Genomic DNA, 115,343 nt, shown 5'->3' with positions numbered 1-115,343 from the left:
TTTCTCCTCCTATCTTGATCCAAACGCTATCGGATTTACGTTATATCCGAGTGATTTCCAATATTTTACAGCTGCATTCCATTGCGCTGAACTAATTCCCGATCTATCACCATATCTTCCAGAACCCGCATTTATAGTGACTGAATTATTTGGTCCAAACCAGGCCTCTCCGCCAATAGAAGCCTGAGAACTAATATTGGAATGAACGATATTACCTCTTAGCGTTGGAATGGCGTTTTTTCCAAGGCGATGTTTATCCCACGGTTGTCAATCGTCCATAAATATTTAGTCGCACCATCTCCATGTTCTCCGCGGATTACATCGGGAACTTAAAAAAGAAATTCAATCGGATTCTTTCAAAAACGTAGGTCTTTAAAATCAGAATTATAAATTCTCGTTCGGATTTCTAATCTTTCAACACGTTATCTTTTTTATCTGAAAACTTACGGATTTATACAAAGAACTTGTCCCAAAACCTTAAAAGCAATCAGCACCAGCTAACTTTAAGTTGCTGGTCTTTTTTTTATCCGATCTCCGTGAAGGTGTCATCTTATCATTTTACTTTTTTAAACGACACTCCGGTTTTCCGGAACCAGCTTTCTACCTTTGGTGTAGATTCTTGCACGGCAAAACTACACAATCTTGTGATTTGTGTCAAGAGTTAAAATCACCTAATACCCATTAGGTAACATGGATTTTCCACTGCTTCGCACAGCCGTGCAGTTCGGGTTTGTTTTTGTAATTTGAAAGGAAAAATGGAAGGAGACTTTAAGAATTTAGAACCAACTCTTTGATACATCAAAGAGTTGCCTATACACCAGTTTTGTCAAATAAAGATGAAGGTTTGAAAAATTTTTTCTCACTACTCAACGAATACCGTGATCTCCAAGGTCCTTCTCCGTTAGGCCGGTGACTCGCAGAACCACATCGAGTTTGATCCCTTCCGCAAGCATCTTGCGAGCCGCTTCTAAAGCCTTTTTAAACTCGCCTTTCTCGATTCCTTGGCGTTCGCCAGCTTCAAAACGAGCCGCTAAGTCATACACATAGTCCCGATCCGATTTGAGTTTCTCTTCTATTTCTTTACGTTTCTTGGGATCATTCGAATATTGTTCCAAGATCGTAAACGCTTTACTCAGATCAGGCGTCTTGTCCACTAAGATACTCATCTCTTCCTCCGTTAATTCCGACGTATGTTTGAACAAATACATCCAACGATACAAATCGCTCCCTTCACGTAGCAACCGCAAATGATCCTCTTCTGTCAACTTTGGTAACTCTATATAATGAATTTCCAATTCGTCCGTTAAAGTAATTTCCGGGTTACTCTCTTCGCGAAATTTGAACTTACTGTGATAATTCTCACTCGGGATTAAATTAAAGTCAACTATATTCACCTGATATACCGCCTTCAAATCGCTATAGCCTTCCCCAGATTTCAATTGATCCCGAATTAGTCCAGAAAGGTAATACAAGCTCCGTTTTACAAACGAATTCTCGTGCGCCACTTGGATTTCAACATGGAAGATTCTACCAGTCTCATCCTTGGCACGTATATCCAGATACGAACGTTTGTCCTTCGCTGAAGGACCCGTTAGCTCCGGATTTAGAATCGTTAACTCCTGGATCCTGTGTTCTTGATTCGTAAAAATCACGCTGTTCAACATCGATATCAGGAGTTTCGGTTCTTTCACGAACAACGTCTTAAACATCCAATCCGACGTTAAAGGCAAAAAGTTCATGCTCTAAATCTTTGAAGTCACCACGCTCTGGAGTCAATGCCTTTTATGGAAAAAGAACCTTTGAATGAAAAAGCATTTACACAGGATTACTGATAACGCCGAATCGATATTTGAATATGAGTTTTACTGATTTCCTGCAATTCCATAGAATCAACGAAGTCAAAGTTATGATGCGTATAAACGCGAATTATAATCTTCTAAATATCGCTCTCGAATGCGGTTTTAATTCCGCTTCTTCGTTTCACAGAGCTTGTATTAAATTTACTGGTAAATCTCCTCGACGGCTTAAAAAGGAAATTTTTTTAAACGAAAGTTCAAGTCTTACGATTCCACAAAAGTCAAAGACACAATCGGATTCTTTCAAAGACATAGATTCTTAAAAATCAGGATTACAGCTTTGTGTTCGGATTTCTAATCTTTTGCTGTGGATTCTGCACTGCGCTACATTATTGTTAACGAATATAAAATTTATCACTTTTAATTCCAATATAATTGGATCCTTCTGAATTACAGGTGATTTCACTCTCGGCAAGGTTGGTACAAACAATGTCGGGTTGGCCATCATCTTTAACTTCACTAACCAAAGGAACAAACGAAGTATCAAGCTCGGAACGTTTTTCCCCTTTTTTGCAATTCACGAATTTAGTTTCTTGGATGTCTGAATTATCAAAATTACAAATCCAGTATTTTGCACCAATAAATGGCTCCTCCCTTGTTCTCTGTGATATATAACCGGCTCTAATCAAAGCGGCCTTATCAGCATATACTAATATCCACATATAAGGAGATCTTGAAAATGCAGTTTTTTCCCCTCTATTATAAAATAAGCGGTAAGAACTTACATTAATTTCTTTCTTCACCAAGCCCTTTGCGAAAGTGAAAAAACTCTCGTTAAACAGCTCTTTATCTAAAAATCTGTCAACCATTTCATAATTCGGAAGAAAATCAGTTTTCACAACTAAAGGAAAATCAGGGTAGATTTTGCCGATTTTTTTTATTTTTCCTTCAAAGATGACTCTATAAGCAACAGAGTCATCCGTTGAAAACATAACCCTCTCTCTACAAAAAGACAAACAAAAGATTAAAGAGAAAAAAACAATTCTACTCATCTGACTTTTTTACAATACGCAATATTTAATACAATCTATTTAACTCCTGTTTCCGTAATACATACATTTGTAATACGAACATTTTTTCATAGTTCGAAAGCGGGGATGAAAGCGCTCTATATTGTTGATTCGTTGCATCATATTGGTTTCCTCCATTCATCCAAGAACCGTCTCTATTTTTTAAATCAAAATTTCTCATTGCTTCTCCAATATCACCTTGGAATCCTCCGCCAGCTGTAGATTCGGCTAATTTAATCAAACCTTTTTGCCTTTGCTCTCTTGTTGAAGCCGACATCCCAGTTTCCATACCGGACTCAATGGTATTCATCAACAATTCTCTTACGTTTCCAGAAGATTTACCGAATAAGTTATAAACAAAATTCAAAGCATCTGTAAAGATTCCATTGTTTCCCAGAGGTAAATTTTGATTATTATAATATTCGTCATATTGGTCTAATACCTTTTCCCTCGCTTCATTTAGATCACTCATCTGACCATCAAAGTCTTCAGAATCGTCGATTGGACTTAGAATTGCCTTATCAAATTCTCCACTCTTAATCATATCCGAAATTTTCTTCTGATATTTGATTGATTCCGCATTCGTTACTTCATTAGAAAGTTCCCCAAAAAACTTAGTTAACGCTTGTTTAATATATCCTTGTGATTCGTTTTCCAATTGTCCCGCTATATTAGATTGACGATCAAGATATCTTGTTTTTGAGTTTGAATCATACTTACCATTTTTCTTACCAGTTTTACCCACAAGAATAAGATTTTCATCTTCTGGTATTAGATTTCCATTTCCATCCAACACAAATCGATTTCCATTGCTATCCGTCAGCGATCCGTCTGATTGCCTGTAAATATTGCCATTCGTAGCAGTTCTCGCAAAAAGATCCCCACCACCAAACAACGCATTCTTGATCGCATTCCAGCCGTTTGAAAGGTTTTCGCCATTGAGACCACCCACAGCACCGGCCATACCGTCCCAAGCTGACTTAGCACCACGGCCAAACCCGCTCGCCAAACCACTCATCCCGTCAAAAATGTCGCTTAACAAATTACGATTTGCAGAAGCGTGATCCGGATTGTTTGTCTTGTTAAAAAGATTACGATCAAAACCGTATTGAACATCACTACTCAAACCACCGTATTCCGAAACTGTCCAAGAGGGAGTTACGCTCATAGGACCAAACTGAGACGTAAGACCAATCGAAGCACCGTAACCGGCTTTCGTATCATAACTAAGACCCAAGCTGCCATACAAACCATTCTTTTCGTTGTATTGACCTCGGATGTTTGCACTCACTCCTTGCGATTGATTCTCACGACCTATGTTATTCACATGGACACCGGCTTCAGCCCAGTTCGAAAAGTTACCTTGGCTATCCGTTCCACCAAGACCTACTTTTAAACCCGCAGTGGCTCCCCAAGATCCGCTTTTAGAATTGTAGTTTAAACCAATACTACCGCCTAACTTCGTCTTGTTGTCCGTACCAATACTCACACCAGCTCCAAATCCGTTTGCGTAACTGTAACTCAGGTTCACTCCTACCACTCCTTCCGTGGTATAGTCCAAGGCAGAGTTTGCAATTCCTGATACAACTCCCGCAAGCATTCCGGCTGAACCACCTTCGTAGGCTCCTCGAAACGATTTCCAACCCGTAGTTCCAATTGCAGAGATTGCCATCAGGCTAACTCCGATCGGAGCAAACGGAGTAAACGTAAGGATCGCACCCACGATTCCAGTTACGGCTAACGTCGTAGTAACTACTTTGTCTAGGACGGCGTCGTTCGCATACATCTCCGCTCCGGTTCGCATTCCTAACTCATTCACATGTCGTTGTGCTTTGTTCGAATCTCTGAACTTGGCTAACTCGTAGTTCCCTTCCGCAAACGTGCCATTCATCGTTTCGTTTCCCATACCAAGGGTTAGTAGGGTCACAAACGGTTCCGTCACAGTCTCGGCTGCAAACAGTGCAAAGTCCATGGCTCCCGACATTGCATACAACGCACCTTGCAGCGCTCTTTCACTTTGTTTGCCCGCTTCTCTCAGGTCTTTCTTCGCACCGTTAAAGTCTGTAGTCGCTTTCAAGCTTGCTTTCACCCCAGAGATCACTGCATTCCCTATTCCTTTCGCTAACTCTACGGATCCTTCTCCCATCGCTCCTAATTGATTGTAAAATCTTCCCATTCCTCCCAACTTTCTGTGCCGGGCCGCATCCATCTTGCCCTTTCTCTTGTCCATTTCCTTCTTCGTCTTCAGGATTACATAAAATTGGGAAAACTGCGCTTCTCCAAAACTTCCGTCGGATACTTCTCCCACAAGAAATCCAGAGTTCATCGCAGACTGAGCGCATTGTTCCGCTGACTTACCCATACAAGATACACTGTCACCATTCCTCACTCCTTCCAAATAATCATTGAAAGAAGCTTCAACCTCACTCGGATCAAAAAGTCCCTTCTCCGCTTCGTAGTTGTGTTGTTTCTCAGGATTAAATACTTTCTTAAACTCCGCACTCATCTTGTTCTTCGCAAGTCGGACCATCACCGTTAGGTCATTTGCACTCGGAACATTCTCATGATCAATTAACAACTCCGGCTTTCCAAGATCCCAACTCTTCCCATTCGAATCTTTGACTTCCGGAAATACCGTCGGAGGATTGTAATTGTAATTCTGATACGTTCCCAGGGTTTGAACCTCGTCCCCTCCGCTTGCCGTTTTGATCGTCCTTACATATACAGATCCCAATCTAGCAAAACCTCCATACGCCATCGTTTGGTTCAGTTGATCGTCCACCGATTCGTTCTGCTCTTTGATCGTCTTCGCAAACACTTCCGGTAAATTCCTCAAAGATTCCAGGGTTTGTAATATGATTAGGTTTTGACTCAGTTTGTTCGTTTCGTTTAACAATCCTTTGAATTGTTCTTTTAATCCGCTATCATTGAAGTTGTATTTCTTCACTTCGTTTAAAAAGAAGTTCGTATCAATAGACGACGCTCTCTCAATAAGGCTTGCGGAAATAATTCCCGGCTTTTTAGAAAGAATGCTTGAGAGTATATCGTTTACATTCACGTTCATACTCACTCCAGCAGGCAGATTCTCCTGCATCGAGGTTACAATTCCTGAAATCGAATCATACATCTCTTTCATTGTCAACTCGTCCGCTTGGTCATTGCTCTTTTGGAGGAAACTTTGGGTCCAAGTCTCTTTCTTTTCCAATGTGCTTTCGATTCGGTCTAAGTAGATCTTTTGGTTTGCTTCGTGTTGGGCTTTAAAGTCGTTTCTCCAGTCTTTCCATTTTCCTTGAAACTCCTGCACCATGTTTTCCCATCTTTTTGTTCCCGTTTGTTTCAAATACGATATGTTCTGGATCCAATCGCTCTTTAAATCGTAGAATTCCTGTTCTTTTAAATTCCACTGTTGTTTTTGTTCTTGGGCTCTTTGTTGTAGTTCCGCGTTAAAAATTTGCGAGACTACTCCGCTTTCTCCCATGTAATCGTTGAGGACCGTTCTGTAAATGTTCGTCTCTACGTTGTATGCAATCGTTTCTCCATTCGTTGTTTGGGTGATCTTTTTTAGTAAGTTCGAGGTAAATTGTTCTCTTTCTTCTAGCACTACCTTCCCGTCCACTTTCACCGCTATTTTCTCTTCCACCCCGATTTGTTTGGTATAGTTTTCGGCTTTCAGACGACTGAGGAAAGTGGACGAATTTTTCTTCGCTTCCGCGAAGAAAAACCGCGCTCTCCGTTTCAATCTGCAACGCAACATTTCAATCTTTTCGTATATTCCGATTTCTTCATTCAATCCATGTTGCATTGCAGGATTTCCACTGCGATCGCTTTCGCGGTCGTGGATCGATGTTTTGTTGTTAAAAAGAAAATGCGAACCGCCGGTTCGCATTTTTGAAACCTTTATCAATGTTCCGCTTTGTAATTCAACAGATAACAATGATAAAGGTTTTTCAACTAACATATATAACGTATTATTCTTACTATATTCATAATATTTAAGTATGGATTAAAGTCAACAGACTCTTGATTTCTTCTTTGTTTAAAGATAAAAAATACATAATTTTACGACTTTTTTCACTAAAGATTCTAAAGTTAATTCTCGAACGAAAGTTCTTCATTCAAATGGATTCCTTTTGCGCGTAACGTTTCATAGTCCGATTCTTTGCCAGGTAAATACAAAACATCCCCCAAATAACGACCATATTTATCTTGTATGTGCGTTCTAATCAAAAGACCGGTTCCGGGTTTTAGTTTCTTCTTTAAAGAATCAAAAGCCTCAACACCACCTGGTCCGTTCAATTCCGGAGCATTGATACCAAGTAAACGAATCTTTTGTCTGGCTGTCAGACCGAAACCCAAGTCCATTTGAGCGACAAAAGTATCTCCGTCTACGACCCTTTCCAATATTCCAAGATAATGATAAAGTAAACAATCCGAATTCCCTTTGTCAATACTCCAGGTTTTCTTTGTAAAAGATAGTCGCACGATTTCGCTTTCCTTAAAACCTTTAAGATCCAATTCGCGGTAACAACGAAAACCCAAATCGATACGAAGTCTTTCTTGTCGGTTAAACGCATTCTTTACAATTTTATAATGATAAATCTCTCCACTCGGGCGATTCCACTTTAAAGACTTCAAACCGCCGTAATAACCGCTTTCACGAGCATATCGCTCTAACAGCTCTCTGCTCCAACCTTTTTCGCCCGCTTCTTTTTCTAACTTCTTTCTTGTCGTTAGATTTGAAACGGCCGATAAAATCCTGTAATGACTCCAGCTCAAACGAAAATCCAACTTCTTTCCATGATATGCTTGGTAAAATTTAAGCGCATAATAAAGGGTTCGCTTCGAAAAGTTCGATTTTACTACCTTGCCTATCTTCTCAGTAAGAGTTCTCATTCTCTGTCTACTTTTCTCATTCATTATGTAGGAATTAAACTCTCGATTCAATAAACCTCCGATTTCCAAATGTCCCGTTAATAGAAAGCGATTCCCACCTTTGTATGTATTTTCCCTAATGGATTCGAAGATAGAAGCGATTTCTTTTGCTAAACTTTCTGTATCTTGGCGTTTCAAGTCTTTAGTCTTACCTATTTAAAATATAAAGCGAAAATTAACTGATAAATCGAGAAGATTTAATTACCAACTAACCGCTTTTATATCTTCGGCTGATCCCTGAATAACAAACCGCTTTTTATAAAATACAACTCTACTAGAAACTGTCTCAAAAATACTTTATCTTTGCTTAAAATGCCGATTCCAATCATTTCAGGATATTTTTGAAACGCTTTATAGTGTTATATACCGACACTTCGTTTTTAGAGTTTGAGGTCGTTTCTTTATGGTTAGAATCAGGCAGCGAGAAATTTTTTATTTACTTAACCCTAAACGTTCCATAGTCCGAACTTTTTCTCGGTTGAGATTCCGCGGTTTTTAAAACGGAGGTCGATCGCTACACCGATTCTTCGAAAAAGCTGAAATATGGCTCTGTGTATTTCCATCCGATAAAATGTGGAGGAAATTCGTCTATCGGAGAATCGAGTTCAATAAATCCGAAAATAATCCGACTTTTCGTTATTCGTTTTACCGGAGTTCGAGAAAATTATCGAATTCGTCTATTGTAAATGCTCGCTACAAGTTCCGCTCTCTCCAAACGTTCCAGAGTGGGATACCTAACCGCTAAATCAAAGTGTTTGTCCGCAATATTCATAGTGACAAGAGCTTTCGAAGCAATAAGTTTCAAATGATAGCCATGCCCATCCATAATACGATATAAGCCCAAGACGCAAAATGAAAAGATTCGACTTAAAATCGGAGTCGGAGCACCTTCAATGACCAACTCTCTAATTTCGAATGCGTCGTAATGCAAAATCGCAACAGACCAAAGAATGGCGAATATCAAAAGTCCAAAAGCGGAATAAACACCCAAGAAAATATTATTCAAAGGAAGTATGTAACAAAAAATGATAGCGAATAGAAGAGCGATTAAGATTCCAGATAACATCAAGAAAGAACGGATTCTTTCATCGCCTCGCTTTCTAAGCATAATGAAACTTAAATCAAAAGAAATCTTTATTACTGAAATAAAGCAAAAGATCGTCAGTAAATGGTAGTTAAAAAGAGGAACAAACGAATAGCCGGACATATCATTTATCTGGGCATAACCTCCGCAAAAGAGATGATCGAAAATGTCGGAAGCAGCACGAAGATCATAATCGTATGATAAGCATTCATTGAATATTTAATTTTAGCAATAGAATAAACTACGATTTCAAGAAATAAGGGAATAAATGGAATCGGCAATAAGATCCAGTTCGAATATATTTCTCGATATTCATTTGGAACCAACAATCGCATACCGTATCCAACCATCCAACTGCAAAGCATTACACATAAAAATAAGAAATGCTTTTGTATTTTCGCTCTAGGTTGAATGCGGTACACATAAATTCCAAGGTATAGTATAAAGAAACCTGTAATGGATGTTATCATTCAAATTTCCTAAAGCGATATTTTGACACGCGCTTACGATGATTTTGACGCAATCTCTTGTAAAGTTTTTTTTTCAATTTCTACGACAGAACATATACATAGTTCTCCTTTCAAATATAGTCCAGGATAGTAAACATCTTCATAGAATCGATGAGAAAGATGTGCTCCAAATTTTTTATAAAACAAGCCTATACTTTTAAGCGCACGCGGATACATTCCATAGATTATTGAAAATTGCTTTTGAACACAAAACTTAGCTACAGCTTTAAATGTTTCCCTGGCCGCTCGCCAACCATCGTAAGTATGAACAAACGCTAAAGAATTCCAATCGGCGACCCTCTCCTCAATAACTGCATAACGTCTATGAGGGAACTTTTCGGCTTCATTGTAAATCACTGCATTTTCCAAAGGAATTATGTTATATGGCTTCTTTTCAACTATACGCATTACTGACAGAATCTCACTTTCCTTTTCAAAATAAAACCAAGTGGACCATTCATCATAATTGAATGCCCGCCAGGGCGTGTCACTATATCCTGCGTTGTCAAACGACCGACGCAAAAAATCTTTGATCCGAGCAAGCTCCCTACTGGGATCAATTCCTGAAATCATTTTAATTGAGTTTTCTGAAATCAATGTAGACATAACTTTATTATGTCTCTTATTTTTAAAAAATCAAGTAATTGTACTATTTTAGAATATAATATTTTATTATCAAACTACTTAATAAGTTTGAGGATTAAACCTTTTAACAATTCGTAGCTATCCTTTTTGACTTCCGCCAGAAGTTTAACTAGCTCATACAGCTTTGCATCCTTCTTTATCTTATAAAAGAATCGAATTTCCTCGTCGCTGAAAATTTCGACGTCTGTTTTAATCATATCTCCTTCACCCGTTGTCAGCCAGACAGAAGAAATATTCGTATGGTGTTCGAAATTAACTGCAAATGTTGAAGTCAACGGCCTCTTCCCAGCGGCGACTCTATAAAGGTTGGTATGATGAATTTTCATCCGAAGAGCAATGCTCCTTTGATTTAACCCTTCAGTTTGCAATAAGAAATCCAAAGCAATATTTAACCGCTTCAAAACTTCTTCTTCGACTTTCGGATGCTTTTCAGATTTCATATAATAGCAAAATTATAATTTTCCACATTTGTGCCCTTGGCACTTTTTTTAATTGACTTGTTGCCAGTGGCACAATATAAGTTGACCGATCTCGAATTCAATATAAGTAGACAGGCCTATAAATGTCAGATTCAAGAACCTTCATGCTTACCAAAAAAAATAAACTCCTCGCATTCATCCTTTATGGAGCCGTTCGAAATTTTTTAGAAAAGCGTAAAATTCTACCATTCTTTTTTAACTCTTCGTTTTGGATTCCTTCCATTCTAAGCAAAAAGGAACACTCGAAAAATCTCCTGCAAAATATTGATCTTAATCTAATTCAAATTCGATTGAATGAATTTTTGGACGAAAATTTGCGATTGCCAGACTTTGCTATATACATCATCGGACTCAGCACTAACCAAGCGTCGCACTACTTGAATCACGAACTAAATATTAGTTTTAAGGATTTTCTGAATTTTAACAGGTTAGAAAAAGCCAAAAGAATAATTCACCTCAGAAGCAATTCTGAAATACAACGGTTTTCGAAAGGCTTCAACGATCAGAAAAAGATTAAAACTCAATTCATTAGAAAGCATCTCTTCAAACGATTTATTAAATAACGAATAAGAGAACACTTTTTAAATCAATATTATGATCGAGTTCCATTCAATATTTGATATGAATACCATCGGAATTTTAGATTATGAGAATATTTTAAAATTGGGAATTATCTATTTTCATGCTTTTGGGGTAGTTATCGGATTTTTATTAGGATTTTCGAAACTTTTTTCGAGTGATGGTTTTAGTAAATCCTACGGTTCCGTTTTACAATCCGCCGCCTTTTTTCTGATTTTAAACAATGGAATTCTTTTCGACCAAGGAAACTTACGAACTGAAAACAAAATTACATTCGGATTTTATTACGGCGTTTTTCTTTATTCCAGCTTGGCTGTATTCGTCTGTTTCAACTCTTTATTAGAATCTTTAGATAATCCTTGGATTTATTGCAAAAGACTTTTAGGAACGATTCCTGCTACCACTCTACTCTCTTACTTGATTCCGCAACTTTACTTTATTTCATTCATCGACATTCTTGGGTTTGGGATTTCTATTTTTACTTTTGTTTGGTCTTTGAAAAAAGTTTTAAAATCCAATAAATCTATTTTATATTTTAACCTCCCCTTTTTATCGTTTTTAATTTCTATATGTTTTGTTTTTGATTTTTTAGGTACGATGTTTGATAAGAAGGATTTCTTTTTTATTGCGGAAATAATTCCTGGTTCCGTGATTTGCTACACGATTGTTTTAGAGCGCTTTTTTCCCTTTTTATTTTGTAAGGTTGCACTAACAAACTTATACAAAGAAATTGAATTAGAAACCATTCCAATTTCGGAGATCAAAGAACAAAAAAAATATAAATATCCGCATAGAGATTTGTTAGAAGGAATCGATTTAAACAAAGTCGAAATTAAACTGAACCATTTTTTAGATTCTAAAGGTTTTATAGACGAAGAACTGAGACTCCCGGATTTTGCAATTGATTTAGGCCTCACTACTCATCAGGCTTCTTACTATTTGAATCGATATTTGAATATGAGTTTTACTGATTTCCTGCAATTCCACAGAATCAACGAAGTGAAAAATATGATGCGTATAAACGCGAATTATAATCTCCTAAACATTGCTCTTGAATGCGGCTTCAATTCCGCCTCTTCGTTTCACAGAGCTTGTGTTAAGGTTACTGGTAAATCTCCTCGGGAGCTTAAAAGAGAAATTCAATCGGATTCTTTCAAAAATGTAGGTCTTTAAAATCAGGATTATAAATTCTCGTTCGGATTTCCAATCTTTCACACGTTATCTTTCTTATTTGAAAACTTACGGATTTATACAAAGAACTTGTCCCAAAACCTTAAAAGCGATCAGCACCCTCTAACTTTAAGTTGCTAGTCTTTTTTTATCCGATCTCCGTGAAGTTGTCATCTTATCATTTTACTTTTTTAAACGAAACTCCGGTTTTTTCCGGACTCCGCTTGCTACCTTTGGTGTGGATTCTGCACTACCACGGCGACTTCTTTTAGCTAATGTTAAAGGCGGACGATCTGCTCCAACTGCAAGAGTAAACTCATTCATAAAAGATTCAAGTTTAGCATTGAAAAGTAAATCAATAAACATCTCTACTTCAGTAAGGTCGGATTCGGTTAAGCCCTTCATTTTTCCCAATACTCTTTTTAACAAAGCTTCTTGAGTCAAAGATTTCATTCTCATATTCCTTTAAGTATTAGTAATCGATAAGGTTCTCTATATATTCGGCCACTATTCTATCTTTATTTATTCTTAAAAAATATTATATTCCTATTTTTTTAAGTAATTCCATAGATTACCAGATTTTGTGTTTGTCATCCGTTATGTTAGTTTGAATCTCTGGTATTTTGATTCTTCAGAGATTCAAAATCAAGACGTACTAATTATCATTTTACCGTTGGTGTGGATTCTACACTACACCGGGTTTCAAGGGGGCACACCAATTCCTTCCTCTATCATCCGCTTCTCAACTTCCTTCATTAATTTTTTATTACCCTCATACCATTTTCTATATTCAGGATCTAAAAAGTGACCCCCTGCCCATTCTCCACGCTGAAAGACTTTGCCATTCTTGTACAAAGTCCCTTTACCATGATAATGAGTATTTTTAAATTCACCTTTGTAAACGATATTACCGTCGGAATCCGTCTCAACTCCGAAACCATTTAAATATCCATTCGTCCAATTTCCTGTAAGAATTCCATCTTGCTCTCTAAATTTAACAGTTCCAAAACCATCCTTGCAATTCCCTTTCAAACAGAGCCTACCATTTTCCCAAATCCCTGAGTATTGTTTACCGGAAGCAGTAGTTTCTGTTCCTGGACCGTTTGCAATTCCTTGAATCCAATAGCCTTCGAATATAAATTTCTTTCTATCTTCCAATGGTTTCATATTCCAACAAGAATAGATCCCATATCCGTCGTAGTAGCCGTTTACAAAACCTCCTTCATATGTACAGCCAGAATGATATTCAGCTTTTCCTTTCCCATTCAACCTGTAATTCTTAAACTCACCAGAATATCGAGTATGATTAAATTCCTTAACCCCAATCCCACTCCTGCAATTCCCTTGGATACAATGAAAGCCAAAGTATCTGACATAGAACAATTGTCCCGCTACTAGGAGGATCAGAGAAAGTACAACAACCCCAACAATTCGCACAAAATATTTCCAAATACGTTTCATTGGATTACAACTCGAACCAATTATTCTTTTTTGGTTTTTCAAATCCTGGAGCTATACCAGACTGTTGCACTTCTTTGGACAAAGGAAAAATAGACTCATCCAGAAACCGAATCATTTGCTGCACAGTGCTGCCATTATTGGTCATTACCAAATACCCAATACTAGCTGCCACGGATTTCTGATAGCCTACAGGATCGTTAATACTACTGTGATCCATTTCTGCATGTTTGTCTCCTTGACCTTCATACATTTGGAACATGACAACTTCACCTTGCTCATTTCTCAATACATGTCCTTGCGCAAACGAATCTTGAATGATATGAAGTGCAGAACCCGTCAGCCCGGCTCTTACTTCTTTAGGAAGTAGAAAGTTCCCATTACCATCCTTAGCTGTGCTCAGTGTAAATAGATCCACAATGGTTTTCATAATCTCCTTTTTGGTAGTAGTTGCGGCGATTTCTGGTCCATCCGCCATTGAGTGCAATTCCTGCATGTCGCCAAAATGAGATCTAAATGTCAAAGAATCGTCTGACATTCCCCTGCTATGTTTCGCAAATACTTCAAGGAATTTCGATAAACCTTCCGGCAAATCATTCGATCTAACCCCTCGTATCATATCCATCGAGGCTTCAACACCCGCAATCTTCGCGGCTTCTAATGTAATACGTTCATGATTAGGATCCTTAGGTGCAATCGTATGAACATTCATTAAATTGTCTGATGCCGTTCTTTGACGTATTTCATAGGTACCGTCGGGCTTAAGTTCCGCTACAAAATCAGGATCACTCGTCGGCAAAATATGTTTTCCTTGTTCTATCATATGTTTTGCATATTTTTCTTTCATACCTTGCGTCATAAACGGATTTTCTGAAAGATTCCCATCATCCCCACCACCAAACAACGCATTCTTGATCGCATTCCAACCGTTTGAGAGGTTTTCGCCATTGAGACCACCCACAGCACCGGCCATACCGTCCCAAGCTGACTTAGCACCACGGCCAAACCCGCTCGCCAAACCACTCATCCCGTCAAAAATGTCGCTTAACAAATTACGATTTGCAGAAGCGTGATCCGGATTGTTTGTCTTGTTAAAAAGATTACGATCAAAACCGTATTGAACATCACTACTCAAACCACCGTATTCCGAAACTGTCCAAGAGGGAGTTACGCTCATAGGACCAAACTGAGACGTAAGACCAATCGAAGCACCGTAACCGGCTTTCGTATCATAACTAAGACCCAAGCTGCCATACAAACCATTCTTTTCGTTGTATTGACCTCGGATGTTTGCACTCACTCCTTGCGATTGATTCTCACGACCTATGTTATTCACATGGACACCGGCTTCAGCCCAGTTCGAAAAGTTACCTTGGCTATCCGTTCCACCAAGACCTACTTTTAAACCCGCAGTGGCTCCCCAAGATCCGCTTTTAGAATTGTAGTTTAAACCAATACTACCGCCTAACTTCGTCTTGTTGTCCGTACCAATACTCACACCAGCTCCAAATCCGTTTGCGTAACTGTAACTCAGGTTCACTCCTACCACTCCTTCCGTGGTATAGTCCAAGGCAGAGTTTGCAATTCCTGATACAACTCCCGCAAGCATTCCGGCTGAACCACCTTCGTAGGCTCCTCGAAACGATTTCCAACCCGTAGTTCCAATTGCAGAGATTGCCATCAGGCTAACTCCGATCGGAGCAAACGGAGTAAACGTAAGGATCGCACCCACGATTCCAGTTACGGCTAACGTCGTAGTAACTACTTTGTCTAGGACGGCGTCGTTCGCATACATCTCCGCTCCGGTTCGCATTCCTAACTCATTCACATGTCGTTGTGCTTTGTTCGAATCTCTGAACTTGGCTAACTCGTAGTTCCCTTCCGCAAACGTGCCATTCATCGTTTCGTTTCCCATACCAAGGGTTAGTAGGGTCACAAACGGTTCCGTCACAGTCTCGGCTGCAAACAGTGCAAAGTCCATGGCTCCCGACATTGCATACAACGCACCTTGCAGCGCTCTTTCACTTTGTTTGCCCGCTTCTCTCAGGTCTTTCTTCGCACCGTTAAAGTCTGTAGTCGCTTTCAAGCTTGCTTTCACCCCAGAGATCACTGCATTCCCTATTCCTTTCGCTAACTCTACGGATCCTTCTCCCATCGCTCCTAATTGATTGTAAAATCTTCCCATTCCTCCCAACTTTCTGTGCCGGGCCGCATCCATCTTGCCCTTTCTCTTGTCCATTTCCTTCTTCGTCTTCAGGATTACATAAAATTGGGAAAACTGCGCTTCTCCAAAACTTCCGTCGGATACTTCTCCCACAAGAAATCCAGAGTTCATCGCAGACTGAGCGCATTGTTCCGCTGACTTACCCATACAAGATACACTGTCACCATTCCTCACTCCTTCCAAATAATCATTGAAAGAAGCTTCAACCTCACTCGGATCAAAAAGTCCCTTCTCCGCTTCGTAGTTGTGTTGTTTCTCAGGATTAAATACTTTCTTAAACTCCGCACTCATCTTGTTCTTCGCAAGTCGGACCATCACCGTTAGGTCATTTGCACTCGGAACATTCTCATGATCAATTAACAACTCCGGCTTTCCAAGATCCCAACTCTTCCCATTCGAATCTTTGACTTCCGGAAATACCGTCGGAGGATTGTAATTGTAATTCTGATACGTTCCCAGGGTTTGAACCTCGTCCCCTCCGCTTGCCGTTTTGATCGTCCTTACATATACAGATCCCAATCTAGCAAAGCCTCCATACGCCATCGTTTGGTTCAGTTGATCGTCCACCGATTCGTTCTGCTCTTTGATCGTCTTCGCAAACACTTCCGGTAAATTCCTAAGTGACTCTAATGTTTGCAGAATAATTAGGTTTTGACTCAGTTTGTTCGTTTCGTTTAACAATCCTTTAAATTGTTCTTTTAATCCGCTATCATTGAAGTTGTATTTCTTCACTTCGTTTAAAAAGAAGTTCGTATCAATAGACGACGCTCTCTCAATAAGGCTTGCGGAAATACTTCCCGGCTTTTTAGAAAGAATGCTTGAGAGTATATCGTTTACATTCACGTTCATACTCACTCCAGCAGGCAGATTCTCCTGCATCGAGGTTACAATTCCTGAAATCGAATCATACATCTCTTTCATCGTCAACTCGTCCGCTTGGTCATTGCTCTTCTGGAGGAAACTTTGGGTCCAAGTCTCTTTCTTTTCCAATGTGCTTTCGATTCGGTCTAAGTAAATCTTTTGGTTTGCTTCGTGTTGGGCTTTAAAGTCGTTTCTCCAGTCTTTCCATTTTCCTTGGAACTCCTGCACCATGTTTTCCCATCTTTTTGTTCCCGTTTGTTTCAAATACGATATGTTCTGGATCCAATCGCTCTTTAAATCGTAGAATTCTTGTTCTTTCAAATTCCACTGTAACTTTTGTTCTCCCGCTCTTTGTTGCAACTCTGCGTTAAAAATCTGAGATACAACTCCGCTTTCTCCCATATAATCATTGAGGACCGTTCTGTAAATGTTCGTCTCTACGTTGTATGCAATCGTTTCTCCGTTCGTTGTTTGGGTGATCTTTTTTAGTAAGTTCGAGGTAAATTGTTCTCTTTCTTCCAGCACTACCTTCCCGTCCACTTTCACCGCTATTTTCTCTTCCAACCCGATTTGTTTGGTATAGTTTTCGGCTTTCAGACGACTGAGGAAAGTGGACGAATTTTTCTTCGCTTCCGCGAAGAAAAACCGCGCTCTCCGTTTCAATCTGCAACGCAACATTTCAATCTTTTCGTATATTCCGATTTCTTCATTCAATCCATGTTGCATTGCAGGATTTCCACTGCGATCGCTTTCGCGGTCGTGGATCGATGTCAAGCTACAAATAGCTTCCAAGCGGAGCTTGGAAAAATCTCCTGAAGTTCAAGAAACTGGAATATGCCGGTTTTGTAAACCACAAGCCGCAACGGTAAAACTACAAAATCCTGTGATTTGCGTCAAGAGTCAAAATCACCTAATACATGCTAGGTCACATAGATTCCGCACCGCTTCGCACAGCCTGTGCAGTTCGGGTTTGTTTTAGCAGTTTGAAAGAAAAAAACGGAAGGAAACTTTAAGAATTTAGAACCAACTCTTTGATAAATCAAAGAGTTGTCGTTAGGCGGTTTTTTGTCAAGGAAAGATCGAATTTTACTCATTTTTTTAAAATCTAAAAGCCTCCAATCTTTGAAAGTTCCTCGTTTAAATAAATTCCATCCTTTAAGATCTCTTCCGGTTTAATTGCCTTTTTGGGTAAATACAAAACATCGCCTACATAACGTCCGTAGATGTCTTTCGATCTGCTCCTTACAATTATCTTTGTTTTAGAAGGTAATTTCTTTTTCAACAACTCAAAACTGCTTGCGCCTTCATCCGTATCCAATTCCGCCGACCACACGTTGTGTAATCGAATTCTCTGTCTTGCAATTACGTTAAAACCTAACTGCAACTTTACAAGAATTGTATCTCCGTCAATGATGCGTTCGATTTCCCCAAAGTAGAAATAAAGATCCGATGATTTGGGGATCTTTGTTTTCTTAACATTCCAGGATTTACCTTGTTTGTGGATCTCTAAAATATCGTCGGTTTTGTATTTGTTACCGGCTTGAGTTTGCGGTATTTCGTAGTAACAGTAAAAACCTAAATCAAGTAGGCAAATTTCGTTCGTAGTTAAGCTTTCTTTGATTTTGTAATGCCAAAGCAAACCCTCAGGGCGTTTCCATCTTAATTCCGGAGATCTTCTTTGTTGTCCGCTTTCTTTGACTTTAATAGATAGATCCTTTTCGCTCCATCCCTTTTGTATGGCTGCTTGTGTCAACTTCTCTCTCAGTTTCTCATCAACGATGGATGCCAATTTTCGATAATGGCTCCAGCTTAGTCTATGATCCAATTCCGATTTTCCGTAAACTTCGTAGAACTTTTGAGCGTAAAAGAGGTTCCTTTCCGAAAATCCTTTTTTTAAATGTTTCTGCAATTGAAAAGAAATTGCTTTCATCCAGCTGCCACTCGTTCGTTCTTCATTTGTCGCATCTTTCTCGGTGTCTTTTAAAATTCTCCCGATTTCTCGATTTGCTTCTAAAACTACAGTGTTTTTATTCAAAGAACTCTGAGATCGGATTTCTTCGTATACCTTTAAGATTCCGTTTAACGCTTGATTGATTTTCTCCCGATTCATTGAAAATAATATCCTAAGCCTTTATCTCTTTTTTTCCTCTTTAGCTTTCACAGAGTAGATGCACGGCAACTAACAAATATTAAGCCTTCAAGTTCAATCTGATTTTATTCTTAACATCCGCAAACTTTTGACCTAGGATATTTGGTGTTAATATTCAATTACTTTACAAGGCGAAGCTTGGGTCTTTCTGGTAAATCCAGATCGACCCACGCATCCGAAAGCTGTTCTATCGAGCACATCAATACAAATTCTTCCACTTCTTCCAATTCAGAAAGATTAAGATTTTTCAATATCCCCTTAATCCTTTTTATTTTCTGCTTTCTTCCTTCTATTTCATGAGAATTCTTTTTTATCGCTAAATTCGAACTCATATTTGCTTACTCCTCAATGAACTGAATGTTCATTATACTTTTGATATATTCAGTTCTACTGACTCAGTTTTTAAAAAATTAGCAATCAAAAAGTTTCAGATTTCAGAAGTAGTCATTCAAACTATTCAAAAATTTTGAATTTTTTCTCCTTTTGCGCACTTTATTTACATCTCTGAGAAATGTCTACTGAACAGCTCACTTTAGGGATTGAAGCGCTTCTTTCACTGTCCGGTTTTTCCGAAACTCGCTTTCTACTTTTGGTATGGATTCTGCACTGCGTCTGTTATCTTATATTTGACTTCCATCATTTTAGTTTTTGCGATACTCAGCGTCAAAGTTTTGCCTTTCATACTCAAAAACTACATTAGCAACCCGCAATGCAATACCTCCGCCGTTTTCTGTCTATAACGAGCGAAGCGAAGTTTGTCTGTCCTCTGAATTAGGTTACGATTTTCCTTTCTTTCCTTACTTGCTCCCTTCTTTACTTTTGAAAGAAGGGAATTCTTTTTGTGTTTCTTAATTCTTTTACTTTCGCTTACAAAGTTAAATCACTCTTTATTTTTCTTTATTCTATGTTTTGTCCGTTCTCGTTTAGAATGGGCTGAACACATCTCTCAGTCGTTAATCTTGTTGTTATAATATTCCAAAAAATACTATTCGTCATCCCAAGAGGGTTCTTCAATTTTGTAAGACCCTTCATCCTTGTGAAGACCAATAATGCTCTAAACCGAATTTCATCATTCCCTATTCTAAAATTATTTCGAGCAAAACGAATGTAGTTTTGAAAATTACATCCGTAAATTCGGATTTATTAAATCGTGAAAATTTAAAGTCCTTAAATAACAAAGAGAGAGCAGAAGTTTTAGCACGGATTTTTTTCCAACGAATTCGTTGAAATAGAAAGGGTAACAGCCTAATAACGAAGAACGGCTTCTTATTTATTATTAAAATCAACAATCTGTGAAGTTGTCATCTTATCATTTTACTTTTTTAAACGAAACTCCGGTTTTCCAGACTCCGCTTGCTACCTTTGATATGCTTTCTGCACGGCATTTAGAATTAATCAAAATGCTCTGCCCTAGATATAATTTGAATCCATTTTTAAAATAACCTTTTCCAAAATTCACACATTAATGAACGAAAAAAGATTTAAGAATTGTATTTTTATTATAATATGACATAATATTTATTATGTCATATAACTTATTATTTAACCCTCCTAATAAAGTTTGTACCAAAATTGAAAAAAATAATTTAATTCAATACTTAAACTGTAATTACGAATCAAATCCAAACCTGGTTGAGCGCGCACGGGAATTTGTTCAATTTCAGTATTCTAAATTAGAGTACGCCGGATACGACCCTGGCTTCGATCGTCAATTCGACCTTAATGGTTTTAGTCAGTATTTTATTGCTCTGGACGAAAATGATGAAATCATTGCGACTTCCCGAATCGTTTCTAGAGGTCCGTTTGGCCTACCGATTGAATATTCCTATCGAAGCGATACTGGAAAACGAACAGTTATCGAAGATGGAAATGTTGCTGAAATGAATTCATTTGCTGCTTTATCTATTTCGGTTGGAATAAAGGTACTTATTTTAAGTGCAAAGTATGTTTTGAAACAAAAATTTAATTCTACTTACGGATTGTATGATGTAGAAAGACCAGCTATCGGAAGGTTATATAATCAATTTGGTGCAATAGAATCCAAGCTTCATTCTTATAAAATTTACTTTCCAAACTATGGTAAACTTACACAAGGAAAAATTCGACCTACAGAATGGGCAATTCAAGTGTCAGATATATCTAAAATTATTGCAAAAATTAGTCATATGTGACTCACTGTTCCCAAGGTAATACTTTTGGAAACAGTTTATTTTCTTTTTTTCTCATCTATCTGCAATATTACTATAGGGTTTTATGTTTTATTAGTTATCGTAAGACAAAGAAAAAAATTCTTAGATTTTGGAATTCTTTGCATTTTGATTGGAATATGGGATGTTTTATTTGCTGTCCCTTTTTTTTACCACTCTTCTACTCTCTTTTGGACGAGAGTGATGACTCTTCCAATGATTATAGGCCCACTACTTTTGGTTCGATTTATACATTCATACGTTTTCAGTTTAAAACTGCCAAAAATCTGTAATTTCCTTATTTTTTTAGTTTATGTTCTACCAATATCCGCTTTGAGTTTTTCTAACATTTACATTTCTAAAGCGGAAATTATAAATTCAAAATTATATTTCGAAGCTGGACTTTTATACGATTATTTTGTAGCAGGAGGAGTTATTAGTCTCCTTTATTCAATTTTTGTTCTGTTTGTAGGTTTCAAACGAAGAAAAGGGCTCGATAGAGTTAGACTAGTCTACATTGCAATGGGGATCTGTGTTTGGTTTGGTTTTATCGCTATTTTTATGTTCCTATTCAAAATACTTGGCCTACCGGAGTATAATTTTGTAGCACCAATCGGTTGTAGTTTAGCTACAGCCACTTGGTCAATTGGAATCATCAAAATAAATTTGTTCGAAATTTCTGAAGATGCAATCTTAGAAAAGAGAAATTCGATCGTCGCCCATACAAACATTCTAATACTAAGAAAAGTTGACTCGCAATTTTACAAAAAAGCATTGATAAGTTATAGAAAGAACGCAATCGAAAGAATCATTCAGAATTTTGTAGACCTTCAAATCAATTCGGAACTTACTGTGGAAGAAATTTACTCCTATTTAGCAACAAAGGAAAAGGCTATCACTCCTCTATAATTCTTTCTGCCAAGGCGTTCATGGATTTCCTACCCGATTGATCCATTTTATAAATTTTCCAGAATATTTCCAAGGCGTCTGGAGAATTTTTTAAAAATCGTAGAAACACCGTTACTTCTTTAGTCAAGCTTTCCTTCTCTTCCCGTGATTTTCTTAATCCTAAATCAATCGGATCTAATTCGAAATCACGAACAAAAATTATAGGATCAATTTTTTCATTTTTATAAAGATTTACTACAAAAGTTAGCGTCGGAATCGTATGCCCACTCAAATAACGACTTACTGTCGGTTGTTTGACTTCACCTGCTTTAGCAAGGTCCTCTTGATTCCAACCTTTCCTACTCATTAAATCTTTCAGAATTATGCTAAAATTCATAAAATTTCATATCTGCATATTTTTCGCTTGAAATATACATTTATGTATATTATCATTCTATTAATCAATCGTTCCGGTTTCAATTTTTGATAATTAAAATTGGCAAGTGGGAATTATGCAACCGAAAAGTAAAAAAATCCAAGGCCGGTTTCTAATATTCACACACGTGCTTATCATCACGAACTTAATTAAAATATATAAGAATTTCGTACAGAAATATTTCATTTTCAATAATCAAAATATTTTCAACTTCCTAACTCAATTGAGCGTAAAACTAATCTTAACCAAAAAGGAACAAACCATGGTATTTAATTATTATCAAATAATGCCCTTAGAAATTTCCAATTCCGATTTAGACGAGTATGAGAAATATTTAGGCAAATCATTAAACGACGAGGACAGAGAAGTAATATTGAAATTCACAGGCTTTCGTAGGGTTTTAACGATCAGAAAGAAATTAAAACTGTAGAGTATTTTCTTTCTAACGATTTATTAAATAACAAATAAAATCAATATTATGACTGAATTCCATTCAATATTTGATATAAATACTATCGGAATTTTAGATTATGAGAGTTTTTTAAAATTGGGAATGTTCTATTTTCATGCTTTTGGGGTAGTGATCGGATTTTTATTAGGATTTTCTAAATTTTTTTCAAGTGATGGTTTTAGTAAATCCTACGGTTCCGTTTTACAATCCGCTGCGTTTTTTCTGATTTTAAATAACGGTATCCTGATCGATCAAGGAACTTTACGAAACGAATATAAAATCACATTCGGTTCTTATTATGGCTTAGTTCTTTATTCCAGCTTGGCTGTATTCGTTTGTTTCCAGTATGTATTAGAATCTTTAGATAATAATCCTTGGATTTATTGCAAACGACTTTTAGGGATCATTCCCGTTGCCATGTTATTTTCTTATTTCATTCCAAATCTTCACTTTATATCTTTTATAGACACTCTAGGATTTGGGATTTCTATTTTTACTTTTGTCTGGTCTTTGAGAAAGGTTTTAAAATCCAACAAATCTATTTTATATTTCAACCTCCCCTTTCTATCTCTTCTTATTTCTATTTGTTTTGTTTTTGATTTTTTAGGTACGATGTTTGATAAGAAGGATTTCTTTTTTATTGCGGAAATAATTCCTGGTTCCGCGATTTGCTACACGATTGCTTTAGAGCGCTTTTTTCCTTCTTTATTTAACAAGGTTACTATTCCTGGCATAAATAAAGACAAAGAAATTGAATTAGAAACAATTCCAAAGGTCAAAGAAACAAAAAAATATAAATATCCGTCTAGAGATTTGTTAGAAGGGATCGATTTAGAAAAAGTTAAAACTAAGCTGAATCATTTTTTAGATTCCAAGGGTTTTATAGACGAAGAACTTCGGCTCCCTGATTTTGCCACTGACTTAGGCCTCACTACTCATCAAGCTTCTTACTATTTGAATCGATATTTGAATATGAGTTTTACTGATTTCCTGCAATTCCATAGAATCAACGAAGTCAAAGTTATGATGCGTATAAACGCGAATTATAATCTTCTAAACATTGCTCTTGAATGCGGCTTCAATTCCGCCTCTTCGTTTCACAGAGCTTGTGTTAAGGTTACTGGTAAATCTCCTCGGGAGCTTAAAAAGGAAATTTTTTTAAACGAAAGTTCAAGTCTTACGATTCCACAAAAGTCAAAGACACAATCGGATTCTTTCAAAGACGTAGATTCTTAAAAATCAGGATTACAGCTTTGTGTTCGGATTTCTAATCTTTTGCTGTGGATTCTGCACTGCGCTACATTATTGTTAACGAATATAAAATTTATCACTTTTAATTCCAATATAATTGGATCCTTCTGAATTACAGGTGATTTTATCTTCCGTAATACTAGTACAAACAGTGTCAACATCTTCAGATACTTGAACTTCTTTAAGCATCGGAACAAAGGAAGTATCTAAAGAAGTCCTTTTTTCTCCTCTCTCACAATTGGTAAATCTTATCTCACCCTCATCAGGTAACGAGGGTTTACAAATCCAGTATTTAGCTCCAATAAATGATCGGCCTCTTTTTTTCTCAGAAATAAATCCTGTCCTAATTAAAGCTGCCTTATCGGCATATACCAATATCCACATATACGGAACGTTATTAAATAAAGTTTTTTCACCTCGGTTATAAAACAACCCATACGAATGCACTTTTGTTTCATTTTTGGTCAGTCCCCTCGCAAACGTAAAATAACGCTCACCATAGGTTTCTATATCCAAAAAACGATCCACTATTTCGTAAGAAGTCGGAAGCCAATCCGACTTTACCATTAAGGGAAATCCTGGATAGATTTTACCTAATTCTTTAACAGTTCCGTTTCCTATAAATCTGTATAAAATCGACTGATCTGTTGAAAACATAATTCGATCCCTACAGGCAAACAAAAATAATACGAGAACACAGATAATTATTTTTCTCATAAAGGATTACTCCAATGTTTAATACATTCTATTCAACTCTTGTTTTCGTAAAACATACATTTGTAATACAAAGAGTTTTTCATAATTTGAAAGCGGGGACGTAAGAGCTCTCGATTGTTGATTTGTAGGATCCCATTGACCGCTACCGTTCATCCATGCACCATCTTTATTCTTCCAATCATAGCTTTTCATAGCCGCTCCAATATCACCACTAAAAGCACCTTCAGCCGTAGATTCGGCAAGCTTTTCTAAATTCGCTCTACGCTCATGTCTAGTTTTCGCATCCATACTCGTTTCCATACCAGATTCAAGTCCATTCATTGTTAGCTCTCTTTTGTTACCGGAAGACTTACCCAAGAGATTATAAATAAAGTTCGTTATATCTGAAAAAGCACCTTTGTCTCCTAACGGTAAGTTGAGATTGTTATACCGCTCATTATATTGATCTCTAACTTGATTTTTAGCTTCATTTAGATCACTCATCTGACCATCAAAGTCTTCAGAATCGTCGATTGGACTTAGAATTGCCTTATCAAATTCTCCACTCTTAATCATACCCGAAATTTTCTTCTGGTATTTGATTGATTCCGCATTCGTTGTTTCATTAGAAAGTTCACCAAGAAACTTAGTTAACGCTTGTTTAATATATCCTTGTGATTCGTTTTCCAATTGTCCCGCTATATTAGATTGACGATCAAGATATCTTGTTTTTGAGTTTGAATCATACTTGCCATTTTTCTTACCAGTTTTACCCACAAGAATAAGATTTTCATCTTCTGGTATTAGATTTTCATTTCCATCCAACACAAATCGATTTCCATTGCTATCCGTCAGCGATCCGTCTGGTTGCCTGTAAATATTGCCATTCGTAGAAGTTCTCGCAAAAAGATCCCCACCACCAAACACGTTGTCCCAAGCGGACTTAGCACCACGGCCAAACCCGCTCGCCAAACCACTCATCCCGTCAAAAATGTCGCTTAACAAATTACGATTTGCAGAAGCGTGATCCGGATTGTTTGTCTTGTTAAAAAGATTACGATCAAAACCGTATTGAACATCGCTACTCAAACCACCGTATTCCGAAACCGTCCAAGAGGGAGTTACGCTCATAGGACCAAGCTGAGACGTAAGACCAATCGAAGCACCGTAACCAGCTTTCGTATCATAACTAAGACCCAAGCTGCCATACAAACCATTCTTTTCGTTGTATTGACCTCGGATGTTTGCACTCACTCCTTGCGATTGATTCTCACGACCTATGTTATTCACATGGACACCGGCTTCAGCCCAGTTCGAAAAGTTACCTTGGCTATCCGTTCCACCAAGACCTACTTTTAAACCCGCAGTGGCTCCCCAAGATCCGCTCTTAGAATTGTAGTTTAAACCAATACTACCGCCTAACTTCGTCTTGTTGTCCGTACCAATACTCACACCAGCTCCAAAACCGTTTGCGTAACTGTAACTCAGGTTCACTCCTACCACTCCTTCCGTGGTATAGTCCAAGGCAGAGTTTGCAATTCCTGATGCAACTCCCGCAAGCATTCCGGCCGAACCACCTTCGTAGGCTCCTCGAAACGATTTCCAACCCGTAGTTCCAATTGCAGATACTGCCATCAGGCTAACTCCGATCGGAGCAAACGGAGTAAACGTAAGGATCGCACCCACGATTCCAGTTACGGCTAATGTAGTAGTCACTACTTTGTCAAGCACCGCATCGTTTGCATACATCTCCGCTCCCGTGCGCATTCCAAGTTCATTCACATGTCGTTGTGCTTTGTTCGAATCTCTGAACTTGGCTAATTCGTAGTTCCCTTCCGCAAACGTACCATTCATCGTTTCGTTACCCATGCCAAGGGTTAGTAGGGTCACAAACGGTTCCAATACTGTCTCTGCTGCAAACAGTGCAAAGTCCATGGTTCCCGACATTGCATACAACGCACCTTGCAGCGCTCTTTCACTTTGTTTGCCAGCTTCTCTCAGGTCTTTCTTCGCACCGTTAAAGTCTGTAGTCGCTTTCAAGCTTGCTTTCACGCCAGAGATCACTGCATTCCCTATTCCTTTCGCTAACTCTACGGATCCTTCTCCCATCGCTCCCAGCTGATTGTAAAATCTTCCCATTCCTCCCGACTTTCTGTGCCGGGCCGCATCCATCTTGCCCTTTCTCTTGTCCATTTCCTTCTTTGTTTTCAGGATTACATAAAATTGGGAAAACTGCGCTTCTCCAAAACTTCCGTCGGATACTTCTCCCACAAGAAATCCAGAGTTCATCGCAGACTGAGCGCATTGTTCTGCTGACTTACCCATACAAGATACACTGTCACCATTCCTCACTCCTTCTAAATAATCATTGAAAGAAGCTTCAACCTCGCTCGGATCAAAAAGTCCCTTCTCCGCTTCGTAGTTGTGTTGTTTCTCAGGATTAAATACTTTCTTAAACTCCGCACTCATCTTGTTCTTCGCAAGTCGGACCATCACCGTTAGGTCATTTGCACTCGGAACATTCTCATGATCAATTAACAACTCCGGCTTTCCAAGATCCCAACTCTTCCCATTCGAATCTTTGACTTCCGGAAATACTGTCGGAGGATTGTAATTGTAATTCTGATACGTTCCCAGGGTTTGAACCTCGTCCCCTCCGCTTGCCGTTTTGATCGTCCTTACATACGCTGCCCCCAATCGCGCAAAGCCTCCATACGCCATCGTTTGGTTCAGTTGATCGTCCACCGATTCGTTCTGCTCTTTGATCGTCTTCGCAAACACTTCCGGTAAATTCCTAAGTGACTCTAATGTTTGCAGAATAATTAGGTTTTGACTCAGTTTGTTCGTTTCGTTTAACAATCCTTTAAATTGTTCTTTTAATCCGCTATCATTGAAGTTGTATTTCTTCACTTCGTTTAAAAAGAAGTTCGTATCAATAGACGACGCTCTCTCAATAAGGCTTGCGGAAATACTTCCCGGCTTTTTAGAAAGAATGCTTGAGAGTATATCGTTTACATTCACGTTCATACTCACTCCAGCAGGCAGATTCTCCTGCATCGAGGTTACAATTCCTGAAATCGAATCATACATCTCTTTCATCGTCAACTCGTCCGCTTGGTCATTGCTCTTCTGGAGGAAACTTTGGGTCCAAGTCTCTTTCTTTTCCAATGTGCTTTCGATTCGGTCTAAGTAAATCTTTTGGTTTGCTTCGTGTTGGGCTTTAAAGTCGTTTCTCCAGTCTTTCCATTTTCCTTGGAACTCCTGCACCATGTTTTCCCATCTTTTTGTTCCCGTTTGTTTCAAATACGATATGTTCTGGATCCAATCGCTCTTTAAATCGTAGAATTCTTGTTCTTTCAAATTCCACTGTAACTTTTGTTCTCCCGCTCTTTGTTGCAACTCTGCGTTAAAAATCTGAGATACAACTCCGCTTTCTCCCATATAATCATTGAGGACCGTTCTGTAAATGTTCGTCTCTACGTTGTATGCAATCGTTTCTCCGTTCGTTGTTTGGGTGATCTTTTTTAGTAAGTTCGAGGTAAATTGTTCTCTTTCTTCCAGCACTACCTTCCCGTCCACTTTCACCGCTATTTTCTCTTCCAACCCGATTTGTTTGGTATAGTTTTCGGCTTTGTTGTAGTATGCATCTCTTGCTACTTGGTATTGCGCTTCTGCCAGTACTCCCATCGCGTCTAAAAATTCATCCGCCCCTACCATCAGTGCCGTTTGTCTTCCGTATTGGTCGGTCTTTTCCGCGGTGGCTGTTGTTCCTCCCGCAGTATATTCTCCATTTCTTACATAGTTTCCGTATTGGTCGTGGATCGCTTTTTGCCCAGCCAGTCTTAAACCGTCGCTTCCTACTAAATCGTTAAACGACAATGGATTCGGAGTTGTAGGATTCGCCTTCCAGACAATGTCTTTTAAGCTGTTGCTTCCTGGATTTGTTTTCTGGATCATTTCTAAGTCTTGGGAACTCAATCCAAACTCAGGTCTTCCAAGTACGCTTAAAAGTTGGTTTGTATCATCCACGTCCGTTAATTCTTGCAGTTGGCCATACAAGTTCTTCAGCGCCGCACCTTGGGCGCCAATGGCACTCACCGCATCACTGACTTGACCCCGATTCGAATTGTATGTGTTGATTTCGTTCACATACGCCATCGTGAGCATACAAAATCCCATACATACCAAATCCAATTGGTTTAGGAAAAACACCTGCACCATCGTTTGGTTTACAAGCGCTTGCCCATACGACTGTTCATACCCGGCTCCCGAACTTCCGGATCCATAGCGGTATCCTCTCGTTTCAGGCGCCGGAAACAAGATCGAATTCATATGAGTATTTGCTCTTTGAGGAAGCGATTGGTAGCTTTCGTTACCAAGTGTGCTTCCCCATTTTCCTAAAAAGGAAGCCAAGTTGTAAGGTTGCATATCCGGAGTTATCCCCTGGCCGTAATCCCATTGATACGCAGTCATTACGTCCATCGTTGTGATCCTGCCGCTGATAATTCCTTCTGCGATTCTGTCTCTGTCCCTCGTCCACTGTTCTGTTTTTAAATATCTGGAACCCCCGAAGTCTAAAGATCCTTCGATTGTGTCCATCATTCCGACCGATTGTTTGTTGTTAGGCGGAGCAATTCCATACAACCTGTCCAATTGTTGGTCTAAATTTGCCTGTTGAACTCCGATTTGTCTCTTTAAATCCGCCACCTTTTGTCTGAGTAAAGTTTCCGCCGTATTGTATTTGACCGCAAGCAGCGCCCACTTCTCGGTTTCTGCCCTTTCATTTTGGACGTATGCGCTCAAATCGCCCGTTCCGATTTGAGAGGCCATTTTTTTCTGGAGAAGTTCCACTTCCTTGGCTTTGGCGTCGTATTCTTCTTTGGCTGCTTTGTATCTTGCTTCCGCCATCTTCTTGGGTGTGTCTATATACCCCGCAGGAATACCATTCTCTGACTCAGGTGCGTTATTGTTTTCCGCCTGGTATACGTTATGTTTAGAATATTCTAATAAAGTCGCATAGTCATAAAGAGCCGCTTTTTCGTTAAATGTATCCTGAGCGTCGAGCATCGTGTTGTAGGCGTTGCTTACCTGGGTTTCTTTGGCTATATATTCGTTTTGTTTTTGTGTCACCAAAGCTTGTGCGTCTTCGTATTGTTTTTTAAGTCCAGTCGGCCCTTCTATGCTCGCATTGGCTGCGTTAAACGCGTTCGTCGCTGCAGTCAGCTCCGCCGCAGGATTTACTCCGCTCGCAAGTTGTGCTTTTAAAAGTACATAACTCTGTCCCGCCGTCTCGATCGTATTTTTGAGCGTGGAAATCAGTCCGCCTTGATTTGCAATAGCTCCTGCATATTTGTCGTAGTCCACCGAGCCCGCGCTGACTACGTTTAAGGCCTGGTCCAGTCTTCCTTTGAGATTGGTAAAGTCACCGTCAAAGGAATAATTTCCGCTCGCATCTTTTTGGAGGATGTTGTCGCTTAAAGTATATGCGGAACTCATCACCTTCGCCGCAGTTCTAAGGCCCGGATTTAAGTCGGCTTTGGTTTGGATCGCATCCCCCGGCAATGCGTCTTCCAGAGGAGTCTCGTCAAACACCGCACTTTTGTGGTTTTCCAGTAAGTTAAACAGTCCACCTAACTTTTGTTCTGCGTTAATCTCAAGCTCCCTCAATCTTCCCTGGATCGCCAAACTTTCGTTTGTGGTTACGTCTGTGGCAATGTTGTCTGTGGGAACTCCTAAATACGAAAGATAACTGTCAAAATGGATGAGTCCATTTCTGTAATCGTTTACATACTTCTCTTTACGAATATTTTGATCCGCTTTTGTTAATTCAACTTTCAGTCGTTTGGCTTCCAAGTTCAAAGACTCGACTAAGTCCTCGTAATCGTTTGCGTAACCGAAATTTTGTAAAGCGGCTTGTCTTTGGACGAGGCTCGACGGATCATACTGCCAAAGCCCCCAAGCGTCCGTCACCCCGCTACTTAGGAGTCTAAACCGATCCTTCTCTTCGATCGTTAGGACCGTCTTGCCTTGACTTGAAAAATACGTATCCATCTCCGAAAAATATCCCTTACCACCTTCACCGTAAAATGCGGCAAGTTCCGGATTTTTTTGCAGGTCCTGGGCGCTCAAGTCCTCCGTATCCTCACCGTAATAATGCGACAAGAGAAAGTCCATCCGGGCAGTTTCTGCCACTGCCGTCTGTGTACTCGGATCAAATTTCGCTTCCACAAGCCAAGTCGTAAGAGCTTCCAGATCGTCGTAACTCAGCTCTTCTTTTTTCTGGTCCGCGGGAAGGTTCGCATTTTGGGAAATCCTAAGTTCTTTTTCTTCGTAATAGGCGGCTCTGGCCTCAAAGTTCTTTAAAATTTGAGAATCTAAATAGCTAGATGGATTTTTACTGCCATAGTTTGCCAAATACTCGTTCGTCAAAGACTCGATCTGTGCCTGTCTTTCCGGATCTAAAACGAGCGTCCCGTTTGCATCTTTTTTGTGCACGGGGCCGAGTTTCAGTAAAAAGTCGCTCATCGCCGCTCTTCTGGAATCTGCGCTCGACGGATCATACTTTTTGACCATCTTTTTAACCGGCTGGCCATTTTCCGTTACCGTTATCTCTTCTTTCGTATTGGAAAGATAATATTCAAATGTACTAATAAGTGTAAAGTTCTTCAACTCGGGAGGAAGTTCCCGGTCTGGATATACATTTCCTTGTGCGATTGCGTTTTTGATCAAAGAATACTGATTTACAAGAGAAAAGGTTTTCATCTCCTCTTTAAGTTCCGGATCATAGTCTTTCAAAAAAGTATTCAAATCGGAAATGAGTCCTTGTCTTTGAACCATCGCCATATCATCGAATGGTTTCAGGTATTCCCCCACTTCCAAAATTTCAGAGTCGGTCATTGCCTTTCCCAAAAACTTGGAATCAATCTCTACCACCCCTTGATTTTGCCCAAGGACACTGAATTTTCCTTCTTTGAGTTCCGTTAAAAACTCGGACAAAATCGGATTTCCAACGCGTTGCGACAAATACGCGTTCGCCAAATTCCGTTTGAACACCTCCCAACTGTTTTCTCTCAGTTGGTCAATTTTTTCCTGAGTCTGTTGCGAGAAAAAAGCCTGCGCCTCGGACAGTTTGTCCTGATAAACTTGAAAAGCTCCCTGCCAGTAAGCGTTCCCCAATGTGGATTTAAACTGAGTTTCAAACTTTGCCTGGTCCATCGGTTTGTTCTTTAAAATATCATACTTTTCTAACAAACTCTGAACCATACCCAAGTTGGAATACACGGCACCCGAACTTAAGAAATTACCGAGCTCAACCGCCAACTGGGAAATTTCACTGAGAGTTTTTTGCGCTTCTTTAGCCGCCGTTAAATTGGCTTTTGCTACGTTTTTGTCCGGACTCGGATACGACTGCAGATACTGGATGTTTTCAATTTCGTCCGTAAACGCACCCGCCGCTTCCACCATAGCCTTTAAAGCGGGATTAAACTCCACTCCGTCCAAACTTTTCTGGAGAAGAAAAGTTCTCAAATTTGCTACAACCTGGACTAGATCACTCTGACCGATCTGGTTCGGGCCGGAACCCGCGGTATAATAAACGATTCGGTCGTTTAAGGAATTCAGCCTGCTTGAAAGTCCGTTTAAAGGAACATTTTTGTTTTGAAGCGAACTCGCCCACGCGTTGGCGTTTTGTGAAAACGATTGGGCAGACGCCTGCAACTGATTGTTCGCATTCCCTAAGTTCCCCAAAAAGAACGAAACACCCGAGGATCCGTAGTCGCCAAACGGACCCACTTCCTTGTATTTCGAATATTCCAACAATGTAATTTGCTGCACTATGTTTCTCTGGGAAGAAAGCACCTTGTAATAATTCCCAGGATTCGAACTTACAATATCAAATCGTAATGCACTGCCAAGAGGAAGTTCCAAAGGTTCAGGAGGATCGACGGGCGGGAAAGTGAACTGCACTGCCTTTTCAGGCACTAAGATTTTGTTTACGGGTAGACCTAAAATCTGTTTGGCCGTTCGAGTCAAATATTCCTGTTCCGATTTTAAATCCTGAAACTTCAAAGAAACCCCGTTAAAGTAGGCGATCGTTTCCGAATGAGCTCCGGTTAGCGCCAGTCCGTCCGTTCTAACCTTCTCGACCAAAGTCAGATATTTGCCACCTTCTGCGTCCGCAAAATCGGCCGGGTGTAAGGCCCTAAAGGCAAGAAGTTCGTTCACGCTCGTTTTGTAAACGTTCAGTTTGGTTTGCGCGTCCGATTTGACTCCGTTCCAATCCAGAAGCGCGGACTTCAAAGAGTCCCTCATCGTTTTCAAATCCTCTGTGTCTAAATTCTCAAACGGTTTCGTATATCCTAATATTTTTAAGTTATTCGAATTGTAACCCGATTGACCCGGAATCTTGCCGTTTGCGTCTCTGTATGTGGGAGTCCAGGCAATCGATATTTTTAAGTGTGCGGAGTCGTATCCAGTCTGCCAAGGAAGTTTCCCATTTACATCCACATACGTCGGAGTCCAATTGGTGGAACCAACCGCATCCCCTCCTGGTCCGGGGCTTTCTCGTAGGGAAAATTACCGTCAACGTCCTCGATCGGATCATAAATCGGAAGACTCGAATCCTCCAAACCTTTTAAAGCCTCCACCGAATTCAACACTCCGTCGGCATAGGATTGCATTTGGGCAAGGGCGGGAGTGTTGAAAAAATTCAGAAGAGAATCAAACTGGGTCGTAAGGTTCGTCATCGGAGCTTGGATGTTTCCATCCAAAGTCTGAAACAATGCCTTCGCGTCATCTATCTCCTTCTGCCAAGCGACTAAGTCCTGTTTGACGCCCGTTCCGGTCAGTAAACCAAACACCGAAGTCAAATTCCCGGACTGAATCAGTTGAGACAACTGCGCTTGTGGATCAGACATCCCCGCAATCAAAGCCGCAAGTTCCGCTTTTTTCTGATTGATTTTGGCCGTATCCAACTGATCAACACCTGTCTGACTGCGGATCGAATCCTTGTAAAAATCAACCGAGGAATAACTCCCAATCCCCGCCGCCTCGGTCAACTCCCCAAAAAGACCATTCGCTTCCGATTCCTGCTCTGAAAAGTAGTCGTCACGAAGACCACTTAAAATTGTGCCAGCTTTCACACCTTCCGAAAAGCTACGCATTCCTCCAGCCAAGTTTAACCAAGCGGAAGTTCCTTGTATCACTGCATTCCCGAAAAGAAAGGTACTTCCGAAACTGAAATATTCACTCACCTTTCTTAAATCGTTTTCGTCCTCCGACATCCTAAGAGAAATCCTGTCGGACTCATCCAAATAACCGTGATCGTCTTCGTAAAAGGAAAGAGTAGCCTGAGATCGGTCCTTCATTTGATTCAAGTCTATTTGAAATTTTGCATATTCGCCATCGTCTGCAAAAATCTGGGTCAAAGATTGACCCGCGTTCTTAATGTAGTCCAAGGCGATTTTTCTCGCGCGGATCTCAAGTATTTCATCCGAAGAACCAGAAAAAGTAGAATAGAGAGAATTGATTTCGTTCGTGAGTCCTAAATAGATAGGATCAAATTTTCTCACAGAAGAATCCGAGCCTAAATTCCCCAACTTCAACAAAAGAATTTCAGCCACTCTCGCGTCGAGTTTCGCCGCCTCCGTTTTGGCGGTCTCTTCCACACCGCTTACCGTGTCTTGGAGTTCCTCAATCCCAGCGTCTTCGTCGAGTAAAAACCCAAGTTGCGCCTTCTGTGCGGTAACCGACGCCCTTTGGCCTTCCAAAGCCTGGATCAAAATACCGCTCATCCCTCCAAAAATCGCGCTCCTTTCATCGATCGTATTTCTGTAATACGAATAACGGGAAGAATAAGTCGAAAAAGAATCCGCCACCGATGAAAACTTGGAATCCGTACCAGTCAAAAGAGAAGTGACGTCATCGGGTAGATCGTTCCCGGAAGAATCTTTTTTACTAAAAGTAGATTTGAAAGTATCGATTTGCGCTTTGAGAGTTTTTCTAGTAGCCAAATCCAAAGTGGACATGTCCACCATCGTTCTCGCTTTTTGAAGTCTATCCAAAGCCTCTAATCTTAAATGCCCAATACGAGTGGAAAGGTCGTCCCAGTATTCTTCTAGGGAAGAAGTTTTTTCCTGATATGTACCGAAAGCGGTCGTAACTTTTTGGACTTCCAATTGGTATTCAAGACTGTCCTCGCTTCCAACGTGGGAGGTCGCATACGCTTTGTAAGTCGAAAGTGCGCTCGAAAAATCCGTCTTGGCTGTTTGAAACGCAGTTACGTTCTCGTTCCACTTAGACAAAGAATTCGAAAGAGCGGTGTTCCAAACGTTGAAGTCTTCAATCTCTAAATAATCGGGATTTAAATTGTAGTTCGTCGTAAACGAATTTAAGTAAGAGGAAATATTTCCCATACGAGTCGTAAACTCGTTCAAGTTGCCCTTATCCGTATTGTCAAACTGAGAGAGCAATTCGTCGGAATGGGTGAGGATCGGATCCAAACTCGAAGAGAATTTTTCCACGGCAAAGGGGAGTTTTGGTTTTTCCACGTTCCCGTTTTCGTTGTCTTTTACGGTTTTGGAAAGTGCCTCTACAAGTCCCTGTAGCTGCGATTTTACTTGGGCTGCACCCTGGTTACCGAAAACGGAAACCAAAACCAAATTTGCAGGATTCAAAAGCAAATTCACTTTTTGAACGAGAGTCTGACCGGGACTGGAAACCGCGTCCTCCAATAGTTTGAGTTTTTCCTTACTCGATTCAAAAGATTGAATCCGGTTCCAAAGATCGCCGAAAAAATCCTCGGTGCGTTTTGCGTTTGATTGATCATAGTTTTTGGAAAAATACACCTTTTCGTTGTCTTTGAGCTTTTCCCTCGCTTCCGAAATCTGAAGATCCGCTTGGTAGATTTCGTATTTGATACCTCCGTTAGGCGCATTCGGATCGTATGTTCCCATATTCACGGAACCGATGTCCCCCAAAAACTCAGGAGAAGAGTTCATTACTAAAATCTGAAGTTGTTTTGCTTGCTCAAAACGTTTCCGAGCCAGCTCCAACTCCGCCTGAGCCGTAGTCAGAGCGATACTTTTTTCCTCCGCTAACTTTTTAGCAGCTTCAAGCTCCGACAAAGAGGTGTTCGCCGGTGGGGTCGAACTTCCGGAACCGCTGCTTGAGTTTGGATCCGTTCCTTGTGTGCCTCCGCCGACGGGACTCGTTCCGTTCAATTGTTGAAGAAGGGCCAAATACGCCGATTGTTGCGTTTCGTATGCGGTTTTTGCGACGTTTAGCTCCGTTTGAAGTGCGGGCATGTTGCTCACGTTTACGTTTGCTTCCGCGTAGTCCCAGACCGCCTGTGCTCTGTTTTTTTTCTTTTCGAGTTCGTCAAGTTCCGCTTTTGCGAGACGGTATTCAAATTCGGCCGAGCTGTAGAGATACGGATCCGAGGAATTTCCGTTATTGTCTAAAACCCCCGAACCTCCGTTGTTTCCGAGTATATCTTCGTCGTGGATTTTGTTCTGAACCGAAGCCACGTATTGCCGGAACTGATTTCTAAGAGTACTCCATTTGTTAATCTCTTGCTGATACGTACCGATGAGGTTCGTATTCGGAGAGGTCTTTCTATTTTCTTTGTCGATCTGATCCTGGTACCAAGCGATGTTTGATACGATTGAACCGATCGTGTCCGCGCTGGAAAGAATTGTTCCTTGCAGGCCGTTTAAGTGGGAAACGTATTGTTCCTGGCTGATCGAAAGGTATTGATTCAATTCTTGTAATGCTTTTTGTTTGTTCTCTTTAAGTCTAACTTCAGACTCGTCCCATTTTTTTAATCCTTCTTCGATCTGTTTATTAATTTCCTCGTTCCATTTCGCTTTTGCATCCAAAAGAACATAGTATGCTCTAGACCACTTGTCTTCGTTGCGAACCCGTTTGTCCTCTGCAACTCGGTCGTATTCCAGTTTTTTCACGACCAACCTTTCAATCGCTTGGTCCCAAAGAGCCTGTCCGTCCTGTAGAGCTTGTAAGATTTTTTCCTGGGCGTTTGAACCCGAAACGTCGTCGTAGCTCGTAGGAATCGTCGCAAGATCGTCCAAAGAATTCAAAAGCTGACCCGTTGCGGGATCTAGTTGTTGTTTCGTTTTTTCGATGAGTAATTCGGTAAGTTGGGTCGGATCTTCTTCCTGAGCAATCGCTATGTCCATGTCTCGGTTGAGCGATTGAATGAGGCCCTGTCTTGCGGGAAGTTTAACTCCGTTTTCTTCCAAGTGAAAGTAGTTTTTGTAATAGGATTCGATTTCGTCTAACTTCTTATCGAATTCCACCTTTTCCACTCCGGTAAGCCCGGTCGCACTCGAAGAAGTTAATATGCCGTTTTTGATCGAAACAATATTGTTTTCCCAAAGAGCGCGGACTCCCGAAATCCCCGCATTGATCGCATTGTCCCAGGCTGACAAACGAGCGGTCCCGTCTCCTGTGGTCGCGTTTTTAGCCGCGTCCGCCGCCTTCACTAAGTTCTCAAGTGCGTCCCGAATCTCTTTCTTTTTATCAACCGTAAAATACGATTCGAAATTCTGTTTCTTGAAGTTCGCTTTCCAAGATCCTCTCTTTTCTAAAATCTCCTCCGAAAGTTCCGCTTCCCATTCGACCGCGATCGTTTGTTTTTGATTTTCCAGTTGGATCCTGAATTCTTCTTTCGCAGAAGACGTCCCCGAAAAGCCTTTCAGTTCCTTTTCGATCTCAAGACTCGCATTCGCTTCCCACTGAGCCTTCAGGATTCGTTTCCCACTTTCGATAATCGACTGCCATTCCAAAGCGTCCGAAGTTTTTTCCGCCGCGTTGTAATACGATTCCAGTCTTCCCTTGGCCTTATTTTTGTTTTCAAAATTTTGATCGAAAGGATCCGCAAATAAACTCCGCGATTCAAAAACAGGCAAAAACGCAAACTCGAACAAAAATACAAAAATCAAAGGAAGCGCCACCCTCTTCGTCCATCTTTTCGATGTTAAACGAAGCTCGTGCGACGTTTCTAAAGATTCAAAACCTCTAAATTCCCCTCGAAGTCGGCTTCCGCTATTCTTAACTCCGGTCAAAACCACGTCAGACGACACACGAATTTTGCCTCGCAGTAATTCCAATCCATCCAAAAGTGTCATCATCTCCCATATCGAAGGCCTTTTTTCCACCCTTCTTTCGTCACGAGGATGATTTTCTCTTCCGTCTTGAGTTTTTGTCGTTTTGGTTTTTTTTCCGATATTTTGACGGATTCTTTGATCTGGGAACACCTTCGAATCCGAACCAAATTGGAACGAAGAGTTCTCGTAATTTTTTTGTGCAATTTTCTTTACGATCGTTCCTCTTGAGTCTTTCTCGTTCAAGTTCCTCATCTCCAAACGCAAATCCATTCGAACAAATCGTTCTGTTTCCGTGGTTTGTCGTTTGAGTTTTTGAACCAGAGATTCAAGCCGTAAAAACAAAGTGCGGGAACTACTTTCCGAAAAAAGTCCATTCCACTTTCTAAATGTATGAGAAGAAAAACTCGAATCGTATTTCGGCGTTTCTTCCTTGTAAGGAAACTCATCACAAATGGATGGATTGAGATCGATTTCTAAAACAGGGTCCTTTCGTGCGAACAATTTCTCTCGAAAGGTATTTAGGAAGGAGGCGGACTTTAAGGATTGAGAAGTGCGGGATGGGTCGGTATTTAACATGATTCGGTTTGTCCTTCAGGGAAATTCGGGGGAAAAGAAAAGAGTAATGCGAAATAGCGGTGAAACTTAAAAGATACAAAAGATCGTTCCAATCGTTTTAGATTTACCGAAGTGAAATCAAAATCGATTCGGTTCATTCGAAATAGCGAAACAACAGATTGGCAGGACTTGAGTTTGCGATTTTCCCCGCTACGAAAAGTAACGGCCAAATCAAATAAGGTCGAACCGAACCAGCCATTGTTCATTTTGCGAATGCTCGAAAACGCAACAGGCGGTGTCAAAAGTTGATTCAATTGGCGAGCAGCATTCAAAGTCACAGTTAGAAAAAAATCAAACTGGAGAGTTAAAAGTTTATCTTCCGACAAATATACAAAAACGGGATCCAGAGGATCCAAGACCAAATCAGAAATCTCTGCGAAAAACTTCTCTTTTTTCTTTGAAGTTTTTCTAAGTGGAAATCCCTCTTTCGGTAGGGACTTTGAATCCGATACGCTCGAATTCAAAAACTCTATATTCAAATCTTCTAATTTACTTGTGGAAACTCCACGATTTAAAACAAAACCACTGCTCCGGCTCGGTTCTTCCGGGTTCAAAACGGAAACTTCATTCTCATCTAAAGAAATCGAGAAAACGTTTTTTTCAAACTCAAAGTCTGCGCGAATGACCCGTAGCTCTGTCGAAAATGAACGGGGCTCCTTCGGTTCGGAATCAAAAAAGAAAATTAAAGGAACAACCAATACAAGGGTTAAACTCAATACTAATAGCCGAAATTCTTTTATATGTAACTGCATCGGTTTGCCCTGCGGTGATATATAAAGAAATATACTTCACAATTCAACAAAATTTTGTTCTGTAACGATGTTTTTTTAGGCGTTAGGTGGCCTCCTTAGGAAATCTTGCTATGTTGGCAACCCATATCGAGCAACGTAGCTTGAGTTTTCTTTTTGGCCGGTGCCCTTCCTATTTAAGAGAAAATGGGCAAAAGTTACGGCAGCTAAAAAGAATCAAACCGCCAATTACGTCGGAATGGCCGTTTTGTCGGAGGGACTACTGCGAGAATTTAACAAACATGAGTTCGGTGTAACAAATGCAAAGCGATTACAGCGTAGGGAAGCGAAAGCCAAACGTGTAAAATCCTAAAATCAAGTTTACAGAAATCAAACTGCGGATGAACGAAATGAGGAATAAAAAGGGCTAAATGCCGATGAAGTCAACTGAACATTGTTGTAAAAAAGACGGCTTGTTCAAGAGCGTATTGAGTTTACAGCGTTATGGATCATGTCGATTTAAAATCGGAGGAAAACAATGAATCAGTTTTCCATCATTTTCTGGGGTCGAGTGAATCTTGATTCGTTTTGAGAAACGTCATTTACACAGGAGCGCTGACACCCTCTATATTTCAATTTTTTTAAAGTGTATTTGGTTCTATTAAACAAGGAACTCAAATTAACCGGACAAAAATTCGCCATGTCGTTTCTTTTCCAACGACGCAAGATATATTTTTGGGGATTTAACTCAGGTGCATAAGGAGGTAAAAATTCAACTTAAAGCCGCTTTGTATGTTCTCGTAAAGAATATTTACGGCTTTACCTTTTATCGGCGGATAGATTATCCCAAACTAATAAAATCTTTTTACGATTTTCCTTTAGAACTTGTCCCAAAACCTGAGAAAAGAAATCGGCTCCAAAAGCTCGTAATAAAGCGAAACGTAGGAGTTCCCACGGATCATAGCTCTTTGATAATTTACGGGCTTTCGAACAGATTTTATTGTTCGTGCACTCTTGTCGGAGTTCTTACGATTCCAAGTTTTGGGACAAGTTTTTAAGATTACGTTTTTGGCAGTTTCGCATTAGCGATCCCGAACGGAGCGAGGAGACGAAGTTAAGCGCCGTAAGAATTATCTTTCTTTAATTATTTTTGCAATGATTTTTAGAATTCTATTTTGACCTTTTGACTCAATCCAGGCTAGTTGTTTATCAATAATTAATTGCTGGGGAACAGTAACGATTATCCCTTCTTCTAGAATAAACTTCCTAACTCCTGATTTTTTCTTCGTTAAATCACTAAATTCTTTCTTAATTGGATATAACGGAACTTTATTTTTCTGAGCTTCGTTGTTAAAGTCTTCAAGTAAAGTCGGAGGAACATACTCTGAAGCGAAGTCAGACAGTTTAATTGTTTTCCGATTGCTAATAAGTTCAGCGTGCAAACCCGATAAAAGATCAATAGATTGTCCTACATTCAATCGACTTTGTGAGGCAAATTTGCTCACAAAGTTAATAAATTGTTTAGTCAGTTCTATAGGTGATTCAACGTTCTTTGCCTGGAGAAAATTAGTTAACCAGAATGTAGCTATCTCATCGGAATTAACTTGATCATCCATCGCGTATGATTCTATAAAAGAATGTCCATTAAAAACGAACATTGCTAATTTGAATACTTTAGTTTTTTGAGTTAGTAGAATGTTTTCCAAATCATTAAGATTATAAGATTTTCGCGAATCATCAAATTTGGCTTCTGAGCCTCTCATCCCTTCTAACTTTAAGAGACAAACGTATTCGTTCTCGTAATCGTTTTTACCTTTAATGATGATTAAAAAGCCATCAGAAATATTTTTTCTGTTCTGCTTTGAATATAAAAATTCAGCAATTTCGTGCGATATGCTGATTATTTTATCTTGTCGTTTTTCACCTTTGATAAAACGCACTTTTTCGCCAATAAGGCCAGGTTTGCCGCCAATGAACTCAATAGGTGAAAAATTTTTCTTTTCTTGGGCTTCCTCTATCTTTTCCTTCCAAAATTCAGGATTGATTACCTCAGAAAAACTTTCGGAAAGTTTGATTCTTTGTTTCGAATCACTTTGTGGAACCCAATGTATAATGACTTTATCTATTAGCATGTGATTTCCTTATGGCAGACAACTCATAATCATTTAACGTCGTATAAACATCTAAAATTAACAGAATATACGAATATTATAAAACCATGGCAATCTATCAATCCAAATAAGCTTAAAAAATAGAGTTGGAGCGAAGTTCAACGAGGCCAATGGATGATTCTTTTAAAATGGGTTCTACTGTGATGCAAGAGGTAACTTTCTCATACGTATCTTAAGTCACATTATTAACATTTGTTCATTGCATGTTCTGGCATATTGGTAACACTCTAATATCCGTCACGTTCGTTCGCAGCGGCAAATTCAATCAGTTTGGATTTTGCGCCATAAATAGGCTTCGTTGATCTCTGCCTTGGTTATCACAGGGAGGTAGTCACGTAGATATTTTAACTCTGATTCGATTCGTTGCAATTCCGTGATTGTATCCATTATTTTCTCCCAATCTCTTCCGGATATTCATCGGACTCTCGAATCCAATAGTACAAAACAAAGAAGAGTTTCGTTTTGAAATTTTTGATAAATAACTATGCAGAAGTTTTTAGGTATGTCGGATGAGTAGAAAACGGAAAGTCAAGCCCACTCAAATAGTTGGATAGAAGTCGACTTTAAAGAATTCCATTTTCTTTCAGGGTTTTTTCGGAGAGTCCTGTAATTTCTAAAACGGTCTTTAGATCAATCCCTTTCTTTAGCATTTTACCGGCATCTTCCAATTTACCCTTTTCGATTCCTTGCTGCATTCCTTGTTGTATGCCTTCTGAAATGAGTCTCTCCGCTGTAGTCACTGTTAGTTCCTCATATTGTTCTAATTTTGATCTTTCCAAAACTCTTTTGAGTTCCGTAGGTTTTAAATCACGGGCCCAATAAATATACAACAACAGTTTCCGTAAGATTGCAACCCTTTTCGATTCTTCCTCTATTCCTAATAATAGCGAAAATAACCCCGGTAAGTGAGAAACAAATTCCAAATCCCCTTCCCGGATTTTTTGAACCACTCCCAAAGTGACTTGAAAAGTAATGCTTTCCAACTTCTTCTTCAACTCTACTTCTTTTAGATCGAATAAGTCTATTTTAAAATCAGGAATAAAGTCCTTCAGAATTTCCGTTTCTTGTTTTGTTAATACGAACTGGTCCAAAAATCGATCTCCCAATTTCCATTCTTTTTCTCCGTGATAGAACACGAATGGAATTACAACCGATAGCTTCTCTCCATTTCTTTGTTGGTTTCGATAGATTTCCGTTAAATATCCTAATAATTGAATATAGATGGTGTTTTCTAAATAACTTTTGTGTTCGAAAAGTAAATAGACGTTCGACTTGTTTCCGGACTTGAGAGGGATTTGAAACAGCAGATCTGTTTGTTCTTGTTTTAATTCCTCGGATATAAAGCTCGATTCGGTCAATTCCAAGTTTTCCAAGTCGAGTAGTTTGACCACTTCCGGCGCTAACGTGTTTTTGAAAAAAGTAGCCGCTTCTTTTTTGTCCTGAAAGGTTTCTCGAATCAATCGATCGTGAGGATTGTTCACTTCGGTCATCCGTTATCCTTGAGCTATCATTTTTCTCGGTCAATTCCATTTGGGAATTCTTCTAACCTACCATTCTTCCATAAAAGGCAGAGTTCGAAATTTTTCACAAAAGCGTTGTTATATTTGATGGGTGTTTCTACGAATTTTTCCGTGGGAATGGAACGATTGAATTTCTAAGGGTTCATTTGGGATTTTCGTTTGCCGGTTTTTCCAGTGAAGTTCTCATCTTATCATTTTACTTTTTTAAACGAAACTCCGGTTTTCCGGACCCGGCTTTCTACCGTTGGTGTGGATCCCACTGCATGTGTTCATTCGTTTCATTTCTTTATTTTTAGTTCCGAAATCTTGATCTTTTTATATTCTCCTCTATATGCCAGCTCAAGTCTTTGTTAATTTAGACTTTGGAAGGTTACTCGCTTACGATCTGAAAATAATTTCCTTCTTTTCTTGTTTCGTAACGTTTCCAATTTATTTTTTTACCAACCGGAATATAAGGATAATTTTGTTTTTTAATCTTGAGCCCATGAACCAAAGAATAGATACCGGCCGCGAGCGAAATCGCGACATCCTTTTTATACTTCGTCATTAAGATCATATCTTTTTCCTTGTCGATATAACCGATTTCCAAATAAGCGGAAATCGCATTGATAAAAGTCGGTAAAGCATAGGTGGAGAGATACGGTTTATTGATCGGACCGGGTTTTCCTTCGGTCTTTCTTTTTCGAAGGCCGTATTGAACAAATCTCATCAATTCCGCAGAAGCGTAATGATTATCCCCGCCGAAACCTTCTCTACCATCTTCTCTTCTCCAAAGCTCAGGTTGAGACTTTTCTCTTTCCCAAAATTTTCCTTCCGCGATAAAATCCTTATGACTTTTAGAATAAGGCCCTTTTCCGCCGAGTTTGGCGAGCTCTTCCCAACCTGGGACATCCTTATATTTCCAATGAATCATGTTTTGACGATAACCTTCGAATGCAGATAGATCCGTTTTTTTACCGCTTTGATTCGGCCAATATCCGTGAAAGTAAATCCAAGCGTCCGCGATCGCGTTTTCTAATTTGGACCAACCGCTTTTAAAAACCATCCACTCACTCCAAGGAGAACGTTCGAACTTCTCCTTTTCAAACCTACCTTCTCCGATTCCTTTTAATATGTAAAAAGTTCTGTAAGAAGGCGTAAGCACCGCCGCCATCCCGCCCGGATGTTCCTTGTAACTTGGATTGAGATGAAGGGAAACGACCAAGTTCGGTTTCTCCCTGTTGATAAACGAAATTCTTCCTTGCTGGACCTTTTTCGTTTTTTTATCCGGATAATCGAACAGACGGAACGGAGCGTTCGGATCCTCGTTCGAAGAATATTCTCTTTCTTCGGCATTTTCATTACGAGTCATAACGGAATCGATTCGGATCCAAGGGATATCGTCGCTCGTAAATAACTTCATATAGGATCGGAAGATTTTGAATCCTTCTTCGGTTTTCGTAAGATCCAAAACTTCCTTGAGTTCTTTAGAAAGTTCTAATACAATTGTTTTCTCTTTTTTTTCCTTGAAAGACGCTCCTGCCTTGTAGAGTTCCAAATACTTGTCCGAGATAGGATCGTATTTGTCTCCGTGATCCTCTTTGGGTTTAAGGTCCAGACCTCCGTGCCCGGGATCGATTACTACTTTAAAAGTTTTAAGAGGAGATAACGGGCGAGTGGTTTTTGAATTTGGCGTCCCTCGATCTTCGGGACCGGCCAAAAGAACCGATCCCAAAAGCAAAACGTGGAGGAGAATAAAACAACGGATCAGAAAACACCCACTATTTCTTCTGAGATTCTTTGCCGTTCGAGCCTTCAGAATATACCAAATTCCGATTGTCGCTCAGATCTATCTTATATTTTTCGCGGATATTCTTACTTTCTTCCTCCGGTTTGAGCTTACTCAAAATCGAGATCCCGTATTCCTTTGCAAGACGAAAGTGCATGAGAGAATCCTTATATCTTGAATCCTTGCGCATTCGATCCGCTTGGATCATCTGATAATAAGCGATCTGAAGTTTATGATGATTTGCCGAAACTTCTCTACTACGAGCGGAAGACGACTGAACCGATCCGTTCTGAGTCTGTTCCACACTTACGATCGTATCCGCGCATTCCCCCAAAAGTTGATCCGTCCTTTTATTATACTGATCCGAAAACTTATTGTAAAGTTTGTCCATACTTTCCGAAGTTTCCCGCATCTTTCTTCCCGCGATCACGTATTGTCTTCTGTAATAGTAATGAAGAGCATCGTTGTATTGTTTCCAGATCGAGTTCAGATCTTCGTTCGAACCTTGAACGCTGGAACCGAAATTTTTCGTTACGGTTACGAGCGCATGAATATCGTTTTTTACTCTCTCCTTTATGGAATCCAAAGTTCTCGCGTAATGAAATTCTTCTAAATAATCTCCCTGATACTTCGGATCGTTAGTCGCGCTTGCGAGCTCGCTTCCTTTGTCTTCGTCCTTGGATACGTTCGATTGAGCCGAAACTGAAAATACGGAAAAAAATAAAACTAAAATCTGGAAACTTTTAAATGACATGCAAATCTCCTGCACGGAAGTATAGCACAGCGTCTTAAAACGCAACTAGTATTTTGTCGCTTTCTGCCCTACACTTAAAACGAACAAACGGATTCGTCCGTCCTGCAAGGAGCCCTTAAAATTCAAATCGCCTTCCCCAATGTGCGTCCAATTGAACACAATAGAAACAAAGTGTTCAGTTACCCGAGCAGTCCCTAAAAAGCAAGCAACGCTTGAATTCTTTTCGGGGCTATAAGGTCTTGTGCCCTTCGAAGGATTCACGAAATCGAATTCGAAGCAACCCGTCTCCGACCGGAAAAAGAGTATAAGGAAGATTCGAACTTTTGACTTCGTCCCAAAATTCCCGCACCGCTTTGTCAGAAGGAGCCTGTCTTGAAGGATCGAAAATTCTGCCGTGCCAAAGAACGTTATCAAATACCGCCGTGTCCGGTCTTACTTGTTTGAGAATCCGAAAAATTTCCGGATATAAGACCTTATCACAATCCACAAACACAAATTTGCCGAACCATTTCGCGTGTGGATTCTCGCTCGCTTCCTTAAGATATTGGAGGCAATGAACCTTTAAAAGATGAATATCCAAATCACTAAAAGGATGTTTTTCTAAATAAGAACGAACGCGCGCGATATAATCGATCTCCCTCTCCAAGGAGATGATCTTAGCGATTCTATTTAAACCGGAAGCCATCCAAAAAAGGGAAACTCCGTATCCGGTTCCGAGTTCAAGAATTTCCTCCGGCTGTTCGCACTCCACAAGAAAACGTAGAACGGCCCCCGAAGCCGGGGTCAAAACGGGAACACCGAGTGCGGCCGCATCTTCCTCCATTTGCAAGAGAATATCGACGGGACGAGCAACTAACTCAGAATCGATCCTTTCTTCCAGACCGTTAAGAAAAATCGAGGTTCCGTATTTTCCGGGAGGACTCCCCTTGCTCATGGCAGAAACGGATGAAATCTATGTCGTTCTTCTTTCGGGATTCTTTTGTCCAAAACTTCTCGAATGTACGAAATCGAATAACGTTTTGAAAAATGGATGAGAACGATCTTTTCGTTTCGAAAAGAGGAAAGATTTCCTATAATTTCGTCCAGATGAATATGGCCCCATTCCCTGGCTTGAGTGACGTTTCGTTCCTTGTCGATATAAGTACATTCAATAAATAGAATACTCGAACTTGCCACGTCTTCGTGTTCCAATACGTATTCAATTTTCGTATCTCCCGAAAAACTGATTACCGGAAATTCACTTGGCTCGGAAACTTCCTTCTTTTGCTTTAAAGCGAGATTCAATTCCTCCTGGGGAAGGGATTGAAATTCCTTTTTTAATTTTTTCCTTCTCTGATATAAGGTATACCCTTGAGAAGGAACCCTATGGAAGGTTTTATGAGGAGAAAAAAAATGCTGTTGATCCAAATCGATCTTATCTCCGGGATTTGCCGCTTTCATATCGTACAAATAAGAAAAATCCTCAATTTCGGAATAAAGATCTAAAATCCTTCTCATAGGTTCTTCCAAAGCGGCGGGAACGAAAATCTTAGGCGGTTTTAATTTTCTCAAAGACCTCTGAGAAATGTAATACGGCAAAGCGCAAGAATGATCCAGATGAGAATGAGTCAATAACAAAGTATCAAGGTGAATCCGATTGGGATTCTGGGCTCCTATATCGAACATCAAACTCAAGGAAGGAAGATAAAGGGAAGTGCGGATACCTCCCTCCGATATTCCTTCGAATTGATACTGTTTGTGTTGAAACTTACAATACACTAAGGGATCCTTTCTTCCGGAGCGATGTGTCTCACGGTTTCATCCCATCCTTTCGTAATGTCTTTCGGTCCTGTCAAAATCGTCTTTACGGAAGAACTCACGAAGAATTTTTTACCGACCCGTTTGAGATCGTCTAATGTGACCGCTTGGATTTTACCCCGGTACATTTTTAGATAGTCGGCGGGCATATCGTGTTCTTTAAACCGAAGAAAGTTGTGCAGAATTCCCATCTTATCCGCAAATTGAAAGATGAAACGATTGACGATGGATTGTTTTGCGGATTCCAATTCTTCTTCCGTGATTTTAGAGATTGTTTGTTCGCTTAGAATTTCCCGCATCAGATCGTAAACCTCCTTGGTCGTGGAAGTTTTCGTTTGAGTCGTAAAGTAGACGATCCCATAATCCTTTTCGAAATACGCGGAACTGTTGGAAGAGTACGCAAGTCCCCGATCGGAACGGATCCTCTGCATAAAATAAGAACTAAAACCCCCGCCTCCGATGATGTAGTTAACGAGTTGAATCGCGTAAAAATCCGAATCCCTGTGCGCAGGTAGAATCCCCGCCATCATCACGATACTTTGAGTCGCATCCTTATCCACACCTAGAATTTGAAAAGGAAGAGAATCCAAATTCTTTTTGAGAATTTTTGTGTTCAGCTGAACCGACGATACCGCTCGGACAGAATCTCTCGGAGGCAACAAGGAAGTGACCAGAAGTTCCGCTTCTTTTCTTTGAAGATCTCCCGTGAGTAAAACGATTCTTCTCGAAGTTGATACGGTTTTATCGAAGTATTCCCTAATGTCTTTTGTCTGGATTTTAGCGAGAGAATCCAACTGGGTGCTTTTGCCGAGAACCGTTCCCTTGTAGACGAGCTCGGCGGTTTTACGATAGGCAATATCCGGAATCTTGTCGTTTCTTCTTTTGATCGTCTCCTCTAAGTTCAACTTAGCGATCGAAAACCCTTCTTCGCTTAACAATGGAGTTGCGATAAATTCCCCGATTAAAGGAATAATTTCCTTTTCAAACCGGGAAAGATAAGAAATCGTGAATACGATTTTTTCGGAATTCACATCCGTGTCGATCTTAGCGCCATAACCTTCTAAAGTTTCTATAAATTTACTTCCCGGCGCGGACGAAATCCCTCCGTGTTTCCATGCTTGGACAAACAGCTCCGGAACTTCGGGAGGAAGATCCGGATTCGACAATACTCCCGCGTAGATATGAATCTCCAAGTTCCTGAGAGGGAATTCTCCCCCCGGTAAAAAATAAACTTCGGTCCCTTTTCCCGAAGGGAATACTTGAACCTCCGGAAACTCAAAACTTAACGAAGGGATTTTGACATTTTTTACAAAATCCCCAGGAGCGGCGGATATGGAAGTTACACTAACAATCCAAAGAAGAACAGAATAGTAGAATATTTTCATATACGAAGTTCTCGCTTTCAGAACGGATTTGACCGAATTCGATTTCTCGTTAATTTGCAAAACGAAAGATGAGTTCTCATAAAAAGCATTATGTTTTGGAACACGCTGCAAACTGTATGTTTTATGGATCATAGTTTTTTCGAAGTTTTCCATCTTAGTTTCCGATCTCTTTTGTTTCTTTTACGGGCGGATTCAGTTCCGCGATCGTTCTGTTTTCGGGTACGAAATATTTTTTTGCGACCCTCCGCACATCTTCCGGAGTCACAGTATCCAATTCTTCGTAACCCCTTAAAAGTTCCTTCCAATCTCCGTATAACAATTGATAAAGGGAAAGAACATCCGCCAATTTGCCGTTATCGTCCAAGGCACGCAGATATTCGCCTAAGATCTGATTTTTGATTTTAAATAACACTTCCGAAGTGATTAGTTCCGTTTTCAACCGGTCTAGTTCTCCTTGAACGAGACTCTCCACTTTCTTTTGATCCGTATTTTGATTGTTGGTGATGTAGATTGAAAACAAATTGGAAAGTCTATCGCCCGGGTCTCCGTTCCAGCAATACACTCCTTGAGCGACCTGCTCCTCTAAAACCAACTTTTTGAAAAGTCTTCCGGATTCTCCTTCCGCAAGCAGAGTATCGATCACGCTAAACACTGCGTCGTCCGGATGAGGAAAAGAGGGTTTATGAAAGCCGATGATTTTAGAAGGAGCGCTCGAATGAACCACAGATACGAACTTCGGTCCGGTCCATCCGGCTTCGGTCGCTTTTTTTGAGATCGGAGTATTTCCTTTTTTCAAATCTCCGAAATAGTTGCGAAGAATTTTTTCGGTTTTCTCGAAATCCAAAGAACCCACAACGGCAATCACCATTCTTTGAGGATCATAGTAATTCTTAAAAAACATTTGAGTATTTTCCAAATCCAAAAATCCCAAATTCTTCTCGTAACCGATCACAGGCATTCGATACGGATGACCTTCCGGAAAAGCAGCGTCCAAATATTTTTCCCTTAAGATTCCCATTCCTCTGTTTTCGACGCGCATTCTTCTTTCTTCCAGAACCACGTCTCTTTCCGTATAATATTCTCTGAATATGGGATTTTTCAATCGATCCGATTCGAGTTTAGCCCAAATTTCCAGACGATTTGCGGGAAGAAGAATCTGATAGTTGGTAACGTCGTTCGAAGTATACGCGTTGAATCCCACTCCTCCGTTTCTGGAATAGATATAATTGTCTTCGTTCGATATTACAAATTTACGATGAAGTTCCAGAAGCGCAGAAAATCTTTTACTCAAAACGTCGATCTGATCCTTAAATTCCGCAGACGGTTCTTCTCCTCTGGATTTCATTTCCAGTTCTTGAATGCGAAGAGAATCCAATCGTTTTCCCCAAACCGCGATTTGTTCCAGATACAGTTTTTCTTTTTCGTAGTTCGTGGTCCCGATATTCTTCGTTCCCTTAAAAAGCATGTGTTCTAAGAGATGCGCCGTACCCGAGATCTCGGGAGTTTCATCCGCGGAACCTACTAAAAATTTTGTATAAATGGCAATAGTGGGAGAATCCTCCCGTTTCATCATGAGGACTCTCAGTCCGTTATCCATCTGAAACGTTCTGGTTTTTTCTTCTAAGGATTTCTTAAGTTCGGAAAAAATCGCGGCGTCCGCATACAGAGAACCGCTCAAAAGAAGGACATAGATCATGAAAAGTCTAAGGATCGGTTTTATGAAACACATAGCTTACAGACTTTCCCCTTTAGGACCTGGTGTCCAGAAAGTTCCCGGAAAAATCCTGCTTCCTTTTCAAGTTGATTCGAAAACGTTTGTCTCATGCGGCGGATCTGTTTTTTATTTTTGTCGATTCTATGTTTCCACTTCGTTTGTGTTCCCGCAGATCCGGAATACAGAGAAAAAGTTTTGGAAAACGTTCGAGATACCGGTTTTATTTCCAGAGAATTCTTTCAGATCTTAGTCAAGGTTCCTCTTCCCGTAAAAGACGCGGGAATTCGGGAACTCAGAAACCAATGTAGGAAAATCGCAGAAACAAAACGGGACGAAATTGCGGTCTCCATTCTTCTCACAGAGATCCGGGAAAACGAACGCACTTTCAACGGAGCACTCCCTCCCGATTTAACGAGCAGTTTACCTCTTCCTCTCCCCGGTCAGATTACAAATACAACTTCGGTTTCCACCACTCCGGGAAGTATCGCCGTGTCCGGAGGATCTTCAGGAACCAACCAACAGACAAACACAAATCAGAGTTCGACCACGACTACGCCGACTCCTTCCGATCCGAAAGCGGTAGAAAAAGACAAAGAAAAAGAGAAACTTTTGACCCAGGATATTTTGGTTTACAGAGGGGCATTCGCTTGGTTTTTAAATTCCCTGTTTCTTTTTCGAGAAGATTATACCGATGCCTCAAATTGTACTTTTATTTATAGAAATATTCAGAAAGATCTGTACTCGAACGTCATATCTAAAGGATTAAAACCTATCTCCAAAGAAGAGGTTCCATGAAATCGATTCAACTTTCCTTAGTCGTCGTATTATTTTTGCTAACGGTTCGGTGTTCATCCGCTCCTTCTTCAAAAATAGAAAACGTACATCCCCCAAAGATGGTCGAATCCAACGAGGATGAATTCATTAAAGCGACAGAAGGGTTTTTAAACTCGGATACCTTTCAAGTAGTCGTTTCTTCTTTGGAAGGAAATTCGGATATCGCTCAAGACCAGGCACGTAAAAGGGCAATCAATCTTCTCATTGCGGAAAAAGGGGACAAGTTTCGCCCCTCGGATAAAGCAGTTATCAAAGAATTAGTGGAGTCCAAAGGTAGAATCGTAAAGTCCTCCGATTCGATCCAAGGCAAAATCTATTTTTTATTTCAAGTCAATTCTCCCGCCTTGAAATCAACCCTAAAACGTTAGACGTCATTTAAAGTAAAACCTCAATCCAATCCGATTCTCTTTAAAAGTAGAAATTCATCGAATGATTTCGACTTGTTGGATTTTTCCGGGAATACAGATATTTTTATCGAAATTGCAGTAGTAAATTTTTCCGTGAATTTCTAATTCTCCTTTGCCGGTTACGATGAGGGGAATCGGATCGACAGATGCAAAATATTCTTTTTTCTTTTCGGAAGTTTTTCCTTTCACTTTCAGATCGGCTTTTTCCACTTTTACTCCGTTACCTGCATTCAAAAAAATCTTATGAGGAGCATCCTTTTGAATACCGTAATTAGCCGGATGAACGATTTTCAAAAGATAAGAATTTCCAAAACTTTTTTCCAGTTTGAATTTTACCGGACTTTCCTCTCCAGCAAAAATTCCGGAGGAAATAAAACTTGCTAAAACACCGATGAATAATATTTTTTTCATACTAGTTTGACCAAATCAGATCTCGATTTGTTTAAAGGAACCTCTATAAAATGAATTTGATGTACTTAAAAACAGTAATTTCGTTTCGATATCATTGGGAAAAGCGAAACAAAACTTCGAAATCAAATTTAGAGTCTGTCCAAAACCTGAAGAGAAAGCAGGAACTCCTATATTTTAACGTGAGTTCAACATAACAAATGCGAAAGCGATTGTAGTGGAAATTCCGAAGGAATTGGAACGAAAAGCGCGCTCGCGAGCCATTTTAATTATGAAGTCTGCGAGCGATTCGCCCAAACTTTCTTATATCGAATTCACGTCATTTTATTACGAACTTATGGAATGATTGGAACTAATTTTTTTCATGTTTTAGAACAAGCGCTAAGTTTTTGGAAGAATGGATGGGCGACTTTGAAAACAATGCAACAAGAATAAAAACCGCATTTTACGTTGCAATGAATGGACACTCATTGAAGATTCAAAACGGTTTCGTAAAAAGACTTTGCACTTCCAGAGAAAATCCGTCGAGGATTTTAGACTCGACCGTACCCGAATCCGCGGAAACAAGAAACGTAAAACCGGAGGTTCCGTTTTGATAGATCTCCACCGAACGTTCCATCGGATCCACGATCCAATATTCCCGGACTCCGTGTTTTTCGTAGAGTTTCTTTTTGGTTTTGAGATCGTGATACGCATTTCCTTCCGAAAAAATTTCGGCGACCAATCGGGCGCGCCTTCGATTCTTTTTTCTTGGATGATAGCATTTCGCGCCTTTGCAATAAAGATCAGATCGGGTTGAACGACGTTGTGTTCGTCGAGAAATACGTCGATCGGAGAAGCCAACGCGATTCCGTTGTTTTTTTTTCCGTACGTATTCCATTAAAGAAAAATGAAGTTCAGCGGACACTCTTTGGTGCTCGGGGATCACAGCAGGAACCATAAATATTTCACCACCCAAAAGCTCCGCCAAGGTCCCTTCCGGAAGTTGGACCAGTTCTTTATCCGTTTTTAATTCGGTCGTATGCATAGAGGAATTCATCTACGTTTTCTATCGTTTCCAGCCGTTCAGCTTCGCTAAGGGCCTTCGATAACACTCAAACTATCTTACTACCTGAACTCAAGACTTCAGGTAGTGAAATTAGGTCGCTCGATAAGTTTGACAGAGGATCGCAACTCTGCCAAGTAGAAGGTCGGTTCGAAAAAGCAGTGATTTCTTTGATGCCGGGATGCAGCAGTTCGGTGTTCCGATACGCGACATACCGTTACTTGTAGTTCGTAAACTGAACGTCGAACGAAAGATCGGAAGTTTTCAAAAGATGAATCACTTCCTGAAGGTCATCTTTTTTCTTACCGGTGACGCGGACGGACTCTCCCATGATCGTGACGTTGACCTTGAGTTTGGAATCCTTGATGATTCTAGTCACTTCCTTGGTTTGTTCCTTTTCCATTCCCTTACGGATTTTCACTTTCATCCGAACGGTTCCTCCGGTTGCAGGTTCGATCTTGGATTTAAAGTCGAAATTCTTCAATCCGATCCCTCGCTTTGCCATCTTGGAAACAAGAACGTCGATCACACTTTCGAGTTTGGCATCATTGTCCGAAACTAAAACGAGTTGTTCATCTTCGAGTTGAATATCCGACTTGGAACCCTTAAAATCAAAACGATTCTTGATCTCTCCGAGAGCCTGCGTCACCGCATTGGTTAACTCCGGTTTACTGATTTCGGACACTATGTCAAAGGATGGATCACTCATACTTTTTCTCCGGTTAAAGTTTGTTTTGCTAATTGGATCGCGAAAGAGATTGCGGATTCCAAGTTTTGCTTTTCCTTACCGCCGCCTTGAGCCATGTCAGGCTTTCCACCGCCCTTACCACCTAACATTTCGCAGACGGCTTTGACCAAATTACCGCAATGAATTCCCTTAGAAACGAGTTGGGAAGAACAAGTGATCACGACACTCGCGTTATCCGCATTTTTACTTCCGAGAATCACAAGAAGATTTTTTTCCCGAATCTTGAGATTATCCGAAAGACCCTTGAGAGAACTCGGATCCTTGTCATCGAAGATTGCGGAAACGATCTTACCGATTCCAGTTTCGATCGAAGAAGAAAATACTTGTTCGATTACGGAATTGTTATTTTCAAAATCTCTCGATTCCAAACTTTTTTTTGCTTTTAAGAATAAAGAAGTATTTTCCTCGATTTTAAAAACAATATTTTCGGAAAGATCTCGGAAAAATGTAACCGCAGATGCTCCCTCCTCTTCAAGTTTTTCCCGAATTTCCTCCGGTCCGGGAACATGAGACGTTATCAGAAGATTTTTTTCCTCCCCACCTAACTCCGATTTGATTTTTAAGTTTAAATTTTGCACGGATTCGGTGAGTTCCGCAAAACGATTTTGGAACGTTTCAATTACCGCCGGACCGCATACGCCTTCGATACGACGATTGCCCGCACCCGGAGAAGACTCTTTTTTAATAAAAAAATATCCAATCTCTCCCGTATGAGAAACATGAGTTCCACCGCAAAACTCGACCGAAGCGTCTCCCATCTGGACGACTCTCACTCGGTCTCCGTATTTTTCTCCGAAGGTCGCGATGGCACCGGTTTTTTTCGCGTCGTCAATCGGCAGTTCCTTAGTCTCCACTCGGAAATCCTTGCGAATCGATTCGTTGACCCAGGATTCTATTTTGCGAATTTCTTCCGAAGTAAGCGCGGAAGGGTGAGAAAAATCAAAACGAAGATACTCAGGAGAAACGACGGAACCCTTTTGTAGGACATGATCTCCTAAAAGAGTTCGAAGTGCTCCGTTTAAAAGGTGGGTCCCAGAATGATGAAACCTAAGTCTCTCTCTGCGAGTCGTCTCCACTTCGGCCTCAAGTTCCTGGGCAATGGAAAATTCTCCGCTCAAAACCTCTCCAAAATGAAGAATAACATCGTTTTCCTTTTGGGTATCCAAAACTTTGAATACGTTTTTTCCCTGACGCAAGAAACCAATATCTCCGACCTGCCCCCCTCCTTCGGGATAAAAAGGAGTTTTGTTTAAAACAATCACGCCTGTCTGTCCTTCTTTCAAAGTAGAAGAAGGTCTATAATCGTAAGAACCCATCTCATCTTTGTTTCCCAAAGGACTAACTCCGACATTCTGCTGACTTTTGATAATCCCGCTTCCTGAACTCAATGAATTGGAGTGCAGTTCAGGTCGTTCGATTGGGAGTGGCTTTGAATCTTTTTGCGATATAGAATCCGAGCTTCGGGACAAAGTACAAAATAAATGCGCAATATTCCCTTTTCCTAATATGGAAGAATAACCCAAAAACTCCGTCTTTCCCGTCTCCTGCCCCGTCATTAAAGAGATCTTATTGGCTTTCCAGGATTCGCGGGAAACCTGCCTATCTTTTTCTAGTTCTTCCTGAAATCCTTTTTTGTCGAAACCAAGCCCCTGTTCCACTACGATTTCCTCTGTCATCTCCGCGGGAAAACCGTAAGTTCCATAAAGTAAAAATGCATCTGCTCCGGAAAAGATCGGTTTGCCAGCAGATCTCGTTCTCTGAACCAGAAACTCGATCTTTTCCAGGCCGAGTTCCAAGGTTTTTAAGAAAAGTTCTTCTTCCGCGAGAATAATCTTTGCAATCGCGGAGGCGTTTTTTCCAAGTTCCGGATAACGCGGTTTGTAAATTTCTACGACCTTATCGACAAGTTTATAAAGAAACGGTTCTTTGAAGTTCAATTTTCTTCCGAAAAGAGTCGCCCGGCGGATCAAACGGCGGATAACGTAACCCCTTCCGGTTCTGTCCGGATAAATTCCGTCTCCAATAGAAAACAAAACCGAACGAATATGATCGGTTACAACTCGGAACGCAGCCTTTTGATTTGCGGCAATCTGTGCTGTATTATTTTTCTGAGCCGGAATTTTAGATAAAGCTACCACATCATCATACTTGATTCCAGACAGCTCCTCATAAAAGGAAATGATCTTTCGGAGTTCGTCGGTGTCATAAACGGAATCTGCGCCTTGCAGCAATAAGGCGACTCGCTCCAGACCGGAACCGGTGTCGATCCCAGTTTGTTTGAGAGGATGCAGATTTCCTTCGGTGTCCTGATTGAACTGATTGAAAACTATATTCCAAAATTCTAAAAAACGATCGCAGTCGCAACCGGGTCTACAAGTTCCGCTGGTCGCACAATCGGGTCCACCCTTTTCGATTCCCCGATCCAAATAGAGTTCCGAACAAGGCCCGCAAGCCCCGCTGTCTCCCGCCGGTCCCCAAAAGTTATCCTTTTTTCCTAAGCGCGTTATGCGATCTTTGTGAATTCCCTTGGAAAGCCAGATCTTTTCCGCCTCGTCGTCGTCCGTATAAACCGTGACCCAAATCTTATCCTTGTCGAACCCGAGATAATTTACGGAACAATCGAGCGCGTATTCGATCGCTTCTTCCTTGAAATAATCTCCGAAACTGAAATTTCCGAGCATCTCAAAAAAAGTACAATGACGCTCCGTTTTACCGACCACTTCGAGATCGGTGGTCCGAAGACATTTTTGACAGGAAGTCGCTCTTGTATAAGGAAGCTCGACCGCGCCGGTAAAGAACGGTTTGAATTGCACCATTCCCGCGGTCGTGAATAAAAGTGTGGGGTCTCCCGCCGGAAGAAGGGAAGACGACGGAACCACGCTGTGGGATTTATCTTTGAAGTAGTTTAAAAAAATTTCGCGGATTTCCGATACGGATTTTGGTTTCATGATACCTCTAAAATCAAAAAATGCCTGAAACTCTGGCGAAAGAGATTCAGGCATTTCAAAAACGAAATGAAATAAAAAAGAAACTTAACGTTTGGAAAACTGAGTTCCTCTTCTCGCTTTGTGCAGACCGTATTTCTTTCTTTCCACCATTCTTGGATCTCTGGTTAAGAACCCTTCTTTTTTTACGGTTGGACGGAACTCCGGCTTAATTCTGCAAATCGCTCTTGCAAGTGCATGACGGATCGCCCCTACCTGACCGGTAATTCCTCCTCCAGTTACATTCAGATTCAAATCATATTTGTCCTGAACGTTCAAAAGAGAAAGAGGACGAATCGCTTCATCAATGATTGCTTTGCGATTTTGAAGATAGTCTTTGATATCTTTGTGGTTAACGGTAATTTTACCGGAACCTTCTTTGATTTTAGCACGAGCAACGGAGGTCTTTCTTCTTCCTACAGCCCAAATTTCTTTTGTGGATGCCATTCTTATCAGGTCTCCTTAGATTTCCAGTTTCACAGGCTTTTGTGCCTGGAGGTTGTGTTCCGCACCCGAAAAAATTTTACAGTGGGTGAGCATTTTATCTCCGAGTTTGCTTTTTGGAAGCATTCCTTTTACCGCTTCGTAGATTACCTTTTCCGGTTGTTTTGTAATCAGATCTCTGAACACGGTTTCGGTCATCCCACCCGGATAACGAGAGTGATGATAGTACATCTTTTGCATTTCCTTGTTACCGGTTACTTTCACTTTGGACGCATTGATAACGATGATATTGTCCCCGCAATCTTGGTTCGGAGTAAAGGTAGCTTTGTGTTTTCCGCGAAGTCTTGCGGCGATCCCGGAAGCGAGTCTTCCCAGAGTTTTTCCTTCCGCATCTACTACGAACCAACCTTTTACGGCATTTTCTTTCGTAAGAGAAGGAGTTTTATGCGCTTTTGATAATACTGACATGAAAATATCGTCCTGTAGAGGCCAGATTTTCGCTTTGACCCCCAAAGTCAAGAAAAAAGAGCCGGAACGTCCATTCCGGCTCGATTTGACACGGAATATAGACGGATTTTCAAACGAACTTTGCTTCTGTGGCCTGCATTCTGAAATTTTTTGAACAGGCTTTTTCGATCAGTAATTTTAGAACGATGTTCCAAACATGACATATCCATAAAGGCAAACTCAAGGAATGTTTTTCCCTAAAAACCCCAGTCACAATTCCGTTATATCAACGAAAAAAGTTTACCTCCGAAAATACGGAACGAAAATGCGATTCGTTAGAAAAATATTATCAAAAGCCTAAGATCGAACCCACTAGATACTTTTTTTTCACAAACGGATAAAAAACAATTTTCCTATCAACGGAAGAAACAACATAAAATACAATTTCCAGTGAAACGTAAAAAAGCTCGAAGGTCCGGATAACTCCGTAAAGACGAATTTACCCGAAAGGTTTTAAAATTCTATATACTTCGGAAACTAAAAAACTCCTTTACTAATGTTTTTAATCCGAAAACACAACTGACTGAATCGCAATGGTTTGAAGGAACGGAAGAAGCTAATGAGTTTTCCGTAAGATAAACATATTCTACCCAAAACGATCTCGCGCACGTTGAATCATACGACCGGAAATGTCCAAACCTATGATTTTTTCACATCGGAAATACCGTCTTAAAATCCCGATATTATTTCCGTTCCCGCACATTAGCATACTATCCCTGTTTTCGAAGGATTCAAAATTTTAAGGAAACGTTTTCTAATCTGTTTGCAAATCCGAACGTGAATAATTTCATAAAATCGTAACTTTACAAAAATAGATCTAAAAATCCCCTTTGGCTTTTCACTCCACCCAACAACTCTATTTTAGTATATTATTAAATATGTATGATTAATTTTCGAAAAAAATAAACATCGATTTCGTTCAATCCGATTTTTAATCTTAATCGATACGTGACGATGCATTTCATCCACCAAATAATTTTTCCATAACTCCCAATAAAATTTCAGCCCGAGATTATTCATATATTTCGTTCTAGTTATAACTATAGTTCGGTAACTTCCTCTTTGACCCAACTTCTAAATTGAGGGCCATTAAAAATGTCGAAAATCCTTCCAGTAAAAATAACCGAATAAAGTTCGGTCGAATGTCACCGAGATACAGACGAAAAAATCTTTTTAAAAAGACGACTCAACGGCTCTTCAACGTATCGATGTATCAACCAAGAAACCCCAAAGGTAAAAAGAAAACTCAGCATAAGGCTTAAAGTAAAAAAAGTTAGGCCAGTTTCAAAAAGACCGGGTAACAATACTTTTAACACACCGAAAGAAATCAAGGAAAGAAGCAAATGCCATATATAAATCGTATAACTTAGATTTGCAATCTGAGTAACAAATTTTAAACTTAATCCTTTGGCCAAAAGAGTGTCAGGAAAGAAGATCACCGATAAAAGAATAAACGCGTAAACGAAATCAATTAGGTTGAATCTTATCGTCCCTGAAAAAAAAGAATAAATGGATTCGCTTTTTAAATTAATAAAAACTAAAATCAAAAAGGGTAATAGAATCAATAAAAAACTCACTATACGACCCGATAGATATCTTTTCAGATAATCTCCGCGATTGACAATCCAATCCATGAGAATTACTCCCATAACAATCGAATCCACGCGAGTATGCGTAGGACGGAAAACTAAGGTTTCATAATCCGTTCCAAAAATACCCGGATTAAGATAAATACAAATTCTCAACAAGCCGGGTATCAAATACAATCCCCAAAGAATACATTGTCTTGTAAAAAAATCCCGTTTAAACAGAACGAATCCGCAGAAAAAAGGAAATATCAGATAAAATTGTTCTATTATGGATAGGAACCAAGTATGAATATTAGGCCCTCTTAGATAATTCCCAAGAAAAACGAAATCAGCCCAAGCGTTTCGTAAACCGTTATCCGTACTCTCCATAACATTCAAAGCCATCAATGTTTCAGGTACGGATAACTCTTTTGTCGCCACCCATTTTTTACTCATAGAATAGGAAATCCGATTTATCAAATAGCTAATCGTGATAAAAAGATAATAAACAGGAAGTAACTTATAATTTCTCCTTAAGAAAAAATCTAAATAACGAATTTTTCCGTTCTCCGACCACTCTCTCCACAAGGCCATAGAAATTAAAAAACCGCTGAGGATAAAAAACAGGTTCACTTCAAAGTGATGAAGTATTTCGATAAATGCTTGGAGAATGACATTATTATTTGCGGAGGTATATCCGGAATAAAAATAATAATGATATACAAATACAACGACAATTGCAAACGCGCGCAATCCGTTCAGCGGTAGGATTTCTCCTTTTTTATTTTCTATTTTTTGCTCCATAAACCCCATTCTTACATTAATATTTTATAATGTATTTTACTTTCAAATAAAGTCGATAAAAGATAAAATCAGGATCTTTCGTTTTATGGTTTCGGAAAAACCCCTCCCTCAAAACGATTTATAAGTTCCTGAAAACTTTTAAGATTTGTACTTTGTATTTTTTCGAACCAAAATGTAAAGTGAACTTTCAAATTCCTCGTTTGAACTTAATGATTCATTTTTCTTTTGAAAATTTGACGCACACTCGATTCTCCATTTTGTCAAATTTTATCCGCTTCAGTCGTTCCCTTCCCAAAGCCGATATTCCCGATTACCAAAAACAATTATCTCTGCATACTACAAAACGATCGAGATTTTAGATTCAATGATTCATGGGGAAACTTTATGATTCTATCCAAGAGCAAAATTTGAAAACTTGCCTATTACGGTCTTATGCAAAAAATAAAGGGAAAGCTTGACACAGAAATCATAAAAGAAAGCAAAATTCCGGGCTAAGAGAGTAAATGAGACAAGCTCAGAGAACACGACGTTTTTATTAGTCAACGTGAGTTCGATATAAGAAAGTTTGGGCGATCGCCCGCAAATTTCATAACTAAAATGGCTTGCGACCTGAAACACTTTCGTAAAAAGCGTTTCATTGAGTTCTTTTCGTTTCAATTCCTTTGGAATTTCCACTACAATCGCTTTCGCACTTATTATATCGGACTCACGTTAGTTACTAGCTTGGTATTTTCAATAAGAGTCCGTTCGAAAGTCCATAATTTCCTTAAAAAATGTAATCTGTGGGAACTACTGCGCCTTATTACAAACAGACCGATTGATTTTAAGTTTTTAAAACAGATTTCGTTCTTGAGACACTCTTAAAATCCCGACACAACGAACTCTCATAGACTTACTTTTAGAATTTGATCGATAAAAAGTATAAATTTCAATTTCTTAAAACTCCGATTTTCCCCGCTACAATTTCCAATACAAAAGGACTTCTTTATTTCCAGATCTACCTTCAATCGGAGACCACCCTAAGCCTAAAACAACACCTCCGATCTCTTTTTTGAGATAGTTACAGAGAGAACGAACGATCCTAATCCGAGTTTTAGGATCTCTTAAAATCCCTTTTATAAGATCTTTTTTATCCGCCTCAAACTGAGGCTTTATCAAAGTAATACATTCTAATTTCGGAATATACTTCTCCTCTCTCAACTTTCGGAATACGGGAAAAACAGACCGGAGAGAAATGAAACTGAGATCCGCCACAATTACGATCGATTCGGGATGAGGCGCTTGAAAACGATTTGTCTCCCACTCGATTTCCGAAGCGGACAATCTTTTCAGATGAAAACGATCTTTCACGATTACGGAAGAATGGTTTCGCAACTTTTCAGCTAACTGACCATAGCCTACATCGCATGCAAAAACTTTCCAAGCTCCCTTTTCCAAAAGCACTTGTGTAAATCCTCCAGTCGAAGCACCAAGGTCTATACAAAGTTTTCCATCTACCTGTAAGGGGAAAATCTCAAAAGCCCTCAATAATTTATACGCGCCTCTACTCACATATTCTCGTATGACATTGAGGATTTTAATTTCCGAATCTTTTGGAAATTTTAATCCGACTTTGGTTATCTTTTGTTCGTTTACCAAGACGGAACCGGAAAGAATTAAACTTCTCGATTTTTCCGGGGAATCCGCAAGTCCCCGTTCAAGCAGAAGGATATCGAGTCTAATTTTTTCTTTGGCCAATGTAAATCGGAAGTTCCTGAAAGAATGTTCCCTCTTCGTCAGTGGAAACAAAACTGGAAGAAATTGAAATTAAGTTTTTTTGAAGTTCTTTGACCATTTGTTTACAACGTTCCATTCCCAACAACGCAGGATATGTGATCTTACCCGTTTTTTGATCTTTACCCGGAGTTTTACCCAAGGATTCCTGAGTTCCTTCCACGTCCAAAATGTCGTCGGTAATTTGGAAAAGTAAACCCAGGTCTTCTCCGTATTTGGATAAAGGCTCCTCTCTTTTTTTCCAATCCTTACGAAGACGATTCCCCAAAAGTAAGGCCGCCTTAATGAGAGCTCCCGTTTTTAAACGATGAGTTAATTGGACCATTGCGACCTTTTCTTGTTCACTCTTGGAATTTTGGTCCTTCGTATTTTTCCTTTCCATCTGTAAATCATAGATCTGTCCGGAAACCATTCCGGGTGCACCACACCCCGCATGTAAAATTTCTAATAAATCCCGATGCAAAAAATAATCCTCATTCTCCCCTTGAACCAAAGAGATAAAATAAAACGCGAAAGAATTTAACGCGTCGCCCGCCAAAATCGCCGTGGCTTCAGAAAACTTTTTATGAAGAGTCGGTAAACCCCTTCTAAAATCATCGTTATCCATACTTGGAAGATCATCGTGAATCAAAGAATAGGTATGAATACATTCCAAAGACGACCCGAGAAGAAGAGTGTTTCTAGTTTCGTTTTGAGATCCCCCGAAAGCCGCCAATACCAAAACCGGTCTGAGTCGTTTACCTCCGGCAACAAGGCTGTATTTCATCGCTTCAAAAAGTTCGGGAGCAGATTGTTCGGAAAGCATAGAAAGGGTCTGAGAGTTTAAAAAATTCTCAAACACAACTCTATAAGAATGGAATATAGCGGAAAAAGAAGCTCGACTCACTCTGCCTCCAAATTGAAAGAAAACTTCGAATTGTAAAGCAAAGTCCAATACTCAATATAAAAACTTATTTCGCAAACTATGAAGCCTAAAAGAGATCCATAAAATGACAACCGATCCTAATTTTCTCCTTTAATTCTTTTTTACGCGCGACGGCGCATCGGAACAAGTTAAGAACTTGTTTCATGCCGAACTTCTACTAACACACGGGGAAAAGACGATTTAAAAACCTATCGACTTCCCAAAGAGGTGTAATCTGTGGGAACTAATTGTGCTTTGTTATCGAAGACTTCGCAATTTTTGATTCCGATTTCATCTCAGATTTTGGAACAGGCTACGAGTTATTTGACAATCTACAAATACAATCCTTTCAAAATACTCCCAAACTCGCAAGACCCTATTTGTTCCTCAACACTTAAGATTTTACTTTTAATACGACTTTTCCAACGGAAATACCAGATTGAAAATATTTCAGAGCTTCGTCAATCCTCTCGAACGGAAATGTTTTACCGATATGAGGCGGAGAAATATTGAGTTTGACAAGACCATTTAGATGTTTGGTTAGTTTTTCCACCTTTTCGTAAAGCCAAATCAGATTGAATCCCATAATCGCTTTATTATCCGAAACCATGCGCATCGGATCCAATTTCGGCCTGGAAAAATATTTATAGGCAAGCCGAAGCCAGTTTACTCCACTGCCCCCACCCATCATCTCCGCGGCACCGTAAACAATCATCCTTCCCATCGGAGCCATGACATCATAACTTTCCTGAAAGATTTTTCCCCCGATACATTCTAAAACGAGATCCAATTCTCTTTCGGAAAGCAACTCTTGAAGATCCTTTTTAAATCGACTCGAACGGACGATTTGTCTGTCATAACCTTCTTTTTTAAGAAAATCGATTTTGGCAGAAGTTCCGATCGTTCCAACCGTGAACGCACCCAATTTTTTCGCGATTCGATTTGCCAAAATTCCGACCCCACCGGCCGCACTATGAATCAAAACCGTCTGTCCTTTTTTAAGATCCCCTAAAGCGACTAACGCGTAATAGGCGGTCAATCCTTGCACTAAAAAACCAGCACCTTGATCAAAGTCCCATTTAGGAGGAAGTCTGAACACATATTTTGAATCGATATTTAAATGAGAAACGTAACCGCCAAAACGGGTAACTCCCATAATTTTATCTTTTTTCCTTATGTTCTTAACCTTTTTTCCCGCAGCGATTACAACTCCCGAATATTCAAGTCCCGGAATAAAAGCTCCTTCCGGAACCGCACTATACAATCCCTGGATCGCAAATAGATCCGCGAAATTTAATCCGATCGAATGAACTTCGATTTGTACTTCGTGCTCGCCGGGTTCGGGAAGAGTTTCCGTTTCTAAATGAACATTTTCAAGAGATCCTTTTTTTCTGACAAGGGCGATCGTTCTTTGCATGAAAGGAAGTTATAAAAATTCGAAACAAGAGGGCAAGAAGAATTTTCAAAACTGTTTCGATCTAAATTCGGATGAAAAGTCAAGCGAACTTAAAAAAGAATATTTTAGATCAAATTTTCGATTCAAAGGATAACGTCTTAAAATTATTATCTGCTTTTCGGAAAGCCCATTCCCACACGACAATCAAAACAAAACTCGGGAAAATAAAACCCTTCTCTTTGTCACAAGACACAATTACAAATCCACATTTTCGTTTAGAATGAAATTCGGGATTAAGGCAACAAAACGGATAGATTGACATCCCTTCCCAAGAACATATTACAAGCACGCATACAAATCGCTATCGCTCACCATCTTTGCAAGTGACGGTATAACCGCCGTTTGAATAAAACAACACAGAGATTTGTATAATTACTTTTCAGTTTTTGGAACGATAAGAATACATCATGTTCGTGTCGAGTTTCCTATCTAAACTTCGAAAAAATTGATAAGATTTTTTTGATATTTCAAAGCCAAATATTTTAGACTCGATAAAACCCCACATATCTTTATGATAATCGGGAGAATTACCTCTGTGTGTTTCCTTTGAAATCGCGCGCAAAGTTTTCCAATCAGCTTTGGATTCGTCCCGAAAAACCAAGATGTCTTTTTTCAAACGGAGCATTTTAGATAATTTTACAAATCACTTATTTTATAGTTTCAAAATCATATGAATCGATAACAAAAGACAAACTGACTATAGTGTTTTGGTGCCAAATCATATGAACTTACGGAAAAGACTTCGATTTTATTTTTTTAATTTTTATCCTCCCTATTTTGCCGCCGGAATCCGATACAAAAAAATCAGCAAAGATTTTACCCATTTTCAACTTTCTATGAAACTCCACTGGTGGAATCAAAACCTCGTTGGAACTCACTTCGGCGGTTCACTTTACTCTATGTGTGATCCGTTTTACATGCTTATTCTTATGGAAAATTTAGGAGAGGAATATATCGTCTGGGATAAAGCGGCGACGATTCGATTTATCACCCCCGGAGTGGGTAAAGTCTATGCAGATTTTGAGATTCCTCAAGAAGAGATAAAAAGAATTCGAAAAGAAGCTGACGAAAAAAGAAAGTTAGACGCGCTTTTTCAAACTAAAATTTACGATGCGAAAACGGGGAAGGTAGTCGCCGAACTTGATAAGATCGTATACGTAAGAAGAAAAGAAAGAATTAAAAAAGAAAAAACTCTATAAAGAACCGAGCGAAATAGTCTTAACTGAAATAACGATTAAAGGCACGCATAACGCAAAAAGTTTGGAAATATAGAGAGACGCTCGACCTATTAACAAATCAGTTGTTTCCAATAATATTACTGAAAACTACGTAACAAGGCGCCTATAATATAAAAGAACCCGCTCCAAAATCAAAGAACAGGTTCCGATCACTTGTAATTTATTATCTACCGTATTTCGCTAAAATTTTAGCTTCACCGATTTTAAGAGAATTGATGTAAAAACCGATCAAGGCGCCGGAAGAATTCTGATCGGCCGAAATCTTATCTTTAAGAGCGTAAACGGTGAAATAATAGCGATGAGGTTTGTGACCTTGAGGCGGACAAGGACCTCCGTAACCAGGCATGCCGAAATCGGTTCTACTTTGAATCGCTTCTTTTGGAAGAAGATTTTTTTCCAAGTTCCCAGCATTTGCAGGAATAGAAGTTGTAGTAGCTGGAATATTAAAAACTACCCAATGCCACCATCCACTGCCGGTCGGTGCATCCGGATCGTAAACAGTTATAGCAATACTCTTCGTAGCTTTCGGAAGACCAGTCCAAGATAGTGCGGGAGAAATGTTTCCACCGGAACATCCAAAACCGTTAAACACCTGTTCGTTGGCGATAAGTTTACCGGAAGTCAATTCGGGACTTTTCAATTGAAACGGTTCCGCTTGCAGTAAAGTTGCGGAAATCAAAAATACGAATACGAATCCTTTGATTTTCATAAAACGAGTCTCCTATTTAAATTCAAATTTATAGTTCAACAGAAACTAAAATGAATTGCAAGACGAGTTTTAGGAATCTCTAAAAAATTAGAACGAAGTTAAATCCGAATTCAAAAGTTGAAGAATTTTGAATATGAAAAAAGTTAGAAGCTTTCAAATTAGAATTTGTCCCAAAATCTCAGTAATGTAGGAACTACTACAAGAGTGTTCCAACAATAAAGTCCATTTAGAAAACCTATAAACCAGCCATTCATACTACGTTTAATTACGAAATGATTGGAATGATTGGAACCGATTTTTTTCTAAGATTTTCGGACAGACTCTAAGTTACTTTTGAGATAGGTTTTACAAAGAAAATAAAGATATAATGAGGATTTACACTTCGATAATTACAACGATTGATAAGAAAAGTTATTCAGAGAAAAACGAAAAATCTCGCAATCTCAAGGGCCCCGTAAACATTCACGCTTTCGATTCCTTCTCCGAAAAGAAATTTCTAAAAAACCGATTCCGGAAAAGGAATAAACGAGAATTTAGTGTGAAATTAAAGTTTTAATTTCTTTTTGATCAAATCTAAAAAGTCGGCAACGAACTCGTCTCCTCTGCGATTTTTATCGGCGAATTCGAAAGCTTCTTTTGTGGAATCTTCCAATTTTTCATTTTTTGTGGAGATATTCAAAAGTGAAGCCAGAGAAGCGTAGACGATATCCCCGTTTTCGGAAGAAATAATTTTATTTTTCAAAGCAATCGTCGCATCACCGGGCTCCGCAATTTTCCCTAAAGCGATCGCCGCAGCCGTTGCAATTTTAGGTTCATTATTGCGGTTGAGAAGATGGATGAGTTCCGGAATCGCGGACTTTTCCTTATTCTTTCCAAGAGCGACTGCGGATTCGTATTTTTCAGAATCGGAACCGGAAGAAAGAGTTTTGATATGTTCTTCGGTGGATTTTTCCGCAAGAAGAGCGCCGGACGTGAAAGAAACGGCGAGCGCAAGAATAAGAAGAGAACGAAATTTCATGAGTGACTCCTTTCCTTCGGAAGAATCGTGTAAAGAAACGTAAGAGTCAATCTAAAATTCTAAGGGCATAATTGATTTCCCGGAATTTGCTTTGCACATTCGATCGCATTCAAAAAATAAACCAAGAGATTGCATCTGCGAAAACCTTGTCAAGACGACCTCAAATTTCTAAAAAGAAGAATATGTCCGCAATTCCTTTCCAGCCTCATTCACTCAAAAACTTTTTCCACAAATGGAAGCAGGAATTTATTCCTCTTAAAATTTTAGATCGATATTTATTCGGAGAGTTCTTCAAGGTCTTTATCGGAACCGTAATTTTGCTTACTGGAATCATGCTCCTCTCTCTCGTAAACGACAATATGAGAAACTTCACGGCTACAAAAGCGCCTAGATACCACGTAGCTCTTTTTTTGGTCTACAGTCTTCCAAAAATCATATCTACTACAGTCGTTTCAATGTCCTTAATGTTTTCGATCTGTTTTACCGTCGGCCAGTTTTCCGTGAATAAAGAACTCGTATCAATGATGGCCGCGGGAGTTTCCTTTTTCAGAATCGTGGCACCACTTATACTATTCGGAATTTTAATGTGGATCGTGATGCTTCTCACGACGGAGCTCATCGTAAGGCCGGTCAACAAATTGGCAAAGATAGAACACGATATTCTTACAGAAGGAATGGGAACTCTCGCAAACAGCGTATATCAATTTCATGTGAAGGGGAAGGAAGGTTTTTATTATTTGTATTTTTACGATCCCAATAAGGACGAGATCAACGGCGGATTCAATTACATTCGACTCCGGACCGACGGATCACCGGAAACCGTAATTTCCTCCTTAAAAGCGAAGTACAACTACGAAACCAAACTTTGGAAGATGAAGAAGGTGGAAGAGTGGCATTTTGATAACGACTTAAAACTCAGTTCTCAGGAATCTTTCGAGGAAAAAGAATACGAACTTCCCGAAGATCCCACCTATTTTAAGGTTCCTGCAGGTTCGGTGGAAGAAATGAATCTCTTTCAATTGAAAGTAGAAGAAAAAAGAAGAATTCAAAAAGGTCTTTCTTACGGAGACGTTCTTACCGAAAAACATTCCGTATTTGCATTGCCTATGATGACGATCATCGTAACTTTGATCGGAACGATCGCGGGTTATTTTACCAAAAAAACCGCGGGAGTCGCATCTTTAGGAATCACGATCGGTGTAGTGTTGATTTATTATATATTCAATTCTGCGGGTAAATCGTTAGGAGAAAACGGTGTTATACCGCCTTTCGTAGGAGTTTGGATCACTCCCAGTTTGTTTTTGGGATTGTGCTTTTGGATGTTTCGCCGTATGAATCTTTAGTTGAGAGATGGCAACAAGATCATGAATGGTTTTGTCATAGCAGACATCTTTTAATTACGAAATTCTTATATACTCACTCCCGGTTTTGGACCTCAAGTTATAGTACATATAAATCATTTTCTTAAACTCTCAGAAACCGATTTGGAAGCGTGTATTTGGATCCGCTGGTTTGAAAATGGTAAGACCAAGTTTTTCAGAAAATACTGCATATATATAAGATCCTAATCTATCACGGCTTAAAAGTTGGCATAAAAATTCAACTCATCGAACTTAAGCAAATTCCAACTGCAAAATTTTCCGTTCGGCCCGTTAGTACGAGCGCTTTGTCAGCAGCACTTGGTACAGCGAGCAAAAATTCACACGAATCAGCAAACCAGAGTTTGGCTCAGCTTTTCGATTTCATTTCATCCTACGATATTTGCTTATCAGCCCGCACGATCTTGATCACCGCACAGAAAAAGTATATGCTTAACGACTGAAACAATTTATTAAAGCCGTCGAAAACACAAACCTAGGATTTCTCAAACCCTCTACAGACAGTCTTCGATTTCGCAAATTCCGGTCCCAGAACTATATTCATACATGGAGAACTCGACCATCGCGTTTCTATTGGCACGAAACCTAAAAAGCCTGTGTGCAAAACCTTACCTAAAACGTAGAAAAAACATATATTCTCTGGTGGAAAAAATCCAGATCGATCGGGAAAAAGGACTGGGTATTTCGAGTAATAGAACGTCGATTAGCACAAACATTCAGAATACTAATACCCACATAATAGTAGCGACCAATCTTTTACAAAACCGGGAGTATTACTCATTCGAAGTGATTCCAATCTACGATAGTCAAAAATTTATGAGCCACTTGAGTGAAAATTGAATTTTTTTATAATTTCGGAAAAAAATTCATTTCTTTCCCGTATACCTTCCGATATATAGTTTAGATTGTCTCCAGAAGTAAGATCTTTGATGCGACATAGGGCATTTCAGAAAAGAAGTCCCTACTAAAAAGTTCATACCAAATTGGTATTCTTTCCGGATCTTGAATTCTGAAGAGGAGGAAAGAACATGGACGTTCCACTCACAAATCTGATTAGCTCTGCGGAAAAGCTCATCCGCGACAAACGGTCTTCCGTTAATGCCAAAGCTGTACCCGCTCAAGAAGAGCGAGGAGGCCTCGACAAAACGGAGTTTTCTTCAGGACTCACGTCCCGTTATCTGAAAATTCAGGAAACCCTTGCTAGTCTTCAAGGGGAATTTACCAGTGAACAAATGAAACTCGGTATTTTAAACGAAGAAAATACTCCGAACAGCGAACTTATCAATATTCTGTTCGGCGAAACACCTTTGTTTAGAGAACTTGCAGAGAATCCGGATATCGACCAGGCCGTTTTGAAAGAACAGATTCAGGGAAAGAAAAATAAACTCACGGATACGATTCGTAACTTAGAGGTAGAATCCGAAAATATTTTTTCCATCGGAATATTAAAAGATCGGGATAACTTTTCCAAGTTTTTGGAAACTATCAGCGGCAAAAATATTCACATGAAACAATTTTCGGAAAAAGCGATCGAGAGATTGATTAAAGAATAAAAAGAACGGGAAAGATCTTAATCTTCCCGCTCTTCCGCAAACTGGATTTTAATTTCGCGAAACCTCGGACCCAACTTGCTAAGGATCACATAACGTATATTTACTGTGTTCCCTATATCTCACCCTATAACTTAAATTTCCCATTACTAAATCCAATATAGAAAATTCAGCGCGCTTTTTCTTACTATGTTTATTGTGCCACAATCCTACCGCTTTTTACGTGAGCTCGCGTTTTCGTTTAAGAACCTGTCCAACCTTATTATAATCATTCGGCAAGTTCGTAATAAAACGTAGGAGTTCCCGCAGACTACACTTCTTTGGTAGTTCATGAGATTTCTAACAGACTTTATTGTTGGAATACTCTCGTAGGAGTTCCTACATTTTTGTAAAACTAAAGTGTCTCATTCTATTGTGTTCGACGGGTTTTAAGACAGGCTTTTATTCTAAAATATCATTTCGATCTTCGTGTATGTCTACTTGGAGATCGAATATTTAAATCATTCCCCTAAAGAACTTTAAATTCCACAACGACTCTTATAGTGAAGCACTCATTTCCTATTCTTTTTTCAAGTAGGGTAAAACGCCCTACTCTTCTCAAAGTTTCTCTTTAAAAAGCCTTGGACTTTTCTTAATCAAAGTAATAGAAAGTATGTTGAGTATTAAGGAAAATTATGATACATTTTCTGATTCTTTTTTTTATATTATTATTTCAAGCTTGTTCGCCTACATCCGATGCAAAAACGAACAACTTCTTTTTGATTCCTTTAGCTCAAGGAAATTCTAATTTTTATAAGAATTCGATTACTTCAACTCCAGAGGAAGAAAACCTTAACCCTGTCGTCTTTGGTGAAAACTTAGCCGTCATCGAGGAAATTCCCACCGTTTTTGGTGAGAATCCGCCTGTCTTAGAATGGACTTCATTACTTGAAATTCCTACTGAAATTGTCGGGAAACCGGATGTCGCGGTCGATGGGGACGGTTCCATTTATATCGCGGCCAATTCGAAAGCCAATCTTATTGGTGACGAATCAAAAATTGGAACCCAAGATATCATTCTTAAAAAATTCGATTCTCAGCAAAATGAACTTTGGATGAAACGAGTCGGAGTTCGAAACGTGAGTTTGGAGGTCACCGGTACTGCAGCTGATATTAACGGAAACGCGTATGTAACCGGTTATACAAATGGCCCTTTTGAAAAAGCGCTTATATCCGAAAAACAGGATATGTTCGTAGTTAAGTTCAATCCGGATGGAACAATAGCCTGGAAAAAACAGGCGGGGCCCAAAAGAGCCAAAGGAGTTTATAATACTTATAACGTTTTTACAGAAGGGATCACTGTAGATACATTCGGAAATTCTTATGTAGTTGGAATCTCAGACGGACCTTTCGGAGACAACGCAGTGGGTAATCTTAACGGTGGATTTATTATTAAGTTTGATGCTAACGGAAACCAAATTTGGGTAAAACAAATCTCGATACTCGGAGCCAGTATCCTTCCGAAAAAAGTCGCCCTTGACGAAAACGCAGATTGTATTTACGTAGTTGGAACATCGATTAACGCAAATTTTAGAACCAATACCTCCCTCAATTATGCCTATGGTTTAGAACCTAGAGATCTTTTTATTCTTAAATTCGACGGAAATGGGAATCAAAAATTCTTCGCTCAAACGGCAATTTATTCAGATAATGTAATACCCTACTCTCTTGCTGTGGATCCATTCGGAAACGTCTTAGTGGGAGGACAAAGCGACATAGATTTAGAATCTAAAGCAAACCAAAGGACGAACATTCGCGGATTTTTAATAAAATACGACTTTGATGGTACTCAAAGATGGGTCAAACAATTTGGTCCGTACAGCAACGAATATATAAAATCAACTAAGATAACTGGAATCACCACCGATGAAGTCGGAAACATCTTTACAACAGGTCAAACCTCTGGAAATACCATCAATGAACACAGCAAAAGAGTAGGGAACCAAGATATTTTCCTGACTAAACACAATTTTATTGGACAAGTCGAATGGATACGTCAAGTCGGCACTCCCGGGGAAGTCTTATACTCTGGAGGAATCGGCATCGACTCAGATGAAAATCTTTATTCTACCGGAATTACAGACAATAATAAGAAAGATTATCAAGTTAGAAGAGACATGGATCTCTTCCTCATGAAATTCAGATAATTCGTTTCCACGGTCGAATTTTTCACATTATAATTCCTTGAATTAAATCACTTAAAACATATTTCGGAGCCATATGCTCCGGAGGTGTTTCGATTAGAGAAGATATGCAAAATCAGGAACCGATAAAATAGTCCGGAAACGTTTGTATCCTCGCAAGCTCGACTTACGAAAAATATGTTCCTTAATACTCTTTAGTCAAATGGACGAGGCAATATGTTGTGCTTGGCATTACTACAAATCAAAGGACCATATAAAATTGGGATTTTGGCTCTTGTATGAAGTCGAGTTAACTTTTAATAGATCTTGAACTATAGCAGCACCCAGTAAGCAGAGCTTGACGGCGATTGGACACGAATTTTCTTCATAACATTTTTGCTAGGTGAATTATATTCATTACAGTGGATGACGAACAATAGGCATAATATTAATAATTTTTTCATAATATTCTATTAAATTGTAAATTAAAATTTAATATATTTTTGGTAGTTTATGAGATTTCTAATAGGCTTTATTGTTGGAATACTCTCGTAGGAGTTCCTACATTTTTGTAAAACTAAAGTGTCTCATTCTATTGTGTTCGAAGGTTTTTAAGACAGGCTTTTATTGAAATGTTAAATAAATCCAGAATGGAACAGATTTGTAGGTTAAAATACGAAGTTTAAGAGTTGGAAAGAAATATTTAAAATTTCTTTTGATATATATGAATTCAAGTGTTAGAAAACAAAACGATTCAATCTATTAAGTTAAGCAGGTTTATTTACCAAATAAACGATATTATTCACAAGATTGACAGCCTGATTTTTGGATATTTATTTCTTGATTATGAAATAACTTTCGGATATCTTGCTCAGTGGACTTGAAAGATGGATTATTCCATAAGTTTAATATTCTAAGTTTTTTCAGTTGTCCAATTTCTTCGGGAAGAGATACAAGTTTATTAGTAGACAATTCCAAATATAATAAACTTTCTAACTGTCCAATTTCTTTCGGTAAGGTTGTAAGTTGATTATTGCTTAAATCTAATACAGATAATTTTTCTAATTCCCCGATTTCTTCGGGTAAAATTGAGAGATTATTCCCATCTAACAATAACACCTCTAGATTTTGTAACTGCCAAAATTCTTTCGGCAAAGTAGAGATTCGATTTCTGGTCATGTCCAGCATTTTTAGATTTTCTAATTCTCCGATCTCTTCGGGAAGAGTAGTAAGCTCATTGTCGCGCAGATACAACCTTTCTAAATTTTCCAGCAGTACAATTTCTTTAGGGAGTGTCGTTAGTCGATTTCTACTCAAATCAAGAATCTGAACCTTTTTAGGCGTTTTTAATGCCGCAGATAGATTTCGATAGACATTCGCTTCTTTAGGTTGGGTTTGTAGTTCTACAAGAAAACAAAGAAAAATTAAGACTAATTTTTTTAAAGAGAGATTGGTTAAAATCCTAAATTTCATAATTGTTACTTGAACTAATAGGATAAGGAAGTTTTCCAATACAACTTTGTCAATTTAAAGTTTCATACTTTCTACTTAGATCCATAACAAAAACAGAACGGCTCCGAACAAGGTAAATTACGGACTTAAATTCGGATAAGATTTCCGTAATTGTAAGCACCTGTTATATCCGAAACATAAGGAATTCAAAACTAAAAAGACGGGATAAAAAAACCGATTCCACTCAGAAAACACCCCTCCCAAATTTTCGTTCCTTTGCGAAAGTTTCGAAAAGAAAAAAACCTTTCCGTAAACAAACACGTCACATTGATAAATAGGAAGGAAATCGAAAATCCGCTTCGTTTCACATTTTCTATCTCCCCAAAATAATACGATACAACACGAAATATGTGTGAGGGTTTCTTTTTTGAGTGATACGATTTCTTGTTTCAGTTCGTCCAGACGTTTTTGTATTTTCTCGATTTCCAAAATCAATTCCGTCTCCGTTATACGATTCGAAACCGAAGACTTTCTTAAATTCATTCAGAAAAGAAAGCAAAATACCCGACTTCTTATTTTCGATTTTAAAACGGGTTTCCATCGCCCGGGAATGGTCGTTCAAAAAGCAAATGACAGGGGTAGAAGTCGTGATTTTGTAGGTTTCAGATTCGAATTTTTTACTTCAGGATTAAAAACCCATGAGCGCAACCAATACCGTCGTTGATCAAGCGACCGCGAAAAAAGCACTTTCCGTTTCCGCAGGAGTGATCGAAGAAGTTACAAAAGCACTTGCAGCACGTTGCAATATAAACGGAAAAGTCTCCGTTGATAAGATGGACGAAAACCAACTCGTTCAATACCAAATCGCTTGGCTTACTTCCGAACAAAAAATCGCGGAGAAATTCATTGAATACGCTTGGGACGCGTCCCGAGGAACAGGGGATCTCGAACAGGAAATGGCAGTCGTTTTTGCGGCTGAAACCGTGAACCACGTTCGTTCCGAAATCAGTTCCCGCCCTTCCGAGTACGGAATCAAAGCTTCCAGTCTAGTTTCCAAAATATTCAACGACGAAATCAATCAATTCTTAGAAAACGCAATGGCGATCCAAAATTACAACCAGATCGCGGACAAGATCGTTGCCAAAGGTCATTTCGGAGCATACGGTCTGGATGAAGACCATGAAATGTTCCGTGAAACGTTTAAGAAGTTTGCAGAAGACGTAGTAATACCCCATGCAGAACACGTCCATAGACACGACGACATCATTCCCGAAGACATCATCGGCGGATTGAAAGATATGGGATGTTTCGGACTTTGTATTCCAGAATCATACGGCGGAATCCAACCGAACGACAAACCGGATAATTTATCCATGCTCGTCGTTACCGAAGAACTCTCCAGAGGGGGATTGGGAATTGCGGGTTCTCTCATTACCAGACCGGAAATCATGTCCAAGGCTCTTCTGAAAGGAGGAACTCAAGAACAAAAAGACAAGTGGCTTCCTCTTCTTGCATCCGGGGAAAGAATGGCCGGAATTATGGTGACCGAACCAAATTACGGATCCGATGTAGCAGGAGTTTCCGTAACAGCAAAACAAGCAAATGGAGGTTGGGTCATCAATGGTGTTAAAACCTGGTGTACGTTTGCAGGTTATGCAAACCTTCTTTTGATCCTTTGTAGAACCGAATCAGACCCTTCCTTGAAACACAAAGGACTTTCCATTCTACTTGCAGAAAAACCGAGTTTTACCGGTCACGAATTTACTTACACTCAACCCGAAGGCGGAAAAATAGAAGGAAAAGCAATCGGAACCATCGGATATAGAGGAATGCATTCTTTTGAAGTTTCGTTCGACAACTACTTCGTTCCCGCAGAAAACCTGTTAGGCGGAGAAGCGGGAAGAGGAAAAGGATTTTATTTCCAGATGGAAGGATTTGCCGGTGGAAGAATCCAAACCGCAGCCCGTGCACACGGCGTGATGCAAGCAGCTTTGGAAGCCGCACTACGTTATGCGCAAGAGAGATCCGTATTTCAAAAACCGATCTACGAATACAACTTAACGAAATATAAGATAGCGAAAATGGCGGTGATTCTACAGGCTTCTCGTCAATTTGCAAATCACGTAGCGAATCTTTTGGACAATCACCAAGGCCAGATGGAAGCCACTTTGATCAAGTTCTACGCGTCCAAAGTCGCCGAATGGGTGACAAGAGAAGCGATGCAAATTCATGGTGGAATGGGTTATGCGGAAGAATACGCGGTTTCCAGATACTTCGTGGACGCCCGAGTGTTCTCCATCTTCGAAGGCGCCGAAGAAGTAATGGCCCTAAGAGTAATTGCAAAATCCCTAATGGACCAATACGCAGCAGGATGATCTTTAAGGTAAAATTGAAAACACTCTATTCAAAAATTAGAATAGAGTGTTGAAACAAGAAGAATGCCTCCGCGGGACAACCTGTCGTCATGCGCCGACCGCAAAGAGATCACGATCATTGATAAAATCACGGATCGGGTTGACGCCAAGAGGATCGAACGCGCGATCGACAATTCTTTAAATACCCCCGAAGAGCCTGTGAACCACGGCGTTGTCTAAGAAGTTTACACGTTTTAGGTATTAGTCGTGCTTAGGAGAATAAATATTCCTTTCTCCACTAATTCCTTTAAGTCGTTTTGCTCCTATAAATTCGAAATTTTCTTTTCCGGCTTTGATCGTAAATTCTTCGGTGGTAAGGATATTCTTTCCTAAATCCTTGCACAAAGACTCTACTCGAAAGGCCTGATTGACTGCATTTCCGATCACGGTAAAATCAAGTCTGTCTTTTGCGCCAACATTTCCGTAAACTACGTCTCCAACATTCAGAGCCATACCCAGATGAATTTGGGAATCCGGATGTTCCGTATTCCATCGCATTACAGAATTCTTAATTTTCTGAGCAGCATTCAAAGCCGCTAAACAGGCTTGATTCGGGTCAGTTTCCGCGGGGAAAACGGCAAGAATCGCATCTCCGATGAATTTTAAAATTTCCCCTTTTTCTTCTTGAATCGGCTGCGCGGTAAGTTCGAAGTAATTGTCCAAAATTTCCACGATTTTTTTGGGAGAATTGTTTTCGCTCAAATAGGAAAAGTCCCTTAAATCCGCACAAAGAATCGCAGCATACATCGTTTCACCGGTCCCTCTTCTAAATTCTCCCGACAAAACTCTTTTAGATGCATTGGAACCTAGATATACTTCTAAAAGTTCGTTGATGGCGAATTTTCTGGATTCCAGGTCCAGACGTAAGCAGAGAACGTTTCGAATCGAATTCAGGAACTCGATTTGTTGGTCCGAAAAACCTCCGGGAGCATCCGTACTCCAGGACATAGCGCTTCGAACATTTGTTCCGAATACGGAGGCGAAAATACAATAATCCGTTCCGCCTTTTTCGTATAAATCGACACAAATCGGGTACGAAAGATCCGCGTCGGGGCCAGTCAGCTTGCAACGAATGAAATCCTTTTGTTCTTCCCGAATGAGATAGATAGGACTGTCCTTGTATTGTTGCTGTTTAAGTCCCTCATGAGGAATGAATAATACTTGTGTCTCCTCTCCCCTCGTCCAGATGAGAGAACGCACCATCACTTCGGGATGCATAGTGGGAATACTTGTAAAGAATCTCCAAACCGGAACTCCCGCCTCTATAATATTTCGATTCAGCATCTCTATCAGTTCCTTTGCTTCCAAGGCTCTGGATTCCGGGCTGGTTAACCAATTCAGGATATTTTTCATTCCTTCATCATTTGCAAACGTTATGTTTTGTTTTAGATTGTTCATGCGATTGTACACTTTTGTTTTAGACGGTTGACCTTTTATTTCGATTTTATTCAAAGAACCACATAGTAGATGTCTAAAACTCCTCCTCTACATTAGGAATTCGTCTTAAAACACGATACCTTACTATGTAGGAATCAGAGTTTCGGAAAAGACGTTGATTTGAAAAACGACCCGTTATTTGCACTTTGTTTGAATTGTATTTTCGATAAAAAAAAGAATCACACAAAATGTAAAGATAATAGTTTTTATATTCAAAAATCTTTGTCTTGGTTTAGCAATGAAAGGTTCGTTCTCAGAATAGTTCAAAATAATATAAAGCCGACTCCTATTTTTTTACGATTATGAATTTTATCTTCTGTCGACCGATTACCGGTCTTTAGGACATTTCCATTCTTCTTTGTTTCATGAACATCGTTATCCGAATTATAGACCTAACCCGTCCGCTTTCATTCATAAAATTCTAAAGCTTTGGTTTGTGAAGAAACAAAAACCCTTTTAAGGAAAAAATCGTCGAGACTCTCAGGTTTTAACAAGGATATATTTCAATCCTCGTTTTGAAACTCCGTTTTACTACTCGAACGCATAAAGATGATACCAAAAATTAACAGGCATTTTTTACAGAGACGTAGAAGTCTTCACAAAATTGTGTCGATCCAGAATTGTCGTTTTTTTGAAGAAAATCTAACATTCTAACTTTTGAAACAAGCTTATTATTACAGTATTCTTTTCATGCGTCCGAGTAGTAAAACACGTGAAGGCCCAACTCCAAATCAGAAACAATCAGGTACAATAGGATTGCAGAGTTAGGAAATAGAGTTGCTCAAGAGTTTGTTTTTTGAGGTATAGTTGGAAAGAGGATTCTCCTTTAAAAAACAGGCATATCGGTATGAGCGATTCTCAAACAAACGGCAAAAACAAACCGGCCATTGATGAAATTCAAGAATGTATCCGGCTTCTTGAATCATTAACGGAAAATCCCGAACTGTTAACGTCTATTCCCGAAAAAGAACGAATCGCATTGATGACTGTTGCGGGTAGGATTTCCCGACCCGATCGGAATGAAATTCGGATTCGAAACAAAACGATCAAACATTCCAGAAGAAAAGAGATCGTCACTCAGGAAAGAAAAGCGAGGGCGGCAACCGGAATTCGAACCGCGCGAACAACCCCAGTCTTTAAAGCGCCTCTGCAAATCACCGATCGAACTGATATCTGGAAAAGCGAGAACGCACCAGAACTTTCTTCACCTCGCAATTGTTACATTTGCAAAAAGGAATATACCCGGCTTCATTTCTTCTACGACGCCATGTGCCCGCCATGTGGAGAATTGAATTATAAGAAAAGATTTCAAACCGCGTCTTTACACGGTCAAGTCGCATTGATCACCGGTTCTAGATTAAAAATCGGTTATCAAGCGACCCTAATGCTTTTAAGAGCCGGCGCGACCGTGATCGCGACCACTCGCTTTCCCATCGATGCTGCATTACGATTTTCTAAAGAAAGCGATTTTTCCAGTTGGTCTGATCGCCTTCAGATTTTCGGTTTGGATCTAAGACATACTCCAAGTGTAGAACTTTTTGCGAGTTATATAGAACAAACCGTGGATCGTTTGGACATTCTCATCAACAACGCGGCCCAGACGGTTCGTAGACCTCCCGGATTCTATACTCATCTGATGAAATTCGAATCATTAGATTTTCATGATATACCGGAAGAAGCGAGTCAACTCCTGAAACTTCATAGAGATTGCAAACGAAAACTTGAATCTTTCGGAGGAATGAATCTTGCCGACGAATCCGCGCTTCCCGTAAGTTGGAACGGAAAAATACCCGGAGTAGGAATCCGTTCTTCGGCACGGCTTTCTCAAATCCCGTATTCCCACGATAATTCTTTCGAACTAGAGACGGTTTTTCCCGAAGGTCAAATGGATGCGGATCTTCAACAGATTGATCTTAGAAAAACGAACAGTTGGAGACTTAAATTGGGTGAAATTCAGACCTCGGAGATGCTGGAAGTCCAGCTTGTAAACGCGGTCGCTCCCTTTGTTCTTTGTAATCGCCTTGTTTCCGTTATGCGAAGAAAAAACACGGGACAAAAACATATCGTAAACGTTTCCGCAATGGAAGGAAAATTTCATCGTTTCAAAAAAGAGGACAGACATCCTCATACCAATATGGCAAAAGCCGCATTGAACATGCTTACGCACACTTCCGCGAGTGATTTTGCAAAAGACGGGATTTATATGAACGCCGTCGACACGGGCTGGGTAACCGACGAAGACCCGATCGAGTTGTCCCAAAAAAAACAGGATCTTCACGATTTTCAACCTCCATTGGATATCGTCGACGGTGCGGCAAGAGTTTGCGATCCGTTCTTTGACGGAATTCTCACCGGAAAACATTGGTGCGGTAAATTTTTAAAAGATTATTTTCCGATCGACTGGTAAAGAACAATAAGACATTTCATATAACGTGAATTTAGCATAAGAAAGTTTAGGCACGAATTTCATAGAAACAATGGCCCGTGTTTTCCACTCTGACCAACAAATTGATCAATCGCTCGAAAAATGTAATTCTCTCGTCATTCCAATTTGTCGATCCCGCTTCAATCGCTTTTGCATTTGTTATATCGAAATCGCGTTATTTACTTCGATAAATCCTCGGGTTCTATCTTTTTCAAACCTTTAAAATAATGGAAGAACTCGCTTTCAATCGTTTCTCTTCTCGAATTCTTAGCTGCTCCCAAAATCAACAAACGATCTTTTGCCCTCGATAAACCGACGTAAAGGATCCTTCTTTCCTCTTCGATCGTTTCCAAAGGAGAATCGGGTCTTACATTCCAACCGTCTGCAACGTCCACAAAAACGGTATGAAACTCTAAACCTTTACTAGAATGAATCGTCATAAGGTAATCTTTCGGAATTCCAACTCTAATATATTCGCTAATTCTAAAATTCGATCTACATAATATTTTCAAGTCCATTTCGGACGAAGGAATCGCTCGAATTAAATACGGAATTAGATCGACGATCCCCTCCATGAAAATCTTACCAACGCAAGCTTTCCCTTGACGCGAAGGAAAAATTTCTTTTTCAATTTTTTCCCGATTCTTTTGGATAGGAATCGCAGACGTTTGAACGATCTCCGGTAAGGACCGATAATTCGTATTTAAAAAATGAAGCTTGCAAGGTTGGAAAAGTTTTTGAAAACTTAAAAACGCCCCAGGTGCAGTTCCCCGGAAACTATAGATTGCTTGGCTGTCGTCCCCTACAACGACGATTGACGCGCTCCGGGATAACAACTGAAGAAACTCAAGTTGTTCTAAATCCGTATCTTGAAATTCATCTACAATGATTTTTCGAAGTATATTTCTAGATTTATGAGTCCATTCCTCCTCATTTCGAAGACCGTCCAATAACATTCTTACCAGATCATCGAAGTCTAAAAAGCCATTTTCCTTTTTGTATTTTTGATAAGCGAATTCGAGATTCTCTTTGAACTCGGCAAAATTCTCTCGGATATAAGGAATATTCTCCGCCCAAAAAAGTTCGTAGGGAATCCCTCCAACTATGTTTCGCTCCTTTTTTAAGAATTTACGATAGAATTGATTTTTCTCTTCCAACGGAAGGATCTTCGGTTTTTGCACTATAAATCTAGGATGCCAGCGACCCAGTACATACAAACAATATGCGTGAAACGTCTGGACCCGTATGGAGTTTTTCTCGGTAGACCTTTGAATCCTATCCGAAATTTCTTTGGCCGCTTTTCTCGAAAATGTTAAAACTAAGATAGATTCTTCTGGAAGCAGGTTTTCAACCAAGATTCGTTCAATGATTCCTACCATTGTGCTTGTTTTTCCAGAACCCGCCGCAGCTACAACTTGTACGAATCGTTCCTTCTCTTCGATCACTGCTTTTTGGGCAGGGCTATATTGAACTTCTTTTTTCATTTTTTCTCCTCTTACAGATACGGTTCTGGATTTCAAATTTCGAAGAGAGAAAATTCAATTTTTTTGATGTTTTTAATTGGTTTAGAAAACAAGTAATAACTCTTCTTTGAAACCGAAAAGAAGAATCGTATCTAAAAATAGGGATACTCATTCAATCTGTTTTCTGCGATTGCCGATTACTTCTGCAATCGTTTGCAGTCCCGCGAATTTACAAGCAAGAGATAGAATCCGTTTTTCCGCCTTCTTACAGGATTTGTTTATTTTGGTTTCAGTTATTTTGACTTGGATCGTAAAAATTCCTTTGGTTTCTTTGACCGCGTTTTGCAAGTTGCAAACTTACAGATCACAGGATTCTAAAGACGCGGTTTTAAAAGGAAACGGTTTGCGGAGCCTAAGATCCGGTCTCAAAACTATCTATTAAAGAAATTGAAAACAATAATAGTGCTCGCGAGGTAAAGAGAAGCCATATAATTTTCAGATTTTCTTTCCCACCGGATAAGGATAGCCCTGAATCGATTGTGCCAACTGTTCGTTCTTTCAACGACCCATCTTCGAGGCTTTCCTTTATATTTACCGATCAATGGTTTCTCGCCTCTTCTTCGAATGTGAGGCCGGATATTTCTTCTTCTAATTAATTTTTCCGTATCTTTAAAGTCATATCCTTTATCAAGACAGAGATGTTTTGGTTTCTTTTTTCTTCTACCGGAAAAAATCAGGATTGAATTTAAAGTCTCTTTTACGTTATGCTTGTCATGAACATTGGCTCCACTCAATGTTATGGCCAATGGAATTCCATTTCCATCCGTAAGAATATGCCGTTTAACCCCTAATTTGGCGCGGTCTGTAGGGTTTTTGCCGGTTAAACTCCCCCTTTGGGAGCTTTAACAATTGCGGAATCCATCGAGGCCCAGTCCCATGCTATCTTATTCTTCACATCATAATATTTTAAAATAGATTTATAAACCTTTTTGAATACTCCCGCTCGCTCCCATTCTTGGAATCTTCTGTGACAAGTTTGACCAGATCCGAAGTTACTCGGAATTGCCCGCCACTGACAGCCTGTTTTCATTCGATAGATGATCCCCGCCATTACCACTCTTGTAGGTAATCGATTGCGACCTCCTTGGAGATTTGCCCTAACTTTTGGGATTAATGGTTCTATTTTTTCCCAAAGTGCATCGGGGATCTCTGAATAATATTTGTCCATTTCACAAGTAAATAATTACGATTCAAAAGTACAACCAGTTTTGAGACCGGCTCTAAGTGAAAATCAATTTTTCCGAAGACGTTTCCTTTTTGAATAAGCGAACGTGTTGAATAAGTTAAATTCAGATAATACGCATCGGATCGATAGCTCTAAACCCAAATACATAGTTCCAAACGTTTTGCAAATTATAGAAAACTTTAAGACTGCGGCAAAGTCGTGTAAAACAAAATTTGAAATAAATTATTGAATTAAAATGTCCGCCTTAGGGCATAGAACGGCTTTATAATTGAAAGCGGGTTGACGTTCCGATAATTCGAAAATAACTCTCAGATTGGCGCATAAATATTACTTTAGAATATTTAAATATAATGTTGTTATTTTTATATTTTTACTCAGGATTAAGTTAGTCAAAATTGAATTTAATTATTTTTATTTTCGCATTAATGTCTTTTTTATATTTTTTTTTGTTTAGACGATCCACTTGAGTAATCGCTTTATTCACATTAAATATCACTAAAGTTCCAAAGACCTATTAGATTTATATAGAATTAATTTTTATTTGATATTTTATAAAGACTGAACAACGTGTTCATATTAAAACATCTTTTCATTTCTTTTAATTAGAATATTCTAAAAAATGAAAAGTTTTGTTTTCATTGAGAAACAAAAAGTGACGTAGTATATTTTCCACTCAATCCGATAGTTCCGCTTATCAGCAAACCGGTTCAGACAAGATTTGCGAGGAATGTATGTTTGTTTCATATCCTTAAGGGTGCAAATGTTACGTCTTAATTTTTCAAAAAAAAGGAGGTAAGAATGGGTCGTTGGATAGTTCTAACGGTAGTTTTGTTAGTTTCAATTGGGGTTAGTTTTACTTACGGAGGGAACTCTATTTCGTCGAATGGTATCTCAGGTTCGATTATTCAAAAGCCTACTGATAAACCAAATGACAAATCTATCAAAATCGTTGCACATAATGGGAGGAATTATTGTTACTCTCCTATGTTTAGCCATAATGAAAGTTACATCCAGATTGAACAGTGTGGTGATAGGACTCCTAAAGCAAGATACGACGTGTTTCAAAGAATTTCTTATTACATTAATAACACGTGGCTATGTATTACTACTTCAGAAAAAGTAATTAAAGGAGAAGTGAACTGGGATTATGTGAATCTCAGACCTTGTACTATCAATAATCCTCAACAGAGATGGATAGTAAAGAATAACGCCTTTTGGACTGCGGATGGGCGTTATCAGTTGAAGGACGTGAATTGGTTTGCGTATATCTCAAGAACCTCTACGGATTACTACAACCATACCTTAGACTCTACGATGAATGAGTGGGTTAAGACAGTGGCTACTCCTGGAAACGTTAGCATTCAAACTTTCATAGCTTGGGATTCAAATTGGGGCGATGGACTTTGGAATAACATAGCTAGCCGCTACTTTATTCATTCAGGAGGTTCAGATAGAAATACCACGCCTATCTATTACAACCCCGAAAATGGACATCTTGCTGAATACAATTCTGCTAACGGGCTTCTCTCCTGTATGTATTCTAAAGTAGGTAAATATAATTGGAATTGGGTTTACTGGGCACCGTGTAATGATGTGCCTGTCAGTAACAAGGAGAATTCCGCTTATTGGAACGTATATTTTGAGACAATAGAAGGAGGGATGATCACAGACTATCAAGGCAACATACTTAGAGTTGTCAAGGCCGGACCGAATTGGGGTGTTGCTTATGCAGCTAAACCCTCTTATTTGGAAGTAGTTACTACTCATAGTCCTACGTCTCTGTTTATTGTTGATAAAGATTTATTGAATTGGATACGTTACACAACCGGTAATCTTGGAAATACGGAACAGTACTGTCCAGCTGGCAATAAGAAAAACGATGCATATAAAAGAGTAAAGAGGAACTTATCATCCGACTTTCAATTAACTGATGATTGGGTTAGGAGGCTCTACGACATAGCTAGATCAGCCACATACGAATCCGCGAGGCCTGGTTACAGACCCCAGCGGATCGGGGCGTGCGGCGTTTGCCTAATTCATAGCTTTCAAATGTTAGCAGAACTCCAAGAGTATCATTCTCAAAGACCTCTTCAGAGTGGAGGTTACTTCTTCGATACAGCTCCTGATAGGGATCCTTTTATCTCGTTTAGCATACGTTATCGGGAATTGTACAGGTTACTGACAAACGTGCCTGTAACATACAGTAACAGAGGCAGAGTTCTGGCATTCGCATCCACTACGATTATGATGCCTCAGTACGAATGGGAAAGCTCTTCTCCAATCACTACTCGGCCTGAAATGCTATCTCATATCAGATCACTCATAAATTCCCCTCCTGGAAGTATTTGGTTGGCGTTAATGAGAAGACGACGTGCAAACGGAACTGTTTCGGGACATGCCGTTCCAATTCTTAGGACCTCTCAGGGGTTAGTGGTAATTCGAACAAACACACCTACGATATCGTTTAACGACTACAGGCAATCTCTAACACCTATGACAAATCCGGACGAGGTAATTGCCAATCTGGAAGGACCAGACAGGACTCTGACGGTACTTACAACTATACAGCCGGTGGGGGCTTACGAAAGTGCCTTTGGCCTCATGGTTTCTAACAGGGATTGCACTGGAGAAGGAGACGACAGAAGAGGTTCAGGAAGATATCCAATCAGCTCGTTAGTAAATCAGTGTTCAGGAGGCAGGTGCACGTTACAGTAAGGACCTAGTTTAAAAACTATAATGGATGTTAAGTATCGAAATCATATTGCAATCCGAGGACTTAACATCCATTAGTTGAATTATCAGCGCTAATACACAAAAATAAGGGCATTATCAGCAATACTGTGATCAATGACGTTTCTTAAAAAGAATCGAAAACTGATTCATTATTTTATTACGAACTTATTGAATGATTGTAACTGATTTCTTTTAAGGTTTTCAAGCCCAGAAGGGGCGCCATTTTGTCTAAGTTGTTATGGTAAAAAAGGAACAACCGATTCCCAATTATTTCTCCAAGACTTACTGAACATCGGATATTGATTGTCCCACTCACGGAAAGATCATCAAGACATTTCTAGGCTTCAACCAAGATTTGTTCAACGATCCCTATCATCTGTTTATTTTTCCGGAGCTCGCTGCAGCTACAACTTGTATAAATCTTACGTTCTTTTCAATCACCGTTTTTTGGGCCTGAACTTTCTTATTCATTTTTTTCCTCTTACAAATACGGCTCCGGATTTCAAATCTTGGAAAGGGAAAATTCAACTTCTTTAATGTTTTTTAGTATCTAACCATCCAAACGTATGAAAAAAGCGCCAAAAATTAACCGTTGATCTTTCAAAGATGTAGAAGGCTCAAAAATTGCGCGCAATCTAGAATTACCGACTTTTTAAAGAATATTCTGAATTTTGAAATAAGCTCATCATAATATGATTTCTATATGTCCGAGCAGTATAAGATTTCTTTAAATCAATCGGAAACAATTCTTATAGGAATCGTTTTAGAAAATTCTTGATCTTGAATTGGAGTTTGTCTGGAAGCTCATTTCCTTTTCCACAATCAATCTGACCCTGAAAGTTTTAGAACAACTCTTAAAGTTTTTTCGGGACTGAATTTTTAGACTTGGCAAACACATGATATATAAAACGATATTCTTCAGGATTCCAATCGGTTAAACTTTGAGTCCAATCAAACTTCTTTTTTCAGAAATACTACGGAAGAAAGGTTATAAGATAAAATGACGGCGCAAAACTCAGTTCACATTCTTCCTCGCAAAAGAACCCGCTTTCGTGGAATGGTTGGGTCTATCCTACATCATAAAAATCCGGAACAATCCCGAATTCTATTGCAGGATATTTGTCTTTTGATTTCTGGAAAATCGATAATCCAATCTCAGTTGTTTTATTTATCCCGAAAATTTCAAACCATGAATCTTCAATTAGGGGACGAGGTTGAGTTCGACGCAAGAATCAAACCGGATCGAAAAGGTATCTCCTCAAATTCGATCCGATTGAACTATCCGACAAAAATTTTTCGTTATAATTCGGAAAAAGAACGTTTGCTTTTTTAGGGTTTTACGCGTTTGACTTACCCGCTCTCGGATAAATCCTATCCTAAATTCAATAATAGGGCCTCGTTCTTTCGAACAAGGGAGGTAATTTGGAAACTCTTCAGTTTTTTTTCGATTTCTTTTTAAATTTGGAAACACATTTGGATGCAATCATTCAGACGTATCAAAACGGGACTTACGTTATTCTATTCTTGATTATTTTTGCGGAAACCGGTTTGGTAGTAACGCCTTTTCTTCCCGGAGACTCCCTACTTTTTGCCGTAGGAGCGTTTATTGCGAGAGGTTCTTTGGATTTAGGAAGCACATTAATTCTTCTCATCATTGCCGCTATTTTAGGGGATACCGTAAATTATTCGATCGGGAATTTTACGGGAGAAAAGATATTAGAAAAAGAAAAAATACCTATGATCAAAAAGGAACATTTGGAAAAGGCACATCGGTTTTACGAGACCTACGGAGGAAAAACGATCATCATCGCAAGATTTATTCCGATCATACGCACTTTTGCCCCTTTTGTCGCCGGAATCGGGACGATGACCTACGTTAAATTCATTACATATAATGTCATAGGCGGAATTCTCTGGATCTCTATTTTCATTCTGGGCGGGTATTATTTTGGGAATTTGGAATTCGTAAAAAGAAATTTTAAAATTGTAATATTTGCAATTATTATTATTTCTGTCATGCCTGCGGTGATCGAATACCTAAAGGAAAGAAAAAAAAGTCGAGTTTAAATTTTTTCGATTCAAAAAAGCTCGCTGGGATGTTGTCAAAAAATGAACTTAAGAGAAAGTTTTATTTCAAAATTCGCGGCGAGTTTTGTAAAACCCAGATTCGAAATCTGGTTTGCGGCCGTTCTCATTCCTGAAAACGACCAGGCTTTTTGGGTGAGATATTCCACTCTCAATCCTAGAAACAATCGCGATCTGATTCCGATGGGAACACTTTGGGCGTCTTTATTTGATCGTAAAAACCCGAAGAATCATCGAACTACAGTGCAGTCTTTTCCCTATGAGGACGTTCTGATCAAGGAACATGCAATCGAATTTCCGGAAGCATCCGTAGGACCCGACCACATGCGCGGCAAAATTCAAACCCCAAAGTCGGAAGATCTAGCTTGGGATTTGGAATTCAGACATAAGTTGGAACCCACCGGACATCTTCCGCGCTGGTTGGAAAAAACTCCGATTCCCAAAACGAGAAGTATCGTCTCTTCCCCTTTTACAGAGGTTGCCGGTTGGATCCGACTTGCAAACCGAAAATTCACATTCCAAAATGCGAATGGACATTTCAATCATATCTGGGGAACAAACCGAGTTTCCGAATTATTCTGGACCTTCGTTCCTAAGTTCGACAACGATCCGGACGATTGGTCGATGGAAATCGCAACGGTTCGTCCACAGCCGTTTACTCCGACTTTGACCTTTGTCACTCTTCTGAAAGATGGAATTCCGATCCATCAGCATTCCATCTTTCGTTCCCTAAGAAGTTCGACAAAAGTAGAATATCCGAAACTTCGTTTCAAAACACGTCTTGATGACTATGAGATATCGGTGGAAAGCGAAATGGATAAGGATCAAATCGCCGGTTATATCTATCGAGATCCGGACGGAAGTCCTAGATACATTGAGCAAAGTGACATAGGTAACGTGAAGTGCGTTATACGTCATCGTGGAAAAGAAACCGTTCTAAACGCAAAACAAGCGGCGGGAGTGGAGTTTCACGGACTACGTCCCTGGAGAAAGGATCACGAGTATTTAGATCCGTATCAGACCCAATTTTAGAATTTTCCGATCCATCAATTATTCTTTAGACAAAGATTCGATGTTTGATTCGTAACGGGCTCTTTCTCCCGGTAAATCCGACTTCCCAGCGAGTTCGATCCCTAAAATGAGGTGGTTATTTTCGTCCTTGGCCAACCAACGAATCAAACCGTGAACCGTAAACGGGGCCTGCATCTTAAAAAAGATGTCGAACACAAAATCGTCTTGTTTCGGCAAAGTTTCTATCAGATGAGGGTGTTCGATCTTAACACTGATTCCCGCCCTAGAAGCGTTAAGGATCGGAAAATGTTCGGCTGTTTTCATCGTATTCGACTCTTTGATTCTATCTACCATTTCGTTAGCAAGAGATTGAAGTTCTAGAACGTATTTTTCCGTAAGCTCTTGTTCCTTGCTCTGTATTGAAAAGTAACCGATCGGGATTTGTTCTTGTTCGAGATTCAGATAGATGATCGGAACAATCAGTTCGGAAATGATTTGCTGATCTTTATATTTTTTAATGCAGGAAGATAGATCGTCGTCCACTTCCTTTTCATAATTGATCCTTACCGGAGAACCATTTTTATAAGAGTTCTCATCTTGGGTATTTTCTATAAGAAGATATTTGAGCGTTTTTTTAACGATTTGAAATTTACGATCCAAGTCTGGTTTGAAAATATCAATGTCCACGATATCTTCCGTTTTTTGTTTGAGACGATTCTTATAGTCTTCAAAATTTACTTTGACCAAGGTCGGAATACTGAACATATTTGCTTCGATTATGGCTTTAGAAGATACCACGTTAGTCACATACATAGCCCCTGGTTCTACCGTAAATCTTTGATTATCCCTATTTTTCCTCGCGATCGCAAGCTTTTTCACCTTAACAATAAAAAGCGAATTTTCCAATTTTTGAAGAAAGATACATTCCAGTTCAATGTATTTTGCGAGAATCATATAGAGGGTAAAGGAACTTCCTTTCTGAAAATTTTCCACATTCAAAAATTGAACGAGAATCTTTCCGCCCTCTTCTATAATTTTTTTAATCACCGCCTTTCGATCAAAGGGATAAATTTTAAAAGTGAGTTCTTGTTCTAAGAGATACTTTGCAATGACATGATTCTTCTGTTCAACAGAAGTGATGATATCCATTTCTCTTTCGGTTTTTTGCAAATATTCCATCAGTAATGCACTTTCAAAATCGATTTAAGATGAGTATCTTCTTGGGAAAAATTCAGTAAACGAAAAAATTTAAATTATAAAAAGATGAAGTTTATTATAATGTTAAAAAATGCTTGAAAGTACTCATAGAATGATTTACTGAATATAAGTTAAGATCTAGGTGAAAGCCGCAGCAGTCTCAATCAAATTTTTTCGTAAATTCGATATTGATTCAATCATATTGAATCTGATTTAAAACAAGATTAAGAGTTTGTCCTAAAACCTCAGACGCAAAAACTCCTGTGGGAGTTTAACAATAATAAAGTCCGTTAGAAAGTTCATAAACCACCAAAGGGACGTAATTTGTGGGAACTCCTACATTTTATTACAAACTTATGGAAGGATTGTAACCGATTTTTCTTAAGGCTTTGGGACAAACTCCAAATCCCGGCTTTGATCGGATTTCAACCAAAAGATTTCCCGTTTAAGTCAAGTGCGTCGATTCTTATGAAAAACGAACAGACTTTAACTTGTAAGGCACCTATAACACATATTTTTAATGAGAATCGACCGCACCTAAAGCGATGCGATTCAAATTTCAAACGAACGACTTGTTTTAAAATGCTTTTCCATTACAAAACAACTTACAAAGTGTTCTCATTAAAAAGCCTATGAAATTTCTAAACTGCTTGAGCCATAAACTTTTTGTTTTTCTCTACGTTGCTCTGACTTTCTATTGTGCAACTGTATGGACCCAATCCAGTGTCTTCGGTAAAAATCTCCCGACATCAACAACCGCAAGCGAATCTTCCGAAGCCCCAGAAACCGAAAAGGAAAAAGCGACTGAACTCAAACTAGAAGATCTCGTATCTCAAGAAGATAAGTTTACATTCGATTACGATTTAGAAATGGTCTGTTACGGTGACCCAGTCGAACAAATTCTTATTCAACATTTTTCGGAAATAGAAAACCCACCTCCGGAAAACCTTCATCTCACGACTTAGCAATTTCAAAATTTTCGGGCCTCGACCCGAAGGAGTCTATATGAATATCTTATACTTTTTTCCTAACGTTTCTTGGAACGACTTGAGACACGATTTTTCCTCTAGTATCGTCGTCTTTTTGGTCGCTCTTCCCCTTTGTATCGGAGTTGCATTTGCATCAGGTACACCTATCGTTTCCGGTTTGATTAGCGGTATTGTGGGAGGCATCGTAATTTCTCTGTTAAGCAAATCACCTCTATCCGTGAGCGGTCCCGCCATGGGACTTACAGTAATTGTTTTCGATTCGATTCAAACATTAGGAAGTTTTAACGACTTTCTTTTTGCTTTTTGTCTAGCCGGAGTTTTACAAATCATATTAGGATTTCTGAAAGCAGGAATTCTAAGCAATTTTTTCCCGTCTTCGGTCATTAAGGGGATGTTAGCGGCAATCGGAGCGGTTTTAATCTTAAAACAGATTCCACACGCAATCGGTTACGATATGGATTACGAAGGAGATATGGTCTTTTTTCAACAAGACCAGGAAAATACCTTTTCAGAGATCCTGACCGCGTTTCATCGTTTTACTCCCGGAGCAATCATTCTATCTTCTGTTTCCTTGATTTTAATTTTGATCTGGGAAAAGCTGAAACTACATAAAAAATTCATAATCCATGGATCTTTAGTCGCAATTTTAGTCAGTGTTTTGTTAAACGAAGTTTTTAAAATTTTCGAATTGGGTATCGCCGTCGGTTCAGAGCATATGATCCAACCGATTCAATTAAACGGGATTACCGACTTTTTTCAAGGGAATCATTTCCCGAGTTTTTCCCAATGGAAAAATCAGGCGATTTATCTGACCGCGATTAAGATCTGTCTCGTGATGAGTCTTGAAACCTTATTGAACCTGGATGCAATCGAAAAGTTAGATCCTCAAAGAAGGATCGTCTCCAAAAACCGCGAGCTCGTTGCCCAAGGAACCGGAAATTTATTCTCTGCGATTTTTGGCGGATTACCCATCACGTCTGTAATCATTCGAAGTTCCACAAATTTACAAGCCGGGGCGAAAACTAGATTTTCCGCATTCCTACACGGCTTACTGATTCTTTTATCCCTGATTTTGATTCCGACTTGGATTTCAAAAATTCCTTTGGCTTCTTTGGCGGCCGTACTCTTGGTCGTAGGCTACAAACTTACGGATTATAAAATTCTCCAAACACAATACCGAAAAGGAATGGATCAATTTATTCCATTCATCTCAACGTTAATTGGAATCGTTTTCTCAGACGTTCTTATCGGAATCGGAATCGGTTGTTTATTTTCCGTGTTCTTTATCGTAAGAAGGAACATCCTGAATCCTTACGAATTCAACAAAAAGGAAATGACTTACGGAGTCGAGGTAAAGATCGATCTTTCCGAAGACGTGTCTTTTTTGAACAAATCGAGCATGTTGTACAAATTGGATAAAGTTCCGGATAACGCACATTTGATCATAGACGGTTCCAAGTCTAAATATATCGATCCAGACGTTTTGGAAATCATCGAAGACTTTAAGATCGTAGCCGAGTTCCGCAATATCAAAGTGGAAATTATCGACGTAACCTCTTCTTATCAGAAGATTAAAAACAAACCCTTGGACCCGATCATCCAACAAGATTATCAAAAACTTTTCGAGAACAATCGGATTTGGGTAGAAGAAAAACTTTTAAAAGACCCGGATTACTTTAAGAATCTTGCTTTAGGTCAGACTCCGAAGTATTTTCTTATATCGTGCTCCGACAGTAGAATTTCGGTCAATGAAATGACGGGTACAAACGCAGGCGAACTTTTTGTCCACAGAAACATCGCAAACCTAGTAATAGATACGGACATGAATCTGATGTCGGTTCTTCAATATTCCGTCGAAGTTCTGAAAGTCAAACATATCGTCGTTTGCGGTCATTACGGTTGCGGCGGAGTCAAGGCGGCAACAGACGGTAAATACCACGGATTGATCGACGCTTGGCTTAGACATATCAAACAGGTTTACCGAATGAACCGAAAAGAACTTTCCGGAATTTTAGACGAGGATGAAAAACACAAAAAACTCGTAGAGCTAAACGTGAGAGAACAAGTTTATAACCTATGTATGACTACGATCGTTCAAAACGCGTGGAGTCAGGGAAACGATCTTCAACTTCACGGCTGGGTGTACAATCTCAAAGAAGGTATGCTCCTGGATCTCAACATAGATATAAACAAGGATTTTCGCGACTATGACATTTTCCGCTATAAATTCGAAACGCATTAATCCCCATTGATCGTATATGAAAAAGAGCCGCGATAAGACATTTATCGTTTAGAAGAATAAGTAAATTCATATTTTTGAATATTCTATCTAACGGGAATTTATTTTGAAGGACGATAAAAAACGACTTGAAATAGGCTCGACGGCTCATTTCATTTTTAAGGCGAAGTTTTGGGGAATGATAAATAGTGATTGAAAAAGCCTTAAAATCGCTTTTTCCGTTGACAAGCTCTGAGGTATGGTAAGCTGGAGATATGGTTTCTTCAATTTTTAAAACGTGGATCGGATGCACTTTGTTATCCGTTCTTGTGTTGATTTTGAATTGCGGACCAATCTGTGGATTCGATTCTAAAATAAATAGAATTGTCGAAACTTCGACTTCTTGTCATCAAGAATCGAATTCTGAAAAGACCTCCGGTTGCGAATGGGATTCCAGTTCGATCGTTCTCGTGGATTCTCATCTTTCCAAATCCTTAAAGTCGTTTTTTATTCCACCTCATATTTATTCGACAAATATCTTCTTCCCGTTCTATCCTTCCGTTTTACGAATTGAATTCGTTCCCAAATTGTTAGAAATAAATTCCAATAGGGTTCCCCTTAGTTCCGTCCGTCTTTTGATTTAATCCTCAACCTTCTCTCCCATCATCTTCTTTCGGTTTCTGAAATCGGATCGAACTGTATATGTTCCACTCTATCTTAGAAACTTGAGAAAAACTTCCTTTACTTCGAGGAGATAATCTATGCGCTTGAAACGAAGCCACATTTCTGAAACTCATAAGAGTATATTCTATTTCTTGAAATTATTATCGAGTTTAATCAAAAATTTTTACAACGGATCCTCAAGCACAAACGTTTTGTCGAATTTCATGTTTCTTTCCGTTCTTTTCTTTTTACCGATTCGATCCGAAGTTAGTTCAGAATTAGACATCCGGACTATTCTTGACTTGGCAGAAAAAAATTCTCCGTTACTCCTTTCCTTAAATGCGGATTTGGAATCGCTTTTTTACCAGCGTAAACAACAAGGAAAAACTCAAAATCCTTTTTTGACTCTGGATTACGGTCAAAGAAGCGCGGCCAACGAAAGAGGAGCGGAGTATGCGCTTCAGTTCGAACAACCCGTATATTTTCCGGGCCGCAAGGAACTGCGCCAACTTTTGGTGGATAACGATTCCAAAATTAAAGAAATCCAACTCGCGGAAGCAAACAATTCGATTCGGTTCAACGCGCTCAGGTTCACTTATCGTTATTTAGTTTCCGTGGGTAAAAGAAATCACGTTAAGGAACGTCTTAAAAGATTATCGATCTTGGAAAGTTACATCCGTGCGAGACCTTTCATAACTCCGCAGGCAAAGACAGACCTATTTATAATTCAAAGAAAAATTTTGGCTCTGCGAAAACATTTCAACGATCTTGAATTGGATTCGTATAAACAATACGAGGCTATGAATTTATATCTTATGCTCGAATCGATTCCTTCGCTCCGAATCCCTTTTTTTTCGGAAGGAGTGAAATTTAATTTCAACGAACTTCAGATCAAAGCACTTTCACAAAATTTGATTCTTATGGCGGCCAAAGAAGAAATCGAAAAGGCAAAGACGGAACTCAATCTCGCAAACTTAGAAAAATATCCGGACTACTCCATCGTCAGTCAAATAGGAGAAGACCGATCGGGAGTCTCTAATCGATTTTACGACTTTGGTCTTAAATTTAGGATTCCGATATGGGATCAATTTCAAAATAAAATTTCGGCTGCCGAGGTTAACGTAAAATCCAAGCAGGGAATTTTTCACCATCAGGAAAACCTCGTAAAAACTGCCTTTAAACAAGCCTTTTTAGATTACGAACAGTCCAAAACTAATCTCAAACTTTTTAATTTATCAAAGTTAGACGAAATAGAAAAAGACCTGATCTATGCAGATGGAGAATTTAAAAAAGGGAGAATTTTAATGTTGAGTTATCTGGAATTGGAAAACCAGCTTCACGAAACTCATCACGCGATATTAGACGCACAAATCGCTCACCTTGAAGCGCTACTCAATCTACTGTATATCACGAACGAAAAAGAAATCATAGGAACGTTTCAAAATGCTGTCCAAACTTTTGAATATCAGCTTAAATAATCCGATCCTCTCCGTTGGAACCGCATTATTTTTATTCATATATTCTTTTTTTACTTTGAACGAAGTGCCGATCGACGCGGTTCCCGATATTACGAATACGCAGGTAATCGTAACCGTCAAAACGGGTTCCTTGGATCCGGAGCAAATTGAAAAAGTGATCACATTTCCACTTGAAACCGAACTAATGGGGATGCCGAATTTGATCGACGTTCGTTCTATATCTAAATTCGGACTTTCTAATATATCTTTGATTTTCAAGGAGGGTACGGATATTTATCAAGCCAGAAGTATGGTTTTAGAGAGAATTACAAGCGCCAAAGAAAAACTTCCGAAAGGAATTGTTCCCACGATCGTTCCAAATACGACCGGACTCGGGGAAATTTTCTTTTATACTGTGGAAGCAAAGCCAGGAAGTAAATTGACATTTCTCCCGGAAAAGGATCGGTTACTTTATTTGAGAACCGTACAGGATTATATGGTTCGTCCTCAGTTAAAATCTCTTGTGCCTGGAATCGTAGAAGTGGATTCCAACGGAGGATACGAAAAAGAAATTCATATCGATCTAAATCCTTCCAAAATGCGAATTTTGGGAATCACGATTGATCAATTGATTGGAGAATTATCTACGATCGGAGAAAGTTTCGGGGGAGGTTTTATCGAAAACGAAGGAAAACTCTCCATCGTTAGGGCGTATGGAATTAAGAAAAACCTAAACTCTTTGTCTGAGGTTACGGTTCGTCGTACTCTCACAGGTTCACCGATCCGAGTTTCCGATATAGCGCAGGTGAAAGAACACGGCAAACAAAGATTAGGCGGAGCAAGTTCTGAAGGGAAGGAAATTGTTTTAGGAACCGCTATGATGTTACGGGGGGAAAACAGTTATCAAGTCAATGCAGACCTCAATCGAGCCGTGTTCCGTTTAGATCTCCCGGAGGACGTACAAGTCAGAATTCTTCTAGAAAGATCGTTTCTGATCCATTCCACAATTCGAACCGTGACTAAAAATCTTTCTGAAGGCGCGATTCTAGTAATTTTGACCTTATGTTTCATTCTTTTCAACATAAAGGCTTCGATTATTGTCGCGGCGATCATTCCAGGATCAATGCTTTTAACTGCGATTTTTATGAGGGTTTTCGGAATTTCCGCCAACCTAATGAGTCTAGGAGCAATCGACTTCGGCCTCCTTGTGGACGCTTCCATCGTGATTACCGAAAACGTTCTGGTGCGATTTGAAAAGAATTCCATTATCAATCGCGAGGAAAAGATCAAAATAATCCTGAACGCGTCTTTGGAAGTTTTAAAACCAGTCTCTTTCGGAATCGTAGTCATTATGCTCGTATATGTTCCGATTATAACGTTAGACGGAATATCAGGAAAGATGTTTCGTCCAATGGCTGAAACCGTCCTTCTAGCGTTGGGTTTTAGTTTAATTTTGGCGGTGTTTTTTCTCCCTCCTTTGTTGTTCTTTTTTATTACCCCAACAAGAGATATCTCAAACCGAGAAGTAAAAAAAAGTAAAGTTGTAACGTTGTATGAAACGCGGCTTTCGATCCTATTAAATAAACCGAAACCAATTGTAATCGGATCTATTGTGTTTTTCCTGCTTACCCTATTCATCTATTCCAGAATGGGAACGGTTTTTCTTCCGAAATTGATGGAAGGAGACTTGATGCTCGTAATCGTAAGAGAAGGGAATATTAGTATAGAAGAAAGTTTGAAAGAACAAAAGGAAGTAGAAAAAATCCTAATGCAAATGCCCGAGATCCAGAGCGTGTTCTCCAGAATCGGAACCAGTTCTGTAGCAAACGACCCTATGGGAACATTCAACGCCGACACGTTTATCATTCTTAAAAAAGAATCCCTGGAAGATCTATTAAAGGAAAAAAATTGGGAGAATTTTTTAAACCGAATCCATAAAAAAGTCCAGGAAAACTATCCGAAATCAGAACTGACTCTTAGCCAACCTTTGGAAGCAAGATTCAACGAACTTCTGGAAGGAAGTAGAGCGGATATCAGTGTAAGAATTCTCGGAAAGGACCTAAATACTCTTTTAGAATTACAGAATTCTTTGAAAGAAAATCTACATAAGATTCCGGGAGCGGCGGAAGTGGAACTCGATCCAATCATGGCTCTTCGGAAATCCACAGCGATTGATATCGTTCCCGATCCATCTAGATTAAAATATTATAATATATCTCTTCCTTTATTTAATAACGTAGTCGAGGCTTCTATGAGTGGATTTGAATTAGGAGGATACTACGAGGAGGAAGTTCGGTTTCCAATTAAAATCCGACTCTCCGAAGAATTCAGAAATCGTGAATCCGAAATATCGAATATAGGAGTAGGAACACAGGACGGAGGGATGATTCCGATTAAACTTCTAGCTTCTATCGAAAAAAAAGAAAAAATCATGACCATCTCCAGAAATAAATCCAGAAGATTTGTGGCGGTTTCGGTGAATCTGCGTGGAAGAGACTTAGAGGGATTCTATTCTGAAGCCAAGGATAAAATTTCAAATATAAATATCCCTCAAGGTTATTCCGTGTTCTGGGGTGGACAAATTGAAAATCTTTCGAAGGCAAAAGAGAAATTATCCGTCATACTCCCTACTACATTTTTGATGATTTTTGTGGTTCTATATCTAGGCCTGAAATCGGTTCGTCAAGCCCTACTCGTATTCTTTTGTGTTCCGTTTGCATTAACCGGAGGAATTTGGTTTCTCTTTTTAAGAGGGATGGATTTAAGCGTTTCCGCTTTTGTGGGATGCATCGCGTTATGCGGAATATCCGTGCTAAATGGGCTCGTCAAATTGGATACGATCCACAGGACTCGCGAAGAAAAAAACATTTCCCTAAAAGAAGCGGTTTTAAAAGGAGCTACCAGCCGAATTCGCCCCGTAATCATGACGGCGCTTGTAGCGTCTTTCGGATTTCTACCGATGGCGTTCGGTTCAGGGCTCGGATCGGAAGTGCAAAAACCTCTGGCAACCGTAGTGATCGGGGGAATTATATCTTCCACATTATTAACTCTGGTGATTCTCCCAGTTTTTTATTATTGGCTGGAAAAAACTTCAGAAAATTAAATGAACTCCGGTCTTATATTTCTTCACCATTGCATTCAATATTTTAAGACGGTCAATCGCAAGGAATTTCAAAGTTGTTTGTATATTCCAAACAGAAAGACCGCTTTATTTACTACTCAGACGTATTAAAAAATAAAGTAATAAATTTATTTCAAAAGTTAGAATGTTAGATCTTCTTCAAAAAAGCCAACAATTTTTAATTCGGTGCAATCTTGTGAGGACTTCTATATCTTTGCAAAAATCGTCCCTTAATTTTTGATACCATTTTTATGCGCCCAAGTGGTAAAATAAATTTCGATATGGTTCCAAAAGAATATTGTCGTATTAACACATTTTCTCTTAACAAAGAATACTTAAAAATCAATTTTGTCTATATGGTCTATAAAGTCGGCTTTGGACGGCATGTCTAAAATTTTACTCAGAAGCCATATCCAAACTAGTGTAATCGAAAGGTTTAGAGAAAATGATTCTAAAATCTTAGAAGAGTTTATAAACACTATAAATCATATTCTTAAATGAAAATAAAAGGAAAATGAAATGAAAGAAATCAAATTAGCATTGGAAGGAATGACCTGTTCCCATTGTTTAAGAACCGTAGAATCCGCTCTAAGAAAAATCGGATTAACGGGAAAAGCAAATCTGGGGAAAAAAGAAGTCGTTTATCAAGGAGAAGGAACTCCGGAAGAATTATCTAAAATCAAATCGATTCTCACGGAGGAAGGGTATATTCCGGGTGAAATAAAATGAATGTTAAAAACGAAATTTTTTCCAGAGAGATCACATTAGATATCATCGGAATGACTTGTTCGAATTGTGCGCTTAGGATCGAAAAAGGACTCAAGAAAGTTCCGGGAGTAAAGGATGCGACAGTTAACTTTGCTATGGAAACCGCAAAAGTGGAATTCGAATCTTCGGTAGAGAAAGAACTTCTGTTGAACAAGATCGATTCTCTCGGTTACCGAGCCTTTGTTCACGAAGACCTTGAAATCCACGGAGAAGCCGAAAAAGCGCACGAAAAAGAATTCAAAAACTTGAAAGTCCGCGTTTTCATATCCGCCCTTTTGTCCTTTCCCATGGTTTTCGGCATGATCGGACATATAGAAAACAATCAAATTTTTGAATATTTTTCTTTTATAATGAACCCTTTGCTACAATTTATCCTCGCCACTCCGGTCCAATTTTGGATCGGCGCATCTTTCTACAAAGGAAGTTTTCGGGCTATTCGAAACAGAGGAGCAAATATGGACGTACTCGTCGTTTTAGGAACATCCGCCGCATATTTCTACAGCGTCTATCGGACCTTTCTTGAATTCGGAACACACACTCACGAAAAAATTCCACTCTATTACGAAACCTCTTCCATATTGATTACTTTGATACTTTTCGGAAAATTTTTGGAACATATCGCAAAAGGAAAATCTTCAAGAGCAATTCAATCCTTAGTCGCTTTACAACCCAAAAACGCAAGAGTCATTCAAAACGGAGAAATTCAAGAAATCCCGTTGTTTGCCGTTCGTCCCAGAGATCTACTTTTGATAAAGGCGGGAGAAACGATTCCTGTGGATGGAACCGTAGAGGAAGGAAACTCCTCCGTCGACGAATCAATGCTAACCGGAGAAAGTATTCCCGTAGAAAAGACGGTTTCCAGCCCTCTTTACGGCGGTTCTTTAAATCAAAACGGAGTTTTAAAACTCAGAGCTTCTAAAGTAGGAAAAGATACTTTGCTTTCCGAGATTATCCGAGTGGTTCGGGAAGTGCAAGGTTCCAAAGCTCCGATTCAAAGAATCGCGGATCAAATTTCCGGAATTTTTGTTCCGGTAGTCATTTTAATTTCGATTCTTACATTGTTTTTGTGGTATTTTTGGATAGAACCCTCTCATTTTTCCGGAGCTCTGGAAAAGGCGATAGCAGTTCTCGTAATTGCCTGTCCTTGTGCCTTAGGTTTAGCAACTCCGATTTCTATCCTAACTGGCTCGGGAAAAGCAGCCACTCTGGGAATTTTGTTTCGAACTGCAGAAGCATTAGAAATCGCTCATAAAGTAGACACAATCGTTTTCGATAAGACCGGGACTCTAACTCAAGGAAAGCACACTCTCAAAGGTCTTGAAAGTTTAAATTCTCAGGAAGAAAATCTCCTACTCACGTTAGCCGCTTCCGCAGAACAAGAATCGGAACATCCACTTTCCAAAGCGATCGTAGAATCCGCCAAAGAAAAAGGGCTTTTGCTTTCTATGCCTGAAAATTTCGAAACGATCCCGGGAGGAGGTATTTCCGCTTCTGTACAGGGGAAAAAGATCTTGATCGGCACAGATCAATTGTTTTGCAAAAGGGGAATCGAGTTGAATCCTAAACTCCTGGATCTAAAACGAATCAGAGAAGAAGAAGGAAACACAGTCGTTCACCTAAGTCTGGACGGAATTCACTTGGCGATTCTTTGTCTAGCGGACACGATCAAAGAATCAACTCCAATCGCAGTCGAAAAACTACAATCTCTCGGTATGAAAATTTACGTAATTACGGGAGATAACGAAAGGACGGCCCGCGCGATCGCGAACATCTGCGGCATCGAACAAGTGTTAGCCGAAATTCTTCCCCAAGGAAAGGCAAAGGAAATAAAGAAACTAATGGACACCGGAAAAGTAGTAGCAATGGTGGGAGACGGAATCAACGACGCCCCTGCTCTGGTCGTTGCGGATCTTGGAATAAGTATGGGAACCGGAACGGATGTAGCTATGGAATCTTCAGACGTGGTAATTGTAAACGGAGATCTGGTTTCGATCGTAAACGCGTTTTCCATAAGCAAGAAGACCGTTTATAATATTCGACAAAATCTATTCTGGGCTTTGTTCTACAACACACTGGGAATTCCGATCGCCGCCGCAGGACTACTAACCCCCTGGATCGCGGGTGGAGCCATGGCTCTTAGTTCGGTTTCCGTAGTTCTGAACGCACTCCGTTTACAAAGAAAATGAATCTCTCCGATAATCCATCAGACAAGATGATCTTATGGAGGCTTTCTTTGTATCTTATAGCAAATACATTAGAATATCTGAATTAACTATTTTACAAAAAGTTAGATTTAGAAATAGAGACGCAAACCATTTGATTATGATTGTCCCTTTTTCAAAGCGCCGTCGACCCATTCCTTATAAGAAGAAAGATTGCTGATCTTAGAAACATATTCACTTGTTTCCGAACCTGTCTTGATTCCATAAGTAATAAACCTTCCCACGACAGGCGCATAAAACGCATCCGCAATCGTAAATTCCTTTCCGAACAGAAAAGGTCCTTGATAAGAGTCCAAACATTTTTTCCAGATGAATTCGATTCTTCGAATATCCTTCCAAACCTCTTCGGAAAACGTTTTTCCATGAAGTTTTTCGACTAAGTTCATCGATAAATTTTTTCTGAGATCGGCAAAACCGGAGTGCATCTCCGCAACAATCGATCGGGCAACGGCTCGTAAAGTTTTATTCTTCGGCCAAAGATTTTTTTCGGGAAAGGTCTCAGCCAAATATTCTACAATGCTGTAAGTGTCCCAGATTCTGACATCACCGTCCACAAGAACCGGAACCTTGCCCGCGTCAGAATAAAATCTGATTTTTTCGTGAAACTCCGGAGTATTCAAAGTAAGTGAAATTTCCGTGAAAGGTATATTATTTTCTTTTAATAAAATCCAAGGACGCATGGACCAAGAGGAGAATTTTTTATCACCTATAACAAGTTGAAGATCTATCATACGGTCAAATTCATCAGTGGAACCGAAGTTGTCACCCATCTATCAAGGAACCTCATTCCTTATAAAATCTTAATCCACACTAACATCTAAAATTTATCCGAAAGAAATAGTAGAACTTGAGTTTCGGGTGTGGTTGAAAAGTCCATCGGATAGATTTCGTAATCTACTTTAAAAGCTCTTCTATTTTTTAATTCCAGGTTGGACCAAACGCTCTGCCAGAGTTGAACGATAACCTCCGGAACTTTTCCTTTTAAGGAAGACAGTTCTAAATATCGCCCTTCCGGAAGTTGAACGGTTTCGAAAAGATTTTTTTCATCGGAAGGAATTCCAATAAAGTAAAAATACTCTCCGTTTTCGTTGTTTTCATAATCTTTATAAACCGCATAGATGAAGTCCTCCGTTCTTTTAAGTTTTGGCAAGATTTCGGAAAAAAATTTTTTCCAGAGCTCTGGAATTTTTCCGTCTTTCCCCATTTCGTCCGCATTTTTTGTGCGGGTTCCGATTCCGATCAGATTTTTTTTCGGCATTAAACTTTGTTTCATAAATTTATCTTTGTTCGTCTAATATCATACAAGAAAAAACATACGAATTCTTCTTTATAGAATCACGATATTAATTCGATAAATATTATCGATTAAACTCGCTTGTCCATTACTTAACTCATTCAATTTTCTGATTTTATCAACATTTCGAAGGATTTTTAAAGACCTCTTAGTTGACGAATCGAACTAAATACTTAGGTATGTTTATAGCGGTTCAATATAAAGAAGAATCGCTTATTCCTTAAGAGATAGGGAGGGATCTATGTCTACCATGAAAATCAAAATTGAGGAGGTAAGAAAAATATGAATCTTTCCTCGATTTTAATTTCTTATTTTTATCAATACCCACACGCGATGTTCATCACGAATCGGTGCGGTATGATTGAATACATTAACCCCGTTTTTGAAACTCTTTCCGGTTACAACCGAAACGAGCTGATCGGGAAGAATCCAAGATTATTTCAAGCAGGCGTCCATGACCCGAATTTTTATGAAGAATTATGGAAAACTATTCTTTCCGGAAAAGAATATGAAGGAAATTTTTTAAACCGAAATGGATCGGGGGAAACGATTTCCTGGAAAGAAAGAATTACACCTCTTCGGGACGAAACGGGAAACATTTCAAATTTCCTGTGTAGAGTGGACATTCCTTCGAAAGATGAGAAAGTAACGAACACACCCGAAGAGAATTTGATTTCTGTAGAAGGTGGTCAGAGCGAAAAAGCCAGAGAATTGCTTTTTTCTCAACTTCAAAAAGATTACGGTCTAACATGCCAAGAAGCAAAAATCTGCGAACGTTTAGTCGCTGGTCAAACAAGGGCCTCTCTGATTCAACAACTCGGAGTACATTCAGGAACTCTAAAGAATCATCTCAAGGCCATTTACAGAAAGACGATCGAAAAAGATTTAGCCCAACCGGGTCAAGGAAGGGATAAATTACAAAGACTCACGATGTTTTTGATTCGTCTTTGCTAACATTCAACTAAGAACGAAAAGGATCGAATACGAGCAAAGGATTCTGATCCTTTTCGTTTCAATGTTTTCCCCAAATCCTTTCCAAGTAAGCCTCTCTTCCTGAACCTTTTCGATATAACTTATAATGCTCCGGATGCGTTTTACAATAATTCTGATGATAATCTTCCGCGGGATAAAAGGAAGTAAATGGAAGGATTTCGACTATGATTGGTCCGGAAAACTTTCCGGACTTTGCAATTGATCGTTTGGATTCTTCCGTTGCTTTTTTTTGAGATTGATTGTGATAAAAAATTCCGGGTTTATACTGATTTCCTCGGTCCGCAAATTGTCCTCCGTTATCCGTCGGATCGATCTGTTTCCAAAACACTTTTAGAAGTTCCTCGTAACGAATCTTAGAAGGATCGAATTCGATCTGAACGCTTTCTCTATGACCCGTTCTTCCATGACTCACGTCTTCATACGTAGAATTGACCTCTTTTCCGCCCGCATAACCCGAAGTAACCGAAATCACTCCCGGAAGAGATTCGAACGGACCTTCCATACACCAAAAACAACCGCCTGCAAAAGTAGCTTTTTCCGTTTTAGGAACCGCCATCAAAGTAGAAAAAAAGAATATGATACAGATTAAAATCAATCCTCTCAAGTGGAACATTCCGCCCTCCTCAAAAGGAAATTCGATCCTTCGACAAATCGGTTACAGAAGAAATAACGGAACAAATTTTTCCTATAACTTTCCATCTTAAAATTCGATTTGTGAATCTTTGGGCTTTCAAATTTTATGTCCTCCTTTCTGATATGATTTTTATTTCGAAAGAAAAAAATTTCTATGTTTTCTTTTAACAAATCTAATTTTAAGAACGGAATATGAAAATCGCAATCTTAGGAACTGGAATCGCAGGACTTAGCGCATGTTGGTATTTGAGCAAGGAACACGATGTCGTTTTGATCGAGCGTCATTCAGTTCCAGGAATGGATGCGCATGGAACGGATGTAGAATTAAAAGACGGAACTTTTCGTTTCGACGTTCCTTTTCGAGCGTTTAAACAGAATTATTATCCTTGTCTGGTCGAAATGTACAACGAAGCGGGAATCGAATTCAGACCCGTGGATTATTCCTTTTCTTTGAGCGAAAGGGACGGATCCACATACTTTCAGTTCAGCACCTTTGGGTTTGGCGGCAAGTTCTATCCGTTCGTTTCTCCTGTTTGTTTTAAGAACGTGGAATCCAGAAAAATTTTTTCCGACACGATTCGTTTCTACAGTGAATCCGCAAATCAATGGGAATCTCTCAAAGGAGAACAACTTACGATCTCCGGATTCCTACAAAGATTCAGATATTCGAAAGAATTCGAGGATAAGTATCTGATCCCCATGTTCGCCACCATCAATACCTGCACACTCAAAAGCGCTAAGAATTATCCGGCAGAAGCGGTGATTCGATATCACTCGAATGGATTGAAGTTCCTGCGATTTTTAACCGCCAGCCGGGGAACTAGGGACATCACGGAAAAACTTTCAATTGGAGCGAAAGAACTTAGACTAAAATCCAATCCCAAAAGAATCGAACAGAACGGAAAAAAAGTTTTCGTTTCTTTCGATGACGGAAAGGAGGAATTCGATCGGGTCGTGGTCGCCACTCCGGCAAATCAGGCGATTCCGCTTCTTCCGAATGAAATGACTCAGGAGAAAAAACTTCTTTCCTCATTTCGCTACGAAGAATCGGAAATTTTGATGCACACCGATTCTTCTTTTATGCCCAATAAAAAAAGACATTGGGCTCCTCTTTGTTTCACTCTTTCGCCGGAAACGGATAAACCTTCGGCTACGATTCGTTTGAACAAGGTACTTCCCGAAATCGGAAAGATCGAAATTTTTCAAACCTGGAATCCATTGGAAGAACCTCAACAAGGAACATTGATTTCCCGTTCCCGATTCGAGAGACCGATCATCGATCTGAAAAATCGAAAGACCACCGAAGACTTAAAGGCCCTTCAGGAACAACCGGGAAGAAAAATCTGGTTCTGCGGTTCTTATGCAAGGTACGGAATTCCTCTATTAGAAGCGGGAGTTTCCACTTCCTTGGATGTAAGACGTTGGGTTGAGAATTCAATGCGTTCTTAACCCGGTTTCACGGCCGCATAAAGAACAAATTGAAAATATCTTTTCATTTTTTCCCCGCCGAGAAATTCCGCAAAACGGGAATACTTACGAGCGATCCTTTGCGGGATGTAGGGATCTTTCGTTTTCTTTTTGAGAAAACTTGAGAATCCTCTGAAGACATCTTCTTCTAAAAAATCAAAACCATCCGATACAAATCCGGAAGACTTTAAAAGCTGGGAAAGGGAATCGGGTGTGACTCGGTTATTTTTAGGAATAGAACTCAATGTACAAACTAGATCTCTCAACCAAGAGTCTATAATTCCCAATCTAGAATTTTTTAAGACCAACTCTGCGGAAACAAATCTACCTCCAGGTTTTAATACACGGAAGGCTTGTTTGCAAAACTCTTTTCGATCGGAAAAAAAAGAAGCGCTGTCCAAACAAAAGATTCGATCGAAAGACTGATGCGGAAAAGAAACGATCGCCGCTTCGACGGGAGAACAAATCAGTTCAGGCAAAGTATCAAATCGAGACTCTAACAGGTTTTTTGCAAACCTCACTTGAACCGAGGAACCGTTGACTCCAATAAGATCGGCAAAGTCTAGGAAAAATTCTTCCTTCCAGATAAAGAACTGATCCCCGCATCCGAAACCTAAGTCCAATACCTTGAGTCCCTGTTTGAGATCCGCTCTTTTGCCTAAGAGTCGAGCCAACGTTTTACAGGCAGTCGGATAATCCGTCGTGTCTTTCCAATAACCTAGATTTGCCCAAGAAGAATTTTCCGGATTGAGATAAAGATGTGTGAGAGTATTTGGAGCTTCTTCCGGTTTTATTTTTCTAAAAAGTCTCATTCAAAAAATTTCCTAAGGGAAAATAATAGAAATTCTGTATAGAATCGGCGATTTGAATCATTCTACGAAGTTCCTATTTTTTATCTTCGGAAATTTTTTTCGTAAAATTTCAATGTAGCTTCTCATGTCGCATTAACAAACGGCTACACACATATTTAGCCCGATCAATTGGTATTTTCAAATCCATCTCCCAAAACATTCGATCCTATCCATCACACTTTTAGATCCGATTAAACAAGAAGCAATTCGGTGTTTCGTCGAAAAAAAATTCAACGGTAAAACAGTTTATCCGATTTTCATCTTTCCCAAGGTTCCGACCTATCCGGAAAAACTTTCGATGTCGTAAAAATTTTTTCGACCTTTGATTCTCTTTTCAAAGAGAGAACTTCGAAGAACAAGTGAAACTTCTCTAAGAAAAAATCAAAGACCGATTTTCGGCGATTCGTTTTTTAGAGACAGATAAAGTCTTGGCCGAAACTAGAAAGTCCCAAAACTGAGATCGGCTTTTTTGCAAGTTCTTCTTGGTCAGCAGAAATAATCTTAAGATTTTACAAATGGATTCGTCTCAAACACAAGAAGGAGAGACTTTCTTGAAGCCGCAGCCCCCTTGAAAGTTGATCTTAGAAAATTTATTTATGTTTTTAGAATGGGTTTTTCTTATGAGACAAGTCAGCAAGAACTTGCATTAAATATTACTCGGATTAAGTATTTTAATTGAAGTTTTTTTTATACCATTCTTGATAGATAAAAATTTTGCCATTGGCAATAAACGCAGGGATCTTTCTGCATGATCGAAAAACGAATCAACAAATTCGGGGAAAACGGAACCTTCGCAACGAAGACCATCCCCAAGGGAACCTTGCTGTTCAGTTACAGCGAGTGGATCGAAGACGAAGAATTTGGATGGAAAGTTCTAACGGTCGACGAAGCTGAATCGCTTCCCGAATCCGAAAAGGACATTTTCATGAAATACGGATACGATGTGGACTTCGGGTTAGTGACCGGGCCTACTAGCGATCAGTATGTCATCAACCATTCCAATTTCATGAATCACTCCTGCGATCCAAATATGTGGTACGATCAGGATGATAACATCGTAGCAAAAAGGGAAATCCAAGCGGGAGAAGAGCTTACCATTGACTACGCGAATTTCATCGTAAACTTCGACCAAACCTTTGAGTGCGGTTGCGGGTCGACAAACTGTAGAAAATTTATTCGCAAGGACGATTGGAAACTTCTGATTCATGAATATCAGATGAACTTTCCGAAATTCATCCAAAAAGAAATCAAAAAGCTTTACGTTAAAATTCCGGTCTAAAGAGGCTCAAAGCGAGAATCTTACTTTCTAACCTTTAGAATTCTTTCCAGGATTCCTCTTCTGAGAAGTCCTGGAGAATCTTCGGACACCTTAGTACTTCGGGCGTTTTCTATCGAATAGAATGCGTCCGGCTCCACGTTTTTGACGATCGTCATTGCCTGACCGATTTTCTTCCTTTTTAAAACCGTAAAAATGATTTTCACCGGGCCGCGACTTCCTTGCCCGTTCATTGTCGTAACTCCGTATCCGGATTCGGAAAGTTTGTTTGCAATTTCATCTCCGTTTGTGGGAGAAATGATTCTCAAAAGAGAAAAACCGATCGCCAGTTTTTCTTCGAGAATCATTCCGATAAAGGTGCCGGTCGCAAATCCTCCCGCATATGCGAGATAACAAAGGGCGTTGTTTAGATTTTTAATGACCTGGGTGATCACGATAACCCAGAGAAGAACTTCTAAAAATCCGAGAGAGGCCGCAATTACCTTCTTTTCTCTAGTAAGAAGAATCACTCGGATCGTTCCGATTGACACGTCGGTGACTCGGGCAAGAAAGATAAAACAAGGAAGGACACAATAATCGAAGATAGGATTTCCGGGACTCAATTCCATACAAGACAAGAATCGCCGAAAGAACGATTCTCGTCGATGAGAATTGCACCGTTCCATTTTTCCATATTTCCCGTTAAGACAAAACGTTTCCTATAGGAATCAGAAATATTGATAAAGAAAATTGAATATTTACCACTTCCTGATTTCGGAGTAAAAAGGATCAATCGTCGGCTTATTGTAGTTTCTGTATGAATCTCTCCATTCGTTCGTCTTACATTTTACAAGGAATAGAAAGTTCCCCGAAAAACTTCGATCAAAGAAAAAATTCTTCCCGAATCACCGGATGATTCTTGAGTATATCCAATGCTTCTTGTATCAATTTTTTACCGGTTTCCGTATGATTCCATACGTTAAGTCCGGACGGGTGTGGCAACGGAATCCAATCGAGTCGGACCCCATAGAATTCCCGTGAAAAAGTTTTACCGATCACGTCTTCAAGCTTGTATTTTCCAAACTCAAACAACTGATCAATCGCGAGTTTGCCGATAGGAATCAAAAGTTCCGGCTTATGAAAACGAACTTCAAATTCGAGAAACTCGGAACAGTTTTTCACTTCTTCCAAGTCCGGTTTACGATCCCCACTTTTCGCCTTACCAGGAAAACATCTGCAAACAGCGGACATGTTCACCTTACTTCGAAAAGTTTCCTCCTCGATCCCTATTTTTTTGAACCAGCCAAAAAGAGTTTTTCCCGCTGTATAGGCAAAAGGTTTGCCAAATCTTTCTTCGTGGATTCCGGGAGCCTGGCCTAGACTAATAATTCTTGAGGAAGGAATACAACCGTGAACCGGATTGCCCTGCATTTTGGGACATTTCCTACAACTCAAAAGACGATGAATATGATTCGAATATTCTAATTTTCTACTTTTCATAGGACGGAGAGATTGAATTGATAAATATCCTGAGCATGCGCGTCAAATCTTCTTCCGCTCGGATTCAAGAATTTAAAACCTGTCTCAAAACCTTACAATAAATCAATTACAATCACTTAGGCTGTTCGTAACAAAACGCAGTAGTTCCCGCAGATTACGTCTCTTGGGTAGTTATGGACTTTCGAACAATCTTTTTCGTCGTTCAATTCCTATAATTCTAAGGTTTTGAGACAGGTTTTAATTTTTCAAATTCCAAAAAATCGGATACGAACCCCTCTACATATTCAAAAAATAAGATATAATTCATTTACCGATCAGATCTATCACTCGGTTTTCGGGTTTTTAAAATTCCCTGACTCCGTCGGAGATTCGAACCGAATATAATTCCGGCTCGATTCCGAATTTCCCGAAATGGCGAGTTTTTATCCTTTCAAACAAAGTATTTTTCCTGCCCGCTTTGTCCAGTATCAAAATACAACCGCCAAAACCACCTCCAATCATTCTTGCACCCAGAGTTCCTTGGACTTTAAGCTCTTCTACGATAAAATCCGTTTCGTCACAAGAAACTTCGTAGTTTTTGGAAAGAGAATCATGGCATTCGAAAAGAACTTCACCTACCGTTTTCGCATTACCGCTTTTTAAATTTTCGATTACTTTCGAAGTTCTTAATCTTTCTCCGATGACATGCATTGCTCTTTTTATTTCGATTTCATTAAGATCTTTTTCCAAATCCTCCGGTCCGGCTTGATAAAGCGTTCGAATGGAAGGTTTGTGTTTTTTGATTTTATGAAACGCGGATTCCACCTCTTTTCTACGACGATTGTAGTCGCTGTCCTTCAGAGAATGTTTTACTTTTGAGTCGATCAGATAAAACTCGCAACCTTCCAAATTCATCTCATGAAAATCGTATCGTAAACTTTCCGTATCGAGAGCGATACAAAAACCTTCCTTTGCGATGGAAATTACAAACTGATCCATAATTCCACAATTAACACCGACGAAATGATTTTCAGCCCTTTGGCCTAACAAGGCGATTTCTTCTCTGGAAAGTTTCCAGTCGTGAATTTCACAAAGAGCAAACGCAACCGCGACTTCAAACGCGGCGGAAGAAGAAAGCCCCGCGCCTTGAGGAATATTTCCCCAGACGACCAGGTCGAAAAAATCCGAAATGAAATTGAGTTTTCGAAACTCCTCGATCACTCCATAAACGTAATTTATCCAAGGACGTTTGGAATCGAACACGATTGATTCCGTTTCAACTTTTTCTCCGGAAAAAACGGAATAAATTCTAAATTTTTGTTCTTTATTTTTACGAATCGCAATTCGAATCGAAAAGTCGATCGCCGCGGGAAGAACGATTCCTCCCGCATAGTCCACATGCTCACCGATTATGTTGATTCTTCCAGGAGCCGAGAAAAAACGAATGTTTCCCCCGTCCGAAGGGAATTCGCTTTTTAGAATTTTTGTTAAGTTCTCTTGATTCATTCGATCCTTTTTAGAAATCCCGAAAACATTGTTAAAAAGTTTTGTTCTAGTCAATCCTTCTCCGCCTTTTGCATCGTAATTTCCCAGTACAAAGAACCTCGAAACTTTGAAAGTCATTGATTCTTAAGACATACGTACGACTCGGATTTTTCTTGCCCGCCAATTTCGCTTTTCCAAACTGTGCAAGCGTTCCCAATTTAGAACGTTTTCGTCATTAGAAATGTAAAAAGGGAACTTCGTAATAAATTATGATTCGATTAGAAACCAGATTCGCTTCTTCCTTTGTACATTCCGGGAAATTCGAATCTTTTTTAACGGAAGCGGAATTTTCTCGACGCACACTTCATTCTTTCCAGGGAAAAGGAAACGAATATTTAGGATGGTTGAATCTTCCCAAAGAAATCAAAGAATCGGAAATCGAAAAAATCATCCAAGTCGCCCAACGATTAAGAGATTCTTCCGAAGTAATCGTCGTAATCGGAATCGGAGGTTCCTATCTCGGTTCCAGAGCCGTACTAGAAGCGACCCTTCCATTTTTCAAACAATCCTCTAAAGGGAATCCGGAAATCTTTTTTGCGGGACATCATCTCGAATCCAGATATTTGTCCGAATTGATGGAATATCTCAAAGACCGAGATTTTTCAGTGAACGTCATCTCCAAATCAGGAACGACAACGGAACCAGCAATCGCGTTTCGCCTATTGTGGGAATTACTTCGTAAAAAGTATGGAGCGTCCGCAGCTTCAAGAGTTGTGGCTACCACAGATTCTTCGAAAGGCGCCCTAAAAACGTTTGCGGACGTGGAAGGGTTCGACACGTTTACAATTCCGGATAACGTAGGAGGAAGATATTCCGTTTTAACCCCGGTCGGGTTATTTCCGTTGGCGGCGGCGGGAATACCAATTCGAAAATTTATATTAGGATCTCAGAATATTTTAAAAAATCTTCACGCCGAAACTGATCCCGTTCGAAATCCGGCTACCTATTATTCCGCCTTTAGGAATTATTTTTTATCCGAAGGAAGACATATAGAAATATTAGCAAATTTTAATCCTTCACTACGATATATTTCCGAGTGGTGGAAACAATTGTTCGGGGAAAGCGAAGGAAAAGAGAACAAGGGAATTTTTCCCGCCTCCATGGACTTTACGACCGATCTACATTCTCTCGGACAGTACGTTCAAGAAGGCAAACGAATTTTATTCGAAACAGTTCTAAGCCCCTCCGACGTTCATTCAAACTTGATTTTGAAGCCGACTCCGGACAATTTGGATTCTTTGAATTTTCTTTCGGGGAACACGCTCGGGCACGTGAACGAACAAGCCAGACTCGGAACCCTACTTGCACATGCGGACGGCGGAGTTCCCTGTTTGGAACTCATTTTTCCAGATATATCGCCCGAATCCTTGGGAGAAGTAATGTATTTTTTTGAATATTCCTGCGCGGTCTCAGGTTATTCTTTAGGCGTAAACCCTTTTGATCAACCCGGAGTAGAAGCATATAAAAAGAATATGTTCGCCCTTTTGAATAAAGTCGGCTTTGAAAAAGAGGGAGACTTTCTGCGCAAAAGAATTCTCGGAAACTAAAAACCAAAGTTACACTTCCGTAATGTTGGGAAGAAGGACCTCGGTTGAATTTCTTTTCAAGGAAACCAACTTTCTTACTTGACATCTTTTAAAATTGAGAGATGGATGAAAGAATGAAGAGGTGCAGAAACAAAATCGGTTTTCCTCTAACGACCTATATTTTGGCGTTTTCGTTTCTGTCTATTTCAATCCTCTCTTCCAGCAATTTTCCTGGGAAGTTCCATCCTCACAATCACAAACAGACAATAAACGGGGTTGAATCCGAATATAAAGAGCCGGTTCAGTTGGAGGAAGAATTCGAACTCCTTCTCAGTTCCCTCTCTTTAATCCATAAAAACATTCCATTCGTATTCAAAGGTAAAATCACTTCCCTCCAGGATAGGTTCCAATTCCATTTCTGTAACATCCAAACTCTCAATCTATCGAATTTACCTCCTCCTTCTCTCGTATAACTCTAGTATAATCTTCTAGTTTTGCCTTCACGGGGAAATGTGTTTTATAGTTCGCTTTCAGCTATTCTTGCCATATTGAATGAAACGCATTTAGGTCTTCGATCCTCACTTTTGTCACAGTTGATTCCAAATATTGTCTTTATTACTATTTGCAACTTACGGATCTTCAAATTTTGTCAATCAGAATCTACTCTTCTTGATCCGGGATTGGCATACTTGTTCCGCAAAATCAAATATAACGAAATTTCAACTTGGAAAAAATCGACTTCCTAGATTCTAAAATTCGCATATATTCTTTTTCCTAACCGAGCTAAAAATAGGTTTTCTTTCTCAAAAAACTTGGATAGTTTTTTTGAGGAATTTTCTCCTCAAAAAAAAATGGACCAAGAATTTAAAAGATGGCCTCATTTTCTTAAGATGATCAAGGCCGGTGCACGAATCGAACTTACGGGATATGTATTCAACAATATTTTCCGACTGCATCTGGAAAAATTCGTAAGCCTCTGTCTCAAAAACTACGACAAAAACGATCTGGCTCCCTTTGTTTGTTCCGTGATCCAGGAAATGCTTTTACGTGCCGGAATCTCCAACCTAAGAGAATACTTTTTTCAGGAAATCGATTTCTTGAACCAAAATTCGTTCGATTACAACGAAGAAGAATTTAGAAAATTCTTAAATACCTTAGACCTACGTTCGGTACGAAACTCTCTAAAGGCGAAAGGTCTATTCTTAAAAGTAATCATCCGTCACAATCGCACAATGCTTATCGCCGAAGTATTAAATAACTCTAAAGCAATTCCTTCTATGGAAGAATCTCTAAAACAATACATCGCATTCTCAATGGAATATAAGGATTTAATGGATTACTATAAATTTTATCCCGAAGACAAGGAAGGTAAGGACTTAGGACTCGCATTTTCAATCCTGACACTCCGGGAAATCGGATTAAAACCAGAGTTGTTTCGAATCAGTACCGGAGAAGGAATATATACTTCCAGAATAGAAATTCCTCTCGAAGGGAAATACGGAAGCATTCGTGAACAAATCTTGAACGATAAGGAAATTTTTCCTTTTCCGAAAGACAATCATAAACAGGAAAACGAACCTCCTTGGCAAACAAATCCTTGTAGTCATTGCGGAAGAACCGTGGACGATCGGATTTTATTTTCTAAAATTCCGGACGATATTCCGATCAAAAATATCCCGAAATCCATCCAAACGGAAAGTAAAATCTGCGCCTGGTGTGTTGCTTCTTATCTCTGAGCAGGAATCCGGCAAAGTTCCAAAAATTCTTCCCAGCGAGAACCCAAACGTCCCGAAAAATCTTTTTCCTTTAAAGAAAGGTAATATTCTTTTTCTCCCAAGTCGAGTGCTTCCCCAGGAAACAATCTTCCAGCTAATCTTTGTTTGGCGGCAAGCTCCTTAAAAATATAAGAAAGATCGAAAAAGGTTTCCGGTTGAATTTCGCTTAGAATACCGCTGTTCAATACGGAAATTCCGACATAAAATAGATTACCCTTTCCGAAAACGATCTTTCCGTCGTTGAGTTCCAGTCCGGTATAATTCGCGGATTCCGGTCGAGGTAGAAGATACAAAAGACAATCGTTTTCTGAAAGAGAACTTGGAATTTGGAAAAGATTTTCTGGAAAATAAAGGAAGTCCGGGTTTACGATCCCGATCGTTTCTCCCATCCAACCGGCTTTTTCTAGCCCGGTTCTAATTCCTCCTGCGGTTCCCAAGATTCCTTTTTTTTCCTCCGAAAATATCAAAGGAAAAAGAGAAAACGTTTCGAGTTCTTTACGGATCTTTTCTCCTATGTAATGTGTGTTAACAACCGCACCTTCCGCGTTTTGTTTCCAAACCTGGAACAAAGAATAATAGATGAGTGGAATTCCGTTTATGGGAAGTAAGGGCTTCGGAATGTTTTTTGTCAGCTCCTTCATTCTTGTTCCGAAACCGGCCGCGGGAATAAAAAATTTCAAAACGGATCCTTCATCGTTTTATTCCTTTCATAAATAAAGAATTGGACAAAAGTTCTTCTTTTAACAGATAAAAGAACACATAGAGTTGATCCGGAAACAAACCGGCTTGAACGACTTCCAAAAGATTATCGAGCGCGTTTAAAACACTCATTCTGTATTTGTCCATCTTCTTATCGGCCACCAAATAAAAGTAAGAGCCGAGCGCTTTGTAAGAACGTTGAAGACACTGGATATAATAACATTCCTTGAATCTCGGAAAGTTCTGCTCGCTAAGCTTTAAAAAAAGCTGATAGAGCCCTTGCCTCATTCCGAAAGAAATCGGTCTGTATGCATCGTAAAGAATACTTGAAAGATCGTAAAAGGGAGTCCCCATCCTCGCATCCTGAAAATCAATCATACAAATTTGATTTCCAGAATTGATCAAAAGATTTCTTCCGTGAAAATCTCTATGACAAAAAACCTTCACCGGATACTCGGCAAGAAAAGCTGAACATTCTTCGATGAAAATTTTCACTTCACTTCGTAATTGAGTCCTAAGACGAAATTCCTTCTGAAGCTTTAAATAA

Annotated in this window: 85 protein-coding genes and 9 pseudogenes (1 of these 94 only partly in view); 35 read left to right on the top strand and 59 right to left on the bottom strand. The window is 39.5% G+C overall.

The window, feature by feature from the left end:
* Positions 1-866 precede the first annotated feature (866 nt).
* Positions 867-1,739, bottom strand: a complete 873-nt coding sequence (locus tag LEP1GSC190_RS03825) for an Rpn family recombination-promoting nuclease/putative transposase (protein WP_002760939.1) — start codon at positions 1,737-1,739, stop codon at positions 867-869.
* 101 nt (positions 1,740-1,840) lie between these two features.
* Here LEP1GSC190_RS03825 and LEP1GSC190_RS03820 point away from each other — a divergent pair.
* Positions 1,841-2,119, top strand: a pseudogene (locus LEP1GSC190_RS03820) (helix-turn-helix domain-containing protein); the annotation flags it as partial.
* A 72-nt stretch (positions 2,120-2,191) separates the two neighbouring features.
* Here LEP1GSC190_RS03820 and LEP1GSC190_RS03815 read toward each other — a convergent pair.
* From LEP1GSC190_RS03815 to LEP1GSC190_RS03785, 6 genes and pseudogenes are all read right to left on the bottom strand, one after another.
* A complete protein-coding gene (locus LEP1GSC190_RS03815) occupies positions 2,192-2,788 on the bottom strand; it encodes a hypothetical protein (protein ID WP_002754738.1) in 597 nt (198 codons plus the stop codon).
* Between the two features lie 85 nt (positions 2,789-2,873).
* Positions 2,874-6,668, bottom strand: coding sequence for a hypothetical protein (locus tag LEP1GSC190_RS19655; protein WP_254056000.1), 3,795 nt, complete (start codon positions 6,666-6,668; stop codon positions 2,874-2,876).
* A 287-nt stretch (positions 6,669-6,955) separates the two neighbouring features.
* On the bottom strand, positions 6,956-7,936 hold the full coding sequence (locus LEP1GSC190_RS03800) for a DUF1016 N-terminal domain-containing protein (protein ID WP_117344613.1): 981 nt from the start codon (positions 7,934-7,936) through the stop codon (positions 6,956-6,958).
* Between the two features lie 526 nt (positions 7,937-8,462).
* Positions 8,463-9,352 (bottom strand): annotated as a pseudogene (locus tag LEP1GSC190_RS03795) (LIC10906 family membrane protein).
* A 33-nt stretch (positions 9,353-9,385) separates the two neighbouring features.
* Positions 9,386-9,997: an LBL_2463 family protein gene (locus LEP1GSC190_RS03790; protein WP_174232259.1), complete on the bottom strand. Its 612-nt coding sequence runs from the start codon at positions 9,995-9,997 to the stop codon at positions 9,386-9,388.
* A gap of 74 nt (positions 9,998-10,071) precedes the next feature.
* The gene (locus LEP1GSC190_RS03785) at positions 10,072-10,476 is read right to left on the bottom strand and encodes a hypothetical protein (RefSeq protein WP_174232260.1); all 405 of its coding nucleotides are present in this window, start codon (positions 10,474-10,476) and stop codon (positions 10,072-10,074) included.
* 122 nt (positions 10,477-10,598) lie between these two features.
* On the opposite strand from LEP1GSC190_RS03785, the gene LEP1GSC190_RS20680 reads away from it, so the two are divergent.
* Both LEP1GSC190_RS20680 and LEP1GSC190_RS03775 read left to right on the top strand, forming a co-directional pair.
* Positions 10,599-11,078: a helix-turn-helix domain-containing protein gene (locus LEP1GSC190_RS20680; protein WP_420844284.1), complete on the top strand. Its 480-nt coding sequence runs from the start codon at positions 10,599-10,601 to the stop codon at positions 11,076-11,078.
* Positions 11,079-11,109: 31 nt separating this feature from the next.
* Positions 11,110-12,267, top strand: a complete 1,158-nt coding sequence (locus LEP1GSC190_RS03775; protein WP_036048434.1) for a helix-turn-helix domain-containing protein — start codon at positions 11,110-11,112, stop codon at positions 12,265-12,267.
* Between the two features lie 180 nt (positions 12,268-12,447).
* Here the strand turns inward: LEP1GSC190_RS03775 and LEP1GSC190_RS03770 are convergent, their stop codons facing one another.
* The 5 genes from LEP1GSC190_RS03770 to LEP1GSC190_RS03745 form a co-directional block, all read right to left on the bottom strand.
* Entirely contained in the window at positions 12,448-12,717 is a 270-nt protein-coding gene (locus tag LEP1GSC190_RS03770) for a hypothetical protein (protein WP_002748703.1), read from the bottom strand.
* Between the two features lie 249 nt (positions 12,718-12,966).
* The gene (locus LEP1GSC190_RS03765; RefSeq protein ID WP_002748695.1) at positions 12,967-13,725 is read right to left on the bottom strand and encodes an MORN repeat protein; all 759 of its coding nucleotides are present in this window, start codon (positions 13,723-13,725) and stop codon (positions 12,967-12,969) included.
* Between the two features lie 4 nt (positions 13,726-13,729).
* A complete protein-coding gene (locus tag LEP1GSC190_RS20115) occupies positions 13,730-17,209 on the bottom strand; it encodes a hypothetical protein (protein WP_237578358.1) in 3,480 nt (1,159 codons plus the stop codon).
* A 703-nt stretch (positions 17,210-17,912) separates the two neighbouring features.
* The gene (locus LEP1GSC190_RS03750) at positions 17,913-18,917 is read right to left on the bottom strand and encodes a DUF1016 N-terminal domain-containing protein (protein WP_002747036.1); all 1,005 of its coding nucleotides are present in this window, start codon (positions 18,915-18,917) and stop codon (positions 17,913-17,915) included.
* A gap of 158 nt (positions 18,918-19,075) precedes the next feature.
* Positions 19,076-19,288, bottom strand: a complete 213-nt coding sequence (locus tag LEP1GSC190_RS03745; protein ID WP_002747034.1) for a hypothetical protein — start codon at positions 19,286-19,288, stop codon at positions 19,076-19,078.
* Positions 19,289-20,479: 1,191 nt separating this feature from the next.
* Between LEP1GSC190_RS03745 and LEP1GSC190_RS03740 the strand changes: the two genes are divergently transcribed.
* Both LEP1GSC190_RS03740 and LEP1GSC190_RS20675 read left to right on the top strand, forming a co-directional pair.
* Positions 20,480-21,127, top strand: coding sequence for an LBL_2463 family protein (locus LEP1GSC190_RS03740; protein WP_002747020.1), 648 nt, complete (start codon positions 20,480-20,482; stop codon positions 21,125-21,127).
* Positions 21,128-21,151: 24 nt separating this feature from the next.
* Positions 21,152-22,051 carry a histidine kinase N-terminal 7TM domain-containing protein gene (locus LEP1GSC190_RS20675; RefSeq protein WP_002747024.1) on the top strand — a complete coding sequence of 300 codons (900 nt, stop codon included), beginning with the start codon at positions 21,152-21,154 and terminating at the stop codon, positions 22,049-22,051.
* Here LEP1GSC190_RS20675 and LEP1GSC190_RS03730 read toward each other — a convergent pair.
* A complete protein-coding gene (locus LEP1GSC190_RS03730) occupies positions 22,038-22,427 on the bottom strand; it encodes a helix-turn-helix domain-containing protein (RefSeq protein ID WP_011669592.1) in 390 nt (129 codons plus the stop codon). The genes LEP1GSC190_RS20675 and LEP1GSC190_RS03730 overlap by 14 nt on opposite strands.
* Before the next feature lie 301 nt (positions 22,428-22,728).
* On the opposite strand from LEP1GSC190_RS03730, the gene LEP1GSC190_RS19650 reads away from it, so the two are divergent.
* Together LEP1GSC190_RS19650 and LEP1GSC190_RS03725 are read left to right on the top strand one after the other, a co-directional pair.
* The gene (locus LEP1GSC190_RS19650) at positions 22,729-22,896 is read left to right on the top strand and encodes an LIMLP_19325 family protein (protein WP_002732791.1); all 168 of its coding nucleotides are present in this window, start codon (positions 22,729-22,731) and stop codon (positions 22,894-22,896) included.
* A gap of 48 nt (positions 22,897-22,944) precedes the next feature.
* Positions 22,945-24,153 carry a helix-turn-helix domain-containing protein gene (locus LEP1GSC190_RS03725; RefSeq protein ID WP_002747018.1) on the top strand — a complete coding sequence of 403 codons (1,209 nt, stop codon included), beginning with the start codon at positions 22,945-22,947 and terminating at the stop codon, positions 24,151-24,153.
* Between the two features lie 72 nt (positions 24,154-24,225).
* On the opposite strand, the gene LEP1GSC190_RS03720 is transcribed toward LEP1GSC190_RS03725, so the two are convergent.
* The 13 genes and pseudogenes from LEP1GSC190_RS03720 to LEP1GSC190_RS03645 form a co-directional block, all read right to left on the bottom strand.
* Complete coding sequence (locus LEP1GSC190_RS03720; RefSeq protein WP_002747028.1) at positions 24,226-24,885, bottom strand: hypothetical protein; 660 nt, start codon at positions 24,883-24,885, stop codon at positions 24,226-24,228.
* 18 nt (positions 24,886-24,903) lie between these two features.
* Positions 24,904-33,087 (bottom strand): hypothetical protein, encoded by an 8,184-nt coding sequence (locus LEP1GSC190_RS20105; protein WP_237578357.1) that lies wholly within the window; start codon positions 33,085-33,087, stop codon positions 24,904-24,906.
* Positions 33,088-33,359: 272 nt separating this feature from the next.
* Positions 33,360-38,564, bottom strand: a complete 5,205-nt coding sequence (locus LEP1GSC190_RS20100) for a GumC domain-containing protein (RefSeq protein WP_004281047.1) — start codon at positions 38,562-38,564, stop codon at positions 33,360-33,362.
* The gene (locus LEP1GSC190_RS03695) at positions 38,558-39,319 is read right to left on the bottom strand and encodes a hypothetical protein (protein WP_004281208.1); all 762 of its coding nucleotides are present in this window, start codon (positions 39,317-39,319) and stop codon (positions 38,558-38,560) included. The genes LEP1GSC190_RS20100 and LEP1GSC190_RS03695 overlap by 7 nt, the downstream gene beginning before the upstream one ends.
* A 555-nt stretch (positions 39,320-39,874) precedes the next feature.
* A pseudogene (locus LEP1GSC190_RS20095) lies at positions 39,875-40,225 on the bottom strand (transposase); the annotation flags it as partial.
* Between the two features lie 236 nt (positions 40,226-40,461).
* Positions 40,462-41,463 carry a nucleoid-associated protein gene (locus LEP1GSC190_RS03685; RefSeq protein WP_002761625.1) on the bottom strand — a complete coding sequence of 334 codons (1,002 nt, stop codon included), beginning with the start codon at positions 41,461-41,463 and terminating at the stop codon, positions 40,462-40,464.
* A gap of 602 nt (positions 41,464-42,065) precedes the next feature.
* On the bottom strand, positions 42,066-42,992 hold the full coding sequence (locus LEP1GSC190_RS03680) for an Rpn family recombination-promoting nuclease/putative transposase (protein WP_004281142.1): 927 nt from the start codon (positions 42,990-42,992) through the stop codon (positions 42,066-42,068).
* Positions 42,993-43,392: 400 nt separating this feature from the next.
* Positions 43,393-44,772, bottom strand: coding sequence for an N-acetylmuramoyl-L-alanine amidase (locus LEP1GSC190_RS03670; RefSeq protein WP_036048526.1), 1,380 nt, complete (start codon positions 44,770-44,772; stop codon positions 43,393-43,395).
* Between the two features lie 10 nt (positions 44,773-44,782).
* The gene (locus LEP1GSC190_RS03665; RefSeq protein ID WP_004281086.1) at positions 44,783-45,544 is read right to left on the bottom strand and encodes a hypothetical protein; all 762 of its coding nucleotides are present in this window, start codon (positions 45,542-45,544) and stop codon (positions 44,783-44,785) included.
* 229 nt (positions 45,545-45,773) lie between these two features.
* On the bottom strand, positions 45,774-46,478 hold the full coding sequence (locus LEP1GSC190_RS03660) for an O-methyltransferase (protein WP_004281206.1): 705 nt from the start codon (positions 46,476-46,478) through the stop codon (positions 45,774-45,776).
* A complete protein-coding gene (locus LEP1GSC190_RS03655) occupies positions 46,475-47,302 on the bottom strand; it encodes an MBL fold metallo-hydrolase (RefSeq protein ID WP_002761598.1) in 828 nt (275 codons plus the stop codon). Before LEP1GSC190_RS03655 ends, LEP1GSC190_RS03660 begins: the two co-directional genes overlap by 4 nt.
* A complete protein-coding gene (locus LEP1GSC190_RS03650; protein ID WP_002761423.1) occupies positions 47,302-48,879 on the bottom strand; it encodes a M16 family metallopeptidase in 1,578 nt (525 codons plus the stop codon). Before LEP1GSC190_RS03650 ends, LEP1GSC190_RS03655 begins: the two co-directional genes overlap by 1 nt.
* A gap of 1 nt (position 48,880) precedes the next feature.
* Complete coding sequence (locus tag LEP1GSC190_RS03645; protein ID WP_002761568.1) at positions 48,881-50,455, bottom strand: M16 family metallopeptidase; 1,575 nt, start codon at positions 50,453-50,455, stop codon at positions 48,881-48,883.
* Between the two features lie 93 nt (positions 50,456-50,548).
* On the opposite strand from LEP1GSC190_RS03645, the gene LEP1GSC190_RS03640 reads away from it, so the two are divergent.
* Positions 50,549-51,235 (top strand): hypothetical protein, encoded by a 687-nt coding sequence (locus tag LEP1GSC190_RS03640; RefSeq protein ID WP_002761643.1) that lies wholly within the window; start codon positions 50,549-50,551, stop codon positions 51,233-51,235.
* Positions 51,232-51,642, top strand: a complete 411-nt coding sequence (locus tag LEP1GSC190_RS03635) for a lipoprotein (protein ID WP_002761582.1) — start codon at positions 51,232-51,234, stop codon at positions 51,640-51,642. The genes LEP1GSC190_RS03640 and LEP1GSC190_RS03635 overlap by 4 nt, the downstream gene beginning before the upstream one ends.
* 54 nt (positions 51,643-51,696) lie before the next feature.
* Here the strand turns inward: LEP1GSC190_RS03635 and mpl17 are convergent, their stop codons facing one another.
* The 12 genes and pseudogenes from mpl17 to LEP1GSC190_RS03570 all read right to left on the bottom strand — a co-directional run bounded on the left by mpl17 (position 51,697) and on the right by LEP1GSC190_RS03570 (position 64,947).
* Positions 51,697-52,092 (bottom strand): cell surface protein MPL17, encoded by a 396-nt coding sequence (gene mpl17 / locus LEP1GSC190_RS03630; protein WP_002761455.1) that lies wholly within the window; start codon positions 52,090-52,092, stop codon positions 51,697-51,699.
* Positions 52,093-52,567: 475 nt separating this feature from the next.
* Complete coding sequence (locus tag LEP1GSC190_RS03625; protein ID WP_081606754.1) at positions 52,568-53,128, bottom strand: Uma2 family endonuclease; 561 nt, start codon at positions 53,126-53,128, stop codon at positions 52,568-52,570.
* 223 nt (positions 53,129-53,351) lie between these two features.
* Positions 53,352-53,843, bottom strand: a complete 492-nt coding sequence (locus tag LEP1GSC190_RS03620) for a YajQ family cyclic di-GMP-binding protein (RefSeq protein WP_002749076.1) — start codon at positions 53,841-53,843, stop codon at positions 53,352-53,354.
* A complete protein-coding gene (alaS, locus tag LEP1GSC190_RS03615; protein ID WP_036048524.1) occupies positions 53,840-56,830 on the bottom strand; it encodes an alanine--tRNA ligase in 2,991 nt (996 codons plus the stop codon). Before alaS ends, LEP1GSC190_RS03620 begins: the two co-directional genes overlap by 4 nt.
* 84 nt (positions 56,831-56,914) lie before the next feature.
* Complete coding sequence (rpsI, locus tag LEP1GSC190_RS03610) at positions 56,915-57,313, bottom strand: 30S ribosomal protein S9 (protein WP_002623296.1); 399 nt, start codon at positions 57,311-57,313, stop codon at positions 56,915-56,917.
* Between the two features lie 15 nt (positions 57,314-57,328).
* Positions 57,329-57,778, bottom strand: a complete 450-nt coding sequence (gene rplM / locus LEP1GSC190_RS03605) for a 50S ribosomal protein L13 (protein WP_002761500.1) — start codon at positions 57,776-57,778, stop codon at positions 57,329-57,331.
* A 265-nt stretch (positions 57,779-58,043) separates the two neighbouring features.
* Positions 58,044-58,677 (bottom strand): annotated as a pseudogene (locus tag LEP1GSC190_RS20090) (class I SAM-dependent methyltransferase).
* Between the two features lie 285 nt (positions 58,678-58,962).
* Positions 58,963-60,189 (bottom strand): acyltransferase family protein, encoded by a 1,227-nt coding sequence (locus LEP1GSC190_RS03595; protein WP_002761594.1) that lies wholly within the window; start codon positions 60,187-60,189, stop codon positions 58,963-58,965.
* A 957-nt stretch (positions 60,190-61,146) separates the two neighbouring features.
* Positions 61,147-61,926 (bottom strand): TlyA family RNA methyltransferase, encoded by a 780-nt coding sequence (locus LEP1GSC190_RS03585; RefSeq protein WP_002761592.1) that lies wholly within the window; start codon positions 61,924-61,926, stop codon positions 61,147-61,149.
* The gene (locus LEP1GSC190_RS03580) at positions 61,907-62,848 is read right to left on the bottom strand and encodes a polyprenyl synthetase family protein (RefSeq protein ID WP_004281147.1); all 942 of its coding nucleotides are present in this window, start codon (positions 62,846-62,848) and stop codon (positions 61,907-61,909) included. The genes LEP1GSC190_RS03585 and LEP1GSC190_RS03580 overlap by 20 nt, the downstream gene beginning before the upstream one ends.
* Positions 62,849-63,260: 412 nt before the next feature.
* On the bottom strand, positions 63,261-64,283 hold the full coding sequence (locus LEP1GSC190_RS03575) for a synaptic vesicle VAT-1 family membrane protein (protein ID WP_004281194.1): 1,023 nt from the start codon (positions 64,281-64,283) through the stop codon (positions 63,261-63,263).
* A 418-nt stretch (positions 64,284-64,701) separates the two neighbouring features.
* Positions 64,702-64,947, bottom strand: coding sequence for a hypothetical protein (locus LEP1GSC190_RS03570; protein ID WP_002761540.1), 246 nt, complete (start codon positions 64,945-64,947; stop codon positions 64,702-64,704).
* Positions 64,948-65,044: 97 nt separating this feature from the next.
* Here LEP1GSC190_RS03570 and LEP1GSC190_RS03565 point away from each other — a divergent pair, with 97 nt between their 5' ends.
* Entirely contained in the window at positions 65,045-65,521 is a 477-nt protein-coding gene (locus LEP1GSC190_RS03565; protein WP_002761659.1) for a DUF4442 domain-containing protein, read from the top strand.
* A gap of 202 nt (positions 65,522-65,723) precedes the next feature.
* Here LEP1GSC190_RS03565 and LEP1GSC190_RS03560 read toward each other — a convergent pair whose 3' ends face one another.
* Together LEP1GSC190_RS03560 and LEP1GSC190_RS03550 are read right to left on the bottom strand one after the other, a co-directional pair.
* Positions 65,724-66,269 carry a YbhB/YbcL family Raf kinase inhibitor-like protein gene (locus LEP1GSC190_RS03560; protein WP_002761436.1) on the bottom strand — a complete coding sequence of 182 codons (546 nt, stop codon included), beginning with the start codon at positions 66,267-66,269 and terminating at the stop codon, positions 65,724-65,726.
* A gap of 544 nt (positions 66,270-66,813) precedes the next feature.
* Positions 66,814-67,287, bottom strand: coding sequence for a HEAT repeat domain-containing protein (locus tag LEP1GSC190_RS03550; RefSeq protein WP_002761623.1), 474 nt, complete (start codon positions 67,285-67,287; stop codon positions 66,814-66,816).
* A gap of 182 nt (positions 67,288-67,469) precedes the next feature.
* Here LEP1GSC190_RS03550 and LEP1GSC190_RS03540 point away from each other — a divergent pair, with 182 nt between their 5' ends.
* Positions 67,470-68,630, top strand: coding sequence for an LptF/LptG family permease (locus LEP1GSC190_RS03540; protein WP_002761558.1), 1,161 nt, complete (start codon positions 67,470-67,472; stop codon positions 68,628-68,630).
* An 842-nt stretch (positions 68,631-69,472) separates the two neighbouring features.
* On the opposite strand, the pseudogene LEP1GSC190_RS19645 reads toward LEP1GSC190_RS03540, so the two are convergent.
* A pseudogene (locus LEP1GSC190_RS19645) lies at positions 69,473-69,696 on the bottom strand (hypothetical protein).
* On the opposite strand from LEP1GSC190_RS19645, the gene LEP1GSC190_RS03535 reads away from it, so the two are divergent.
* Together LEP1GSC190_RS03535 and LEP1GSC190_RS03530 are read left to right on the top strand one after the other, a co-directional pair.
* Positions 69,695-70,219 (top strand): LIC10415 family protein, encoded by a 525-nt coding sequence (locus LEP1GSC190_RS03535; protein ID WP_004281144.1) that lies wholly within the window; start codon positions 69,695-69,697, stop codon positions 70,217-70,219. The pseudogene LEP1GSC190_RS19645 and the gene LEP1GSC190_RS03535 sit on opposite strands and share 2 nt — an antisense overlap.
* Positions 70,220-70,890: 671 nt before the next feature.
* A complete protein-coding gene (locus LEP1GSC190_RS03530; protein WP_004281209.1) occupies positions 70,891-72,402 on the top strand; it encodes an SBBP repeat beta-propeller lipoprotein, LipL53 family in 1,512 nt (503 codons plus the stop codon).
* 774 nt (positions 72,403-73,176) lie between these two features.
* Here LEP1GSC190_RS03530 and LEP1GSC190_RS03525 read toward each other — a convergent pair.
* A complete protein-coding gene (locus tag LEP1GSC190_RS03525; RefSeq protein WP_002761550.1) occupies positions 73,177-73,851 on the bottom strand; it encodes a leucine-rich repeat domain-containing protein in 675 nt (224 codons plus the stop codon).
* A gap of 120 nt (positions 73,852-73,971) precedes the next feature.
* Positions 73,972-74,228: pseudogene (locus LEP1GSC190_RS20080) on the bottom strand (hypothetical protein); the annotation flags it as partial.
* Between the two features lie 300 nt (positions 74,229-74,528).
* Here LEP1GSC190_RS20080 and LEP1GSC190_RS03515 point away from each other — a divergent pair.
* Positions 74,529-76,205, top strand: a complete 1,677-nt coding sequence (locus tag LEP1GSC190_RS03515) for an acyl-CoA dehydrogenase family protein (protein ID WP_002761525.1) — start codon at positions 74,529-74,531, stop codon at positions 76,203-76,205.
* 240 nt (positions 76,206-76,445) lie between these two features.
* Here the strand turns inward: LEP1GSC190_RS03515 and LEP1GSC190_RS03510 are convergent, their stop codons facing one another.
* Entirely contained in the window at positions 76,446-77,642 is a 1,197-nt protein-coding gene (locus LEP1GSC190_RS03510; RefSeq protein ID WP_002761588.1) for an adenylate/guanylate cyclase domain-containing protein, read from the bottom strand.
* Positions 77,643-78,528: 886 nt separating this feature from the next.
* On the opposite strand from LEP1GSC190_RS03510, the gene LEP1GSC190_RS03500 reads away from it, so the two are divergent.
* The gene (locus LEP1GSC190_RS03500) at positions 78,529-80,088 is read left to right on the top strand and encodes an SDR family NAD(P)-dependent oxidoreductase (RefSeq protein ID WP_002761570.1); all 1,560 of its coding nucleotides are present in this window, start codon (positions 78,529-78,531) and stop codon (positions 80,086-80,088) included.
* A 197-nt stretch (positions 80,089-80,285) separates the two neighbouring features.
* Here LEP1GSC190_RS03500 and LEP1GSC190_RS03495 read toward each other — a convergent pair whose 3' ends face one another.
* The gene (locus LEP1GSC190_RS03495; protein WP_002761640.1) at positions 80,286-81,590 is read right to left on the bottom strand and encodes a UvrD-helicase domain-containing protein; all 1,305 of its coding nucleotides are present in this window, start codon (positions 81,588-81,590) and stop codon (positions 80,286-80,288) included.
* A gap of 106 nt (positions 81,591-81,696) precedes the next feature.
* On the opposite strand from LEP1GSC190_RS03495, the gene LEP1GSC190_RS03490 reads away from it, so the two are divergent.
* Positions 81,697-82,011, top strand: a complete 315-nt coding sequence (locus tag LEP1GSC190_RS03490; protein ID WP_004281117.1) for a hypothetical protein — start codon at positions 81,697-81,699, stop codon at positions 82,009-82,011.
* Here the strand turns inward: LEP1GSC190_RS03490 and LEP1GSC190_RS20560 are convergent.
* A complete protein-coding gene (locus LEP1GSC190_RS20560) occupies positions 82,001-82,402 on the bottom strand; it encodes an IS5 family transposase (protein ID WP_036036267.1) in 402 nt (133 codons plus the stop codon). The genes LEP1GSC190_RS03490 and LEP1GSC190_RS20560 overlap by 11 nt on opposite strands.
* A gap of 47 nt (positions 82,403-82,449) precedes the next feature.
* Positions 82,450-82,797 (bottom strand): IS5 family transposase, encoded by a 348-nt coding sequence (locus tag LEP1GSC190_RS20555; protein WP_002724411.1) that lies wholly within the window; start codon positions 82,795-82,797, stop codon positions 82,450-82,452.
* Between the two features lie 56 nt (positions 82,798-82,853).
* On the opposite strand from LEP1GSC190_RS20555, the pseudogene LEP1GSC190_RS20970 reads away from it, so the two are divergent.
* Both LEP1GSC190_RS20970 and LEP1GSC190_RS03475 read left to right on the top strand, forming a co-directional pair.
* Positions 82,854-83,035, top strand: a pseudogene (locus LEP1GSC190_RS20970) (hypothetical protein); the annotation flags it as partial.
* A gap of 578 nt (positions 83,036-83,613) precedes the next feature.
* Positions 83,614-85,530, top strand: coding sequence for a DUF1561 domain-containing protein (locus tag LEP1GSC190_RS03475; protein WP_002761438.1), 1,917 nt, complete (start codon positions 83,614-83,616; stop codon positions 85,528-85,530).
* Positions 85,531-85,891: 361 nt separating this feature from the next.
* On the opposite strand, the pseudogene LEP1GSC190_RS03470 reads toward LEP1GSC190_RS03475, so the two are convergent.
* Positions 85,892-86,019, bottom strand: a pseudogene (locus tag LEP1GSC190_RS03470) (UvrD-helicase domain-containing protein); the annotation flags it as partial.
* Positions 86,020-86,548: 529 nt separating this feature from the next.
* Here LEP1GSC190_RS03470 and LEP1GSC190_RS03465 point away from each other — a divergent pair.
* The 3 genes from LEP1GSC190_RS03465 to LEP1GSC190_RS03455 all read left to right on the top strand — a co-directional run bounded on the left by LEP1GSC190_RS03465 (position 86,549) and on the right by LEP1GSC190_RS03455 (position 88,665).
* A complete protein-coding gene (locus LEP1GSC190_RS03465; RefSeq protein WP_004281107.1) occupies positions 86,549-86,881 on the top strand; it encodes a hypothetical protein in 333 nt (110 codons plus the stop codon).
* An 89-nt stretch (positions 86,882-86,970) separates the two neighbouring features.
* Positions 86,971-87,615 (top strand): DedA family protein, encoded by a 645-nt coding sequence (locus LEP1GSC190_RS03460; protein ID WP_004281204.1) that lies wholly within the window; start codon positions 86,971-86,973, stop codon positions 87,613-87,615.
* Positions 87,616-87,657: 42 nt separating this feature from the next.
* Positions 87,658-88,665 (top strand): hypothetical protein, encoded by a 1,008-nt coding sequence (locus tag LEP1GSC190_RS03455; RefSeq protein WP_002761590.1) that lies wholly within the window; start codon positions 87,658-87,660, stop codon positions 88,663-88,665.
* An 18-nt stretch (positions 88,666-88,683) separates the two neighbouring features.
* On the opposite strand, the gene LEP1GSC190_RS03450 is transcribed toward LEP1GSC190_RS03455, so the two are convergent.
* A complete protein-coding gene (locus tag LEP1GSC190_RS03450; protein WP_002761462.1) occupies positions 88,684-89,823 on the bottom strand; it encodes a DUF1577 domain-containing protein in 1,140 nt (379 codons plus the stop codon).
* 650 nt (positions 89,824-90,473) lie between these two features.
* Here LEP1GSC190_RS03450 and LEP1GSC190_RS03445 point away from each other — a divergent pair.
* The 8 genes and pseudogenes from LEP1GSC190_RS03445 (at position 90,474) to LEP1GSC190_RS03415 (ending at position 101,243) form a co-directional block, all read left to right on the top strand.
* The gene (locus tag LEP1GSC190_RS03445; protein ID WP_173380565.1) at positions 90,474-90,806 is read left to right on the top strand and encodes a hypothetical protein; all 333 of its coding nucleotides are present in this window, start codon (positions 90,474-90,476) and stop codon (positions 90,804-90,806) included.
* A 40-nt stretch (positions 90,807-90,846) separates the two neighbouring features.
* Positions 90,847-93,072: a SulP family inorganic anion transporter gene (locus tag LEP1GSC190_RS03440; protein WP_002761621.1), complete on the top strand. Its 2,226-nt coding sequence runs from the start codon at positions 90,847-90,849 to the stop codon at positions 93,070-93,072.
* Between the two features lie 251 nt (positions 93,073-93,323).
* The gene (locus LEP1GSC190_RS20075) at positions 93,324-93,692 is read left to right on the top strand and encodes a hypothetical protein (RefSeq protein ID WP_051019786.1); all 369 of its coding nucleotides are present in this window, start codon (positions 93,324-93,326) and stop codon (positions 93,690-93,692) included.
* Positions 93,693-93,965: 273 nt separating this feature from the next.
* Positions 93,966-95,189: a TolC family protein gene (locus tag LEP1GSC190_RS03435; protein ID WP_237578356.1), complete on the top strand. Its 1,224-nt coding sequence runs from the start codon at positions 93,966-93,968 to the stop codon at positions 95,187-95,189.
* Positions 95,155-98,271 (top strand): efflux RND transporter permease subunit, encoded by a 3,117-nt coding sequence (locus LEP1GSC190_RS03430; RefSeq protein WP_004281166.1) that lies wholly within the window; start codon positions 95,155-95,157, stop codon positions 98,269-98,271. The genes LEP1GSC190_RS03435 and LEP1GSC190_RS03430 overlap by 35 nt, the downstream gene beginning before the upstream one ends.
* A gap of 372 nt (positions 98,272-98,643) precedes the next feature.
* Positions 98,644-98,790 (top strand): annotated as a pseudogene (locus tag LEP1GSC190_RS03425) (metal-sensing transcriptional repressor); the annotation flags it as partial.
* 18 nt (positions 98,791-98,808) lie between these two features.
* On the top strand, positions 98,809-99,018 hold the full coding sequence (locus tag LEP1GSC190_RS03420; RefSeq protein ID WP_004281097.1) for a heavy-metal-associated domain-containing protein: 210 nt from the start codon (positions 98,809-98,811) through the stop codon (positions 99,016-99,018).
* Positions 99,015-101,243 (top strand): heavy metal translocating P-type ATPase, encoded by a 2,229-nt coding sequence (locus LEP1GSC190_RS03415; RefSeq protein ID WP_004281159.1) that lies wholly within the window; start codon positions 99,015-99,017, stop codon positions 101,241-101,243. Before LEP1GSC190_RS03420 ends, LEP1GSC190_RS03415 begins: the two co-directional genes overlap by 4 nt.
* 134 nt (positions 101,244-101,377) lie before the next feature.
* On the opposite strand, the gene LEP1GSC190_RS03410 is transcribed toward LEP1GSC190_RS03415, so the two are convergent.
* Positions 101,378-102,010 (bottom strand): glutathione S-transferase family protein, encoded by a 633-nt coding sequence (locus LEP1GSC190_RS03410; RefSeq protein ID WP_036035493.1) that lies wholly within the window; start codon positions 102,008-102,010, stop codon positions 101,378-101,380.
* 86 nt (positions 102,011-102,096) lie between these two features.
* Positions 102,097-102,552, bottom strand: a complete 456-nt coding sequence (locus tag LEP1GSC190_RS03405) for a GyrI-like domain-containing protein (RefSeq protein ID WP_036035458.1) — start codon at positions 102,550-102,552, stop codon at positions 102,097-102,099.
* 303 nt (positions 102,553-102,855) lie between these two features.
* Between LEP1GSC190_RS03405 and LEP1GSC190_RS03400 the strand changes: the two genes are divergently transcribed.
* Entirely contained in the window at positions 102,856-103,527 is a 672-nt protein-coding gene (locus LEP1GSC190_RS03400) for a PAS domain-containing protein (RefSeq protein ID WP_002761605.1), read from the top strand.
* A gap of 58 nt (positions 103,528-103,585) precedes the next feature.
* Here the strand turns inward: LEP1GSC190_RS03400 and msrA are convergent, their stop codons facing one another.
* The gene (gene msrA / locus LEP1GSC190_RS03395) at positions 103,586-104,179 is read right to left on the bottom strand and encodes a peptide-methionine (S)-S-oxide reductase MsrA (protein ID WP_004281189.1); all 594 of its coding nucleotides are present in this window, start codon (positions 104,177-104,179) and stop codon (positions 103,586-103,588) included.
* A gap of 212 nt (positions 104,180-104,391) precedes the next feature.
* Between msrA and LEP1GSC190_RS03385 the strand changes: the two genes are divergently transcribed.
* Positions 104,392-105,648 (top strand): NAD(P)-binding protein, encoded by a 1,257-nt coding sequence (locus tag LEP1GSC190_RS03385; protein WP_002761610.1) that lies wholly within the window; start codon positions 104,392-104,394, stop codon positions 105,646-105,648.
* Here LEP1GSC190_RS03385 and LEP1GSC190_RS03380 read toward each other — a convergent pair.
* Entirely contained in the window at positions 105,645-106,478 is an 834-nt protein-coding gene (locus LEP1GSC190_RS03380) for a class I SAM-dependent methyltransferase (RefSeq protein ID WP_002761416.1), read from the bottom strand. The two genes, LEP1GSC190_RS03385 and LEP1GSC190_RS03380, sit on opposite strands and share 4 nt — an antisense overlap.
* A 787-nt stretch (positions 106,479-107,265) precedes the next feature.
* Here LEP1GSC190_RS03380 and LEP1GSC190_RS03370 point away from each other — a divergent pair.
* Entirely contained in the window at positions 107,266-107,796 is a 531-nt protein-coding gene (locus tag LEP1GSC190_RS03370) for an SET domain-containing protein (RefSeq protein ID WP_002761565.1), read from the top strand.
* 20 nt (positions 107,797-107,816) lie between these two features.
* Here LEP1GSC190_RS03370 and LEP1GSC190_RS03365 read toward each other — a convergent pair whose 3' ends face one another.
* From LEP1GSC190_RS03365 to galK, 4 genes are all read right to left on the bottom strand, one after another.
* Positions 107,817-108,401 (bottom strand): DUF2179 domain-containing protein, encoded by a 585-nt coding sequence (locus LEP1GSC190_RS03365; RefSeq protein WP_002761478.1) that lies wholly within the window; start codon positions 108,399-108,401, stop codon positions 107,817-107,819.
* A complete protein-coding gene (locus LEP1GSC190_RS19635; protein ID WP_002761506.1) occupies positions 108,392-108,565 on the bottom strand; it encodes a hypothetical protein in 174 nt (57 codons plus the stop codon). The genes LEP1GSC190_RS03365 and LEP1GSC190_RS19635 overlap by 10 nt, the downstream gene beginning before the upstream one ends.
* Before the next feature lie 89 nt (positions 108,566-108,654).
* Positions 108,655-109,203, bottom strand: a complete 549-nt coding sequence (locus tag LEP1GSC190_RS03360; RefSeq protein WP_004281203.1) for a uracil-DNA glycosylase family protein — start codon at positions 109,201-109,203, stop codon at positions 108,655-108,657.
* Between the two features lie 411 nt (positions 109,204-109,614).
* Positions 109,615-110,757 carry a galactokinase gene (gene galK / locus LEP1GSC190_RS03355; protein WP_036035490.1) on the bottom strand — a complete coding sequence of 381 codons (1,143 nt, stop codon included), beginning with the start codon at positions 110,755-110,757 and terminating at the stop codon, positions 109,615-109,617.
* A 248-nt stretch (positions 110,758-111,005) separates the two neighbouring features.
* Here galK and LEP1GSC190_RS03345 point away from each other — a divergent pair, with 248 nt between their 5' ends.
* The 3 genes from LEP1GSC190_RS03345 (at position 111,006) to LEP1GSC190_RS03335 (ending at position 114,058) form a co-directional block, all read left to right on the top strand.
* Positions 111,006-112,343 carry a glucose-6-phosphate isomerase gene (locus LEP1GSC190_RS03345; protein WP_002761560.1) on the top strand — a complete coding sequence of 446 codons (1,338 nt, stop codon included), beginning with the start codon at positions 111,006-111,008 and terminating at the stop codon, positions 112,341-112,343.
* A gap of 113 nt (positions 112,344-112,456) precedes the next feature.
* Complete coding sequence (locus LEP1GSC190_RS03340) at positions 112,457-112,795, top strand: hypothetical protein (RefSeq protein WP_002761420.1); 339 nt, start codon at positions 112,457-112,459, stop codon at positions 112,793-112,795.
* 378 nt (positions 112,796-113,173) lie between these two features.
* Complete coding sequence (locus tag LEP1GSC190_RS03335) at positions 113,174-114,058, top strand: hypothetical protein (protein ID WP_036035487.1); 885 nt, start codon at positions 113,174-113,176, stop codon at positions 114,056-114,058.
* Here LEP1GSC190_RS03335 and LEP1GSC190_RS03330 read toward each other — a convergent pair.
* Entirely contained in the window at positions 114,049-114,777 is a 729-nt protein-coding gene (locus tag LEP1GSC190_RS03330) for a nucleotidyltransferase family protein (protein ID WP_002761552.1), read from the bottom strand. The genes LEP1GSC190_RS03335 and LEP1GSC190_RS03330 overlap by 10 nt on opposite strands.
* Before the next feature lie 10 nt (positions 114,778-114,787).
* Positions 114,788-115,343 carry the 3' portion of an aminoglycoside phosphotransferase family protein gene (locus LEP1GSC190_RS03325; protein WP_002761606.1) on the bottom strand. Its footprint extends 443 nt past the window's final position, so only the last 556 of its 999 coding nucleotides appear in the window; its start codon lies beyond the right edge, outside the window — the gene reads right to left on this strand; the stop codon is at positions 114,788-114,790.

The organism is Leptospira mayottensis 200901116 (genome assembly GCF_000306675.2).
GTDB lineage: Bacteria > Spirochaetota > Leptospiria > Leptospirales > Leptospiraceae > Leptospira > Leptospira mayottensis.
The sequence above is the reverse complement of the archived record's forward strand: the minus strand, read 5'-3'. Positions and strand labels throughout refer to the sequence as shown.

Excerpts from the sequence above, each read along its gene's own strand:
- LEP1GSC190_RS20075 (WP_051019786.1), top strand. The coding sequence starts at position 93,324 with ATGGTTTCTTCAATTTTTAAAACGTGGATCGGATGCACTTTGTTATCC.
- LEP1GSC190_RS19655 (WP_254056000.1), bottom strand. The coding sequence starts at position 6,668 with ATGCAACATGGATTGAATGAAGAAATCGGAATATACGAAAAGATTGAA.
- LEP1GSC190_RS03385 (WP_002761610.1), top strand. The coding sequence starts at position 104,392 with ATGAAAATCGCAATCTTAGGAACTGGAATCGCAGGACTTAGCGCATGT.
- LEP1GSC190_RS03665 (WP_004281086.1), bottom strand. The coding sequence starts at position 45,544 with ATGTCATTTAAAAGTTTCCAGATTTTAGTTTTATTTTTTTCCGTATTT.
- rplM (WP_002761500.1), bottom strand. The coding sequence starts at position 57,778 with ATGTCAGTATTATCAAAAGCGCATAAAACTCCTTCTCTTACGAAAGAA.
- LEP1GSC190_RS03500 (WP_002761570.1), top strand. The coding sequence starts at position 78,529 with ATGAGCGATTCTCAAACAAACGGCAAAAACAAACCGGCCATTGATGAA.
- LEP1GSC190_RS03410 (WP_036035493.1), bottom strand. The coding sequence starts at position 102,010 with ATGATAGATCTTCAACTTGTTATAGGTGATAAAAAATTCTCCTCTTGG.
- galK (WP_036035490.1), bottom strand. The coding sequence starts at position 110,757 with ATGAATCAAGAGAACTTAACAAAAATTCTAAAAAGCGAATTCCCTTCG.
- LEP1GSC190_RS20115 (WP_237578358.1), bottom strand. The coding sequence starts at position 17,209 with ATGGGAGAAAGCGGAGTTGTATCTCAGATTTTTAACGCAGAGTTGCAA.
- LEP1GSC190_RS03430 (WP_004281166.1), top strand. The coding sequence starts at position 95,155 with ATGCTGTCCAAACTTTTGAATATCAGCTTAAATAATCCGATCCTCTCC.
- LEP1GSC190_RS03370 (WP_002761565.1), top strand. The coding sequence starts at position 107,266 with ATGATCGAAAAACGAATCAACAAATTCGGGGAAAACGGAACCTTCGCA.
- LEP1GSC190_RS03560 (WP_002761436.1), bottom strand. The coding sequence starts at position 66,269 with ATGAAAATCAAAGGATTCGTATTCGTATTTTTGATTTCCGCAACTTTA.
- LEP1GSC190_RS03620 (WP_002749076.1), bottom strand. The coding sequence starts at position 53,843 with ATGAGTGATCCATCCTTTGACATAGTGTCCGAAATCAGTAAACCGGAG.
- LEP1GSC190_RS03720 (WP_002747028.1), bottom strand. The coding sequence starts at position 24,885 with ATGAGAAAAATAATTATCTGTGTTCTCGTATTATTTTTGTTTGCCTGT.
- LEP1GSC190_RS03625 (WP_081606754.1), bottom strand. The coding sequence starts at position 53,128 with ATGAATTCCTCTATGCATACGACCGAATTAAAAACGGATAAAGAACTG.
- LEP1GSC190_RS03645 (WP_002761568.1), bottom strand. The coding sequence starts at position 50,455 with ATGTGTTTCATAAAACCGATCCTTAGACTTTTCATGATCTATGTCCTT.
- LEP1GSC190_RS03740 (WP_002747020.1), top strand. The coding sequence starts at position 20,480 with ATGTCATATAACTTATTATTTAACCCTCCTAATAAAGTTTGTACCAAA.
- LEP1GSC190_RS03785 (WP_174232260.1), bottom strand. The coding sequence starts at position 10,476 with ATGAAATCTGAAAAGCATCCGAAAGTCGAAGAAGAAGTTTTGAAGCGG.
- LEP1GSC190_RS03535 (WP_004281144.1), top strand. The coding sequence starts at position 69,695 with ATGGACGTTCCACTCACAAATCTGATTAGCTCTGCGGAAAAGCTCATC.
- LEP1GSC190_RS03565 (WP_002761659.1), top strand. The coding sequence starts at position 65,045 with ATGAACTTACGGAAAAGACTTCGATTTTATTTTTTTAATTTTTATCCT.
- LEP1GSC190_RS03335 (WP_036035487.1), top strand. The coding sequence starts at position 113,174 with ATGGACCAAGAATTTAAAAGATGGCCTCATTTTCTTAAGATGATCAAG.
- LEP1GSC190_RS03345 (WP_002761560.1), top strand. The coding sequence starts at position 111,006 with ATGATTCGATTAGAAACCAGATTCGCTTCTTCCTTTGTACATTCCGGG.
- msrA (WP_004281189.1), bottom strand. The coding sequence starts at position 104,179 with ATGTTCCACTTGAGAGGATTGATTTTAATCTGTATCATATTCTTTTTT.
- LEP1GSC190_RS03575 (WP_004281194.1), bottom strand. The coding sequence starts at position 64,283 with ATGCAAAGAACGATCGCCCTTGTCAGAAAAAAAGGATCTCTTGAAAAT.
- LEP1GSC190_RS03525 (WP_002761550.1), bottom strand. The coding sequence starts at position 73,851 with ATGAAATTTAGGATTTTAACCAATCTCTCTTTAAAAAAATTAGTCTTA.
- LEP1GSC190_RS20680 (WP_420844284.1), top strand. The coding sequence starts at position 10,599 with ATGTCAGATTCAAGAACCTTCATGCTTACCAAAAAAAATAAACTCCTC.
- LEP1GSC190_RS03745 (WP_002747034.1), bottom strand. The coding sequence starts at position 19,288 with ATGAGTTCGAATTTAGCGATAAAAAAGAATTCTCATGAAATAGAAGGA.
- LEP1GSC190_RS03340 (WP_002761420.1), top strand. The coding sequence starts at position 112,457 with ATGAAGAGGTGCAGAAACAAAATCGGTTTTCCTCTAACGACCTATATT.
- LEP1GSC190_RS03495 (WP_002761640.1), bottom strand. The coding sequence starts at position 81,590 with ATGAAAAAAGAAGTTCAATATAGCCCTGCCCAAAAAGCAGTGATCGAA.
- LEP1GSC190_RS03415 (WP_004281159.1), top strand. The coding sequence starts at position 99,015 with ATGAATGTTAAAAACGAAATTTTTTCCAGAGAGATCACATTAGATATC.
- LEP1GSC190_RS03450 (WP_002761462.1), bottom strand. The coding sequence starts at position 89,823 with ATGGAATATTTGCAAAAAACCGAAAGAGAAATGGATATCATCACTTCT.
- LEP1GSC190_RS03465 (WP_004281107.1), top strand. The coding sequence starts at position 86,549 with ATGACGGCGCAAAACTCAGTTCACATTCTTCCTCGCAAAAGAACCCGC.
- rpsI (WP_002623296.1), bottom strand. The coding sequence starts at position 57,313 with ATGGCATCCACAAAAGAAATTTGGGCTGTAGGAAGAAGAAAGACCTCC.
- LEP1GSC190_RS03570 (WP_002761540.1), bottom strand. The coding sequence starts at position 64,947 with ATGCTCCGTTTGAAAAAAGACATCTTGGTTTTTCGGGACGAATCCAAA.
- LEP1GSC190_RS20555 (WP_002724411.1), bottom strand. The coding sequence starts at position 82,797 with ATGGACAAATATTATTCAGAGATCCCCGATGCACTTTGGGAAAAAATA.
- LEP1GSC190_RS03365 (WP_002761478.1), bottom strand. The coding sequence starts at position 108,401 with ATGGAATTGAGTCCCGGAAATCCTATCTTCGATTATTGTGTCCTTCCT.
- LEP1GSC190_RS03640 (WP_002761643.1), top strand. The coding sequence starts at position 50,549 with ATGCGGCGGATCTGTTTTTTATTTTTGTCGATTCTATGTTTCCACTTC.
- LEP1GSC190_RS03765 (WP_002748695.1), bottom strand. The coding sequence starts at position 13,725 with ATGAAACGTATTTGGAAATATTTTGTGCGAATTGTTGGGGTTGTTGTA.
- LEP1GSC190_RS03790 (WP_174232259.1), bottom strand. The coding sequence starts at position 9,997 with ATGTCTACATTGATTTCAGAAAACTCAATTAAAATGATTTCAGGAATT.
- LEP1GSC190_RS03770 (WP_002748703.1), bottom strand. The coding sequence starts at position 12,717 with ATGAAATCTTTGACTCAAGAAGCTTTGTTAAAAAGAGTATTGGGAAAA.
- LEP1GSC190_RS03775 (WP_036048434.1), top strand. The coding sequence starts at position 11,110 with ATGATCGAGTTCCATTCAATATTTGATATGAATACCATCGGAATTTTA.
- LEP1GSC190_RS03550 (WP_002761623.1), bottom strand. The coding sequence starts at position 67,287 with ATGAAATTTCGTTCTCTTCTTATTCTTGCGCTCGCCGTTTCTTTCACG.
- LEP1GSC190_RS03730 (WP_011669592.1), bottom strand. The coding sequence starts at position 22,427 with ATGAATTTTAGCATAATTCTGAAAGATTTAATGAGTAGGAAAGGTTGG.
- LEP1GSC190_RS03725 (WP_002747018.1), top strand. The coding sequence starts at position 22,945 with ATGACTGAATTCCATTCAATATTTGATATAAATACTATCGGAATTTTA.
- LEP1GSC190_RS03510 (WP_002761588.1), bottom strand. The coding sequence starts at position 77,642 with ATGAACAATCTAAAACAAAACATAACGTTTGCAAATGATGAAGGAATG.
- LEP1GSC190_RS03595 (WP_002761594.1), bottom strand. The coding sequence starts at position 60,189 with ATGGAGCAAAAAATAGAAAATAAAAAAGGAGAAATCCTACCGCTGAAC.
- LEP1GSC190_RS03540 (WP_002761558.1), top strand. The coding sequence starts at position 67,470 with ATGTCCGCAATTCCTTTCCAGCCTCATTCACTCAAAAACTTTTTCCAC.
- LEP1GSC190_RS03685 (WP_002761625.1), bottom strand. The coding sequence starts at position 41,463 with ATGCTAATAGATAAAGTCATTATACATTGGGTTCCACAAAGTGATTCG.
- mpl17 (WP_002761455.1), bottom strand. The coding sequence starts at position 52,092 with ATGAAAAAAATATTATTCATCGGTGTTTTAGCAAGTTTTATTTCCTCC.
- LEP1GSC190_RS03445 (WP_173380565.1), top strand. The coding sequence starts at position 90,474 with ATGAAATTTCTAAACTGCTTGAGCCATAAACTTTTTGTTTTTCTCTAC.
- LEP1GSC190_RS03650 (WP_002761423.1), bottom strand. The coding sequence starts at position 48,879 with ATGGAAAACTTCGAAAAAACTATGATCCATAAAACATACAGTTTGCAG.
- LEP1GSC190_RS03420 (WP_004281097.1), top strand. The coding sequence starts at position 98,809 with ATGAAAGAAATCAAATTAGCATTGGAAGGAATGACCTGTTCCCATTGT.
- LEP1GSC190_RS03635 (WP_002761582.1), top strand. The coding sequence starts at position 51,232 with ATGAAATCGATTCAACTTTCCTTAGTCGTCGTATTATTTTTGCTAACG.
- LEP1GSC190_RS03750 (WP_002747036.1), bottom strand. The coding sequence starts at position 18,917 with ATGAATCGGGAGAAAATCAATCAAGCGTTAAACGGAATCTTAAAGGTA.
- LEP1GSC190_RS03475 (WP_002761438.1), top strand. The coding sequence starts at position 83,614 with ATGGGTCGTTGGATAGTTCTAACGGTAGTTTTGTTAGTTTCAATTGGG.
- LEP1GSC190_RS03440 (WP_002761621.1), top strand. The coding sequence starts at position 90,847 with ATGAATATCTTATACTTTTTTCCTAACGTTTCTTGGAACGACTTGAGA.
- LEP1GSC190_RS03515 (WP_002761525.1), top strand. The coding sequence starts at position 74,529 with ATGAGCGCAACCAATACCGTCGTTGATCAAGCGACCGCGAAAAAAGCA.
- LEP1GSC190_RS20100 (WP_004281047.1), bottom strand. The coding sequence starts at position 38,564 with ATGTTAAATACCGACCCATCCCGCACTTCTCAATCCTTAAAGTCCGCC.
- LEP1GSC190_RS03360 (WP_004281203.1), bottom strand. The coding sequence starts at position 109,203 with ATGCAGGGCAATCCGGTTCACGGTTGTATTCCTTCCTCAAGAATTATT.
- LEP1GSC190_RS03405 (WP_036035458.1), bottom strand. The coding sequence starts at position 102,552 with ATGAAACAAAGTTTAATGCCGAAAAAAAATCTGATCGGAATCGGAACC.
- LEP1GSC190_RS03455 (WP_002761590.1), top strand. The coding sequence starts at position 87,658 with ATGAACTTAAGAGAAAGTTTTATTTCAAAATTCGCGGCGAGTTTTGTA.
- LEP1GSC190_RS03530 (WP_004281209.1), top strand. The coding sequence starts at position 70,891 with ATGATACATTTTCTGATTCTTTTTTTTATATTATTATTTCAAGCTTGT.
- alaS (WP_036048524.1), bottom strand. The coding sequence starts at position 56,830 with ATGAAACCAAAATCCGTATCGGAAATCCGCGAAATTTTTTTAAACTAC.
- LEP1GSC190_RS03825 (WP_002760939.1), bottom strand. The coding sequence starts at position 1,739 with ATGAACTTTTTGCCTTTAACGTCGGATTGGATGTTTAAGACGTTGTTC.
- LEP1GSC190_RS03815 (WP_002754738.1), bottom strand. The coding sequence starts at position 2,788 with ATGTTTTCAACGGATGACTCTGTTGCTTATAGAGTCATCTTTGAAGGA.
- LEP1GSC190_RS03680 (WP_004281142.1), bottom strand. The coding sequence starts at position 42,992 with ATGACCGAAGTGAACAATCCTCACGATCGATTGATTCGAGAAACCTTT.
- LEP1GSC190_RS03380 (WP_002761416.1), bottom strand. The coding sequence starts at position 106,478 with ATGAGACTTTTTAGAAAAATAAAACCGGAAGAAGCTCCAAATACTCTC.
- LEP1GSC190_RS19650 (WP_002732791.1), top strand. The coding sequence starts at position 22,729 with ATGGTATTTAATTATTATCAAATAATGCCCTTAGAAATTTCCAATTCC.
- LEP1GSC190_RS03660 (WP_004281206.1), bottom strand. The coding sequence starts at position 46,478 with ATGAGCAAGGGGAGTCCTCCCGGAAAATACGGAACCTCGATTTTTCTT.
- LEP1GSC190_RS03400 (WP_002761605.1), top strand. The coding sequence starts at position 102,856 with ATGAATCTTTCCTCGATTTTAATTTCTTATTTTTATCAATACCCACAC.